Below are 113954 nucleotides of genomic sequence, written 5' to 3'. Positions count from 1 at the left end.
ATCAGCGCGTCGGTTTGGAATGAACTGTCTTTTGCAGAGCTATGCATATTCAATTCCGTTCACCCAGAGCTTGCCGAAGGGCTGCCTTTACTTTTGGTGTTGCGCAAGAAGGGGAGTGCAGGGCTTCGACAAGCTCAGCCCAAGCGGAAGAATATACCATCAGAAGTACCCCTCCTGCTTCTTATCTTCCATCGAGGCGGATTGTCCCTTGTCGATCGCGCGGCCTTGGCGCTCAGACCCGGTGGCGAGCAGCATTTCCTGAATGATGAGATTCATATCGGTCGCATCGCTCTCCGTCGCGCCGGTCAGCGGGTAGCAGCCCAGCGTGCGGAAACGGACGGACCGCTCCACCGGCTCTTCGCCTTCTTCCAACCGGAAACGGTCATCATCCACGACCAGCAGCATCCCATCGCGCTCCACTGTCGGGCGCTTCTGCGACATGTAGAGCGGGACGATATCGATCTTTTCCAGAGCAATATATTGCCAGATGTCGAGCTCGGTCCAATTGCTGATCGGGAACACGCGGATGCTCTCGTCATCGGCCTTTTTCGTGTTGTAGAGGTTCCACAGCTCAGGCCGCTGGTTCTTGGGATCCCAGCGATGCGATGCGGTGCGGAACGAGAACACGCGCTCTTTCGCGCGGGCCTTTTCCTCATCGCGCCGCCCGCCGCCAAAGGCCGCATCGAACCCGTGCTTGGTCAGCGCCGCCTTCAACGGATCGGTCAGCTGCGCCTGAGAATAGAGCGCGCTGCCAGTGTCGAACGGATTGATGCCTTGTTCTTCGGCATGCTCGTTTTCAGCCACGATCAGGTCGAGGTTGTATTCCTTCACCGTCTTGTCACGGTGATCGAGCAGCGCCTGAAAATCCCACCCGCTGGCGACATGCAGCATCGGGAAGGGCGGCGGCGCAGGATAAAAGGCCTTGCGCGCAAGGTGCAGCATGACCGAGGAATCCTTGCCGACCGAATACAGCATGACCGGCTTTTCAGTTTCGGCCACGACTTCGCGGAAGATATGGATGCTTTCGGCTTCGAGCCGCTCAAGATGGGTAAGGCTTTTCATGGTTCTGGGCAGCTAAAGGTTCGGTGCAGCAAAACAAGCCTAGTTTTGTTTGTTGGGCAAGAAGCGCAGCCTGTATTGCCGCTCAACTACAAGGCTTTCGGGGCGATTCTTTCAAGAGCTGTTCTTGAAGAGATCTGGAGCGGGTAAGGGGAATCGAACCCCTCTAGCTAGCTTGGAAGGCTAGAGCATTACCACTATGCTATACCCGCCCGCTCGGCTGCGCCATTGCCACGGCAAATGCGCATCCGTCAAATAAAACCTAGGTCCTGACGCTAATCCACCGGCATATTGTCGATCAGCCGCGTGCCGCCAATGCGCGCCGCGACCAGCAGGCGGGCGGGGCCGCCGCTTAGGGCAGTGATCTCTGCCAAAGTGCTCGCGTCTGCCAGCGACGCGTAATCCACGCTGGAGAAGCCCGCATCCAGCAGGGCGGATTTGAGCGTGCTTAGCGCCGCATCCACCGGCCCGCCGCTCTCGATCTGTGCGATCGCCGTCTTCATTGCCGTAGGCAAGGTCGCGGCGGCTGCACGGTCGCTGGGGGAGAGATAGCGGTTGCGGCTGCTCATCGCGAGACCATCCGCCTCTCGCACGGTCGGCACGCCGATAATCTGGCTGACCGGAGGCTGCGTCAGATCAAGGTCGCGGGCCATGGTGCGGATCACGGCGAGCTGCTGAAAATCCTTCTCGCCAAAGAACGCCATATCGGGCTGAACCTGATTGAACAGTTTGCACACGACCGTGGCGACCCCGTCAAAATGGCCCGGCCTGTCCGCACCGCAAAAGCCCGCGCTTACCCCGCTCACCGAAATGCTGCTGGCGAAGCTTTGCGGCCCGCCGGGATACATTGCCTCGACCGTCGGTGCCCACAGCAGAGAGACCCCGACGCTTTCCAGCATGGCCGAATCCTCGGCCAATTGCCGGGGATAGGCGTCCAGATCCTCGCCCTTGCCAAATTGCGTTGGATTGACGAAGATCGACGCCACCACATGGTCGCATTGATCGCGCGCCGCCCGCATCAAAGTGAGATGCCCCTCGTGCAGCGCGCCCATCGTTGGGACCAGGCCAATGCTGGCGGGCGCGCTGATGCTGCCCTCTGCCACTGGCTCCCGGCGCAGCGCCGCGATGGATTTTCTCAACATCTCGAGTGTGCTTACGGTTTGCAGTGGTTTGCCCTTTCGGTATGCGCTGTAGCTCATCTTTAGCCGCTCACGGCGAGCGGAGACAAGATCGCCCGTTCGCACGTACGTTCGCTCAAACGTTCGCCCAGACGTTCGCAATGAAGGACCCGGCCCATGGCCCAGAAAAGCGCACACCGCATCGTCTTTGCGAATGAAAAAGGCGGGACCGGCAAATCCACCACCGCGGTGCATATTGCCGTGGCGTTGTCCTATTTGGGCGCGCGGGTGGTGGCGATTGACCTCGATCCGCGCCAGCGCACGATGGACCGCTATATGGAAAACCGCAGAGACACGGCGGATCGGCGCGGGATCACGCTGCCCACGCCCCGGTGCGAGGTCTATGAAGGTGATATTGCGGGATTGGGCCTGCGCATCGAAGAGCTTGGGCAAAGTGCCGATTTCATCCTGTTCGACACGCCGGGCCGCGATGATCCGCTCGCCCGCTTTGCCGCAACCGAAGCAGACACTTTGGTCACACCGATGAATGACAGTTTCGTCGACTTCGATCTGATCGGTCAGGTCGAAGGCGAGACCTTTAAGGTAAAGAAGCTGAGTTTTTATGCGGAGCTGATCTGGGAGGCGCGGATGAAGCGCAGCCGCGCTACTTTGGCGGACAAGCGCCCCGAAATGGACTGGATCGTGGTGCGCAACCGCACCGGTCATGTTGAGGCGCGCAATATGGCGCGGATTGAGCAGGCGCTCACTGAAATGTCGAAACGCGTCGGCTTTCGGGTTGCCCATGGCCTGTCCGAGCGGGTGATTTATCGGGAACTGTTTCCCTCCGGGCTCACTTTGCTTGATAAGGGGCACTTGGGTGAGCTGGGCACCAGCCATCTGATCGCGCGGCAAGAGCTGCGTTCGCTGTTAAAAGCCCTCAACCTGCCCGATTTTGAACGTGGGCAATCGCAGATGGAGCTCGCCTGAGCCATGCTAAAGATCGCCGTCATTCTTGTGCTGATTTGCGTCCTGTTCCGTTGGGGGCTGGGCAAATGGCCATGGGAGCTGGCGAAGGGCCCCTCTGGCAAGGACCAGGAGCTCGCCAAAGCACGGCAATTGCTGCGGGTCAGCGCGGACGCCAATTACGAAGAGATTGCCGCCGCGCATAAGCGCCTGCTTGCGGTCGTACATCCCGACAAAGGCGGCTCGGCCGAGCAAGTTTATGAGGCGAATGCAGCGCGCGATCTGCTGTATGAAGAATTGCCCGGGCCCGTGCCGGTGAAGGCGCGCGATGACGATGACACTGCTGAAACCCCGCCCGAGTGATGCCCGCTGATGATGGAGCCGCGTGACAGGATAACGAGCTTTAAAGCGCGCTTCCGCCCATCACTCAATCAACCACCCCAAACCCATTCAGGATGACCTTCTCATGAGCCACCAATTTCATTCCACGGTCCTGCGTGAATATGACATTCGCGGGATCATTGGTGAGACGCTGGGCGCGGATGATGCGCGGGCCATCGGGCGCAGCTTTGGCACCATGCTGCGCGAGGCGGGCGGCAAAACGGTGGCGGTGGGCTACGATGGGAGGGTCAGCTCACCCATGCTCGAACACGCCCTTTCCGAAGGGCTAACAGCCAGCGGCTGCGACGTTGTAAAGATCGGGATGAGCGCCACCCCAATGCTTTACTATGCTGAGGCGTCATCCGAACAGATTGATGGCGGCATACAGATAACTGGCAGCCACAATCCCGCCAATTACAATGGCTTCAAAATGGTATTTCAAGGGCGTCCGTTCTTTGGAAAAGACATCCTGGCGATCGGCGAAATGGCCGCCGCTGGCCGCTGGGCCGACGGAAACGGGGAGGTCAGCGAGAGCGATATCCTCGGCGAGTATGTCGAGCGCTTGCTCGAGGCTGTCACCGGGATCGAGGGGGAAGCCCTCGCTGACCTCAAGGTCGGATGGGACGCTGGCAATGGCGCCGCTGGGCCCGCTTTGGAGGCGCTGGCCGCGCGGCTGCCCGGAGAACATCATCTGCTGTTTACTGACGTTGATGGACATTTTCCCAATCATCACCCTGATCCGACTGTGGAAGCCAATCTGGCCGATCTTCGCGCGCTGGTCGCGGAGAAGAACCTCGACTTTGGTGTGGCTTTCGATGGCGACGGTGACCGGATTGGCGCGATCGACGGTTCGGGCCGGGTGATCTGGGGCGATCAATTGCTGATGATCTATGCCGAGGATGTCCTCAAAACCCACGCGAATGCGACGATTATTGCCGATGTGAAGGCCAGCCGCGCTTTGTTTGATCATGTCGCGGCGCATGGCGGACAGCCGCTGATGTGGAAGACCGGGCACAGCCTGATTAAGTCCAAAATGAAGGAGACGGGCTCTCCTCTGGCCGGTGAAATGAGCGGCCATGTGTTCTTTGCCGACACATATTACGGCTTTGATGATGCTCTATACGCCGGTTTGCGGCTGATCGCGGCCTCTGCGCGACTCGGCAAATCGGTCACGGAACTGCGCGGCGCAATGCCCGATATGCTCAACACGCCAGAGATGCGCTTCCAAGTGGATGAAGTGCGCAAATTCCCCGCCATGGCCGAAATCAGCGAGCGGATGACGACCAATCCCGGCCCCGGCGTCGAAGAGGTCAATGCAACCGACGGCGTGCGCGTGAACACGGCCGATGGCTGGTGGCTGCTGCGCGCCTCAAACACACAGGACGTTCTGGTCGCCCGCGCGGAAAGCGACACCGAGGAAGGCTTGGAGCGCCTGATCGCGCAGATCGACGAGCAATTGGCGCTATCAGGACTGGAACGCGGCGAAAGCGTGGGGCATTAGAGGTGCGATCACACGAATTTGGCCCCATCAGAAGCACAAGGACGAACCCATGAAGCGCCCGTTTAAGCACATTGCTCTCTCACTCAGCGCTGCCAGCCTGGCTTTCGCCGCCCCGCTCGCGGCTCAGGATGCAACCTCTTCTGAACCGACGACAGAAGAGCTGGAGCAGGCCATGGGCGCGCTGACGGGCATGTTCCAGGCAGAGCCGCTGACGGCGGAGCAAGAGGCACGTTTGCCCGCGGCGGAGGCGATTGTCGACACCATGATGCCCGAGGGTTTCTATGCGGAACTGATGAGCGATATGATGGGCGACACCTTTGCCCCGATCATGGCGATGTTCAGCGGCGAGACGGGCGCGCAGATGATGCTGTCCACTCGGCTGGCGACCGATCCGGCCAAGGTAGAGGCCTTAAGCGCGGAGGAGCGCAGCGAGCTGGTGGCCTTGCTCGATCCCGGATTTGAGCAGCGCGGCGAGGCGATGGGCGGCGTGTTTGGCGAGATGATGACCGAGGTAGCCACCCTGATCGAGCCGGGTTTTCGCCAAGGCATGGCGCGCGCTTATGCCGTGCGCTTCACCGCTGATCAGCTGGCCGATATCTCGGCCTTCTACGCGACGCCAACTGGTGAGGTTTACGCGCAGCAGACCATGGCCTTGTTCACCGATCCGCAGGTGATGTCGGCCAGCATGGAGGCGATGCCGGCGATGATGGGGCAATTCGCCGATATAGAAGCGCGTGTGTCTGAGAAGATGGCGGAGCTTCCCGCAGAGCGCTCTTACGAAGACCTAAGCGCTGATGAGCGGGCCCGCATGGCGCAATTGCTCGGCCTGTCCGAGGACGAGCTGGCTGACACCGTGCAGCCGCCAAGCCCGGGCGGCGGCTCACCGTTCTGATCCGCGCTTGCGAGAGGGCGCGCCGATCTCCATTGTGTGAGGCGTGACAGCCAGCGCGCCTTCCTCAACGCTTCCAACTGAGATCCAGGCGTGGTTCGATGCGCGCGGGTGGCGTGTGCGGCGGCATCAGCTCGACATGTTGGCGCAGGCTGAGGCGGGCAATCATGCACTGCTGGTGGCGGATACCGGCGCGGGTAAGACGCTGGCCGGGTTCCTGCCGACATTGGCGGCCTTTGCGCCTTCGGCCCTGAATGGCGCCAAGCCGCCAGAGGGACTGCACACGCTCTATGTCTCGCCGCTCAAGGCGCTGGCCCATGATGTGCAGCGCAATCTGCTGACCCCGGTGGAGGAAATCGGCCTCGACATCGTGGTCGAGACGCGCAGCGGCGATACCTCCTCTGACAAGAAGAAGCGCCAACGCACCAAGCCGCCGCATGTGATGCTGACCACGCCGGAGAGCCTTTCTCTGCTGCTGTCCTATCCGGAAAGTCTGGAGCTGTTTCGCGGCCTAAAGCGGGTGGTGATCGACGAGGTTCATGCCTTCGCCACGGGCAAGCGCGGAGACCTGCTCGCATTGGCTTTGGCGCGGCTCCAGACACTCGCGCCCGATATGCAGCGGGTCGCTTTGTCGGCGACGCTCGCAAACCCGCTGGCCTTTCGCGAATGGCTCGCCCCCAAGCCGATGATGGCACGGGCGAGATCGCGGCGGCGGAGCTGGTGCTGGGCGAGGATGGCGCGCCGCACGGAGGTCGAAATCCTGCTGCCGATTGATGCGCGGGTGCCGTGGGGCGGCCATGCCGGGCGCTGGGCGGTGGATCAGCTTTACGAGCAGATCAAAGCGAATAAGACGACGCTGGTCTTCACCAACACGCGTTTTCTCGCGGAGTTCATTTTCCAATGTCTGTGGGATGTGAATGAGGACAATCTACCAATCGGTGTGCACCACGGCAGCCTGTCGAAAGAGGCTCGGCGCAAGGTTGAGGATGCAATGGCGCAGGGGCGCCTGCGCGGCCTGGTGTGCACCGCCAGCCTCGATCTGGGCGTCGATTGGGGTGATATCGATTGCGTGGTGCAAATGGGCGCGCCCAAGGGCAGCTCGCGCTTGCTCCAACGCATTGGCCGCGCCAATCACCGGCTCGATGCGCCTAGCCGCGCGATCCTGGTGCCCGGCAATCGCTTTGAATTTCTGGAAGCGACCGCCGCCAAGGATGCGGTGGATGCGGGACAGCGCGATGGCGAAGATTTTCGTGCAGGCGGCCTCGACGTACTCGCCCAACATGCGATCGCCTGCGCCTGTGCGGGCGATTTTCGCGAAGATGACTTGCTCGCCGAAATCCGCAGCAGCCTCGCTTATGCCTGGGTCGATGAGGCCGCGCTCGCTCGCGTGCTGAGCTTTGTCGAGAACGGCGGCTATGCGCTCAAAGCCTATGACAAGTTCAAGCGGATCACGCGCGATAAGCCGCTTGCAAAACTGCCCTTTGGCGAGGGGACGTGGCGGCTGACCCATCCCAGCCATGCCCAGCGCCACCGGATGAACGCCGGGATCATTGTCGATAGTGAAATGCTGATGGTGCGGTTCAAGAACGGCCGCAAGCTCGGCAAGGTGGAGGAGCGCTTTGCTGCTCAGCTCTCGCCCGGCGATACGTTCTTCTTTGCGGGCATGAGCCTGGAGGTGGAGAGCCTCAAGGATATGGATGTGGTCGTGCGCGCAGCCAAGAAATCCGCGACCATCCCGAGCTATGGCGGCCTGCGCCTGCCGCTCACCACCCATTTGGCGAGCCGCGTGCAGCAAATGCTGACCGACCGGGTCAGCTGGGCACGTTTTCCTGATGATGTGCGCGAATGGCTGGAGGTGCAGGATTGGCGCAGCGAAATGCCGGGGCCGGGTAAGCTGCTGGTCGAAAGCTTTCCCCACGCGAAGAAGCACTACAGCGTCTATTATACGTTTGAAGGATGGAACGCGAACCAGAGCCTGGGCATGCTGATCACGCGGCGGATGGAGGATTTGGGCCTCGCACCCGGCGGGTTCGTGGCGAATGATTATTCGCTCGGCGTGTGGGGTCTGAAACCAGTGAAAAACCCCGCGCCGCTGCTCTCACCCGATATTCTGACCGATGAATTTGTCGATTGGGTGCAGGAATCCCACCTGCTGCGCCGCGCTTTCCGCGAGGTTGCCGTGATCAGCGGCTTGGTGGAGCGCCAACATCCCGGCAAGCGCAAGACTGGCAAGCAGGTCACCTTCTCAACCGACCTCATTTACGACGTTCTGAAGAAATATGAGCCGGACCACGTGCTGCTGGAGGCAGCCTGGGCCGATGCCCGCGCGCGGATGACGGACGTCGGGCGGCTCGCGGATTTGCTGGAGCGTTCAGAGCGAGAATTGGTGCATGTCGAACTCGACCGCGTCAGCCCGCTGGCCGTGCCGGTGATGACAATGATCGGACGCGAAGCTGTGCCGCAGGGAGCGGTGGACGACGAACTGCTGTTGGAGGCAGAGACGCTGGCCGGCGAGGCGATGAGGGTGGATGAGCCGCTGGAGGGGGATTAGGGCTTCTGGATTGGGTAAGCGGCAAAAGCGGCCTGTCAAAACCGACCCAATTGCGGTCGATCAATCGCCTGACCGATGCAATCGGCTGAACCTTGGATCTTCCATCAATTCGGCGAGCACGTTTGCGATGCGTTTCTGAAGGGAATCGCGTTGCTTGATAAGGGCCCGCATCTCCGCCGCCTTTTTCAGGCCCATAGGATCATCGTTTGTTATGTCGTCACGTGCTTCGAGCTGACCAATTTTGCCGTCAACAACCGCGATCTCAGCCAACGCCTCGGCGTACTCTTTAGGAGTGACCATTTTGGACAAATTGAAATTGCATAGATTGCATCTAGTGACTTTTTTGCAATTTTCAATTCAAGCCTGGGCATAAGGTAGAGATTGAGCTGCATTGAAAACGGCGTGTTCAGGGGTGCGCTTCAGGTTTTGCTCTGGAAGGCGGCGAGCAATGTCGCAGCTACGCCCACCAGGTTTTTAGTCGCATGTTTGCGAGCCACGTCGATTTCCCAATTGGTCTTGCGGAGGCCAAGATGACACAGTCGCCGATTGCAAGGGGCTGTGGCCGGTAAGCCGCTGGAGAACTAGGAGCAGGTGGGCCAGCTACAAAACGACCAGTCTGCTTGCGATAAATTTGCAGACTATTCCCGCAAGGCGCGCATCGCCTCCCATCTCTGTATGCCTCATGCTCAGCTAGGGCGAATTGCCTCCGCGCGCTTGTGCCAGCGCGTCGCTAAGATTGCTGTATCGATAATCGCCAACCGCATAGCTTCCGACAAGCGTCAGAGTGATGCCCATCTCACGCAGTTCAGCCATATCTTGCATCAGTGCCTCACATTGAGAAATATCGATGCTGCCTTCATCGCCCAGCATATGCGGGTGGCAGCGGGGAAGAAATCTGTCTGAAGTCATGCTGGTTGTTCCTACTCAAGGCGCAAATCCGAGGGGGTTGGGCGGTTAGGCGCTCGCTTGCACGCTGGCCCGTAAGCGGAATGGAACCGTGTCATCAGCGCCGGGGTTACTCATGCAGCACGGCTGCGCCGAGGCGATTAGCGGAGCGTGCCTGCTGCGCGATTGCGGCGTTCTCCAGATCCAATTCGATCAGATAGGGGGCGACGAAGCCTGCGTAATCGTCCTTTCTCTGCTGAGGCAGATCTTGCCAGCCAGTGATAGACCCTCGGCAATTCGCGCTCCCGCATGCACAGGCTCCGGCGAAATGTTCGATTCTATAATTGCGCATGGCATAATCATACGTCGCCTCGTCGGCGGCCGCGATGTCGCACATTGCAACGATGTTATGGCCGCCGGATGCGTTGAGCACGATGCCGCAATTGGGGTTGCACGAATGGTTGAATTTAGAGCTCAAGCCCAGGTGGAAACCGAATTGCGTCTTGCTGATCTGCGAGGCGTGCGAGTGATTGGTGATTGGCCTGTTATCCAGGATCCCCAAATACAGAATTGCGCCTCTCTTGAGCGGACTGACCGCAAAAATGCCTTGGCCGCGGCCATGCGCAATCCGCTCCTCGATAATCGGCGTCATCTTGAGGCTCCTTGGTCAGCGCTGGAATAGGAGGTGGACGGGTTAGAGGCCTTGATGCTTGCGATGGGATATTGCGCCACGCCGAATTGCTGCCGCGCCTTGTGAAGCAAGATTTCATGCTGATTGACGCACGCGCATTGCGCAGGCGCGAGGCCTGCGGATGCGGCCTTCATCAAGGCAATCTGATGGTTGTAGAGAAGTTTGTTGAAGCTCAATTTGCGTGTCCCCAAATGCGGGAGCGCAATTGTCTCTCAGTCGAAGAGGCGCATAAAGACGTGCTCTCGATAGTCACAATATGGTGACGACCATCCTCATTTACAAGCCGCACGCCTGAGACGCCGCAGCGGCCTCTCACGAGCTAAATCTAAGCTCGGCTATCGATCAAATTGCGGTCAGCTGGCCTCTGTGAGGAATGCTGCAAGCATGCCGATCACCGCACAAAATCCTTGTGCCGCTCATTGCCGACAAAGGCGAAATTGGTCGCGCCGCTGTCTTTGATCAGCGCGATGGTGCGCGAGGATTGGTCATAGCTGGCATAGGCATCCGGATCGAAGCGCAGCTGCGGCTGCTCTGGCATGGCATTCGCGAGCTCCAGTGATGCGCGCAGTCTTTTGCGGTCCACGGCCTCACCGTTCCAGAACAATTGGTCCGAGGCGTCGATATGGACGATGTTGATTTTCGGATTGGCGGTGCAGTCCACACATGGCCCCGCCGGCAGGTCGACCTCAGTGGTGTTGGTCTGAATGGGAATCGCCAGCATCAGCATGATCAGCAAAACCAAGAGCACATCGATAAAGGGGGTGACGTTCATCTCGCCCATGTTTTCTTTGCGGCTCGCAAATCCGTTCGGGCGGCGCAGGGTCATTGGCATGGGTTCATCTCCTTTGTGATGATGGCTTGGTTGGGTGATGTGTGCGTTGCGGTGGGTGCTTTTCCGTTCAATGTTCGCGTTAGGCTTAAGACTATATATCATAACAATTAAGTTACCAAACGCGTACCTTGTTTGGAGCTTTCATTGGGTCATGTGTCGGGGTGCTGGGGTGCGCGCCTATGTCAGGCTGCGTGGTTCTGCGCTCAGCTCACGTCGCGACGCTGAGCGCCTTCGAGGTCTGTGCGTCTCTCTGCCCTGGTCGCCTTGGCAACCGCCCAAAGAAAAGGGCGGGTCCGCATATGCAGCCCGCCCTCTTCGAGTTTCTGTATGATCGCGTGATCGTTACTGCGATCCGCCAACTGGCGGTCCGCCGGTGCCAAATGTGCGGTATTTCTCGTTGCCGACAAAACCGAATTTGGTGATCCCCGAGCCTTTGATGATCTGCAGCACACGTGCTGTTAGCTCATAGCCGGCAAGCGGTTCTGGTTCGAACTGCAGCTCAGGCTCAACCGCGAAGGTCAGCGATTGCTGCAGATTGGAAACCAGCTCGCCTTGCGAGATCGGAACCGCATTCCAAAGAATTTCGCCGCCCTGTGTCAGGACCAGCTTGTTCTTAATCGGATCGATCGGCGGCGGAGTATCCGTCTCAGAAGGTTGCGGCAGATCGATATCAACCGAGTGGGTCGCCACCGGAATGGTGATGATGAACATAATCAGCAGCACGAGCAAAACGTCGATAAGCGGCGTCATGTTCATTGCGATCATCGGTTCGCCGTCGTCTGCGCCTCCAGCCATTGCCATAGGTTATCTCCTAGTTCTTTCTGGTCGGCTTAGCCGTTTGGATCGACCGGGTTCGAGATGAAGCCGACCGTTGGGTAACCAGCAGCCTGCACGTTATAGATCGCGCCTGCGATACAGCGCCAAGGTGCATTCACGTCGCCGCGAATGTGAACCTGTGGGATCTGATCTGGGTCTTCCATGATCGCTTCCACGCCGCCAGCGCGCTGAACGATTGCGTCAAGGCGTTCAAACGCCCGGTCGTACAGCTCTTCTGAGGTCACTGGAGTGATGTTGTTGAAATAGACCCGGCACTCACCCTGACGGGCAGCGCCTTCAAATCCAGGCTCACCTGCACTGTTGCCAGCGCCATCGGTCGTGCTGACCGTTAGCAGCAGGTTTTCCACCTTGTCATCGGATTCGAGCGACTCGAAAACTGGAATTTCGAGTTTTTCGATCGTCTGAATCGCCACTGGAACCGCGATAAGGAAGATGATCAGAAGAACCAGCATCACGTCCACGAGGGGCGTGGTGTTGATCTCTGACATGGGGGTCTCACCCCCTCCCATCGAAATCGCCATTGTGTATTCCTATCCTAAACTTCGCCCGAAAATCCGGGCTGGTAATCGTATCTTGCTCTTAACCGAGCGGTTAGCGTGGGGGCGGCCGGTCTCTGGCGCATTGGCCAGAGAGCATGGCCTCCCGTCACGCGATACGATTAGGACCGGGCAGCGGCAGGCTTCGCAGCAGGCTTAGCTGCAGCAGCTGGCTTCTTAGCAACCGGTGCAACGTTTGGCTTAACCGCGCCATCTGAGCTGATGTAGGCCAGAATGTCGGTTGAGAAGCTGTTGAGCAGCTCAGCGATGCGGCGGTTACGGCTCTGCAGCCAGTTAAACGCAAGCACGGCAGGAACAGCCACGAGCAGACCAATCGCGGTCATGATCAGGGCTTCACCAACTGGACCAGCAACCTTATCGATCGATGCCGAACCAGCGATACCGATGTTAATGAGAGCGCGGTAAATACCGATCACCGTACCGAGCAGACCGATAAACGGTGCGGTTGCACCCACGGATGCGAGGAACGGCAGGCCGCCAGCAAGCTTCGAGTTGATCGAATCTTCTGAACGCTGAAGCGAACCATGCATGTAATCATGCGCTTCGAGGCTGTCGGTCATTTTGGCGTGCTTTTCTTCAGCGGTGATCGCATCGTCTGCGACCTGGCGCCATGCACTGTTCTTCTCAAGCTTGGTCGCGCCTTCTTTCAACGAGTTGGTGCGCCAGAAGTTTTGCAGGCCTTTGGCTTGCTTCATCACTTTGTTCTGCTCAAGCAGCTTGGTGATGAGGATGTAGAATGAGCCAACGCTCATAATGATCATCACAGTCAGAATGAACCAAGCGACAGGGCCGCCTTCTTCCATGGCTTTTACAAAGCCAAACTGGTTTTCCGGAGCTGCTTCAGCGGCGCCAGCAAGAAGTTGAATAATCATTGCGAAAAGTCCTCTTTAAAAGTCCCCGAACCATGACGTTATCTCGATCATGGCCGAATTATAAATCTTAGTTCAAACGGTAGGTAATCCGTGTCGAATAGCGGCCAGTTGTGGGATTGCCCGCAGCATCGAGTGCTGGGTTGAAGCGCGCATAGCGTTCCATCCCGCGGCAGGCAGCCTGATCGAGCACGCTCGATCCGCTGGAAGCCGTTACAGAGCATCCAGTCGCCCGGCCGTTAGCCGTAACAGTCACAGCGACACCCACGGTTCCTTCAACTTCTTCACGCAGCGCGCGTGAAGGATAGTTTTCCTGGATCCGGCGTGCCCAGCGTCCCTCGTTCCGGGTCGTCGCTCCGCGCGCTTGTGACGGCGGCGGCGGCGGCGCTGGAGGTGCAACCGGTGCAGGCGGCGGAATTACGCGCGCTGGCGGTGCAGGTGGCGGAATAGTCTGCTGCGTTTGAACATCCGGCGGCGATGTTGCCACACTGATCGGCGGCGGCGGTGCTACCGGTGGAGGAGGCGCGACATCCTGAGGCTCAGGGGGTGGCGGCTCGTCTTCTGGTTCTGGGGGTGGTGGTTCCTCAATGTCGATTGTGGTCACACGCTCAACAACGTTCTTGACCGCCGAAATGGCCAAGCCCGTTACCAGCATGTAGCCGACAGCCACATGAATTATCGCCACGATGATCAGAGCAATAATCCTGTTATTGCTCATCTGTTGGTCAGCGTAGGCCATCCAGTTGCTTTCTCTCCGTCATTTCAACCGGCAAAAACCGGTCCGCTCCTCATGCGCAGTCTGCACTGCGAATGAAACTCGTTATCTCATACCATCCCAATATGGGAACAGGTTTTTTCACCCGACTGGCTGCCAATGTGAATTCTCCCGCACATTACAGCCGTGACCAAAAGCGACTATGTCCCCATCCTCGCTTTGGGTGATCGCAGGCTTTAACGGTCATGCGTTGGGCAATCAAACCCTTTATCCATTCAGGGCCGATTCAGTGTCGCGGGGGTGGAACGGCCCGGCGCAATTGGCTCGCGATTTAACGCGTTTTAGGTATACGGACTGATCAAATGTTTAACCAATTTTTAACAAACAAAATCAGTGCTATGGCGCTCTCGCTGGGTCTTATCGTAAGCCCCGTTCCGGCGCTGGCGCAAGAAGCTGTCGCGCCGCAAAGCGAAATTGCAACTTTTGCGGACCTGACAACGCTGGCTGACCGGTCTGACCTCGTCATTCGCGCAAAAATTCGCCGACAAATCGCTGTTGAAGCGGAACGCGCGCCGGGTCTCGCACCCGGATTCGCGCGCCTTTATATCGAGGCAGAGACCATCGCCCTGCTGTCAGGCCGCACCTCAATCGGCGAATCGCTCAATTATCTGGTGGATGTGCCGCTGACCGCCAAAGGTAAGCCGCCGAAACTAAAAAAGCGCGAGATACTGCTGTTTGCGCGCGGCGTCCCGGGCCGTCCTGGCGCAGTGCAATTGGTGGGTAAGGGCGCTCAGCTTGATTACACCCCGGAATTGGAGGCGCGCCTGCGCCCGATCCTGACGCAATTGGTCGCGGCCGATGCGCCTGCGACGGTCACCGGGGTGCGCGATGCGCTGGCGGTGGCGGGCAATCTGGTGGGCGAATCGGAAACGCAGATTTTCCTTGAGACCACCGACCGCTCGCCGGTTTCGCTCACCGTGCTGCGCCGTCCGGGCCAAAGCCCGGTCTGGGGCGTGTCCTGGGGAGAGATTATCGATTCGTCAGCGCGCGCGCCTCAGCCGAACACTTTGCGCTGGTACCGGCTCGCCTGCGCCCTGCCGCGCGAATTGCCAAGCTCGGCCAATTTGTCGCGCGATCCCTCGGCCCGGCGACTGGCTGCGGCGGACTATGGGTTCATCCTGTCGCAGCTCGGACCGTGCAACCGCCAAATCACCACCAGCTAGGGCCCTGACTCTAAAGTCTAGGCTGACCCTGCCCAAGACAAACTGCTTTCAGTTTGCATTTCGCGGCGGCTACAGCGATGCGCGACGCAAATGCTTAACCGAAGGGGTCGGTGGGCGCGCGGAATCTTGAAGGGAAGCGTTGAGCATGGCGCAGACACAGCAGCCATTACGCATTGCAATCGCCGGTTTGGGCACAGTGGGCGCGGGCGTGATTCGCCTGCTTGAAACCAATCGCGATCTGATCGCAGCGCGCGCGGGGCGCGGTATCGAAGTGACCAGCGTGAGCGCGCGCGACCGGCACAAGGATCGCGGCATTGATATGTCGGCGTACAGCTGGACCGACGATATGATGACGATGAGCAGCGCGGCTGACGTTGATGTTGTGGTCGAGCTGATCGGTGGTTCTGACGGCCCGGCCTTGGCGCTGGCGAAGTCTGCTCTCGAAGGCGACAAAGGCTTTGTCACCGCGAACAAGGCGATGATTGCGCATCATGGCATGGCACTCGCCACTTTGGCCGATGACAACGCTGCTGCGCTCAAGTTTGAAGCTGCCGTGGCGGGCGGCATTCCGGTGGTGAAGGGCCTGCGTGAAGGCGCGGCGGCCAATGCCATCACCCGGATCTACGGCATTCTCAACGGCACCTGCAATTACATCCTGTCAGAGATGGAGCAGACCGGCGCCGACTTTGGCGAGACCTTGGCCGAGGCGCAAAAGCTGGGCTATGCCGAAGCCGATCCGACCTTCGATATCGAAGGCGTGGACGCGGCCCATAAGCTTGCGATTTTGGCCGGTATTGGCTTTGGCGCGGAGGTAGATTTTGACGCGGTGCGCACGACCGGCATCACTCAAGTGCGCAGCGCCGACATCGCTCAGGCGGATGCGCTCGGCTATGTCATCCGCTTGATCGCGCAGGCCGATGTCGATGGCGGCGAGGCCGACGCGCCGCATTTGCTCCAGCGGGTTCGCCCTTGCCTCGTGCCTAAGGATCACCCACTCGCCCCGGTTGATGGGCCAACCAATGCCGTGGTTGCGGAAGGCAATTTCTCCGGTCGAGCTGCTGTTTCAGGGCGCAGGCGCGGGCGATGGCCCCACGGCGAGCGCTGTTGTGGCGGACCTTATTGATATTGCGCGCGGCGACACTGGTGCGCCGTTCTCTGTGCCTGCCGATCAGCTCAAAAAGCTCGCGCCAGCCGAACCCGGCCACCGAATGGAGCGGACCTATCTGCGCTTCACCGTGGCCGACCGCCCCGGCGTTCTGGCCGAGATCACAGCGGCGATGCGCGACGGCGATGTTTCAATTGAGAGCCTCATTCAAAAGGGGCGTCCTTCGCAGGGCGACGATGTGCTGGTCGCGATGGTCACGCATGAGGGGCAGGAGCGCTGCGTGCACAAAGCGCTCGACCTGCTCGTAGGCTCAGACAGCCTCACCGCGCCGCCATTGGTGATGCCGATCTTGAAGAGTTGATTTTGTTTGTTGACCCTCAAGCGCCGGGCGCGGTTGCGGTCCGTCCGTTGGCGGACCGAGCCAGTTCGAACCCGGCAGGGTTCGCAAGGCCGCATGGCCGCCCGCAGCGACGCGATCTTTGATCGCATGAGCGAGGAAATCGCACATCGGATGATGTGCGGAATTCAAGAATCACTCAGGCCCATCCAGACTGGAGCTGGGCACCCCCAGCGCCGCGCGGCGGGCTTTTTCTTCTTCCTCGGTCAGCTCGCGGTCGCCCAGCGGCGGTAGGCCGCGCGCAATCCGGTCTGCATCCGATCCCTCGGGAGCCTCGGGTAGGGCCTCCACATCAATGAGCAGCGCAGCCTCGGGCGGGCATGGCGGGATCAGGCACAATCCGCCGACCGTGGCTGGTCCGCGAAATATTCCCGCCCCCGCAACATCAGGCGGCGGCAAGGTGCCTGCGTTTTGCGTCTCTTGCGCATAGCGCCGCTGCGCATCCTCGCGGCTGCCGCTGTAATAATTGGAATTGTCCTCACCGATCTGACGGCAGACGATGATATCGCCAGAAATGCTCGCCGCATCGGCCTCTTCCTCGCAGGCGCGCACATTGCTCTGGTTCACCTCGCCGCGCGGGACTGTAACGGTAAGGTCGATCCGAAACGGCTCATCCTCGCCTTCCGGCTCCTCATCTGCCTGATCCGTTTGCGAAACCTCCGCATCAGACACGGCGCTGTCATCTTGGGCATGCACAGGAGCGGTGAGGAAGAGCAGCGCGGCGGCAGCAGGAGAAATCGCCAAGAGATGCGGGCAATTGCGCACAATCTTTGCCGGTTCGCTCGACCTGCTGCTCGACAAGGCTTGCTCCTATTGTCTAAGCGCTTGACCCAAGGCCAAAGCGTTCCGCCTGCTTGGCGGCCACACACCCTGTAAGGAATGAATTCGTCATGAACACCCCCGCTGAAACAGATATGCTCGCCAGCAAGGATGAGGGCCAGGAGAACGCGCTCGACCGGGTGTTGGTGCTGGAAATGGTGCGCGTGACAGAGGCGGCCGCCGTGGCCGCTGCGCAATTGGTTGGCCGGGGCGATGAGAAAGCCGCCGATGCCGCCGCGGTGGAGGCGATGCGCCGCGCCTTCGACACGCTGTATATGGACGGCACCGTGGTGATCGGCGAAGGCGAGCGTGACGAGGCCCCGATGCTTTATATTGGCGAGAAGGTGGGCGGCGCGCCCGGCAAAGGCCCAAAGATCGACATTGCGCTCGATCCGCTGGAAGGCACGACCATCACCGCAAAGGCTGGCCCCAATGCGCTGGCCGTTTTGGCGGCGGCAGAAGAAGGCTGCCTGCTCAACGCGCCTGACACTTACATGGACAAGATCGCGGTCGGCCCGGGCTATCCCGAGGGCGTGATTGATCTGGCCAAATCACCGACGGACAATGTGAAAGCGGTCGCGGCGGCCAAAGGGGTGGAGCCGGGCGACATTATCATCTGCGTGCTCGACCGCCCGCGCCATGCGGACATGATTGCGGAGCTGCGCGCACTCGGATGCGGCGTCGTGCTGATCGGCGATGGCGACGTTGCTGGCGTCATCGCGGTGACGGATGAGGAAACCAATATCGACATGTATATGGGCCAGGGCGGCGCGCCAGAGGGCGTGCTGGCCGCCGCTGCATTGCGCTGTGTCGGGGGGCAGTTCAACGGCCGCCTGGTGTTCCGCAACGAGGATGAAAAGGCCCGCGCCCGCAAATGGGGCATCACTGAATTTGACCGCATTTATAAGCTGGAAGAGCTGGCAAGCGGCGATTGCATCTTTGCCGCCACCGGCGTGACGCAAGGCTCGCTGCTCGACGGAGTAAAGCGCCGCCGCAAACCAACCGGCGAGACGATTATGACCACCGACAGCGTAGTGATGCGCGCGAGCAGCGGCACCGTAAGGTGGATCCGTGGTGAGCATAAGGTCTGAGGGGGCGACTGAGAGGCCAAGATGAAAGCACTCAAACTCTCTCTTGTCTTGAGTTTGCCCATCAGTCTTTTGATGGCGCTCTGGTGGAATGTTAACCCATTCGAGATCTATGTTTCTTCACTGCTCAACCTACTCGATGAGCCAAGGATTGAGCTCTTGTTGTTCAATCTCCTGCTGTGGTCGCCCTTGCTTTGTCTGATCGCGATGTTGCTTATGAAGTTTCGAGCAGACAGCGCCCCCAAGTGAGGTTGCCGTTATTCAAAACAAAAAAGGGCGCCCGATATGGACGCCCTTCCTAATTCCTGCCGCGTTGGCGATCACATCAGTTGAGGCCATGCCACCAGCGGGTTGATATGCTGTCCATCGCGAATGGTCTCGATATGAACATGGGGCCCCGTGCTCTTTCCGGTGTTGCCGACCGTCGCAATTTTCTCGCCTTTCGCCACGGTCTGGCCTGGCGTGACCGTGAAGCCATCCAAATGGGCAAACAGGGTCAGCAGGCCATCTTGCGAGCGGTGCAGCACGACGATGCCATATGCCGGTTTGCCATCGTATAGATCTGTCGCGACCACAATCGTCCCGCTGGCGGGCGCATGGATCGGAGTGCCAATCGGCGCGCCGATATCGATGCCCTTATGCTGGCGGGTCTGACCCTTGTTGAAGGGATCAGGCGCGGGGCCAAACTTTGAAGTGATTTTCCCGGTAACGATGCTCGTCGAACTGGCCACGGACGCCGCCTGGCTGACCACGACAGGGCTGGCCGCATTGGCGGTGCTGCCATCGGCCTCAGCGGTGGCCGCGACGGAGGCCCCTCCGATGCCGACAATGCCGATGGCCGCCGCAGACAGCAGCGCCCGCGGGAGCCGGTGCTTGAAACTTGCCGGGGTTCCGGCCATTATTTGGGTAATTCTCATCTTTTCGTTCCTTAGACGCTGGGTTGAGAAGGTGGGGGCCGGGTATTGCCGTACCCGGCCCGCCATTATGTGAAGCGCCTTGAGCAGCATGGCTGCATAGGCGCTCCGCATGTGTGGAGATCGTCCCGCCACCGCTGCCTGATCGCACTGGATCTCTGTGCAGAGACTCCAGCGCGCGAACAGGAAATGCGAAAACGGACTGATCCAAGTCAGTGCAACAATCACGCGCAGCGCGAGGCCCAGCGGATCGTCATGGCGATTGAGGTGCTCACGCTCATGGCGGATCACCATTTCGAGGGCCTCATCAGATAGTGCCGCGAGGAAACCTGAGGGGATGACGATCCGGCCTGAACCGGCTCTGCGGATTGATGCCAGCGCGAAGGGTGCGGCCGCCTCATCTGAAATCCAGTAAGACGCGCCGGAAGGACTGATCCGCCGAACGGCCCGGCGCGCTATGGATATTGCTCTGCGGCGTCCCATCGCCAGCCGCAGCAACAGCAATGCCGCTCCGCCAATATAAAGCGCCAGCCCGATTGCAGCGAGCGGAAGCGCAGTATTGCTGCCAATGCTTGATAGCGTTGCACTTGAGGTCTCAGCGATCAGAGGCGCGCTGCCTGAATACACCTGAAGCAGGTCTGGCGCGGCGGCGAGCGGGGCGAAATTGTGGGATAGATCAGGCAAAAGCCAGCCCAGCACCGGGACGGCAAGGCTCGTGGTCAGACAGGTCGCCCACAGGGCGGGCCAGTGCCGCAATCTCGAATCGCAAAGGCCGATGATCAGCGCGAGCCCAGCCATTAGGCCGCCCGTCACCAGTAATGATGCCAGATAGACGCCAGCGCCGCTCATGCACCGGCCTCGCCATCGCCTGCGGTCTGGGTGCCATCCGCTTGCGCTTCGCCAAGCAATTGTTCGAGCTCGGCCAATTCGCTGTCGTCGAGAATGGTGCTGTTCACCAGGCTGGAAACCGGCAGGGGTCCGTCCAGGCCCAACACATCCGCCGCGAATGAGCGGATCATCGATGCCAGCGTAGGCACCTTTTTCGCCTTGGCCTTGTAGACATTAATGCCGTGCTGCTCGCTGATGGACAGCAGGCCTTTGTCGACCATGCGCTCCACGGTCTTGCGCGTTGAAGACCGTGACCAACTGAGCTCACCCGCCACCGCGCGATGGATTTCACCAACGCTTTGCGTGCCAAGCGACCACACATGCTTTAAGATCAAGAGCTCACTGGGGGAAGGTTTCATGTCGCCATATGGTGACAAATGTCACCGTCCGTCAATCATGCGAAACTCGACCTCCCGTCTGTCCGCCTCAACTCGGCTGATTTATTGGCGGATTGGCACGGACAATGCGCCCCTTGCAGCGATCAGCCCCCCAGGTCTGGCAGTTTTGCAAAGTCCGGCGCTTCGACGACAATCCGGTTCGACTTGGCCGCTTCGCCGCGCATGAAATTGTGCATTGCCTCGCCAACTTGCGGGGAGGTCATGAACAGATTGTGGCCTGCATTCTCGACTATGATCTGCTCGACATTGCTTAGCCCTGCAGTCGCCTCGGCATGCCCCTCGGGATAGGTTCGTCCGTCCAAAGTTCCGGTCAGCATCAAGACTGGCGTGTCCCCGAATGGGCCATCGCGAAAATCGGGACCCGCGTCGATCTCTGGCAGTTCGGCGAGGATCTGCGGCATCGGAAAGTTCAGAAAAGCGCCGACGGGAGAGGCCGCAGTTTGCTGCTCAAATGCCTTGAGCCGGGCGGGCGTGATGCCGGATGCGCGGTCCATCGCCAGTGACATGGCCGACAATGTGATCGGCTCGTCCGGGGTCCAGAAACGCTGCAGCACAAAGGTGATCAAGGTCGGGTCGCCTTCGTCGATCTGCCGGTACATCATCAGCATGACTGCTGCGTATTGCGGATCAGAAATCAGACCGCCCATAAATTGCTGTAAATGTCGTTTTTGCAGCAGCAGGTCATAGGTCGTTCCGTCACGCTTCGGCACGGTGACCGTCATCGGTTCGGCGTCGAGCTTGGCGTGAACGCGGCTGATCAGACCCAATATGTCGGGATAGAGCTGCGCTGCTTCAGGCTGCTGATCGACGGCGGCTTGCAAGCGCTCAAAATAGCTGAGCGTGCGCGATGGCAGTTTCACCGTCTGATCAAGGCCCTCGGTCGCCGCCATGATCACCCGGTCGAGCTCGTCCGGAATTGCAGCCAGCGCGGCTAGCGCCAAATGGCTGCCATAGGAAATCGACCACAGTGAAATTTGCTCCGCCCCAAGGTGCTGTCGGAGGTCTGAAAGGTCCTGTGCGCTTTCGGCGGTGTTGAAGCCGCGCAGATCAACGCCTTGCTCAGCCCAGCGCGCCGCGCATTCGCGCACCGCCAGCCGGTAACGCATGGCATGCTCTGCATCGCTGATCTGCTCCATTTCACCGATCGTGACGCTGGAGGTGCAGCGCTCTGGCTGCTGAGACTGGCCGGTGCCGCGCTGGTCAAATGCGATCACATCACCGTGCTGGCGCATCGCCATGAACAGCGGGAAACGCGGCCCTGTCGCGGTGCCAATTCCAGAGCCGCCGGGGCCGCCTGAGAGATAGACAATCGGGCTGCCCGGTGTGTCTGTCGTGGCAGGGAAGCGCACATAGGCGAGCTCTGTCGTGCCGCTGGCCGGATCGCTGCGGTTCATCGGCACGGTCAGCGTGCCTTGAAAGGCCTCCACGCTCTCGCCGCTGCGCGCCTCAAAGGTGATGGCTTCTTCATTGGGTGCGGCGTCCGCCGCGTTGGGCGTGAAGGCGAGGGCGGGGGCAGCCAGCACGAGTGCAAGGACGCTGATCAAGTGTGGTTTTTTCATTGCGGCTCTTTCCGATTGGTTGATCGTGGATTGAGCCTGAAACTGGCGGAAATCGGGGCTTTGAATAGGGGCCGATCTGTTAACGGGGGGTTCTAATCGGTGAGCGGGGGGACTTCCCGTTTATCGGAAGCTATAGGAATTGCAGTGCTGCGCTTTGCCATCTTCTTGCTGTCATTCCTGACGTTTTCTGCCCCCGCACAGGTGCATGCGCAGGCGCGGGATTATCAGAGCTTTATCGATTCCCCCGCGCGGGTTTGTGATGCGGATTTGACCTCTGATGCGGCCCCGGATTTTGCGGGTACGAATTGCCGATCCGTGCTGTTTTATCAGGCCGACCCGCAGGACCGGATGCTGTGGGCACAAATCGTGTTTGAGGCAGAGCCAGCCCTGCTGGAAGGCGGCAGGCCGCTTGGACTGTTTGTGAGCGCAAAGGCCTCTAGCGAGGCGAGCCTCAATGGCGTGCCGATTGGCACGAACGGCAGGCCAGGCGCATCGCAAAGCAGCGAAGAGCCCGGCGATATGGATGCGGTGTTCTTTGTCCCGGAAGGCACGCTGAAGCCGGGCAAGAACCGGCTGGTCTTGCGGCTGTCCTCGATGAACGGCGGCATCACGCTCAATTCGCCGATCCACAATATTGCCCTCGCGCCCTATCGTGATCCGCGTAAGCCTGGGCCCGCGACATGGTTTGCGCTGATCACATTGGGCCTGTTTGTCGCTGGCTTTGTTTTCTTCGGTGTGCGGTCCCTGCGCGGCGATGATCGGGAGGGGTCCGCGCTGATCGCCGCCCTCTCGCTGGCCGCTGGATTGCAACTCGCGGCTGAGGCGGCGCGCGATATCGTGCCCTATCCCTATCCTTTGCATGATTTGCGGCTATCGCTGATCCTCACTTTCGCGATTGCTCTGGGCTTGAGCTTTGCCGCCTATGTGCTGCTGCGGCTGTTCCGGCCATATCCGCGACGGCGTCTGCTCGCCCTGGCGGCGGTGCTTGCTGTGATGCTGGCGATCAGCGCGCTTCAGCCCGGCTTTGATCTGAAAACCGGCTTTGTCTTTATCGCCGCCTTGCTCGCAGCAGGATTAGCTAGGCGCCACCGCATATTTCGCGCAAGGCAATCGCAGCGGCGCGTGGCTTGCGCTGGCGAGCGGGGCATTGGCGGCGGCGATCTATTGGCTTGGCGGGTTCTTTCTCGACACCGTGCTCTATCTGATGGTCGCAGCGGGCCTGCTGTGGCTGTTTTTCAAGCAAGCGCGCGGCGGCGATTTGGCCGATACCCCGGTGGCTGAGGACAGCGCGCCAAAGCGGATTGAGCTCACCAGCAATGGCAAGGTTGAATTTGTCGATGCCAGCGACATCGTGCGCTTCAGCGGGGCGGGCGATTATGTCGAGGTGTTCCTGCGCAGCGGACGCAGCGCTCTGTACAATGCCAGCCTCGCCGCGCTGGAACGAGAGCTGTCAGGCGGCTTTATCCGTGTGCACCGCTCGCACATAGTCAACGCGTCCTGCGTCAAATCTCTAACCCGCGAGAGCGCCAGCACGGGAAAACTGGCAATGTCCGACGGCAGCACAGTGCCCGTAAGCCGGCGCAATATGGCGAGCGTGCGGGACGCATTGACGCAGGCCTAAGTCCTTCAAGCCATCTAGGCGCTGAACCCTTCAGACGGTATGATCCCGCCGCAAAGGATGAGATGATGAAGCGACGGTACAAATGGGGTCTTGGCATTCTGGCTGTCATTGTGGCCTTCATCGGGGTGAACGCATATCTTTGGTTCACGCGGGAGCCGCGAGCGATCATCGTCATGGAGGCGGGCGAGGGCGGAGAGCGCGTTTCCATTGGCGGCCTTCCGGCCAATTTCTATCCGGGCGCGGGCGACGGACCGAGACCAGCGATCCTGCTGCTTGGCGGTTCTGAGGGCGGTTTGCGTGAGTACCGCAACGGCTTTGCGCGGCAGCTCGCGAGGGAAGGCTATTCGGTTCTCTATCAAAGCTATTACGCTACATCGGACAGCAATCGTTCGTTCAATATGGTGCCCCTGGAGACCTTTGACGCGGCGCTCGATTGGCTCTCGGCAAATCCGAACATACGCCAAGGCCCAGTCGCGGTGATCGGCCATTCAAAGGGTGCGGAAGGCGCGCTGCTGCTCGCCACCCGCGATGACCGCGTTGGCGTGGTGGTCGCAGCCATGCCAAGCGATGTAGTGTGGCAGGGGTTCGATTTTGACAGCCTAGATATGTCGCAGTTCACGTCTTCATGGAGCGAAAACGGCGAACCGGTTGCCTACCTGCCCTATGCCACGCTCCCCTGGCTCGACTATTTTAGCGGAGATGATCCGCGGCTGGAGATATTCAAACAGAGCAGGGACATGGCGAATGAGCATCCCGATGCGTTCATTCCAATCGAGCAGACAAATGCGCAGCTTTTGTTGATCTGCGGTGAGGAAGACAACTTATGGCCCGGCTGCCGCATGGCCCGCGCCCTAGAGGAGCGATCCGCAAGCGGCCCAAACGTTTCGGCCGAGCTGCTGGCATATAACGATGCCGGTCATTGGGCGTTTGGCCCGGCTGAGGGCATTCACGAAAGCGATAGCCGAACCCTAGGGCGCATGGGCGGAAGCGTGGATGGCGATGTGGCCGCCCGCAAGGATCAATGGCCGCGCATTCTTCAGTTCCTTGAGGAGGCGATTGGTACACCTGATGCGGGTGAGCCCACCGAGTAGCCGAGTTTAAAGCGGCTCGGTTCGGCAACCATCGTCAAGGTCAAAAATTGCACCACCCGCGGCGCAAATCGATCCATAGCAGGGCCCAGCTTGCGTGATAGCTGGGCAGCCTTCTTTCCGTTCTTGAAGGTGATGCTTGATGCATTCTGCAAAAAACCACTTACTGCTTTCGCTCTCTGTGGCGCTGCCTCTGGCCATGCTCAGCGCCATAGGTTCCTCGCCCGCGGTCGCTCAGGATGGCGCTGCTCCTCCATCGGCTGATCCTGTGGTTTATGAAGAGGCGTATTTTGCGCAGTTTGCGCCGCGCACCGCGCTTGACATGGTACAGCAGGTGCCCGGCTTCACCATCGCATTGGCCGATGATCGCAGAGGCTTGGGCCAAGGCGGCGCGAATGTCCTGATCGATGGAGAGCGCATTCCGGGCAAGGCGGAAGATGCGCTGGAAGTTCTTTCGCGCATCGCGGCCTCTGATGTGGCCCGGCTTGAGGTGATCGATGGCACAAGCCTCGGGATTTCAGGGCTGGTGGGCCAGGTCGTGAATGTTGTCCGCCAAAGCGGAGGCATCACAGGCAGCTTTGCGTATCAGGCAAGATTAGGAACCGATGGCGCGCCGCCGCAATATGCCAAAGCAAATCTCGCTGTAAATGGAGGCGATGAGCGGCTGTCTTGGTCCTTGGCTTTGGACCATGATCAGCTCCGCTCGCGCTTGTTTGGTCAGGAATTTGTCCGCGATGCGGCGGGCAATTTGCTAGATCTCGCGGATCGATGAGCAGTTTTTCATCGGTGATCAGCCCACGGTGTCGGGCAGCATTAAGCGCACGGGATCGGGCGGCGACATCCTCAATCTCAATGCTGAGCTGCAAATGTTGTGGTTTGAGTTTTCGGAGAACTCGCTGCGCTTTGACCCTGCCGTCTCGCAGGCAGCGCCAGATCGAACGCGAAACCTCGTTCGCGACGAGCGGCGCACCAAATATGAGATTGGCGGCGATTATGCATTCGACCTTGCTGGCGGAAGGCTCAAGCTGATCGGCCTGCATACCTCGGACGATACCTCGCGAGCGCCTTCGGTGGTTACCAGTTTTGCCGATGGCAGACCGGTTGCTGGCACCGACTTTCGCCGCGATGCGCGAGCGATTGAGAGTATTGCGCGGGCGGAATATGGCTGGTCGGCTGGGCCTGCAAATTGGGAATTGAGTCTGGAAGGGGCGCTCAACAGCCTTGATGTGCAAAATGCGCTCGCTGTGCGCGGTGGTGATGGGCTGCTGCAAGACATCGAATTTCCCGACAGCCGGGTGGAGGAAGAGCGCGCTGAAGCAATTGTGAACTATGCCCGGTCATTGTCGGCGAACCTTTCGTTGCAAAGCTCGCTTGGCGCGGAATATTCACGGATCAGCCAATCAGGCGCTGCGGATCTCACACGTAGTTTCGTGCGGCCAAAAGGCTCGGTGGCGCTGGCATGGCGGGCTTCACCCCGGCTGGATGTATCGACCAGCCTGTCGCGCGAGGTTGGCCAGCTCAATTTTTTCGACTTCATCGCCTCGATTGATCCCAACAACGGTGATGACCTCGGAACCAATCCCAACCTTCGCCCGCCTCAAAGCTGGGTCTTGGACCTGGAGGCTACGCAGGCCCTGAGTAAGGCGGGTAGCATTACGCTGAGAGCGTACAGCGAATGGATCAGCGATATTGTCGACCAGATCCCAATCGGCGCGGATGGCGAGGCCCCTGGCAATATCGACCGCGCGCGGCGTTATGGCGTGGAATGGACCAGCACGTTCTTAGGCGAAGCGATCGGTTGGGACGGCGCACGGCTCAACACCTCGCTGGCTCTGGAGCGTAGCCGGGTGGAGGATCCGCTGACGGGGCAGCGGCGCGCCATTTCGCGCAATCGCCAGCGCCGTCTGAAGGTGGACTTGCGCCACGACATTCCGCGCACCGATATCGCCTGGGGCGCGAGTTGGCAAAATGATCGGAATGCGGCGACTGTCCGGCTCGATAGCGTCTTTCGCGAAACGCGCAGCCCCGGCCATGCTGAGCTGTTCGTCGAGCACAAGGATGTTATGGGCCTGACGCTGCAGGCTGCGCTTATCAATGTGCTGGACGACAAGAGATCGGGGGAACGGCTGGTGTTTGCCGGCCGCCGGACTGACCCGTTGGCCTTTAGCGAGAACAGAGTCCTGCAAGAAGGGCTGATTTTCCAACTGCGCATCGAAGGGAGCGTCTAAAGCCATCCCCCAACCCAATTGCGGACAAATGGGCGGCGGCCACTGTTGTGTTGGTGCGAGTCTGGGCTAGGTGAACCGCCATCAACTGCACGCGGGGATTCGCATCCATGAAAATCATGTCCGGCAATTCAAACCTGCCGCTCGCCCGGGCGATCGCCGCCTATCTCGAAATGCCTCTGACCGATGCTAGCGTGCGCCGGTTCGCCGATGAGGAAATCTTCGTCGAGATCCACGAGAACGTGCGCGGCGAGGATGTGTTTGTCGTCCAGTCGACCGGTTTTCCGGCGAACGACAATCTCATGGAGCTGCTGATCTGCATCGATGCGCTGAAACGCGCCTCGGCCAAGCGGATCACGGCGGTGGTGCCATACTTCGGCTATGCCCGGCAGGATCGGAAACCCGGCCCGCGCACGCCGATCTCGGCCAAGTTGGTCGCAAACCTCATCACCGAGGCGGGCGCAGACCGCGTGCTGGCGGTGGATTTGCACGCCGGGCAGATCCAGGGCTTCTTCGATATCCCGACCGATAACCTTTACGCCGCCCCGGTGATGGCGGCCGATATTCAGGCCCGCTACGGCGATCAGGATCTGATGGTTGTCTCCCCCGATGTTGGCGGCGTGGTGCGCGCCCGTGCGCTGGCCAAACGGCTCGACAATGCGCCGCTGGCGATCGTCGATAAACGCCGTGACCGCCCTGGCGAATCGGAGGTTATGAATATCATTGGTGATGTCTCTGGGCGCCATTGCATCATGATCGACGACATCGTCGATTCTGGAGGCACGCTGTGCAATGCGGCGGAGGCCTTGCTGGCGGGCGGCGCGAAATCGGTTGCCGCCTATATCACCCACGGCGTTCTGTCGGGCGGCGCGGTGGCCCGGATCGACGGGTCGAAGCTGAAAGAGCTGGTGATCACCGATTCGATCCTGCCGACCGAGGCCTGCGCGGCTTCTGACCGGATCAGAGTGCTGACCATGGCGCCGCTGGTCGGCGAAGCGATCCGCCGGATTGCGGATGAAAGCAGCGTGAGCAGTTTGTTTGATTAAGGCGGGCCGCGCCGTCCTCACTCACCGCGCCACGGCGGTTCTGCGCCTGGCTTAATCCGGTCGAGCTCGGCCAAGCGCCGGGCTTGCCGCGTCTCCACATTGATCCGCAAAAATAGTCGCGGCTGAGAGCGGAAAGCGGCCGGGGTGGTCCCGAAAAACGCTTTAAAATCGCGGATCAAATGCGATTGGTCGAAATAGCGCAGCAGCAGCTCGCTTTCTTCCTCTTCATCCGCCACCCCGCACAGCTGCGCCGCCAGATCGAGCGCTTTGGCGCGGCGCAAAACTGTGCTCGCGGTCATGCCGAAATCGCGCCGCACCAGCCGCTCCAGCTTGCGTGAGGACATGCCGTGCTCCGCGGCAAAATCGCCGGGGGTGATGGTCGGATCGGCAAAGCTTGCATGCTCGAAAGCGGCGGCCAGCGGATCGGGCATTTCCGGCTGGACCCGCGCGATAAAGGCGCGCATCGCCTCCTCAACCGTTTGCAGCCAGTCCTCTGGCTCGGCATCGAGCGGATAGTCCTGCGCCGCGCTGTTTGTGATGAGGCCAAAGGGATCGGCGCGCTCAATCCGGTCCACCAGCGGCGCCATTTCGCGCCCAAGCAGGCAAGGGATCGCGCCGGGGCGAAAGCCAATGCCGATCGCGATCACATGGCCGCAGCATCCCACCGGCATATGGCGCGATTGCGGGCCAAACAGGATGGCCTCATCACGAAACTCCATCGGCCCGTCGGCGGTTTGCGCGTCCCACGTGCCGCCCACCACGATGCGGGCAAAGGCCAGATCATTGCAAATGCCGCAGGCGATGTGAGTGGCCTCATCCGCCTCCAGTTTCGAGGCGACCAGCCGCCCAATCCAAGGATCGAGATCTTTGGCGGGGGCACGGCTGGCGGCGAGCGGCATGCCGCTGCGATTGACCCCAGAGCGGGGCGCAAATTGTACCGGCGCATCTGCGCTTGCCTGTTTGCCCATGTCCGACCCGTTATAAAGACTTGCGACTGTCCAAATGGGCCGCGGTTTGAATCTCTTCAACCCGCACCGCTCCCGCAGTCTTTAACCCACCTTTTGGCCATGCCTTTGCAGGACAGCCGTTTGACTTAACCATAAGGCATCGCCCGGCGCATGTGTCAATTGCAACATACCCGATCAGCGGTCAGCAGGGCCGGTGCCAACACGCCCCTTGCATTGCCGCGCCTGTGATGAGACTGCGCGCGGATTATGACGAACAAAGACGTAGCAATCGCTCAGCGCCTGGCCGATGCGGCTGGCAATGCCATCCGCCCCCTGTTTCGCGGAGACTGGTCGCAGGAGCGCAAGGCCGACGCCTCGCCCGTGACAGAGGCCGACCGCGCAGCAGAGGCCGCGATGCGCGCGATTATCGAGGCGGAGTGTCCTGACGATGGGATCATCGGCGAGGAATATGGCACCCATAATGAGGGCGCGGGCCAAGCAATGGGTGCTCGATCCAATCGATGGCACGATCAGCTTTATGGCGGGCCGCCCGATCTTTGGCACGTTGATCGCCTTGCTGCAGGATGGCTGGCCCGTGCTGGGCGTGATTGATCAGCCGATTGCCGCAGAACGCTGGGTCGGCCGCATTGGCGAGGGCACGACCTTCAACGGCCTGCCAGTGCGCACGCGGTCTTGCAAAGAGCTCTCAGAGGCGACCATCGCCTCCTCCGGCCCGCAATATTTCACCGACGATCAAGGCGGTGCATTCATGTCGCTGGCCGCGCAAACCTCGCAAATCGTGGTGTGGGGCGGGGATTGCTACAATTACGGCCTGCTGGCGAGCGGCCATCTGGACGTCGTGTGCGAGGCCGGGCTGAAACTCTATGATTACGCCGCGCTGGTCCCAATTGTAGAGGGCGCAGGCGGGATGATGAGCGATTGGCAGGGCAACCCGCTGGATGCGAATTCCGATGGCACGGTGTTAGCGCTAGGCGAGCCCGCGCGGCTGGAAGAAGCGCTGGAGGCGATGGGGTAGGGGTTTGATGCTCTGCTATGCTCAATCCGGAAACGTCATCCTGAACTTGGTTCAGGATCACTGTCACAATGAGCGCGAGACCGAGGGCGTTATCTCGGATCAAGTCCGGGATGACGTCTTCAGATAAAGCATCACGAGAGTTTACAGTGAGACGTCACCCCAGCGGAAGCTGGGGTCTCGAGCTCATTCAGTGCAGTGCGTGGCCGCATGAGATCCCAGCTTTCGCTGGGATGACGTTGGACGCTCAAACTCCCAAACGAAACAGTAAGAAAGCCGGTCTATCATTCGCGTAATGACGGGAGCCTTCCAATCCACCTGATTGTGGCGCGCAGCGTAGATCCAGAAGTGCTGGAGAAAATGCGGGTGAAGGGCGAGTAAATTGATGAAGGTTCAGGTGATTGGTTTGGGTGCGCAAATGAGCGCGCAGGAGATGGGTTGATGGTTTGATCACTTTCTTATCGGCCAAAGCCGGATAGTTATCCTGGAGCGGATTTAATTGAGGGGACACGGCAGCTGGTGTTGGAGGACCGAACTCCCGACGGGGGGACCAATCTCGCAGCGCAGGGTGAGTTTAATTCCGGTCGCCGTGTAAAATCAGAAAGCGTCCCCAAGATCATTCGCTGGAATACCAAGCGCAAGCTGCTAGATTATGAAGAAACGTTTTGTCGCACTGTCTCCGCTCGCTTTCGCGAGTTGATCGAAGAGATCGAACCCGGCGTGCATCAGTTTGAGCCCGTTCAATTTATCGACAAAGATGGTTCTGACCTTGCGACGCGTTGGTTCTGGCAGGTCTGCAATCGCATTGACATCGGAGATCGGGAGTTGACTAACTTTGATATGTCAAAGCCAGGTTGGATGCGTCCACTTCTTGGCGAGGCGCGCTTGGTGCTCGACGAAAAAAAATTGGCGATGTTAAGTTTTGGCATGACAAACATCTAAGCAGCGGGCCGTACGTGACAGATGCAGTCAAAGAGAGAATTGAAAAAGCGGGTATAACGGGCGTCCATTTTGGTGAGCGCTATGAGACGACGGGGGAAGTTGGCTAATACCTAGGAAACCACAAACTTCGCTGATCGAATTGATCGGCCGTCGGTTTGATGCGCTAGGGTCGCAGTTCGCCCAAATTATCCGCGTAGTTTTTAGTTCCGTGAACAGTATACTTAATTGACCGCTTAAAATGCTGACGAGTTTCGCATAATGACGCAGCGATATTGGGGGCCCGCCAGTTTTCCTACTTAAGGTGCGCCCGCTATAGATTGGGCATGCTTTTGCTACTCGTCATCCAGCTTCCCACTAATCGACTAAACCGATCAATCGGTGCGTCTGTGATCGATTGGCTTTTTGGCCCTGTACTGTGTTCCAGCCGTTCCAAGCGTGCTCCAGCAGCGATGAGTGGAGTGGGGAGGGGGTGTTGTTTGCTTTCGCCCTCAAGCGCCGGGCGCAGGCCATCCGGCCTGCTTGGCTTCCGCGCCATAAGGCGCGACGGGCGGTCGCCCTTGCGAGGCCTGCGGCCTCGACCCATTCCAAGCCCTCGGACAGGCACTAAGCGCCCTCGCGCATTCCCAATGGCTTGGTCGCGGAGCACGGTCGGCGACCAGCCGACCGCAAGGCCCTTGCGGCCGCCCGCAGGCCCGACAGGGCCGAGGACATCGCGCTCGCGGATGCGAGTGCGCAAGACAAGAACGCACACCGAATGGTGTGCGGAACACAAAGACTCCCTTCCTATCCTACCAAAACGCTTGCCTACACGCGCCGTGGCCCTTATGTGGCGCGACTTCAACGACACGAATCAAGCGATTGGCCTGGCTCATTAGGGCTGCCAGGGCCGATTAGAACGTGTCTCTGATAAAGGAGAACGAAATGCCCAAGCTGAAGACCAAAAGCGGTGTGAAGAAACGCTTCAAAATCACCGCAACTGGCAAGGTCAAGCACGGCGTCGCTGGTAAGCGTCACCGTCTGATGAGCCACAATGCGAAGTATATCCGCCAAAACCGTGGCACCTCGGTCGCTTCAGACCCGGATGCGCGGACGATCAAGAAATGGGCGCCCTACGGGCTCGATTGATTTGATGGGCTAGACCGCCCACTCCCTCCACCCTTCCACCCGGATCATACTCCGGTGTGAAAATCCGGGTGGAAGGGTGGAGGGAGCGGGCTGGCGCAGAACTCTACAAAGGATACTACATATGCCTCGCATTAAACGCGGCGTCACCACACGCCAAAAGCACAAGCGTCTACTCGAACAAGCCAAGGGCTATCGCGGTCGCCGCAAGAACACCATTCGCGTTGCGCGCCAAGCGGTCGAGAAGGCCGGTCAATACGCTTACCGCGACCGCAAAGCGAAGAAGCGCAGCTTCCGCGCGATCTGGATCCAGCGCATCAACGCGGCTGTCCGCGCTGAAGGCCTGACCTACTCTCAGTTCATGCACGGCGTGAAGCTGGCGGGTATTGAGCTTGACCGCAAAGTCATGGCGGACCTTGCCATGAACGAAGAAGCGGCGTTCAAGTCGATCATCACTCAGGCGAAGGCGGCATTGCCAGCTTAAGCCAGCGCTCTCAGCATGGCGTGCGCAGCCGCGCAGAGCTGTGTAGGAAACGCAAAACGGATAGGGCGCTGGCCGTAAAGGCTGGCGCCCTTTCGTTTGTAGAAACGCGCCAAACTTGTAAAAACGCGACACTTGCGCCAAACCCACCGCATGGGTGGGCAGAGGACGAGACATATAGGCAAAAGGAATGCGGACTTCACCGTCCGCAGCCAGTTCTACTCGCCTTCGCCAGAGTTCGATGGCTGCTTCACGACCTTCTACCAATTGGTGCTGGAGGTTGAAGATGGCAAAACCGTCAAAGACCATCTGCAGCCGGAATGGGCCAATATCCGCTTCTTCGGCGGTAGCCGTCCGACCGCCACCATTGGCACATCGCAGCTCTCCGGATCGCGCTTTACGGCCACTGGGCCAAGCTCCTTGCCATGCGAGTTTGAGCTCGGCGCATCGCGCATGTGGGGCATCGGCTTCCTGCCGCTGGGCTGGGCGCGGTTCATCAATGTCGACGCGCGTGAGCTTGCGAATGTCGGCTGTGACGGCGCTACGCATCCAGCCTTTGCGAAGTTCGAAGGGTTGGCTGACGCCTTGTGCGATGAAAGCGCGAACGACGAGCAGCAATTGGCCGCGATTGAAGACACGATGCGCGCGCTGATGCGGCCCAACCGCGACGAGCCAAAGATCGCACGCGTGCACAAAGCGCTGGTCGAACCCGAACTCAACACAGTCGACGACTTGGCGCAGGCGAGCGGGATCAGCGTGCGCACGCTTGAGCGTGTGTGCTTGGCGGTATTTCGGCTTTGCTCCAAAGCTCCTGATCCGGCGCCAGCGCTTCATGCGCAGCCTGTCGGATTGGATGCTGCACGACAAGCGGTTGTGGACTGAGGCGATGGATGATCACTATCATGATCAAGCCCAATTCACCCGCGAGTTCCGCGAGTTCATGACGATGAACCCGAGCGATTATGCCGCTCTTGAGCATCCCATTCTCGCCTCTTTCATGGAGGCCCGCGCACGGGTTTGGGGCAGCGCCGCGCAAACGCTGGACAAGCCGCTGCGATAGACGTGGCGCAAATGATGTACCGATCTTCGCAGCAATGCACAATTCGCGCTTTGCCAAGGCGGCGAAATCCCGCTAGCGGACCGGCTCAAACCTTTGGGCTAGACCATGACTGAATTGACATCACAAAAAGACGCCGCGCTCGCAGCAATTTCCGGGGCTGATACGCTTGATGCGCTGGAAGAACAGCGCGTTGGCGCGCTGGGCAAAAAGGGCTGGGTGAGCCTGGCGCTCAAGACTTTGGGTCAGATGAGCCCGGAAGAGCGCAGCGAAGCAGCACCCGCGATCCAGGCGATCCGTGCTGAAGTGGCCGATGCGATTGCGGCGAAAAGGCAAGCGCTTGAGGCCGCTGAGCTCGAAGCGCAGCTGGCCAGCGAAACGCTCGACCTCACTCTGCCTGCGTCTCACGCGCCCATGGGTTCGGTCCACCCGGTGAGCCAGGTGATGGACGAGCTGGCAGAGATCTTCGCCGATCTCGGCTTTGCGGTCGCAACCGGCCCAGAGATCGAGGACGATTGGCACAATTTCACCGCACTCAATATGGACGAGAGCCATCCCGCGCGCGCGATGCACGATACGTTCTACTTCCCGGATAAGGCGGCGGATGGCGGCTCTATGCTGCTCAGGACACACACTTCACCGGTTCAGATCCGCAGCATGAAAGAACAAGGCGCGCCGATCCGCCTGATCGCGCCGGGCCGTGTCTATCGCAGCGATAGCGACGCGACCCACACGCCGATGTTCCATCAGGTCGAAGGCCTGGTGATCGACAAGAACATTCACCTCGGCCATCTCAAATGGACGCTGGAGACTTTCTTCAAAGCGTTCTTTGAGCGCGAAGATATCACCCTGCGTTTGCGCCCGAGTTACTTCCCCTTCACCGAGCCCAGCGTCGAGGTTGATGTTGGCTACTCAAACGAAGGCGACCGCCGCGTTGTCGGCGGGCACGGTGATGAGCCAGGCTACGACTGGATGGAGCTGGGCGGCAGCGGGATGGTGAATCGCCGCGTGCTCGAGTTTGCCGGGATCGACCCGGACGAATATCAGGGCTTTGCCTTTGGCCTCGGGATCGACCGTATCGCCATGCTCAAATACGGCATGAACGACCTGCGCGCCTTCTTCGATGGCGATCCGCGCTGGCTGGCGCATTATGGCTTCTCACCGTTTGATCAGCCGACCCTTTCCGCTGGTGTAGGAGCGCGCGCATGAAGTTCTCCGTCACATGGCTCAAAGACCATCTCGAAACCGACGCAACGCTCAGCGAGATCACCAATGCGCTGACTGCGATCGGGCTTGAGGTTGAAGGCGTTGAAGACCCGGCCGAGAGGCTCGCGGGCTTCAAGGTTGCGAAAGTACTGACCGCTGAAAAGCATCCCGATGCCGACAAGCTGCAAGTGCTGAGCGTCGACACGGGCGAGGGCGATCCGCTGCAGGTTGTGTGCGGCGCGCCCAATGCGCGTGCGGGAATGAAGGGCGTGCTGGGTCTGCCCGGCGCGGTGGTGCCCGCCAATGGTATGCAGCTTCGCAAGAGCGCGATCCGCGGCGTAGAGAGCAATGGCATGATGTGCTCCGTGCGCGAGCTGGAGCTGGGCGATGAGCATGACGGCATTATCGAGTTGCCCGATGATGCCAGCGTGGGCCACGCCTTTGCCGACTATCAAGGTTCCTCGCCGATCATTGATGTCGCGATCACGCCAAACCGCCCCGATTGCATGGGCGTATACGGAATTGCGCGCGATCTGGCGGCTGCTGGTCTTGGCACGCTGAAGCCGGTTGCCTTCCCGAAATTTGAGGCCTCTGGCGCTTGTCCGGTTGAAATCCGCACTGATGATCCAGACGGCTGCCCCGCATTTTATGGCCGGGTGATCAAGGGCGTGAAAAACGGACCCTCGCCGGACTGGCTGCAGCAGCGCCTGAGCAGCGCTGGTCAGCGCCCGATCTCGCTGCTGGTTGATCTCACCAATTACCTGATGCTGGCTTTTGGCCGCCCGGCGCACGCCTATGATCTGGCAAAGCTGTCTGGCGCGGTTGTGGCGCGCCGCGCGAAGGCGGGCGAGCAAGTGTTGGCGCTCAATGAGAAGACCTACACGCTTGATGAAAGCATGGTCGTGATTGCGGATGATGCGCAGGTTCACGATATTGCCGGGATCATGGGCGGTGAGCATTCCGGCGTGTCGGATGACACCACTGATCTGCTGCTTGAAATTGCCTATTTCGACCCGGCTCGCATCGGCGTGACCGGGCGCAAGCTGGGTCTTGCATCGGATGCGCGCACCCGGTTTGAGCGCGGCGTTGACCCTGAATTTCTGGACGATGGTCTCGACCTGCTCACTGGCTTGATTGTTGAGCTGGCAGGCGGCGAAGCAAGCGAGAGCGTGCGCGCTGGCACTGCGCCTAGCGAGCCGCTGGTCGTTGCGTTCGATACAGGTCTCACCTCGCAGCTTGGCGGTGTTGATGTGCCTGATAATGAGCAGCGCCGCATCCTGGAAAGCCTCGGTTTCGCGGTCGATGACAAGTGGAATGTCACGTGCCCGCTGCGTCGCAACGATATCGAGGGCGCCGCTGATCTCGTCGAAGAAGTCGTGCGTATCCACGGCCTCGACAAGGTGGAAAGCGTCGCCTTGCCGCGCATGGACGGGGTGGCCCGACCAACAGCCACACCGGCGCAGCTGCTCGAGCGCAAATTGCGCCGCGCGGCGGCGGCCAGCGGCTTCGACGAAGCGATCACCTGGTCATTCCTGCCAAGCGATGCAGCCGAGCATTTCGCACCTGAGGGAGAGCAGCTGTGGGTTCTGGACAATCCGATCAGCGAAGACATGAAGGCCATGCGGCCCTCGCTGATTCCTGGCCTACTCATGGCGGCTCAGCGCAATGCGGACCACGGGGCCAGCACCACCCGGCTGTTTGAGCTGGGACGGCGTTATTTCCGCGGGGGAAACGGCATGAGCGACGAGCGGCCAACGCTTGGCTTGGTGCTCGCGGGTGACAAGACGCAGCGCGGCTGGGCGGCGGGCAAGGCCGCGCAGTTTGATGCCTTTGATGCAAAGGCGGCGGCAATCCAATTGCTCGAAGCTGCTGGCGCGCCTGCGGACCGATTGATGGTGATGGAGCCGGTGGCAGAGGGAACGGGCGGTCAATTCCACCCGGGGCAATCGGCGACCTTGCGGCTTGGGCCAAAGAAGGTGCTGGCGCGCTTCGGCATGCTTCATCCCGCAACGCTGAACGCATTCGACATGGCTGGCCCGGTTGCTGCGGTGGAGATCTTCCTCGATGCAATCCCTGCGAAGAAGGCGGGCAAAGGCCCGGTCAGCTTCGCGCGGCCAAGCTTTGCCCCGCCAGCCTTGCAATCCGTGACGCGCGATTTTGCGTTTCTGGTTCCAGAGGCGCTTGCGGCGGGCGATCTGCTGCGCGCGGTTCAGGGCGCGGATAAGGCGAACATCGTGGGCGCCCGCGTGTTTGACCTGTTCACCGGCGGCAATGTCCCTGAGGGCCAGAAGTCACTTGCGATTGAGGTGACTTTGCAGCCCGGCGAAAAGAGCTTCAAGGATGCGGAACTGGCCGAGATTTCGGACAAGATTGTCGCAGCCGCAGCCAAACACGGAGCGGAGCTGCGCGGCTAAGCCCCGCGCGGTCTGAAACCTATGTCCAATCGGCGCACATTTGCGATCATCTCTCACCCCGATGCGGGTAAGACCACGCTGACGGAAAAGCTGCTGCTGCAAGGCGGCGCCATTCACTTGGCGGGCGAGGTGAAGGCGCGCGGGCAAGCGCGGCGGGCGCGGTCTGACTGGATGAAGATCGAGCAGCAGCGCGGCATCTCGGTCACCTCGTCGGTGATGACCTTTGAAAAAGCGTATGACGGTGAGAAGATCACCTTCAACCTGCTCGACACGCCGGGTCACGAGGATTTTTCCGAGGACACCTACCGGACGCTGACCGCCGTCGATAGCGCGGTGATGGTGATTGATGCGGCCAAGGGTATTGAGCCGCAGACCCGCAAATTGTTCGAGGTTTGCCGGCTGCGCAGCGTGCCGATCATCACCTTCATCAATAAGGTCGACCGCGAAGGGCGCCCAGGCTTTGAACTGATGGACGAGGTTGCTGAGATGCTGGCGCTCGATGTCAGCCCGCAAGGCTGGCCGATCGGCATGGGCGGCCAATTTGAGGGCGTGCTCGATTTTGAGAGCGGCGCTGTTAGCCGCCCAGAAGGGCCGTCGAAGGAATTCCTCGGCACCCGCGATACCGATCCGGACATTCCCGCCGAATGGGCCGAAGAGGCTGAGCTGGCGCAAGTGGGCTATCCCGAGTTTGACCTTGAAGCTTATCGCAATGGCGATTTGACCCCGGTCTATTTTGGATCGGCGCTTAAGAATTTCGGCGTCACTGAACTGATCGATGCGATCGCCAAGCACGCGCCGCCGCCGCGCCCGCAGCCAGCGGGTGATGATCAGATCACGCCCGAGCATGATGAGGTTACTGGCTTCATCTTCAAGGTGCAGGCGAATATGGACCCCAATCACCGGGACCGGATTGCCTTTATGCGCCAGGTATCTGGCACCTTTAAGCGCGGCATGAAGCTGACCCCTTCTGGGCTCGGTAAGCCGATCGCGATCCATTCTCCGATCTTGTTTTTCGCGCAGGACCGCGAGATCGCTGATACTGCGGAAGCAGGCGATATTATCGGCATTCCAAACCACGGCACTTTGCGCGTGGGCGACACTCTGAGCGAGCAAAACAAAGTCCGCTTCACCGGCTTGCCCAATTTTGCGCCGGAAATCCTGCGGCGGGTCCAGCTCAAAGATCCGACCAAGACCAAGCAGCTACGCAAAGCCTTGGATGACCTTAGCGAAGAGGGCGTGATTCAAGTGTTTTATCCCGAGCTTGGCGCGCAGCATATTGTCGGCGTGGTCGGTCAGCTTCAGCTGGAGGTGCTGATCTCGCGGTTGTCGGCGGAATATAAGGTCGAGGCAGGGCTAGAGGCCGCGCCGTTTGCCACTGCCCGCTGGGTCAAAGGTGCAGGCCAGGCGCTTGCCGATTTTGAAAGCTTCAACCGCGCCAACCTTGCCAAAGACCGCGACGGTGATCTGGTGTTCATGGCCAAGAGCCCGTGGGACGTGAATTATCAGGAAGAGAAGAACCCAGAGCTCAAATTCTCTGCAACCAAAGAACGCTAGGCACTCACGCGAGTGTTGCGGCGCAGCAATGTTCGCGGCATGGGACATTGCATGACCGTATCAGGCCCAACCTCTCAGACGTTTTTCTCTCAGCGCATCAAGCTCAATTATTTCGATTGGGCGCAAAGCGATGCGGACCGCGCCAAGCCCAAGCTGGTGCTGGTGCATGGCGGGCGCGATCACGCGCGCAGCTGGGACTGGACGGCGGAGCAGCTGTGCGCCGATTATCACGTGGTCGCGATGGACCACCGCGGGCATGGCGACAGCGACTGGGTGTCTGATGGCAATTACCAATCGGGCGATATGGTCTATGATCTGGCGCAGCTGATCCACCAATTGGGCAGCGGCCCAGTGACCATTGTCAGCCATTCCATGGGCGGCAATGTTGCGCTTCGTTATGCGGGCACCTTTCCCGACATGGTGACAAAGCTGGTCGCGATCGAAGGCCTTGGGCCAAGCCCTGCGCGCCGCGAAGAAATGCGCGCCACGCCCTATCCAGAGCGGATGGCCGAATGGATCGCGAAAAAGCGCAAGGCGGCTGGGCGAAGCCCGCGCAAATACGAGAGCATCGAGGCGGCGTTCGCGCGCATGATCGAGGAAAACTCCTACCTCACCGAGGAGCAGGCGCGGCACCTGACCGTGCACGGGGTCAACCGCAATGAGGACGGCACCTATAGCTGGAAATTTGATCCGCACCTCAATGTTTGGGGCTTTGAAGACGTGGCAGATGAGTTCATCGAGCAAACCTGGGGCGCGATCACATGCCCCACTTTGCTGCTTTATGGTGCGGACAGCTGGGCCTCTAATCCCGAGAACGACGGGCGGCTAAAGCACTTCAACACCGCCGAGGTGATTGAGTTTGAAAAGGCCGGGCATTGGCTGCACCATGACCAGTTTGATAAGTTCATGGGCGTGCTCAGAGACTTTCTTTGAGGACCTTGTTCTGATCCAAAAGGAGAACCAAGATGGCTGAGTTTTTTGATGCGCTGAATGACAAGCACACCGCGATGATCGAAGCGCAGCCAGTGTTCTTCGTGGCGACATCGGCGCCAATTGGGCGGATCAATCTCAGTCCAAAGGGTTATGATGCCTTTCGCATTCTCAGCCCTAAACGCGTTGCCTATCTCGACCTCGGCGGGTCCGGCAATGAAACGCACGCTCATCTGGGTGCGGATGGGCGCATCACGATCATGTTCTGCAATTTTCAGCAGCCAGCCAATATCCTGCGGATTTATGGCCGCGGCGTTCCGGTGTTGCCGCAGGATGACGGCTGGGACAAACTGGCGAGCCATTTCACGATGCTGCCAGGCACGCGCCAAATCTTTGCGATTGATATTGAAAGCGTTCAGACCAGCTGCGGCTGGGGCGTCCCGATGATGACGCTGGAGGCAGAGCGAGAAACGCTGAAAAAGGCTCACCGCCAATCCGACCCGGCGGAATGGGAAGCAAAGATGGCGACCCGCATCAGCAGCATTGATGGCCTGCCAGTGCGTCCAACCGATCGCTATATTGCGGGCGAATAACTGCCCTGTAAGTGTCGCGGCTGCCTAAAAATTAAACAAGAGGTTAAAAATTAGGCAAGGACCCCTAGGCTGTTAACCCTAGAACCCGCGCTTCTGTGCGATTCCGCTCTCTTGCCGAAACTGGCACGCCTTTTGCTGCTCTATGAGGGCCGGGGCTGACCGGCGGAAATTGAGGGGGCACGGATGAAGTTCATCATCGCCATCATAAAACCATTCAAACTCGATGAAGTCCGCGAAGCGCTGGGCAGCATCGGTGTCGCCGGGATGACCGTTTCTGAGGTCAAAGGGTTTGGCCGTCAAAAAGGCCAGACCGAAATTTACCGCGGCGCAGAATATTCAACCAACATGCTGCCAAAGGTGAAGCTCGAGATTGCAGCCAGCGACGAGATCGCGGCGCAAGTGGTCGAGACCATCCAGCAGACCGCCAACACCGACGCGATCGGTGACGGCAAGATTTTCGTGCTCGATCTCGCATCGGCAACCCGGATTCGCACAGGCGAAGCCGAGCGAAACAGCGCTTTAAGGGGGCAATCAAATGAAGCGAACACTCCTATCTTTTGCAGCCCTTGCGACGGGAAGCATGGCATTCGCCTCCCCGGCGCTGGCTGCTGTTCCGGCGCCTGGAGCTGTTTCTGACGGCACGGCCTACATCCTCAACACCTTGCTGTTTATGATCGGCGGATTCCTGGTCATGTGGATGGCCGCTGGTTTTGCGATGCTTGAGGCGGGCCTGGTGCGCTCGAAAAACACCTCTACTCAGTGCCTTAAGAACATTGGCCTTTACTCAATCGCTGGCCTGATGTTCTGGGTCATCGGCTATAACATAGCCTACCCTGGATTTGACGGGTCTGGCTGGTTCGGAATGGCTGGCACAATCTATCCGATGCAGGGTGTCGGCGAGGCTGACCTTGATACAGGCTATTCAGTCGCCTCCGATTGGTTCTTCCAAATGGTGTTCTGCGCCACCACCGCTTCGATTGTTTCTGGCACCGTGGCAGAGCGCGTGAAGATCGTTCCGTTCTTCATCTTCGTCTTTTTGCTGACCGGCTTCATCTATCCAGTTGTTGTCAGCTGGGAATGGGGCGCAGGTTCACTTGATGCGATGGGCTTTTCTGACTTCGCAGGCTCCACTCTGGTCCATTCGACCGGCGGCTGGGCGGCTCTGGTTGGTGCCATCATCATTGGTGCCCGCGCTGGCCGCTATGGCCCGGATGGCAAGGTCAACGTCTTCCCAGGTGCGAATGTGCCATTGGCAACCTTGGGTACGTTCATCCTGTGGCTCGGCTGGTTCGGCTTTAACGGCGCGTCGCAGCTCGCGATGGGCACCGTTGGTGATGTGTCTGATGTGTCGAAGATTTTCGTCAACACCAACATGGCTGCAGCCGACGGTGTTGTGACAGCGATCCTGCTGACATTGATCCGCTACAAGAAGGCCGACGTTACCATGGCGTTGAACGGCGCATTGGTAAGCCTGGTTTCGATCACTGCCGAACCACTGGCTCCATCGGTTGGCTCTTCGATCCTGATCGGCGCAGTTGGCGGCGCGATTGTGGTGTTCACCGTTCCGCTGCTCGACAAGCTGAAGATTGACGACGTTGTTGGCGCAATTCCGGTTCACCTGTTCGCAGGGATCTGGGGCACGCTGGCAGTTGCTTTCAATACCCAGTCAGAAGTCGACGGTGTCACTCTTTCAATGGGACAACAATTCGGCGTCCAAGGTATTGGCATCCTTGCCACTGCGGTCTTTGTCTCTGCTGCCTCGGCCATCGTCTGGCTTGCTCTAAAGTACACCATTGGTGTCCGTCCGAGCGAGGAAGACGAAATGATCGGGCTCGATAAGGCAGAGATTGGCGTCGAAGCCTATCCAGAATTCGCGCGCAGTTAAGTCGCGCAACCCAGTTTAGCGGGGGAGTACTCTCCTCTCCCACTCCCTCCGCTAACCTTTGTTCCTCCTGCGAACAAACAACTTTTGATAGGCCGGGGCGTCCAGTGCGCTCCGGCCTCTTTTTTGTCTTAGCTTGCGGTTCTAGTTTGCGAGTGGCCTTGCTTGCCTTGCGTCGCTCAGGCGGTCGCAGCCTTCACAAAGTCAGCGCAGCGTTCGCCGATCATAATACTCGGCGCATTGGTGTTGCCGCTGACGATTTTGGGCATCACGCTGGCATCCGCGATCCATAGTCCCTCGAGCCCGCGTACCTTGAGCGTTGGGTCAACCACGCTGTCCTTGTCGCTGCCCATCCGGCAGGTGCCGACCGGGTGATAGACTGTGTCGGCGCGTTCTCTTATGAGATTGTCGAGCTCATCGTCATTGTCGAGGTTGATCGGATGCCGATCCGTGGGGCCATATTCTTGCAATGCGGGCGCATCCACAATCCGATGAGAGAGGCGCACGCCAGCTCTTAGGACCGCGAGATCGCGCTCATCATCCAGGAAGTTCGGGTCGATCACTGGCGCATCTGTGGCGCGCCGCGATGCCAGCCGCACCGTCCCCCGGCTTTCTGGGCGCAGGACGCAGGCGTGCAGAGAAAAGCCGTGCTCTTTGATCTTTTCGCGGCCGTGATCTTCCAGAACGGCGGGCACAAAATGCCATTGCACGTCGGGCGCGGGGCTATCAGGCATGACCGTCCAGAACCCGCCTGCTTCGGCATAGCAAGTGGTCATTGCGCCGGTCCGGCTGCGGCGATGCTCGAGCATGGCGGCGGCCATCCGCAATGTCCCTTTCAGCGTCCCGCCAATTGGCACATCGCTTTCGGTCTCCCAGCCGGAGACATAGTCCAAATGGTCTTGCAGATTGGCGCCAACCTCTGGCCGGTCAAGCGCCAAGGGTATCCCGCGCTCTTGCAAATGCGCGCCTGGGCCGACGCCTGACAGCATCAGGATTTGCGGACTGTTAAATGCCCCGGCGGACAGGATTACACCGCGCTTCGCATAGAGCATTTCACTGCGACGACCGCGCTTGACCCGAACGCCGGTCACCCGGCCTTGCTCAATCACCAGCTTCTCAACGACGGTTCCCGTGCGGATCGCGAAATTGCCTTGCTCGCGAATGGGCTCGACATAGGCGCGGGCCGCGGACCAACGCTCGCCATTGCGCTGCGTTACTTGGTAGAGGCCGAAGCCCTCTTGGGTCTCGTCATTGAAATCATCATTGCGGCGCAGTTGCATCTCGCCAGCGGCCTCGACGAACGCATGGCTGGTCGGATTGGGTGAGATCAGGTCGGAGACAAACAGCGGTCCGCCCGCGCCGTGATAATCATCCGCGCCGCGCTCATTCGCCTCTGCCTTTTTGAAATAGGGCAGGACGTCCTCATAGGCCCAGCCGGTGCAGCCCATCGCCGCCCAATTGTCATAGTCCCAGGCGTTGCCGCGAATATAGACCATCGCGTTGATCGCCGAAGAACCGCCAAGGCCTTTGCCGCGCGGTTGATAGCCGATCCGGCCATTCAGCCCCTTTTGCGGCACCGTGTCGAACTTGTAATTCGACGAATTGCGGATGAAGGGCATGAAGCCGGGGGTCTTAATAAGGACGTTGTCATTGCGCCCACCTGCCTCGATTAAGCACACGCGCTTGGTTCCATCGACGGCGAGCCGTCCCGCCGCTGCGCTGCCGCCGCTGCCACCGCCGATGACGATGTAATCGAAGCTTTCCATGATCTCTCCTCTTGGAAGGGGACAGGCTTAAGCAGCTTCGTGCGGGCTTTCAATCGAGTTTCGATCCGCCACCGGATTTAGTGGCGACTGGCCAGTGCGCTCGCGCCAGCGTTCGCGGATCATATCGGAGGTTTCGCGGCTGCCATCATGGGTCCAGCCAGGTTCGCGCAGCAGGTAAGACAGCTTATGCCGCCACGGCGCGCCGACGATATCGCTCAGCATGCCGATCCATTCATGGAACACCGCCCACAGCAGGTTGAAGCTGCCGAGCTGTTTGATGATGCCATAGCGGATGGGTTCATCGTCTTGCTCTGCCTCAAATGTGCCAAACATCCTGTCCCAGATGATGAAAACGCCCGCATAATTGCGATCAAGATAGCGCGGATTGGTGGCGTGATGGACGCGGTGATGGCTGGGTGTGTTCATCACCGCTTCGAACCAGCGCGGCATTTTGCCAATCGCCTCGGTGTGGATCCAGAATTGGTAGACCAGATTGATGCCGCCGCACACGGCGATCATTCCTGGGTGAAAGCCAATCAGCACCAATGGTAGAGCGAACACAAAGCCGAGCGTGAAGGATCCGGTCCAGCTTTGCCGCAGCGCGGTCGAGAGGTTGTAATGCTGGCTGGAGTGGTGGTTGACATGTGCAGCCCAGAACCAGCGGATGCGGTGCCCCGCGCGGTGGACCCAGTAATATTTGAGATCATCGAGCACAAAGACGACCGGCCATGCCCAAAGCGGCCCCCACCAATTCTCGCTGATGTCGAACAAGCGGTATTCATAAGCGGCGATAAAGATTGCGAGGAAGAAACCGCCAAGCAGCGCACCTGCAACCGTGGAGCCGAGCCCGAAACCAAGGCTGACGAGTGTGTCCTTGGGTTCATAGGCGCTTTGCTTGCGCAGTTTTGCCCAAGCCATTTCGGCGAGAATTGCCGCGATAAACAGCGGCACAGCCAGTTCAGTGACAGAGAAGTCGGGCAAGTCGATCATGCTAGTTTCTGCCTAGCTGATTGATGGCCGCTACCCAAATGTCCGCATCATCGAGTGCCAACCGAACCGAGCCGAAGCGCGCCTCGCCGGTATCGACGATGAGCATAGTGTTTGAAGCGGTGGCGCTGGCTTCTTCGCCAAGTATGCGTCCAGCAAAATGCACGCCATGCGGCTTGAGCAGCATGATTTGGCCGTTTGCGTCCTTCAGGAGCGCCCCGGCCCCATCACGCGCGATCGCACTTTCAATAGGCGCGAAACCGTCCGCCACCTCGCCAGCTGCGCGCGCGGCCTCGCTGTGGTTCGCCAATTTAGGCTTACCGCCCAGCTTCAAAGCAGAGGCGAGCCACGCCAGCAGCACGATGGCCACCAGCGAACCACCAAATTGCAGAAGAAGCGGATCAATTTCCATCCGCAAAGGATTGGCACGGCCGCAGCTTTGCGGCAAGCAGAGCGCAAGGGAGATTGCTCATGAAGTTCGTTGCTCGCACTGTTTTGGCTGGTTTGCTGCTAAGCGCGGCGCCGCTCAGCGCTCAGGCTCAAGACCCAGCCGCAAATGTTGAGGCTCAGCAAGAGCGCACCGCCAGAGTGGCGCAGCAATTGTGGGATCTCGCGGAGGTTGGCTATCTTGAAACGCAGTCGAGCGGGCTATTGCAATCGGAGCTTGCGGGCGAGGGGTTTGAGATCAAGGCGGGTATCGCCGAGATTCCGACTGCCTTCGTTGCTGAATGGGGCGAGGGCGGCCCGATTATCGCGATCCTTGCCGAGATGGACGCTCTACCCGGGATCAACCAGTCTGCGCTGGCAACGCGCGATATGGTCGACGGTAAACATGCTGGGCACGCCTGCGGACACAATCTGTTCGGGGCTGCCTCACTCACGGCCGCAATTGCGGTTAAGCAATGGCTCGAGGCGACCGGCACGCCGGGCCGCATCCGTTTCTATGGCACGCCCGCGGAAGAGGGCGGTTCTGGCAAGGTTTACATGACGCGGGCCGGATTGTTCGATGATGTCGACATTGCGATCCACTGGCACGCGGACGATGAAAACAGCGCAGCGGCCCAGACGAGCCTCGCCAATCGCTCAGCCAAGTTTCGCTTCAAGGGCATCTCTGCGCATGCGGCTGGCGCGCCAGAGCGGGGCCGGTCCGCGCTTGATGGGGCAGAGGCGATGAACATGATGGCGAACATGCTGCATGAGCATATGCCGCAAGATGCGCGCATGCATTACGTCATCACCAGCGGCGGCAATGCGCCCAATGTGGTGCCGGACTTTGCTGAGGTGTTTTATTATGTCCGACATCCCGATCCTGACGGCGTGGATGAGATTTGGGAGCGACTGGAGAATGCGGCCAAGGGCGCTGCACTCGGCACAGGAACTGATGTCGAGTGGGAAGTGATCCACGGGAACAATCCGCTGCTGGTCAATGAGACCCTCGCCAAGATGATGGATGCGAAATTGCGGATGGTTGGCGGCGTTGAATACACCGCTGAAGAGCGCGCATGGGCCGAAGAAGTGCAAAAATCGCTCGGCGATGCGGCCAAACCGCTCAGCAGTGCGAGCGAAATTGGCGAATACAATAAGAGCCTTGGCTATGGTTCAACCGATGTCGGCGATGTTTCGTGGGCGACGCCAACAGTGGGCGTGCGCACGGCCACTTGGGTGCCCGGCACCAGCGCGCACACTTGGCAAGCGGTTGCCGCCAGCGGCCATTCGATTGGCCACAAAGGGGCTCAGGTCGCGGCTAAAGCGATGGCTCTGATGGCGGCGGAGCTTTACACCAATCCGGGGCTGCGCAGCGCGGCGAAGGCCGAATTCGATGCCGCACGCGGGCCGGATTACACCTACAAATCGCTGCTGGGCGACCGTGAGCCGCCGCTCGATTACCGCAAGTAATTAAGCGCGCAGGTTTACTCGCCTGCTTGGCCAGAGAGCATATCGAGCATGGGGCGCACCGGGCTGACGTCATAGCCAGCCTTGGCCGCCGCATGGACGATGCCAGCGGGAGTGTGGCCCGATTTTGCTTGGGCGAGCGCCCATAGGAACGTGGAGCGCGTGCCAGAGCGGCAATAGGCGAGCACCTTGCCCTCAGCCTGGGCCATCGCGCCAACCATCTCGTCAATCTGCGGCTGGCTGAACCCGGAATGCCCGATTGGGATCGCGCAATAATCCAGGCCCGCTTCCTTGGCCGCCGCTTCGATCGCATCACCCTGAGGCGCATCAGGCTCTTCGCCATCTGGCCGGTTGTTGATGATCAAGGTGACGCCCGCTTCCTTGGCCGCAGCGACATCATCCAATGTGATTTGCGGGCTGGCAAAAATGGCGGGTGAGAGTTCGCGAAAATCGCTCATGGTTTTAATCGCCTTTATGCTGCGAAAGCCTGCTGAAATGCTCACAATATCTGCGTGCGCGTGCATTTCATGGCCAACACTTTGATGCGAAGCAAGTATTGGACTTGTTCGAAAGTGTCACAATTCTCAGTGATAACAGCGGGGATCGGTTAAATCATTCGCAAAGCAATGGTTTGTGCGCTATGCACCGATTCTACGAGGTGGGACTCCGAACAATTTCGGCGTTCTGCCTGTGTCAGTTGCGGCTTGCTGTCCCCGCTCTGATGCATAGGAGGATGGGCAGTCTTGTAAGGTACGTTTTGAGTTATGGGTTACGATAGAGGACGTCGGCGCGGCCGGGACAAGCGCGACGGATTCGGCGAGGACAGCTACGATCCTTTTGGCGGCGGCGGCGACGGATTCCCGCCTCCAGGCAATTACGGAAATGACCGAAGCGGTGGCGGTGGTGATCGCTATGGCGGCGGCGGTGGACGTGGCGGCCCAGGTGGCGGCGGCGGCGATCGTTACGGCGGCGGAGGCGGTGGTGACCGTTTCAGCGGCGGTGATCGCAGCGGCGGCGGTGGCGGTCGTGGTGGCCCTGGCGGCGGCGGTGGTGGAGGCGGCGGTTTCAACCGCATGCCCGCTCAAGTCGTAGGCACCGGCAAAGGTACTGTGAAATTCTTCAACAGCCAGAAGGGCTTCGGCTTTGTCGCTCAAGAAGGCGGCGGCGAAGATGTGTTCATTCACATCAGCGCAGTTGAGCGTGCTGGACTGGAAGGTCTAGCTGAAGGTCAAGAGCTTGAGTTCAACCTGGTTGATCGCGGCGGCAAAATCTCCGCCCAGGATCTCCAAGTGGTCGGCGATGTGATCGCGGTTGAGAAAAAGAAGCAGCGCCTCAGCGTGAGCTGACCGGCGAAAAAGCCACTGGAACCGTCAAGTTCTTCAACTCCATGAAGGGCTTTGGTTTCCTGGTGCGCGACGATGGTCAGCCGGATGCATTCGTGCATATCAGCGCGGTTGAGCGTTCTGGGCTGCAAGGCATCAACGAAGGCGAACGCTACGAGTTCGACATTGAAGTCGACCGACGAGGCAAGCATTCTGCTGTCAACTTGGTGCCTGCGCAGGGATAAATCTCCCCAGCACATATCAGGGCCGTTTGACCGGAAACATGAGCGGCCTTATCAATTCGGGAAATGGCGGCTCTGTTTAGGGTCGCCTTTTCCATTCCTGAATTCAATTTTCGACTTCACTCAGTTTTTAAGGATCAAATCATGCCGATCACACCGCTTATGCCTGTCTACCCTCGCTGCGGTGTCCGTCCGGTCCGAGGCGAGCACTGCCACCTGATTGACGAGGATGGCACACGCTACCTCGATTTTGCCAGCGGCATCGCGGTGAACTTGCTGGGCCACTCACACGAGGGGCTGATCAAGGCGATCCAAGAGCAAGCCGCGACATTGATGCATGTCTCCAACCTCTATGGCAGCCCGCAGGGCGAAAAGCTGGCGCAAATGCTGGTCGACAACACCTTTGCCGACACGGTGTTCTTCACCAATTCAGGCGCGGAAGCAGTGGAGACCGCAATCAAAACCGCGCGTGCTTATCACCAGAACGCAGGCGATGCCGGTGATGCTAGCAAGCATGAGCTGATCACATTTTCCAACGCCTTTCATGGCCGCACGATGGCGACCATCAGCGCGTCGAACCAGACCAAGATGCACCACGGCTTCTCGCCGATGCTCGATGGTTTCAAATATGCTGAGTTTGATGATTTGGAATCGGCCAAGGCTTTGATGGGTCCGAACACAGCGGGCTTCCTGGTCGAGCCGATCCAAGGGGAGGGCGGCATTCGCCCCGCTTCGCAGGAGTTCATGCAAGGGCTGAGAGACCTAGCCGATGAGCATGACCTGATGCTTGTTCTGGATGAGGTGCAATGCGGGGTCGCGCGCACCGGCACGCTCTACGCTTATGAGCAATATGGCATCACGCCCGATATTGTCGCGACAGCAAAGGGCATTGGCGGCGGCTTCCCATTCGGCGCCTGTCTAGCAACCGAAAAGGCTGCGCGGGGCATGACCTTTGGTACGCATGGCTCAACCTATGGCGGCAATCCGCTGGCGATGGCGGCGGGCTGCGCCGTTATGGAGGCTGTGGCGAATGAGGAGTTTTTGAGCTCGGTTCGCGAGAAGGGTGAGCGCATTCGCACCCGGCTCGAGCAATTCATCGGCAATTACCCAGAACTGTTTGAACTGGTGCGCGGCATGGGCCTGATGCTGGGCATTAAGATGAAGGTCGAAAGCCGTCCGTTCTTTGTGCACCTGCGCGAAAATCACGATTTGCTGACCGTTGCGGCGGGCGACAACACTTTGCGTGTGCTTCCGCCGCTTGTGATTGGCGACGCTGAGATTGATGAGTTCTTCGACAAGCTTTCTGCCTAGCGCGGCGAGCTACAAAATTCCAGAGCCTGCCTGATGACGCATCAACATTTCCTCGATCTCAGCGACGCTGGGGCCAATGCAATTGCCGCAATGGTCGGCGATGCGATTGATCGCAAAGCAGCGCGTAAAGGCTGGGGCAAGGGGCAGGCTGATGCCTACGCTCCGCTGGCGGGCAAAGTCCTGGCTTTGGTGTTTGAGAAGAACTCCACGCGGACCCGCGTGAGCTTTGACATTGCTATGCGGCAGTTGGGCGGCTCTGTGCTGATCCTGGACAGCGCTTCGAGCCAATTGGGGCGCGGCGAGACCATTGCGGATACCGCCCGCGTCCTCAGCCGAATGGTCGATGCAATCATGCTGCGGACCGATGATCATGCGAAGATTGAGGAAATGGCGCGCCACGCGACCGTGCCAGTGATCAACGGTCTAACCGATCGCTCGCACCCGTGCCAGATCGTGGCCGACCTGCTCACAGTGATTGAACATGGCAAGCCTCTGCCGGGATTGGAGGTCGCCTGGTTCGGCGATGGCAACAATGTGCTGCATTCCATCTTGGAAGCGGCGAGCCTGATGAAATTCAATGTTCGGGTGGCGACGCCAGCTGGCTACGAGCCTGATAGTGAATTTGTCGAAATGGCGCGGGCTGCCGGGGCAGAGGTCACTCTGACCCATGACGCCTCAGTTGCGGCTCGCGGCGCTGACGTGCTTGTAACCGATACTTGGATCTCGATGGGACAAGCGGATGCGGATGAGAAGCGCCGCGCGATGGCGCCCTTTCAGGTCAACGCATCGCTTATGGCTGAGGCCAAACCTGACGCATTGTTCCTGCATTGCCTGCCTGCGCACGTCGGCGAAGAAGTAAGCGAAGAGGTGTTTGAAGGGCCGCAATCGGTCGTCTTTGACGAGGCGGAAAACCGCATTCATGCGCAAAAATCGGTTCTGCTGTGGAGCTTTGGCCTGCTTGCGTGAGGTTTGCCCCGCGATTGGGGCTTACCTCCCGCGTTAGAGCCACCATATAGCTCGCTATGACACAGGCCCAATCTCCCACGGCGCAAGAGCCCGAGACTTTCGCTGATAAACTGCTTGGCTTCACTCTGCCTTCGCGCAGTGCCCGTGGCCGCGTGGTTCGCCTTGATGCGGTGCTGAACGATGTTCTGGCGGTGCATGATTACCCTGCGCCCATTCAGCACCTGCTTGGCGAAGCGCTGGTGCTGGGCGCGTTGATGGGCGGCTTGCTCAAGGGCGAAGATGGCCAACTGACTATGCAGGCGCAGACGAAGGCGGGCCCGGTGCAACTGCTCGTGTGCGATTATCGCGGCGGGACAATGCGCGGCTATGCTGAGTTTGATGGCGCTCAGGTTGAGGGCCTTGGCGCTAATCCAGCGCTCGCCGCTTTGTTTGGGGAGGGGTACCTTGCGATCACCTTCGAAACAGGTGCGGGCAAGCGGTATCAGGGCATCGTCCCGCTGGAAGGGGACAATCTGTCTGAGGCGTGCGAGAATTACTTCGTTCAGTCAGAGCAAGTGCCCACACTCATCAGGGTCGCCAGCCGATCCAGTGCCGACGGCCATCACGCGGCCGGTGTGCTGATCCAGCACCTTGCCGATGGCGAAGAGGGGCGTGAGCGTTTGCATGTTCGCCTCGACCATCCGGATTGGGAACACATCGTCGCGCTGGTAAGCACGATCAGTCATGAAGAACTGCTCGATCCTAAGCTTTCTATGGAAAGCATCGTGTGGCGTTTGTTCCACGAAGAGGATCAGATTCGGGTTCAGCCTGGCAAGGGACTGAAGCGCGGTTGCCGCTGCAGTGCGGATTATTATCATAGCGTCATCGCTCGCTTCCCAGCTGATGAGCAGGATGCAATGCGTGATGATGAAGGACGAATTGTGGTCGATTGCCAGTTTTGCGCTCAGCAATATGTCTTGGCAATTTAACAGTTCATCGCTATTCAGGAACGGCTCATCGTGGGTTGTCCAATACGTACAACTCCGTGCAGCAAATATGTGGCGAGGTATGCTGATGAAAAAACGTAGCGCACCGATTGGTAAGCGAAAGCTGATGGCCTTGGGGCTGTTTGCTGTCGTTGGAGCCGTGCCTCTAGCTGCACAGTCCGATGGGCTTGCGATGCTATCTGGGCTCACAAAGGGCGAATGGACCGTGAAGCCGCGAGACGGCTCTCCATCGCGCAAGATTTGCGTGCGCAGCGGGCGAGAGCTCATCCAGCTGCGCCATACACAGAACAATTGCAGCCGGTTCGTCGTGGAGGATGGAGCGTCTGAAGTGTCGGTCCAATACACCTGCCCGGGCGATGGCTATGGACGGACAAACATTCGCCGCGAAACTTCATCTTTGGTACAATTGGAAAGCCAGGGGATTGTTGGCGGCTTGCCTTTTCAGGTGACCGCAGAGGCCCGCCGCACAGGCACATGCTGATTGCGTAGGAATTGGCTACGGTGGATTGCTTAATATTGTAAGCGCGCTAATCCAGTGACGATGAGTTTCGAACAAGAGCAAAAGAAGCCCACCGCCGTGGTCCTGTTATCGGGCGGGCTCGACTCAATGGTATCAGCTGGAATTGCGAAGGAGCGCGGGTTTGCCGTTCAAGCGCTCACGATCGACTATGGCCAGCGCCATCGCCGGGAATTGCAATCAGCCAAAGATATCGCCGAGAAATTGGGTCTTGAGCGACAGGTGCAAATGTCACTCGATCTGCGCTCATTTGGTGGATCGGCACTGACTGCAGATATCGACGTGCCCAAAACGGGTGTCGCGAATGATATTCCCGTCACCTATGTGCCTGCTCGCAATCTGGTGTTTCTCGCACTGACAATCGCATTTGCTGAAGCCGCGGGTGCCAAGGATGTTTTTATCGGGGTTAATGCGCTGGATTATTCTGGCTATCCAGACTGCCGTCCCGAATTCATTGCCAGCTTTGCTGAGACTGCTCGCCTTGGGACAAAGGCCGGAGTGGAAGGGTTTCCATTCGAGATCCACACGCCTCTTCAGCATATGACGAAAGCCGATATTGCGAGTGAATGCGCTCGCTTGGGTCTCGACCCTGCCTGGAGCTGGTCTTGCTATGACCCTGCTCCCGATGGAGCGGCGTGTGGTGAGTGCGACTCATGCTTAGCTCAGGCGCAAGGGTTTTGCCGAGGCGAATCTAACCGACAACACGCAATACGCAGCATAAGAAATGCCTGCTCCAACTGGGGAACTGACTTGAGCGACACCGAAAGCCAGCCAGCGGTCGATACTGACCAGCCTGTACCCGCCTATTCCTGGTACGCATTGAGCGTCTTGGTGGTGGTCTATGTGCTCAACTTTATTGACCGGCAAATCTTGTCGATCTTGGCCAATGACATCAAGGCGGACCTAGGCGTTGATGATGCCTATCTCGGTTTTTTGTACGGTACTGCGTTCGCGATCTTCTACGCGCTCTTCGGCATCCCACTTGGGAAATTAGCCGATAGTTGGAAGCGCGTGCGGCTTATGACCATTGGCCTTGCCCTCTGGTCGGCAATGACGGCTGTGTCAGGTTTTGCGCGAGATGCTGCAACGTTGACGATCGCAAGAATTGGCGTTGGTGTTGGCGAGGCGACTGCAAGCCCCTCAGCATACTCGCTCATTTCGGATTGGTTTCCGGCGAGACTGAGGGCAACCGCACTCGCGATATACAGTTCGGGCATTTATATCGGCGGGGGAATTTCGCTCGCGATTGGCGGGCTGGTTGTGGACCGCTGGAACGCAGCGTTTCCGCAAGGCGATCCAGTGCTGGGTCTAGCTGGCTGGCAGGCCGCCTTTATTGCGGTCGGGGTGCCAGGCCTGCTTTTGGCAATTTGGGTCGTGACCCTGCGGGAGCCAGTTCGCGGAGCAATTGATGGTCTTGAGACGGCCGAGGATCCGCATCCCTTCAAAGGTTTCGTGCGAGAGCTCTACACTGTCATCCCAGGCTTTACCTTTTTCGGTGCTGCAGCCCGGGGCGGGAAAGCTCTGGCGATCAATATCGCGGTCTTCATTGGCGCTCTTGCGGTCGCTTTGGGCCTGACAAACATTCTAGGCTCGGGCCCTGGGTTCATCTTTGCGCCGATTACGGATCAGTGGTTGTTGCTCGCGATCGGGTATTATGCAGTCTTTTGCTGGGCGAGCGCTCTTCGAGAGCGCGACTATCCCACATTTGCTCTGACTTGGGGGTCTCCGGCCTTTCTATGCACGATCCTCGGGTACGGAACCGTGGCATTCATGGCCTACGCCGCCTCTTATTGGGGGGCGCCATACGCCGAAAGGACGTTTGAGGTTTCTAAGGCTGAGCTTGGCTTCTGGCTTGGCGGGGGAGGCGCAGCCGGCGGATTTTTGGGAGTGATCCTAGGCGGTAGAATGGCGGATGCGTTGTTCACGCGTTTCTCATCTGGCCGGATCTGGGTGATTTTGTTTGGGCTTGTCAGCCCAATCCCCTTCGCACTCGTGCAGTATACAACCGACAGCTTCACACTGTTTCTCATTCTGAACGTGATCACCAGCGCTTTGGCGGCATCGGCACTTGGCGCTGCAGCGGCCAGCAGCCAAGCACTGGTCCTTCCAAGGATGCGGGGAACCGCTACGGCCACATTCTTTTTGGCCACAACTCTGGTGGGATTAGCGCTTGGTCCGTACACCGCTGGCTATGTTTCAGCGCAAGACGACGCGGGATTGAGCGTAGGAGTGCTGTCTACTTTATGGATTACGCCGGTTGGTCTGCTCTTGCTGATCACAGCTATTCGTCTCGTGCCGCGAGCGAATGCGACGGTGCTTGAGCGCGCGCAGGCTGCGGGGGAGCCGAAGCCGGGCGGTTAGACTGTTCGGCCTCTATTGCTTTGCGAGAACGCCACAAGCAATGCGTGGTCCAGCTGCACCCGCAGGGTCGCTGACATAATCGTCTGGGCCGGCATGAATCATGACTGCCGTGCCGTCCTCGTCGAAGATGAGCGGAAGCAATTCGTCCGCGGTTCCGGATAGCTCAAACGAAGTTTCGAAGGGTGATCGGTCTTCGATGACTAGGTTAGGGAGGTCACCAAGATGTGCTCCGCCCTCACTTTGAGAGCCATGACTTTTCTCGAATGGATTGAGGTGCCCGCCTGCTGTCTTGAAATCGGGGCCATCGCAGACGCCCGCTGTGTGGAGGTGAAAAGCTCGCTCTCCAGGCTCAAGACCCTCGATTATAACTCCAACGGAGAGGGTGTCGGGCTGTTTGATCAGCTGGACTGAGCCGATTTCGACACCGCTAGCATTGAGGAGTGTTGCGGCAGCAACTTGGTCCGGTTGCGCCTCTTTAGTATCTGGGGTGGTGCTTGAGCTCTCTGGACCAGAGCCACATGCACTCAGCGCAAGGCAAGAGAAGAGCAAGGCGGTAGGGATGAGGCGAGGCATATCAGGTTCCAGACTGGAAATTTTGGCAAAAAAAGGGGCCGGACTGTGCCGACCCCTCTTCTCAATTTATCGACGTTAGTCGCGATTACATGCCCGAACCTGGGCCGTAAGTCACTTCTACGCGGCGGTTTTGCAGTTCGCGAACACCGTCTGCGGTTGGTACGCGAGGCTGCGATTCGCCGAAGGCTTCACCAGTGATGCGACCTTCAGGAACACCGCGACCAGCAAGGTAGCCACGAACCGAAGCGTTACGACGCTCAGCCAGAGCCATGTTGTATGTCACGCTGCCAGAACGGTCAGTGTGGCCTGCAAGCATAACATTCGCCGAACCACAATCTGCATAGGCGGTGACCGCGCTATCCAAGATTGTCGCTGCCTCAGGTGTAATCACTGATTCATCCCAATCGAAGAACACGATGTATGGGCCAGTGTTACATGGAGCCGCAGCAGGTGCTGGCGGTGCAGGTGGCGGTGGTGGTGGCGGTGCCGGCGGTGCAGGCGGTGGTGGTGGTGGTGGTGGTGGTGCCACGTCGCCACCGAAGTTGTAAGTGATCGAACCGAGGATCGAGTGCGTGCTTACATCAGTCTCGTATTGCGAGCCGAGCGTGTCAACAATATCCACACCAACAGCATTGAAGTACCGATACTTCAAGCCGATGTCCCAACTATCGTTGAGCGGCGCCCGGATCCCAGCAAGAGCTTGCCAAGCGAGCCCAGTGTCGGAGTCATTAAATGCGTCAGGTGCAGTTGAGTCGATCGTTCCATCGAGATCGACACGGGCAACTCCTACGCCGCCGCCGACGAAAGCTTGCAAGCCGTCGTCATCGCCAAAATCGAGCAAACCATTTAACATAAAGCTGAGAGCGTTCATCTCGCCCGCAGCCGGAAGATTTCTCGAGAGACCGGAGCCGTTGGCCGAAATAACAGTTCCAGCTGAGGTTGAGAGGCTGTCTAGATTAGCGGCCCGATAACTCGCTTCAGCTTCTAAGCGAAAGGCTCCGAAGTCGTAACCTACAGCAGCACCAAAGTCATAACCGGAATTATAATCGGTACCTACCGCATCTGAAGTTCCATTTACGTCGAATTCGATATCTTCGACGAGCATGGCTCCACCATCGCCTTGGATGTACCACTGCCCATCACGAGCTGTAGCAGGCGCTGCGAGCGCCGTTGAAGCCATCGCCAATCCTATGACGAGTTTGCGCATTCCAATAATCCCCTTTTTAGCGTTATTTGGAGCAGCGCACTCTCTAACTTTTCCCTTTACCCGTGGCAAGCAATCAATCGATCAAACTGTTGCATTAAAGTCGCTATTGGCGGAGCTGGTCCCAAAAAAGGCAGGCTTCGTCATATCTTGTGGCGGTTGCATGGCGTGCAAGAGCGCTGTTTGAGCCTTATGCAAGAATACCAACCGCCTTTAGGACACCGACGATCTCAGCGAGCATGATTCGAGCTTCCGCATCTACAACGCTGCCATTCTGAGGTAGGAGTGGTTCGGCTGCGCTGGCCCAAACAGACGAGAAGAACATGATTTGGTTCGTATCTTGATTGAACACCATCATACCGGACATTGGCGGCACAAATTGCCAAGTGTTGTTATTGAAGATTGCCAAACCATCATCTTGGCCGCTCCATTCACCTGAACCAGCACCGACCACATAGATGTCGCCTGTACTAGGTGTGGTTGGAGGCGTATCTTGAACGCCGAGGACTGTTTTCGGCAATAGGCTATCAATCAAAGAGAACGCTTCGTTGACGAAGAATTCCTTTTGCGCTTGACCAGAAAAGAGCAAGGGCAATGAGTAATTTGAGGTCGTTGCCGGAAAAGAAGCGGCTGTCGGCATAGTGGGACTCCATCAATTTTAGGAAAGTGTTGCCAGATGGATTGCTGGCGAGTTCGAAAACGTTCCGACCTGTTTGACCCAGAGTTCTTGTGGGCCGAAATCTGCTAGCAGTCCGCTCCGCTCAGCCTCAGAAAAGCTAATCTCGGGTTCAACGGCTTCCCAAGAGAGTAACGGATTATCAGTTGGACCAAGCCCAACAAGATAAGCCTCACGTTCCTCCACAAGGGGAGTGTCGATCGAATCCTCCCAAAGCCACTGGCCCCGGGCGCGCCGCGTCCAGCAAAAGTTCCAAACCCCATCAGCTAATATGGATCGGCGACGGTGGACGGGCGTCAATGGGCGCCTTGAAAGCCCTGAATTAGAGAGATTTGCAAATACTGGCTCATCATCACCGAGGCCGATTGCAGCGATCCTGGTGCTGGCGTTCGATGGGACTTCAGAAGGATCAAGCGCGGTTAGCGTGTCATCGAGCAAGATCACTGGAGTGCCAGGCACATGACCATTTTGCGCAGCATTCTCTGTTCCGCCCCTGCCACGCAGCAGCCCCGAGAGCTGCCATCGTCCTGGGCTCACCACCTCAGCGGACAGAAATTGTAAGACTTCGCCACCAACTAGAATTCGGTTCTCGCCGAGCGCTAGCCCTGCAATTGTAGTTTCAGAGAAAGAAAGGTCATCATCGGGAAGATCAATCAGCATTGATGAGCTGGCTTCGAAATGGGTTGCATTGGATGGCCCGAGGCTATCGACAATCACCCCGGAAACAGCTCGGCGTGAACCCGCCGAGCCGATTGGGACAAGACCTCCCGCCCGTTCCACATACAAAGCTGCACCCCTCCAGCTTGACGTTGCTGATGAGGCCGCTGCGAATATTAGTGGTTCAGAAGAAGAACTCGTTCCATCGGAGGGTACTTCAAACAGGCTCAGCAGAGTCGGGCCAACTAGTTCATCATCCGAAGTGTTCGCGGTGCCTGCATCAGAGGAAATGTTTCCAGCTAGCCCCGGTGCCAGTCTTTCCAAACTCAGTTCAATGCCGCGATCAAACCATTCCCAACCTTTGACGAGCCATCGTCCAGGCATATCGGGGATCCTTACCAGTGACCCAGGTTCCATCGTAGGGTCAAGATCAGCCATGTGCCAAGTCAATTGCTCGTGTTGCCACCTTGCCCTGTTTGCATTGACATTTGCGAGTTCGCGAGCGCCATCTGCTTGCATGGTCGCTGGAATGTCGATCATTGCCTCACGGCCATTCGGCCTTGAACCGATCGCCCGTTGGACGCCGGGCTGGTAGTCGCGGTTTTCGTCGTAATAACGCAGTGCGAACGGTTCTTGCGCGAACCTCTCGGCCCTTCGCCTGGTTCGCTGCTCTTCGTCCGAATGGCTCACCTCTGGAGGAAGGGTGAAAAGCTCTGGCTCGGAGTTGCCGACTTGGGCCAGGCTAAATCCGCTGTCCCTCGTGACGCAAGAAAGCGGGAAAATTCGGTTCAACGCCGATAGAGATGATGCCAGCGGCCCTCCTTCATCGGCAAACCCGCGCAAATGATGCAAGGTTTGAGTTGATCCGCCAGAGATCGCCTGAGGGACAATGTCGTTAAGTGCAACGGACGTAGGGCTCTCCGCCATGATCTCAAAAGTGAGCGCCGGAATACGATTGCCAAAGTCAGCCAATTGCAGGTCTTCAAAAACGACGTAAGCGCAGTCTCGAAAAGCCGGCGCAGAGCTGCCCTTGTCAGCTGCAATAATCGTGTCGACAGGATCATCTCCGTGGCCATCATAGAACCTGAGAATGCCCTCAGTTTTTAGGTCCCCAGCTGCACCTCTCAGCAGTTCACCATCGGCCCAGATCCGACCTAGTGAGGACACTGGTAGGCTGCTTAATGCCACAGCAAATGAGGCAGAATAGCTGAAGGTCTTGGTCGAAGGCTGACCTTTGCCTCCGCCGCTCTTCTCGGCGCTCTCGATTAAGTCGGTGGACCAAATCACGGTTCCGGGTACGCGCATGCGCCCAAAGATCCGAGCAATAGGCTGCCCATAGCTTGATGTGGTCACTGAGAGTTCTTTGAGGCGAGGTCCCTCTATGGTTCCAGAACCGAATATTGCTTGGTCGGCTTGCTGACCGATAAGTGCGCCAATTGCGCCACCAACCGGACCGCCAATAGCCGTTCCCACTGCTGTGAGGAGAAGCGTTGCCATCAGGTTTTTCCTTGGGTTTCAGGTTCAAGTCGCCAGTGTTTGACGAGCGAAATGCTCGCTAGTGCGGGCTCTCGGATTACGCGTTGGAGGCCGATGTGAGCATGAATGAAGCTTGCCGAATGCTCAGCGATCATAATGTGAAACTGGCCAGGAGATGGGCATATAAGAAGGACATCGCCCGCCCTGATGGTGCCGCAAGTTTCGCTGAGCCCAGATAATGATGCACAGGCTAGCCACGGGTCGGCGCTTTCATTGCGCAGCTTGTATCCGACCGGGAGCCGGTATCTTAAACCGGCCTTTCGCAAGCTGCAGCCCAATAAGCCAATGCAGTCTATGCCGCTTGCGGGGTCACGCCCGTGAAGCCTAAAGGGCGCGCCTACGAAAGATGCAGCTGCTTCGGCGAGCAGAAGCGCGCGTGTCATTCGGTCGGTTTGCCATAGCGCGACAAGAGATCGTTACCTGGCAGAAAGGGCTCACCGCGAAAGTTGGCTGCATTGTTAAAGCGCCCGGCGCATGTTGCCAAAGTGTGGTCGCAGCCCTCGAGCAATTCTGCGCGTGTGCCCAATTGAGTGCCTTCGGAAAGGGCACGATCCAAAATGAGACCTTGTGGATCCGCGCTTACGATTCCGAAGGTTAGTCCGGTTTGAGGCCCACCCAAGAACCGCAGCTTTCCATCTATGTAAAGATCGTAGGAAAGACCGGCGAAGGACACGCGATTGGCGTCAAAGTCGATTTGTGAGACCTCTTGGACGCTGGTTAGTCCGAGCGCAGACAAGCTGCATCCAGGCCCGCAGAATTCTGCGCGGCAAGTTGGACTGGTGCGCGGAACTAAGTCCTCCTGAAGCGAGGTCTTTGCAGAGCGGAGTTCAGCCACGAACTCGCGTTGGTTGTCATCAATACGCCCAAGTCGGCCAGAATAGAGCGTACTGCGTTCCAGGCTTTCCCAATCGACGACACCGATTTCAATTGCGGCCGCATCAAATAGCCCAGCGGCCAAGTCTTCTGCGGTGATGCTGTCGTGGCTGAGTGCGCCCTCAACTTCAGCGCTATCGTCGTTCAATTCTGTTGTTCGCCGGATAGCTGCGGGAACCATGCCGGGGGCGGACTTGTGACAAATCCCCTCAAGGCACACGTCGCGGTCGTGGCTGGTGAAACCGAGCGTAACGCCGTCGCGCCGAAAAACGCGCCAATATGTTGCGACAGTGTCGAGCTCTCTGTCGAAGAAAACCCGCATCAGTCAGCCTCGCGAATTTCGATCAGCGCAATGCTTGGCGCTTCACCCGCTTCAAAACTGACGCCTGAGACATCGATGCGATCTTCCGCAAACCGAACCGGAACGTCGAACAAGAAGCCGGCAGCGCACCTCCGCTCCGTTTTCCGGAGCCACTGAGAATTGGATTGAGCCTTTGCTTGAGACAGTCCAATCGCTGCGCTCGATACCGTCGACGCTGATCAATATGCTATCGACCCTCGGGCGGGTAATGGGGCGTTCTTGCGGGTCTCCAGCTGGTCCGTACGACTTTGTAAGCCGGAAATCGGCTTTCAACCCGTCGCCGACACCGATCAGCTGATCAGACGGTGTCGGTATGCCGGTCATGCCGTTGGAGCTGTGGTCGAAAGGATCGTTGATCCGAAATCCGCGCGCAGCCCCGCGCCGCGCGCGGAAAAAGGCGATGAGCTCAGCGAGCTCACTCTCTGATCGAACCCCCGGGCCAACATCGAAATGCATCCGGGCATCAGACCACAGTGCGTTGCGCCGTTCATAGCCCGATGCAGTTACGGCGACCGAGGTGGAGAATTCAGGGGCAACGGCGGTATCACGGCCGAGTGCAAACGGATAAAGCACATCATCGAAAGCTTGCATGGAATCCTCATCATTATTGGGAAGGCGGGTGTATCCATCACGCGCAACTTGAGGGAGCGCCCAGACAAACCGGCGTTCAACGCCTCTTTCTCGAGCCTCATCAAGGCCTGCATCAATTGACGGCCACAATTGCTCTGCATCGACAGCGTTCAGTACGAAACCCGAAAGATAGTCTTGCTCAGCCAAGGGATAGCCGAGTCTGGCGTCGACGAAGGCGTAGGCTTGACGGCGCGCCGCATCGGCGCCGTCGGTTAGCCAGTCATAGTCTTCCAGCTGTAGACGATCGAAGGCTGGCCTGGCCCAACCCAGCGGCAGGTTGGCCCGATAAAGCTCCGGTGTGTCTGCGCTCAGAATTGTCGGCGTGAAGGCAAGCAGCAATATCTCTGCAGAGCTGTTCGCCGCATTGCGAACCGCTTGGCCAAGATCGGCTGTCGACTGTGCCAATGCCGCGCCAGCTTGGTCGAGCAAAGCTAGCTGGCTCGTATCAAGCGTGGTGGTAACATCATTGATCACAGGCGGATTACCGCCGAACGCTGCCTTTGCCGCATCGTCATAGAGGCATATTTCATTTGCCGGTGTGACCCACCACCACGGCTCACCTATTTGAAAGCGCACGGGCAGCTGTGCGTCTTCCATGAACTCCACAAACTGTGCAGCACAGGTCTGTAGCCATGCCATGGCGTCATCATTGGCTGGCGACAGAAGTGTCGAGGGCGGAACCCAACCGGTAAGAGCCTGCGCACCGCTGGCCGTCCGCTGCTTCCAAGGCTCAGGACAATATGCGTCGAACAATTCGTATGAGAGCGAGGCGATCGCCTCAAATTCATTCTCTTTACAGGCAGCAAAGAATGCCCGGTGCCAGATGTCCGCAGGGGTGCAAAGCACTCCGCTTTCGATCACATGCAGTTCGCCTGGCCCAGCCTGCTGGAGCCGCATAAAATGGCTCATGCCGACATAATGAAGGATCTCATCGCGGTAGCCCAAACCAACAATGTTGCGGAGCAATCGCGCGGGCGTCTGATTGTAGGCATCGTCATATGCCGTTGCCATCCGCTCTTGATGTGGCGGCATGCGGACATCACCCAATTCCAACATTGCGTGTTTGCCATCACACTTGATGGCTGAAACAATCACATGGCCGTTTAGGCGCGATGACAAAGGTTCGGCGCTGCCAGCAGCAAAGTCAGGCGCGACGATCGAAATGAACATGCGGTCGATGTCTGCTGGATGGACGGGCTCGCCAGGTAAAACCCAGCCACTTCCCAATTTTGAGAAGGGCAGAGTGACAATCGCATCGGTTGGCGAGCCTGCGGCATAGTTCCAGAGCCGAACGTACCATGCTCGCGGATTGCCTTCCGCGTCGCGGCCCTCGATTGTGAGGGTTGGCCCGTTCACCTGGTCAAGCGTCGCGACGCCGTCCGATTGCCAGCGGAATTTGAGCTCAGTATGCGAGTAATCTTTGCTCGTTTCATAGGCGAGCAAAGGGTGATCGAGACTGTCTGTGCTGTCCCAAATCAGGCCTATAAGCTCGCCTTTATGGTGCAGCTCCACATCAACTCGAATGCTATCCGATCCGGTCGTGACGACAGAGGCCATAGCTGGCCTCGGAAAGTCGATTGTCCAAAACCGCGGGTCAAACCTCTGCAGATAACGTGCTTCTTGGGCGCGGCGTTCGCGCGCTAGCCAAAATGCCATGATAGTTCCCTTTGACTAAGCGTGTTGGAGGGCGCGGCGAACGGCGCTTGCGACCTGGCGAGACGAGCGCTTCATCGCGGTTGGCGCAGAGGTCCCGCGCGGCGAGGCAAGTTGAATTGCCACGCGAACGTCTCGCGACTGCCCGCCCAGACTTCCATTTGGCTCAATCCGTCCGGCGCTGGTCGGCACAAAAACCTCTGGGCCTCGTTCGCCGACCAAATAGCTGCTGCCTGGGCCAACTGGGCCACCTGTCGCTCGACCAGGCAGCCCTAGTAACCCACCGAGGGATTGCGTGATCAAGCCGCCAAGGCCAGAGGATGATCCCCCGGTTCCTCCGAACAATGAGCCTATTCCTGTATTGATGGCATGCGCTGCGATCTGGTCGAGCGCCTGAAAAGCGATCTTCTTAAGATCATCGAAGCCTAAGCTGCCATTCCTCAAGGCTGACGCAAGCCCGCGCTCCAGCACGCTTCCCGCCTTCTCAAAGCCGTCGAGCAATGATGTGTCGAGCGCGCTGCGCATAGTCTGCAGATCGTTCGAGAATCCATCGGTTGTGGCTCGCACATCGATGACCAGCTCTTCTATGTTATTTTCCATCGCTGTCGTGTTCCATCATTTGCGCGATTGCTTCGCGCGAGAGAGGTGAGGCTGTCTCGGATCCGGGCGTGTGCAGCGCCATGGCCAACTCAGCCGGGGTCGCTCCCCAGAATTGAGACGGGGACCAATGCAGAATGCGAGCGGCAAGCCCGCAGAAATCAGGGACATTGTCGCTGAACGAAGATGTCACTTTTGACCCTTGAGTACCTGCGCCAAGATCACGCGGATCGGTTTCGCTGCTTCCAGTAGACCCATGGCCAAGACGGTGCTGCCAACCTGTTTTCGGTCAGGACGACTATCTGCTGGCAAACAATGCCACAAAAGTCCGGTGATTTCGGCAATGGTAAGCGAACCGGACGAGGCCCGCTCCACCAGGGCAAAGAGCGATCCCAGCTCATCCTCCGCAGCTACAAGCGCCTCGAAGCTGGGTCTCACAATGTAGCCCCGGCCACCAATTGATAGCTCAGCTTCGCCCCGCATTGGGTTGGCGACATTGGTCATGCAGGTATGACCGGCCCTGAGCTTTCCAGCTGCAGAGTGTAGTTGCGCTCACCATTGAAATCGCCGGAATAGTCCAGACGTTGGACTAGAAAGCGACCATGCAGTTTTTCGCCGTCTTCAAATGACAATTCATAGTCATCAATTGTGCCTAGCCAAGGCGTGGGCGCGGATCGATGCCTCTGCGGAACTGCCTAGAAAAATTCCGGCAGCACTAACGGAGACAGAGCGATTGCTCGGCGCCTGATAAAAGGTCCCGCCAGCCGCCGGACTCTTTGTGTGTGACGACGACTGTATCACCGTTGATCGACATTTGTGTGGTGCGCAGTCCAGCGACCGTTTCATAGGCGAGCGGGGCGCCGCCATCGCCAATTTTGAGCAGGAAGGCAGAGCCAGTTTGTGCAGGCATAGGGCTTACTCCGTGATGGGTTCGAGAAGTCGGAAACGATATTCAAGCAAAGCGCCGCGCAAATTGTTCGGGCGGCGCTCGCTGCGTGCGCGCAGGAACTGCGACGACACCAATTGGAAGTCGGCTTGCTCTCGCGGGAACGCGGCGATGCGGCTTTCAATGGCCTCGACGAAGTCCGCATCTGCCGCTGGTTCATCAGCGCGGCTTTCAAGTTCAAGCGCGATGCGGATTTCGCGCCCGCGCCGATCTTTGACACTCCAGTCGGCCGAGCCGCTGGCGGCAATACCGAGCCAGGGCGGGCTTGCGGAAAGCGGGCTTTCCTCTTCGATTGCATTGATATTCTGCAGTTGAGGATCGGCTCTGAGCCAATCGATCAACGCTGCGCGCAGCAGATTTTCCATAGGTCTAAATCACCGTAAATTGAGGCCATAGCGTGCGAGCGCTGCGCCAGGTGTGATGGCGTGCACTGATTTGTTCATGACGAAACTTCGCGCGCTGTTCGGCGATACGCCCGGCTTTGAGAGTGAGGCGCTGCACCAGATCAGTGCTCGCGCTGCCTAAACGTCCTACTTTCATGTCAGGCCCACCGTGCGCCATGGGCGCCAAAGTGCGCTAACGCTGGCTGGCGGTGCAATCGCTTCTTCACGATCGCGGTCGCGGTAATAATGGGCGGCCAGCCGAATGACGCCGTGGCGCAGCGGCTTTGGCAGCTCGTCCCAATCGGCAGCCATTCCGGTGACGGTCTGCACTACGACAGCGCGTGCATCAGCAGATGATATGAGCGTGAAACAGGCGCGTCCGGCGCTATCAATCTCGATCTCGAAATCATCGTCTGCAAGCGTGCTGCGTATGCCATTTTGGGCGAGCAGTTCTGCCGATACCAAGCTTTGAACGGGCCGCGATGGTAAGTGGTAACGCCCTGCAATCGGCGGTAAGCTGTCTTCCAGCGTGACTTCCAGCGGCACTTGGCCAATCACGGCCCCACACATGGAAAGGCTGGTCGCAAGCAGCTCGACCAACATATCATCTTCATTGGATCGAGTGATCCCTAGCCAGGCCTTCAACTCATCAAGCGGTGCGCCATTGAGGTCGGCCGCAATCACAATAGTCCGCCGCATTGCGGTCTCCCAGAAACAGATTTCAATAGGGGTGCACCCGCGCTGCTTCAGCAGGCGGGAGGGTGGCCTGGAGCGGCGCGGGTGCGGGGTGCCGACTAGGGAGAAAGGGGCTAACTCAACCTAGCCGGGAGCCGATCAGGCCTCGACTTTGAGGAGTTTGATCGCATTGCTGTCGAGCACTTTGCCGCCAACACGTTTGGTAGCGTAGAAATGCACGAACGGCTTGTTGGTGAACGGATCGCGCAGCACTTGCGTGGCGCTGCGTTCAGCAATCAAATAGCCATGACGGAAGTTGCCGAACGCGATTGGATATGTGCCTGAGGCGATGTCAGGCATGTCTTCGGCTTCGACCACGGGATAGCCAAGTAGGCGATCCGGTTGGCCCTCGACCATGCCAGGTTGCCAGAGAAACGCGCCATCAGCGGTCTTCAGCTTGCGGACTTCAGCCAGTGTGGCCGAATTCATCACAAAGCTGGCGCCTTGCCGGTGACCTGATTTCATCGTGTGAATGAGATCGATCAGCTTGGCATCGGGCGCGCCATCAAAGCCGTTTGCATCGCCGGAGCCGACATATTGCAGAGTTCCAAAGGCACGCACGCCATCTTCGCCGGTGCCCATTGGGGCGCTGAGGAAGCCTTCGGGCTGGTCAGAGCCGGTGCCAGAAACGAATGCTGCGCCTTCTGCGCGGGCAAATTCGCTTGCGATCTCACTTGCTAGCCATGCTTCAAGGTTGAACCCGGCGTCGTCCAGCATTGCTTGGCTGGCGGCTGGATTGGCATAGAGGTCGCCGGTTGGCGGGGCGATTTCGGCAAATTCTGGCGCGTCGGTTTCTGGGCGCGTCGATGTCTCACTGACCCAGCCAGAAGCGGTTCCGCCGGTTGAGACGAGCTTGCGATAACCAGCGCTGCCGGTTTGTACGACCTGTGCGATGGAGCGGATCGGACTGATTTCAGCAAGCTCTGTGGCGATAAGTGCATCAATCTCTCGCGGAACCGCATAGCCACCATCGGTGGGGACTGCGCCGCTGATCGACTTGATTTCGCTCTCTTTGCCGCGGCGCAGGTAGCCATCGACAAAGCCCTTAACTTCGTTTGATGTGGTGCCGCCGCCAATTGATGGCCGACCAGCTGCGCGGGAGACCTTATCAAGGCGCGCTTTCACTTCGTCGACATCGCTGCGCAGGCCAACAATATCGGCCTCAGCCTGATCTTGCCGAGCGACAATATCGAAGCTCTCTTCCAGCTGATCATTGGGGGTAACATTAGGGACGGGAGTGCTTTCCATGGGGCATGCAACCTTTCTGTTGGGCATAAAAAAGGCCGCCCCGTTGGCGGCCAGTTGGGAAATTCAAAATGCAGTTTCGTGTCAGGTGACGAGGTGAACTCGTGCACCGTGCTGGAGGGGATGCGTCACTAGGCTGACCTCGAAGAGATCAATGGCGAGCAATTCGCGGCCCTTGTCGGTTTTACGATATTGGCGAGCGCGATAGCCAAAACTGAGCCCATCGACCTCGCCCTGCTTGAGCATCGCGGCGCCGCGCGCATCTTGTTTGTCGATCCGGGCGACAATGCGCAGCCCTTTGGCATCCTCAGATATATCCTCGATGATACCGAGAGGCTGGTCGGGCCTGTGCTGCCATAGCAACGGCAAAGGCTCGTCCTGCTCCGTCAGTGTGTCAAGAAATGCGCCGGGCCTAACGGTGTCTTGCGCTGCATCGGCGATGTTAAACAGGCTGGCATAGCCGAGCGAAACGGATCGGTTCGGCGCTCATTTCAAGAGCTCCCAACCGCCCAATCGGACAGCGATACCGATCAGGACCAAGGCCAGCAGTGCTCGTATCGCCCAGCCTACAAATGCTTTCCAAGCGCTTGTCTTGGCATCGCGCCAAGCCTGCAGCAGTTCGCGCAGTTCATCCAAATCGCCTTGGGCGCCCGCATCACCTAACCCCAACCGGGCCAAGACTTTCTCCGCTGCCAGCTCGCTCGATTCCTCAATCATGGCTCGCAGTGTTGCGATGTCTGCGCCATTTTCGGAGGCTTGGACCATCAAGCTCGCCAGCATTTCTTCGCGGCTCATGGCGTTTCCCCTTCAGCTTCCTCTGGGGGCAGTCCGAGCATTTCTCGCTTTTCGGCGCGGGACAGGAATTCGGCGTCAGAGACCTGCTTCCACAGCCGTTCGCGGTCTTCTGAGAGCGCTGGTACGCGGTCCATATCAACGCGCAGCTCTCCTTCCGGGAACCACGGCGCCAGGCCTTCGTGCAAAGCGCCGAAGAGCTTATCAGCGAGCGGCAGTAAGGTCAGTCGCCACAGCGCTCGATTGGCCTCGCGGTAGTTAGAGTAGGTGTTATCGCCTGGCAGGCCGAGCAGCATTGGCGGGACACCAAATGCGAGCGCAATGTCGCGTGCAGCTGCGCTTTTGAGGGTCGCAAAGTCCATGTCCGCCGGAGACAGCGCCATGCTTTGCCATTTGAGCCCGCCATCGAGCAGCATAGGGCGGCCTGCGTTGCTGTGGCCAGAAAAGGCGCTGGCGAGTTCAGACTTAAGCCGGTCGAATTGATCCGTGGTCAGGCCCACGCCATCACCTGCGTCATAGACAAGAGCGCCAGAAGGCCTGGCGGCATTTTCCAATAAAGTCCGGTTCCAATTTGCCGCCGCATTGTGAATGGCGATTGCTTCATGCGCTGCGGCCAGAGCGCCCGCGCCGTAGTGATCCTCGACCGGGTGCATGGCCTTGATATGGATCATATTGGGCCAGCCGTTATCATCCTCAAGCGGGATAGTGATCGGCTGGTCAGAGGGGCGATATTCAAACGCACATGGCCAACCGTCAGCGCCCGCGACAATTTTGACCCGATCTGGTCGAAGCGCAAACAACTCGACGACCTGTCCGGATGCATCCTTGATGATTTGGACAAAACCATTGCCGTGCAGCACAACATGCGCTGCAATCGTCTCGATCAAGGACTGTCCTGCGCTGGTCGATTGCACCAGAGCTTTTAAAGCATCGTCATTGCACGTCAGCGGCGACTGACCGACACCTTCCGCGACAATGCGGACGGCGCGTTGAGCAATCGGATTGCTCAAAAAGCCATCGCGGATCGCCTTGTGATATTCGTAGTTTCGGGTGCCATCTGCTGCATTAAATGCTGGTGCCCAGGTTGGGATGAAGCTTGGTGCAAGCGGCACACGAGCTTCCTCGCCGCCTTTAAAAGCAGCGGCGATTGTTTCGAGCAAAGCCATGAAATTTCCTTCTGCAGTCAGATTGGCAGCACGCGAGGCCGATGAGATGGGCCGAGCATTAGTTCAGTGAGCGCCCAGACCAGCGCATCGGCGCGGTCGGGGCTGCGGCCTGGTCCGGCGTATTCGCCGCCGGTCTTAAGGCCGCATATTTGATCTTCGAGTTGCGGGAATAATCCGCAGTGTCTCACCCGCCCGATCTCGTAGAGCGCGGCAACGGGCTCAGCGCGGGCGACTTTGCCGCGACTGGCGTGGACCAGTTTTATCGGCAGTGTGTTGTTGGCGGCGCGCAGCACGCTGGAAACCATCGCGCCGCCTTGATTGGCCTCTGCGACCACACGGTCGGCATTCCATTCTTCGGCAGCTGCGGCAACGCGCCGCGCCCATTGCTCAGGGCTGGCCTGTTCGATTGTGCAATCGGCCAGCACACGTCCAATTTGATCTTGTCCTAAAGCGGCAACGATAATTCCGCAGGCATCGCCATTGGCCGAGGCGGGCGGATCAACCGCCACCACCACCCTCGCATCATCCGGTCTCTCGCCCGTTTCCCGGGCATGTTCGACCATCGACCGTGTCCACAGCGCGCCTTCAATATCGGTCAGGATTTCGCCGTCGATTTCCTGCCGGGCCTGCTGGCTACCAGCGAATTCGCCCTCAATCGCGGCAAGGAAACGCTGAGGCAGATTGATCGAATTGTCATAGGTCGAACCGCGTGTGACAGCGGCTTCGCCGTTTTCCTCCTGCTCCAAAATTCGTGTAATCAATGGCACGCTGCGCGGTGTCGTGGTCACTGCGATCCGTGGGTCGCTGCCAAGTCTGAGACCCATCAAGAGATTGTCCCAGCAACGCGTTGCTCGCTCATGAGCAAGCGGCCATTTACAAACCTCGTCACACCACGCGTGGGTATGCTGGGGGCCTCTTAGTAATTCTGGTTCCGCGGCTGAGAACAGCTGCGCTTGCGCCCCGTTGGGAAAGCGCAGCCTCCTTAGTGACGGTTCAAAAACGGGCCTGCGCTCTGGCGGGCAGCAGGCGATAATTCCGCTTTCTCCCTCAACCATAACAGAGCGCGCTTCGGCCAGCGAAGACGAGACCAATGCGATCCGCGCCTGAGAATTGCCTTCAGCGATTGATCGCACCCATTCCGAGCCAGCGCGGGTCTTGCCAAAACCGCGTCCAGCCAGGATCAACCAGATGCGCCACTCGCCTTCGGGCGGCAATTGCGCGAGCCGCGCAAAAAAGCCCCAGTGATAGGCAAATTCTGCGCGTTCTTGAGCGTTGAGTACGCGGCTCAATTCTTCGCGCACCATGGCCGGTGCGGTCGCCAGCCAATCATTTTGCTCGATCACGTGTCTTTCGCTTCTCGGGCCCGCTCCTGCTGTATTCTGAGCCGGATCTCCTCCACCTTGCGATCGATCGATCCACGAATTTCGGCGGCGCTTACATTGCGCTGTTCCGCTTGCGCTCTGGCGGCGTTGTCACGGTGTGCGTTGAGGAGACGAATGGCATTGGCAAAGTCATATTTTGACGCATCAGCTGTTTGCAGGTCGCCCTCACGCAAGCGGCGGAGGACTTCCATTTCCAAATGTTCATACCCTTCCCACAATGCGGCGAGCCAGCGCTGGGCAAACTCCGGCTCGTTGGCCCGGGCGCGGTAGACATAGCTGTTCGATACGCCGGCAAACTCAGCAGAGCGGCTGACGTTTGAGGATTGCGCGAGGCGCTCAATGAACCGGTCGCGCCAACGCGAGTTTATCCGCGGGCGTTTTTCCTGGCCGGGATCATCCGACCGTGAATTGTCTGGCATCTTTGGTCTCCGCTCGGCCCGGCTGAAGCTGAAACGCCAGAGGGACCGAAATAGGAAAGTCGCGGGAGCTGGTCTGAGGTTTGTCTCAGCCCCTCGTTTCGACTCACACTATCGCGATGTTGATTTCTTCTAACCAATGATCGTGACAATGTCAATACAAAAGTACCAAATAGGTTATTTAATCTCAGTTGCGTCCTGTCTAGGGCGAGGCTAAGCGCTGGTTATCACTCGGGCGCGAACTGGCGAAAGACACCCAAGCTCATGATGAAATTGCTGCGCGGTCTCTACAATTGGACCATGGACAAGGCCGCTCACCCTAAGGCGGTGTGGTGGTTGGCGTTCTTCTGCTTCATCGAATCGAGCTTCTTTCCCATCCCGCCGCACCCGCTGCTAGGCCTGATGTGTCTTGCCGAGCCGAAGAAAGCGATCCGTTTTGCGATTGTCGCCACGGTGTCATCGGTGCTTGGCGGATTGTTCGGCTATGCGATCGGATACTTTCTGTACGACGCTGTCGGCTCTTGGGTAATCGGCGTGCTCGGCCTTACCGAGAGCTTCCCGGTCGCGGCTTGCTACATCCGCGAGCAAGGCGGCCTGGCCGTCTTCTTTGCCGCTGGTACGCCGGTCCCGTTCAAATTGATGACAATTACAGCGGGCTTTATCGAGATGAACCTTATGACGTTCACGCTCGCCGCCATCGCTGGGCGCGCGCTCATCTTTATGATTGTCGGCGTGCTGTTCCAGCTGTTCGGCGCGCCGATCAAGGCGGTCATCGACAAATACCTTGGCTGGGTCACCACGGCCTTCGTCATTCTGGTGGTCGGCGGCTTCGTGGTGTTCACGCAGCTCGCGGGCAGCGAGAACGAAGGCGAAGTGAACGCCTGCGACAATGCAACCGAAGTGCGCGCTTAGTGCTTAGATAATGCCCATCGCCTTGCCGGCGCGTTCGAACATTCCGAGGACCGTCTCGACTTCCTCCGCCGAGTGTTCCGCACATAGCGAGCAGCGCAGCAAGGTCATGTTCGCCGGTGTTGCCGGTGGGCGCGCCAGATTGACGTAGAGCCCCTCTTTCAGCAGTGCTTCCCACATCGCCGCACCGCGCTCCAGATCCGGCATGATAACGGCCACGATCGCGCTTTGTGGCTCGCTGGTGCCAAGCTCAAAGCCGAGCTCGGTCAAACCGCCATGGAGCCGTTTGGAGTTTTCCCAGAGGTGCGCGCGTTTGTTCGCGCCATGCATCAGCTTGCGAATGGAGGTCGCCGCCGTCGCCACAACGCTGGGCGGCAGGCTGGCGGTGAAGACATAGGGGCGGCAGACAAGCCGCATGATGTCGAATTTGGGGTGGTTGGACACGCAGAACCCGCCAACTGTCCCAACGCTTTTCGAAAATGTGCCTATGACAAAATCAACATCATCGATCACGCCTTGCTCTTCGCACACGCCGCGGCCGTTTTCGCCGATGAAACCCATCGAATGCGCTTCGTCGACCAGCACCATCGCGCCATATTTCTTCGCGATCGCGACCATTTCTTTTAGCGGAGCGACGTCGCCCAGCATCGAATAGACGCCTTCGAGGATAACGAGTTTGCCCGCACCCTCTGGAATGCGGCGCAGGCGCTTTTCCATCGCTTCGACATCGTTGTGTTTAAACGGAACAACCTCTGCATTGCCCATCGCGCAGCCATCCCAAATCGAGGCGTGGCTATCGATATCAAGGACGATGTAGTCGCCCTTTCCAGCGAGAGTAGCGATGATCCCGAGATTGGCCTGATAACCCGTCGAGAACACCATCGCGTGATCCATCGCGTAAAATTCGCGCAATGCATCTTCGCATTCCCGGTGGCCTTGATAGGTGCCATTGAGAACGCGGCTGCCAGTTGTGCCTGAGCCGTAATCGGACAAGGCCTGCTTGCCCGCATCGATCACATCCGGATCGAACGTCATGCCCATGTAATTGTATGTGCCGAGCAAGATTGTCTCGCGCCCATTGCAGATCGCGGTGGTCGGCGAGAGAACCTTTTCCATGACGAGATTGAAGGGGTCTTCAATACCGCTCGCGAGCAGGGTTTCGCGCGTTTGGATTAGGTCGTCGAACTTGGACAGGAGATCGCCAGTTGGCGCGATATCGGTAAGGGTCTCAGTCATGGGCAAAGCCTATATCAGCTATCCTGCATTTTGTGCACAGCAGCGACCAACTGACCGTAATTTTCGATTTCGGCCTGTTGGTTCATGCTGATGATGATGTCGAATTCGTCTTCAATCTCGGCGACAAAATCCATCACGGTCAGGCTGTCAAACTCCAGATCACCTGCAAATGTGGTCGCGTTTTCGATAGTAACGCCCTTCTTATTGAAAGGCTCGATCAAGGCGCGGATACGCTCATCAACTGCGGCAGAATCCATGGTGTTGGCGCTCACTTTCTCAGTGCAATTTCAGCTTCAAGGACGAGGTCTAGAGGTATTTGGAATCGCAGACCAGCCCATATGAAACCATTTCTCGGGGGCAAACGGCTCAAATCATTGCCGCTTAGCACTCACTTGGCCTTCAATTTCGAGAATTCAAGTTGCGGACGCTAATGGCGCACGATCCATATTTTCGCGTCAAACCAGAGCTTTGACCGCATTCATAAACGGCATGATCGAAACGGGCTTTGCGAGGTAACCGGCGGCACCCGCCGAGCGAATCCGTTCCTCGTCACCCTTTCCGGCAAAGGCTGTGACCGCCAAAACCGGGATCTCGCACAGCGAGGTGTCACGCTTGGCCGCCTCGATCAGGTCTACACCGGAAATGCCGGGCAGCTGAATATCCATAATGATCAGATCTGGAGCGGTTCCGCGCGCCATTTCAAGCACCTGATCGCCATCCGCGACAGGCTCGACTTCAAAGCCGTTTGCCTTCAACACGTCGCAGAACAGTTTTCGATTGAGGTCATTATCCTCGACAACCAAGATTCGCTTTGCCACTGACCGATGCTCCCCCGAAGTGGGCTGATTACCCCGACAAAGAGGTTACGACAATTCAAAATCCAAATATTCACGATGCCGAAGCGCAACAGCTCAGCCCGCAAACCCTCGCTTTGGCGGTGCTGGGGTGGGTCCTGGAGGACGGTGAGCGCGCGGAGCGCTACCTCGATTTGACCGGGCTTGATGCGGATAGCTTGCGCGGCGGATTGAACGATCCGACGGTGCTAGCCTCGGTTTTCGATTTTCTAGCGAACCACGAACCGGACCTGATCAGAGCTGCAGAAGCGCTCGCAGTGACCCCTGAAGAACTGATCGCTGCCCGCCAGGAGCTTACATCATGAGCCGGCCTCTTATCATCAGCGATTGTGACGAAGTGATCCTCCACATGGTCGCCCCGTTCAAGCAATGGCTTGAGAGCAGCCAAGGCGTGGATTTTGAGCTGGAGGGCAACAGCTTCGCGACCGCTTTGCGCTGGCAGGAAAGCGGTGATGTCTTGGATCAAAAGGATATTTGGCGGTTTCTGGGCGGATTTTTCGACACCGAAATGGACAGCCAAATGCCGATTGCGGGCGCGGTCGAGGGCCTCAACCACTTGTCAGAGCAAGCTGACGTCGTGATCCTCACCAATCTGGTCGACGAGCGGCGCGATCATCGCGCCGAGCAATTGGCGGCGCACGGTCTCAATGCTCGTGTATTCACCAATCAGGGCCCGAAAGGCCCGGCGCTGCAATCCATTTTGGCGGAATATTCGCCGAGCCGGGCGATTTTCATTGATGACTTGGCGCAACATCACGAATCCGCATCAGAAGTGGTGCCGGACACTGTGCGATTGCACTTGTGCGGGGAGCCTATGATCGCGCCACACATCGATTGCGCGCACAAGGCCGGTCACGCCAATGCGAGGATCGATGAGTGGTCGCGCGCGTTACCGTGGTTGTTAGAGCGTTTGGAAGAGGAAGCACGATGAGTATCGAAGCCCGCCTGAAGGAACTTGGTATCACGTTGCCAGAGGCCGCCGCGCCCGTTGCGAGCTATGTTCCGGTCGTGTTGCAGAATGGCTTTGCGCATGTCTCCGGCCAATTGCCTTTTATTGACGGAGAGCTTGCGACAGGCCGGTTGGGCGATGATGTTTCGCTTGAAGATGGCCAGGCGGCGGCGCGAGCATGCGGGCTGATGATTTTGGCGCAGCTGAAAGCTGCTGGGATCGATCTCGACCGCGTGACGCGGGTCGTAAAGCTTGGTGCATTCGTCAATTGCACGCCGGATTACATTGACCAACCTAAGGTCGCCAATGGCGCGTCTGATCTGATGCAAGAGGTGTTTGGCGACATTGGCCGCCATGCACGTGCTGCCGTCGGCGTGCCAGCCTTGCCGCTAGGCGCTGCGGTTGAGGTGGACGCGATTATCGCCATTGCCAGTGAGTGAGCGTCGCGCTCCGCATTGGTTAACGGAGTGGGTCTACGCCCACCGCGGACTGCATGGGCCCGGCGTCCCTGAAAACTCGGTCGCCGCAGCAGAGGCCGCCATCGCGGCGGGCATGGGCATTGAATGCGATATCCAGCGCAGCCGCGACAATGAGCCGATGGTTTTCCACGACTGGGAGCTTGCTCGGCTGACAGACCAAGAGGGCGAAACAGGCGCGCTCAATATGGGCGAGTTCGCTCAGCTGCGCTTGTTAGGAACACGGGAGCATCCCGTCCCGCTTGCTCAGTTTCTGGACATCATTGACGGCAAAGTACCGGTGTTGATCGAGATAAAATCCAAGCCCGGATATGATGTAGATCTGACATGTAAATGTGTCAGTGCTGCACTGGCAGATTATGCGGGCGATCATGCGGTCATGAGCTTCGATCCGCGCGTCGGGCATTGGTTTGCCGAACATGATCCTCAAACAACCCGGGGCTTGGTCTGCACAGACACGCTGGACCTTGGGTTTCTGGGCGTGTGGCGGCAACCCGGCGCGCTCGAGCAAGCTCAGCCAGATTTTCTCGCGATGGACATTCGCGACCTCCCCAATGCGCTGTGCGACACTTGGCGCACGGCGAAGCGGCCTCTTCTCAGCTGGACCATTCGCAGTCAGGAATTGCGCGAGCGATCGCGAGCGCTGATCGACGCGCCGATCGCTGAAGGCGAGGGGATCGCGTGAGCGGCGATGAGCTGACTGTGCGGCTGGCGCCAAGCGTTGGCTCATTCGATGCGGCCGAATGGAATGCGCTCAATCCGAGCGGAAACCCTTTCGTCAGCTATGAATTTCTGACCGCGATGGAGGATTCCGGCAGCGTGGGTGAAGGCACGGGCTGGGACCCAGTGCCAATCGCCATAACTGGCGAGAATGGCAAGCTGCTGGCGGCCATGCCTAGCTATGCCAAAAGGCACAGTCAGGGCGAATATGTGTTCGACCATTCCTGGGCCGATGCCTATCAGCGCGCCGCACGGGCGCTATTATCCGAAGCTTCAGATTGCCTCGCCGTTTACTCCTGCGACCGGTCCGCGCTTGCTGCTGTCCGATCCATCATTGGCGCTGCATCTGCTCAAGGGCGCAGAATTGGTATGCGAGCAAAACGGGCTCTCCTCAGCGCATGCGACCTTTATCGATGAAGCGCAAATGCCTTTGTTCGAGGATGCTCGGCTGGTTGAAGCGAAGCGATCTGCAATTTCATTGGATCAACCGCGGCTACAGCACTTTTGATGATTTTCTGGATGCTCTCTCGTCCCGTAAACGCAAAAACCTGCGCAAAGAGCGGGCGGCGGCGCAGAAAGATCTGCAAATCTCGCGTCTTTCGGGAGGCGACATAAAGGCGGAGCATTGGGATGCGTTCTGGGTGTTCTACCAAGACACGGGTGCGCGCAAATGGGGGACGCCTTATCTGACCCGCGAAGCATTCACGTTGCTGCACGAACGGATGGGTGACAGCCTAGTTATGATCCTCGCTCTGGACGAGGGGATGCCGATTGCAGGCGCGCTTAATTTTATCGGCCAGGATGCGCTTTATGGGCGCTATTGGGGATGCGCGCGCGATGTGCGCTTCCTGCACTTTGAGCTGTGCTATTACCAAGCCATTGAGATCGCGATCGAACGCGGTCTGGACCGGGTAGAAGCTGGCGCGCAAGGCGGCCACAAACTCGCCCGTGGTTATGAACCCGTGCAAACCTGGTCGGCGCATTGGATTGCCGACCCTGGTTTTCGTGATGCGGTCGCGGACTTCTTAGAGCGCGAGCGCGATGGCGTGGCGACCGATCAAGTCCTGTTGGACCGGCGCACGCCCTTCAAACAGAATTAGGCAGCTTGGCGGCGGGTCTCAGAGAGCCATTGGCGCGCACGGCGCTGAGCTTCTGCGATTTCGCGAGCGGTCATTTCATCAGAAATATCTGCGCGGCACCATGCTGCCTCTTCATGACCCTGCGCAGCGGCAAGGTTAAACCATTTGTGCGCCTCGATAAGATCGCATTCAGCGCCATTGCTGCCGGTTGAAAAAGATACGCCCAGATCAAAATGCGCTGAAATGTCGCCATGAGATGCAGCTGCCAGATATTCGGCAAGGATCTCGTTGTTCAGGTCTGTGCCCAGTTCGGTGGCTACGCCGCCAGTGATTGGTTTAAGTTCCATTGTTTGGTTACCCCGTTAATCACGAAACCAACGCCCCCCGGCTGGTCCGCTTAACCAAGTCCTCGCTCCTCGTGGTCAACAATTGGTTAACGGCGACGTTAATTTTTGTGATTTGGCAGCGCGAAGTGCGCAAGATCCAATATTTTTGGCCCCGTGATGACACTGGGTTGGGGAAAGCTGCTTGTGCGTCTCAGACTGCGAGCCTATAGGCCCGCTCAATGCGTTGACTTAGGGGGCCAGCGAAGCGTTTGGAATTTCCGCGCTAAGCGAATTGGGCAGTCTCGCCGAATGCGATTGGGGTAAGAGGACCACATGGCCACTGCGTCGACTGACGATATTGATATTCTAGCAAAAGCGAAGAGTATGCTCGAGCCGGGCTACGTGCCCAGCGACGACGAAGAGTATATGAATGAGCAGCAGCAGAACTATTTCCGCATGCTCCTGCTCGAGTGGAAACGATCAATCCGCGATGCGGCTGATCAAACGCTCCAATCCTTGCAAGACGGCCCGATCAGAGAAGCTGATCTTAATGATCGTGCATCTAGCGAAACCGATTGGGGTATTGAGCTGCGCACGCGTGACCGCCAGCGTAAGCTTGTGGCCAAGATTGAATCTGCCCTGCGCCGTATCGACGAGGGCGAATATGGCTATTGCGAGGTGACCGGCGATCCGATCGGATTGAAGCGCCTGATCGCCCGCCCGGTTGCGACCATGACCGTTGAGGCGCAAGAAGCACATGAGCGCAAAGAGAAAATCTCCCGCGACGACTAAGTGATCGGGCTAAGGAACGGCCCAGAATAAGTGCCAGATTGGGACGCATGCGTTTTCAGGGCTGCTCCTGCGCGTGTGTTAAACAATCATTAGGCACTGCGGCATAGCCCGCGATGTTAGTAGACAGGGCTCGGTATGTTGTTGAGGCAGCGGCGGGGCCAATGAAATGGCAGTTTTGTTTGTGGTGGGCACAGGAGACTTCTTGGAATGACTGGTGTTGAAACTAGGAGTGTGTCGCGAGACAGCCTCTTTCTGCTCGCCGGTATTCGCGTGGAGCAGGCTGGAGACACGCACCGCGTACGCGTGCGCAATCTCTCAGATGGCGGCATGATGGGCGAAGGCAATTTGCGCGTTCAGCCTGGCAACCGGTTGGATATTGAACTGAAAAACATCGGTTCAGTGGCAGGAACAGTCGCTTGGGTCCAAGATGACCGCTTCGGAATTGCCTTCGATGAAGAGATTGATTCTCAGTCCGCTCGAAAGCCTGCCAGCGATGCTGTTCAATCAGATACAGCAAGCCTCAGTGTTCCTCATACGCGCAAAGCACCCGCTGCGCCTGATCCACGAGATTTTCGCAAGGTCTGAGGATTTCCGTCAGCTTCAACGCTGACCGAATGGAAACAACCTGATAGGCTTGCGTTGATGACACGAGTCTTGCTGCTTTTACCTCTCTTTTTCGCGCTTCTGGCCTGCGGTCCCTCTGCGGACGACGGGCCTGTAAAAGTGGTGATCATTGGCGAGCCTCAAAGCCTGATGCAGCAAGGCGTCCGTCTGTCGCCTGCCGCCCAGCATTTACGCGCATCGACCCACGAGGGCTTGGTTGCTCTCGACCCGACTGGCCAAATTCTCCCGGCAATTGCAGAGCGCTGGATCGTCACTGACGATGGATTGAGCTATATTTTCCGCTTGCGAGAAGCGACCTGGCCGGACGGTGAGGCGATTACAGCTCAGGATATCAGGCTCCAGCTGCGCGATCTTTTGCGCCGTCTTGAGGGCACCTCACTTGGCCTCGATCTGGCGAAAGTTACCGAAATCCGGGCCATGACAGGCCGGGTGATCGAAATACGATTGAGCAGTCCTATGCCCGAGTTCCTAAGGCTCATGGCGCAGCCCGAGCTTGGCTTTGTGCACGAGGGCAGTGGGACGGGACCGATGATTGTCTCCAGTGATGAAGAGACCCCGCTGCTCGCCCGTTTGAACGCTCTACCGCCTCAAGAGCGCGGACTGCCCGCGCGCCAGGATTGGGAAGAAAATGCTCGGCCCATTCTCGTACGCGCCATGTCCGAAGAGCGCGCGGTGGCTGCGTTTTCCAACGGTGATGTTGATATTTTGCTGAATGGCCAATTGATCAGCTTCCCCTTGGCGCAGCTTGGCCCGCTGTCGCGTGGTAATATCCGAGTTGATCCAGCGGCTGGCCTGTTTGGCTTTGCGATCCGCAACGATGATGGCGTCTTGGCAACGCCCGCCTTGCGAGAAGCTCTGTCGATGTCGATTGATCGCGATGCGCTGATCGAGCCGTTCAGTCTGGGCGGCTGGCAATCGACCAGCTGGGTACTGCCGTTAGAGCTGCTGGAGCCAGTCACCACCGGGGATGAAAGGTGGCAAGACCTCTCGCTCGCTCAGCGCCGCAGTGTTGCGTCGCGCCGGATTACCAGTTGGGAAACCGAGAACGGTGCAGAGGCTGTGCTGCGCGTGGGACTGCCCTCTGGCCCAGGCGGCGATTTGCTGTTCAATCAATTGGCGGCCGACTGGGAGACGGTGGGCCTTAGGCTGATCAAGATGGAGCCTGGCACTGGCGCTGACCTGGAGCTGAGAGACCGGCTGGCGCGCTATTCCTCGCCGCGCTGGTATCTTAATCAATTCAACTGCGAGCTTGAAATCGGGTTATGCTCTGAGGCAGCTGACCAATTGGTGGCGCAGTCGCTTACGTCGCGCGACCCGCGCGAAAAGGCGCTGCTATTGGCGCAAGCGCACGCGACCATGGTGGCAGAAGAGGTGTTTATTCCGCTTGGCGTGCCCGTGCGTTGGTCGTTGGTTCGGGGCACCGTCAATGCCTACCAACCCAACCAATGGGGCGTGCACCCCTTGTTCCCGCTCTCACAACCCACCATTTAGGGGGTAAGGAGAGACACTATGGATGGGCCAGAACGACCACAGGCGATGAATTTCGCCCTACCAACCGGCACGGATCCTGAGTCCGTGCGGCAACGCGTGGTCGCGATGGAAAGCCTACTGGAGCGCACTTTTCGCGTGCCAGGCGTTAATATGCCCATCGGGCTGGATGCGCTGGTAGGGTTGATCCCAGTGGTCGGTGATCTCGTCACCACGGCGCTTGGCGCCTATATTATTTGGGAAGCGCGCAACCTTAAGCTTCCTAAATGGAAGCTGTGGCGCATGGGCGCCAATGTTGCGTTCGATACCGCAATTGGCTTGCTGCCGGTGGTCGGGGACGCAGCCGATTTCCTTTACCGCTCGAACTCGAAAAACCTGCGCATCATCATCAAGCACCTCGATACGCATCACCCAGAGACCCGGGTGATTGAGGGCTAACGGAAGATAGCGTGGTTTGAGTTTTGAACCGGCCCGCTAGGCCTCTAGTTCGATGTCCCAATAGAGCCAATCCCGCCACGTCTCATGCAGATAGTTGGGCGGGAACATTTTGCCATATTGCTGCAAATGCCAGCTGGTCGGGCGAATTGGCTTCATCATCAAGCTCATATGAGCCTGCTTAGGCGTGCGGCCGCCCTTCTTCATATTGCACGGTGCACAGGCAGTGGTGATGTTCTCCCACGTCGTCTTTCCGCCTAGCCGGCGCGGGATAACATGATCGAACGTCAGGTTCTGTCCGGATCCCTGACCCTGCCCGCAATACTGGCACTGAAATCTGTCGCGCAAGAACAGATTGAACCGTGTGAAGGCGGGAAACTCGCTTTGCTTCACATATTGCCTGAGCGCGATGACGCTCGGAATTTTCATGTCCAGCGAGGGTGAATGAACCTCGCGGTCATAGCTCGCGACAATGTCTACCCGGTCTAAAAACACCGCTTTGATCGCGGTTTGCCAAGGCCACAGGCTCAAAGGGTAATAAGACAGCGGGGTGTAATCCGCGTTGAGCACAAGCGCAGGGCATGCCGACGGATTGCATGTCGGGTCTTCGTCGGCACTGCGAAAGCGCGCCACTCGCTCCATCAATTCGGCTTTGAACACGTTTGTGATCCTTTCCGATTGCCATGAGAATGCCGTGGCAGGCGAAATAGTCAAACCCATGACGTGCCGGGTTTCCACAAGGATTTTGGGTGGCCTCGCGCTTCTGCCGACACTGTGGCAGTGAATTGCCGCGATGATTGTCACACGATTTGCCCCTAGCCCCAATGGGCATTTGCACCTTGGCCATGCCTATTCTGCGATCACCGCGCATGATTTGGCAAAGGACGCCGGGGGCACATTTCTGCTGAGGATTGAGGATATCGACGGTGCCCGGTCGCGGCCAGAGCTGGCGGATGAGTTTCGCCGTGATCTCGAATGGCTTGGGCTGGAATGGCAGGAAGTGACGGCGCAGTCGCAGCGCATTGAAAGCTACCAAGCCGCTGCACAGAAATTGCAGGACGCAGGACTGCTCTATCCATGCACATGCACCCGATCAGAGATTCAGCGCGCGCAGCAGGCGGCCGGGATCGAAGGCGGACTTTATCCCGGAACGTGCAAGGGGCGAGACAATCTCGACTTGGAGAGGCCGCATTGTCTGCGGCTCGATCTGGACAAAGCAATGGCCAGCGTCGGCGAATTGATCTGGACGGATGAACATGCCGGATCAGTGATTGTCGATCCGCGCGATTTTGGTGATGTTGTGATCATGCGCAAGGATGAGCCTGCCAGCTATCATTTGGCCGCGACGCTTGATGATGCTGCGGACGGGGTGACTTTGGTAACCCGCGGCTCCGATCTCTTTTCAGCGACCCATATTCATCGCCTATTGCAAGAGCTTCTGGGTCTCCCCGTACCGCATTGGCATCATCACCAGCTCCTGCTCGACGAGCAAGGCAAGAAGCTTGCGAAAAGGCGCGGTTCGCCTTCGCTTGCTGACATGCGAGAGCAGGGCGAGGATGGTCTCTTGCTGGCAGAGCAATTGCGGTTGCAACGTTTGCCGGGTGGTATCTCACTGGAAAGCGCCTAAATACTGCGCATGACATATTTTCTTATAGCTGTTCTGGCCGTTCTTAGTGTTCTGGTGCTTGTGTCACTCGTTCGCGGTATTATCGCTTTCTTGAAGACGACGAAGATCGATCTGGAGACGGGTGAGGGCGAAACCGCCACCGATATGCAATTGCTACAAAACAAAGCGATGTTTGCGCGGATCAAATATCAGGCGCTGGCAATCTTGGTTGTGGCGATCATTCTGGTTGTAGCCCGCTAGGCTAGGCGCAGGGGCGCAAAGAGACGTGGTAAAACTCAACAAGATTTACACCCGCACTGGGGACGATGGCACAACCGGCCTGGTTGATGGATCGCGTGCGGCAAAGCACTCAGCGCGAGATCTCGGCCATTGGCCGCGTGGATGAAGCCAACAGCGCGATCGGCCTTGCGGCATGCCATTTGGCTGAGGGGCCGCATAAGCAGCTCCTCACTCGGGCGCAGAACGATCTGTTTGATCTCGGCGCCGACCTTGCCACTCCGAGTGAAGATGGTGATTTTACGCCGTCAGAAATGGTACTTCGGATTGTCCCTGCTCAAGTGACTTGGCTCGAGGATCAGATTGATGGTCTGAATGAAGAGCTTGAGCCGCTGACCAGCTTTGTGCTCCCCGGTGGCAGTGAAGCAGCCGCGCGCACCCATGTTGCCCGGGCTTCGGCTCGTGCGGCCGAGCGGGCGATGACCCGGCTTTCAGAGCATGATGCCGTGAACCCATCAGCGCTTGCTTATATTAACCGCCTGTCCGATTGCTTGTTTGTGCTCGCCCGTGTGCTCAACGACAATGGCCGCGCCGATGTTAAGTGGGTGCCGGGAGCTAATCGCTAGCCAAGCGTGAATTGCGCCGCTAACACGCGCTCTTTGCTGCACTTGCGAAGGGATCATTCATGCGGACAATAGCGGTCATTGGAGCCGGGCAAATGGGCACCGGCATTGCTCAAACCATTGCTCAGCATGGCATGCCGGTGATGCTGTCTGACGTGGATTTGGCCCGCGCTGAAGCAGGTAAGACCGCGATTGAGAAGGCTCTTGTGAAGCTGGTTGGGCGCGGAAAGATCGAAGCGGATGCAGCCGAGACTTTGCTCACCAAGGTCACGCCAATTGGCGACTATGAGCCTATGAGCGAAGCGGGTCTGATTATTGAGGCCGCTACAGAGCAAGAAGCGATCAAGCAGGCCATTTTCGAGCGCGCGGGCAAAGTCCTTGCCAGCGATGCGATCATGGCCAGCAACACCAGTTCTATCCCGATCACACGCATGGCGAATTACTCGCCCGATCCAGCGCGTTTTATCGGACTGCACTTCTTCAATCCTGTACCGGTAATGGGCCTGATTGAGGTTATCCCTGGTCTTGCGACCTCAAAGGATACGACCGATCAAATCACGGCATTTGCCGAAGGTTTGGGCAAGGAAGTGGTTCTGAGCCAGGATGAGCCAGGCTTCGTCGTCAATCGCATCTTGCTGCCTATGATTAATGAGGCGGTGTTTGTTCTGGGTCAGTCGACGGCTGGCATTGAGGACATCGACAAGGGATGCCGCTTGGGCCTCAACCACCCGATGGGACCGTTGCAACTTGCTGATTTTGTTGGGCTCGACACATGCCTTGATATTATCAAGGTGCTCTACAAGACGACGCGCGATACGAAATATCGGCCTGCACCGCTGCTCGTGAAATATGTTGAGGCAGGTTGGCTGGGGCGCAAGACTGGCCGCGGCTTTTATGATTATGCAGGCGAAGCGCCAGTTCCTACGCGGTAGGTGCGGTGCTGAGCTTTGAGTATCATTCCAGATATCTATTGGCCTCCAAACCGAGACTATGGAACCGGTGTCAATAGTCCTTGTGGCATAATCTCACGCTCTTGCTCTGTTGGAATCAGGCGACCAGAGTCGCGGAGCCTAGACGCGTCACCGGGACCTCTTGGCGTAATTACCTGTGTAGTTCCAACCTGAGAGGAGCGATTTGGATTTGGGTCAAGTCCGTTTGTGTCGTCGATCAGCTCTGAATCACTAGCAAAGTCCCCAATTGCTTAGCTGGTCGCTTGATGCAGGGTTGGGTATTCTCCGTGTGGTAGGCCGCTTTGCCGAATTTCCAACCGCTTCACTTTCCACGCGCTCTTTTCCCGCCGATTCTGCGGCACCTGAGCTTGTTGAGAGTGAACTGCCAAATATTGCAACGCCGCCTACAACGATGGCAGCAAAAGCAAAGATCGGTTTATAGTTATCGAGTGTCGCCATAATGAGTCTGCGATACTTGAGCTTGGTTAAGGTTTAGTGGACGTCAATTCACGCTTTAAATCATAAAGAAAATCAAGTGCTTCTCGCGGTGACAAAGCATCGAGATCAGCGCTTTCCAATTTTTCTTTCAAGATATCGCCAGGCTCAAGCTCTTTGCGCTCGTCCGCCAGAGCCGCATTAGCAAAAAGCGGCAACTCGCCCAGCCCAGCGGCGATGCCTCCGGTTTCCGCCCGGGCTGCCTCTAGTTTTTGCAGCACTTGCTTGGCTCGCTTTACAACTGGCGCAGGGACGCCTGCCAATTTTGCGACAGCAAGCCCATAAGAGCGGTCAGCCGGACCTTCAGATACCTCATGAAGCAACACCAGATCGCCTTTCCACTCGCGCGCCTTCACATGATGCAAAGACAAAGCTTTGCAGCTATCGGCAAGGCGGGCTAGCTCGTGGTAATGGGTTGCGAACAAACAGCGGCAAGCAATCTTGGAATGCACCGCCTCGACCACTGACCAAGCGAGAGCCAAGCCATCGTAGGTCGATGTTCCGCGGCCGACCTCATCCAGAATAACAAAGCTGCGTTCGGTGGCTTGCGACAAGATCGCGGCGGTTTCGACCATCTCCACCATAAACGTAGAGCGGCCCCGCGCGAGATTGTCTGATGCGCCGACGCGGCTGAACAGCCGGTCGACCAGGCCGATGGTTGCTGACTGTGCCGGAACATATCCGCCAGCCTGCGCCATTAGGACGATCAGCGCGTTCTGCCTCAGAAAGGTCGATTTACCGCCCATATTCGGGCCGCCAATCAACCATAGGCGGTCTTGGTGCGCTAGGCTGCAATCATTCGCGACGAAGCGGTCATTGGTCTTGGTCAAGGCAGCTTCAACAACCGGGTGGCGGCCAGCGGTGATCGCAAGTTCGGTCGTACCGGCGATCTCAGGCTTGCACCAATCACCCTCCGCCGCTCGCTCCGCCTGTCCAGCTGCAACATCAATCCGGGCCAATGCCGCCGCTGTTTGCGCAATCGCTTTTTGAGAGGCGATCACTGCGCTGGTGAGCTCTTCAAAATGCGCTTCTTCAGCGGTCAATGCGCGGCCGCCAGCCTCAGCGATCCGAGTCGCTTCTTCGTGCAGAGACACCGAATTGAACCGCACGGCACCTTTCATAGTCTGCCGATGGGTAAAGCCGCTGTCCTGCTCCATCAGAACGTCGCCATGCCGGCTGGGCACCTCGATGAAATAGCCAAGCACACCGTTGTGCTTAATCTTGAGCGAGGCAATTCCCGTCTCGTCGCGGTATCTCGCCTCCATTGCGGCGATCGCCTTGCGCGCATTACCAGAAACTTGCCGCAGCTCGTCCAGTCCGACGTCATAGCCATCAGCGATATAGCCGCCACCAGATCGCTCGGTCGGAGGGGCGGCAACGAGCGCATTGGTGAGCAAATCCACCAGGGCGCTGTGGCCAGTGAGATGGGGCATGAGTTGCTTAAGCAGGACCGGGTGGTCGCTCTGCCTGGCGAGCGTTTCGTGAAGCAGCCGGGCATCTCTTAGGCCATCGCGCACCTGGCCCAAATCTCGCGGACTTCCTCGGCCAGCCACCACTCGGCCTAGGGCGCGGCCAATATCGGGCAGGGCGCGCAGAGCCTCGCGCAGGTCCGCACGGTCAATCGGCTGGCCGTGCCAGAACTGAACGAGGGCCAGGCGCTCTTCAATCGCAGATTGGTCAAGCAATGGTGAGCCCAAGTCTTCCGCGAGCTGCCGAGCGCCAGCTCCAGTAACGCAGCGGTCGATTGCCGCGATCAGGCTGCCGCTGCGCGATCCATCCTGAGACCGCAAGATTTCGAGGCTCGCGCGGGTCGCCTCGTCCATTACCATTCCTTCGGCACCGCACCGTGAGACTGGCGGGAGGAGCATGGGCAGATTGCCGCGGCCGACATGTTCAAGATAGCTGATCAGACCCGCTGCTGCCGCCAACATCGCGCGCGAGAAATCGCCAAACCCATCCAATGTTGCAACGCCGTGAAGCTTACGCAGCCGCTCCGAGCCATCGTCGCTTGAAAAATCACCTTTTGGCCGAGATGTGAATTCATCCGGGCCATGCGCCCAGTCTTCCGGCGCAACGATTTCGTTCGCGCCAAGTCGGGCCAAATAGGCACCCAGCATTTCCGGCTTGCATTCTTCTAGCACCACGATCCCGGTGGAGATGTCGCAACTGGCCAAACCAATCGCGCCGCGCACATCGGCCAAAGCTACGAGCAAATTGGCATTGCGCGGCTCCAGCAAGGCTTCTTCGGTAAGCGTCCCGGCGGTCACAAAGCGGACAATGTCGCGTTTGACGAGCGCTTTGGAAGAGGGAGTGCCTTCCTTCTTGGCCCGTATTTTGGCTTCTTCAGGCGTTTCGACCTGCTCTGCAATTGCGACCCGGCAACCGCCTTTGATCAAGCGCGCCAGATAGCTGTCGGCGGAGTGTACCGGAACGCCGCACATCGGCACTGGCTCGCCGCCATGTTCTCCGCGTGTGGTGAGGGCGATATCGAGGATTGCCGATGCAGTCTTAGCGTCATCGAAAAACAGCTCGAAAAAATCGCCCATTCGATAGAACAGCAAACAATCACCCGCCTCTTGTTTGAGGGCGAGGAATTGCTCCATCATCGGTGTCGTTTTTCCGGCCATGAATAAGGCCTAGCCACCCCCGCAGCGATTCGGAACGGTCCCTAGGTCCCTTTCCCCTATCGTTTGCATCGTTAGGTCGCTAAGCGCTGGATAGAAATCGATTTGGGAGACCTCCAGATGGCCGATGACCGGCAAGTCACATTCACGACCCGCGAAGCCCTGTTTTATCACGAGACAATCCGCCCGGGTAAAATTGAAATTGTGGCGTCCAAGCCGATGGCGTCGCAGCGTGATCTTAGTCTCGCTTATTCGCCTGGAGTTGCTGCGCCGGTTGAAGCGATTGCGGCTGATCCCAGTCTCGCGGCCCGCTACACAGCTCGATCAAATCTGGTCGCGGTCATTTCTAATGGCACCGCGATCCTCGGGCTTGGCAATCTTGGCGCGCTGGCTTCAAAGCCGGTGATGGAGGGCAAGGCGGTCCTCTTCAAACGTTTTGCTGATGTGGACTCAATTGATATCGAACTGGCGACCGAGGACCCTCAGGCGTTCATCGATGCCGTTGCGTTGATGGAACCTACCTTTGGCGGGATCAATCTGGAAGATATCAAGGCGCCTGAGTGCTTTATCATCGAGCAGGCGCTGCGCGAGCGGATGAATATCCCGGTGATGCATGATGACCAGCACGGCACCGCGATTATCACCGCGGTCGGCTTGCTCAACGCCTGCCATTTGACTGACCGGGACGTGAAAGACGTAAAGATCGTCGTCAATGGCGCCGGAGCCGCGGCGATTGCTTGCACCGCGCTGATGAAGGCAATGGGCGTTGCTCATGAGAATGTAATCATGTGCGATCGCACTGGCCCGATCACGCCTGGGCGCGACAATGTGGATCAGTGGAAGAGCGCACACGCAGTTGAGACAGATGCGACCAATTTGGAAGAGGCTTTGGTCGGAGCTGACATTTTCCTCGGCCTATCGGCGGCTGGTGCTTTGAAGCCGGAATGGGTGAAGAAGATGGCGGATAAGCCGATCATCTTTGCCATGGCCAATCCCGTTCCGGAAATTATGCCAGATGAAGCGCAGGCAGTGCGCCCTGATGCGATCATTGCCACGGGTCGTTCGGACTTTCCGAACCAAGTGAACAATGTGCTGGGCTTCCCCTTCATTTTCCGCGGCGCACTTGATGTGCAGGCCACCACAATCAATGAGGAAATGAAAATTGCTGCCGCTAATGCGATTGCTGAGCTGGCTCGCAAGCAAGTGCCCGAAGAGGTCTCTAGTGCCTATGGCAAGAACCAGAAGTTCGGCAAAGACTACATCATCCCGGCGCCGTTTGATCCGCGCCTGATCGAGGTGGTTTCCTCCGCGGTGGCAAAAGCCGCAATGGATTCCGGCGTCGCGCAGGCGAAGATTGAAGACCTTGACGCCTATCGCCACGCGCTGAAATCGCGCCTCAATCCAACAACCGCCGTCCTCACAGGCACCTATAACGAGGCGAAAGCCAATCCGAAGCGGATGGTGTTCGCCGAGGCGGAAGAGGATGTGGTTCTGCGCGCGGCCATTCAGTTTCGCGATTTTGGATATGGCACCCCAGTCCTGGTGGGCCGCACGAAGGCGGTGGTCGACAAGCTGCACCAATTGTCGGTGTCTGATCCGGGCAGCTTTGAGATTCAGAACTCGGCGACGTCAGAACATGTCCCAGCGATGGTGGACTATCTCTACAAGCGCTTGCAGCGCAAAGGCTACACGGAGCGCGATGTCCGCCGGATGGTCAACCAAGAGCGTAACGTCTTTGCGGCCCTGCTGGTTGCGCTGGGGCACGGGGATGGGATGATCTCTGGCCTAACCCGGACATTCGCCCAGACGGCCCGTGAGGTGAACCTAGTGCTCGACAAGAAGCCAGGAGCATTGCCGTTTGGTGTGCACATGATGATCGGCAAGAACCACACAACGTTTCTCGCCGACACGACCATTAACGAGCGTCCAGGCGCGGAAGAGCTTGCGCATATCGCCAAGGAAACGGCTGCCGTTGCGCGGCGCATGGGGCATGAGCCGCGGGTCGCGTTCCTTTCCTATTCGACATTTGGGAATCCGTCGGGCCAATGGCTTGGCAATATTCGCGAAGCTGTTGCGATCCTCGACCGTGAAGACCCCGGCTTTGAGTATGAAGGCGAGATGGCGCCGGATGCCGCGCTCAATCCGAAAGTGATGGAGCTCTATCCGTTCAGCCGCCTGTCTGCGCCTGCCAATGTGCTCATCATGCCTGGCCTGCAATCGGCCAATCTCTCTGCCAAATTGCTAAGAGAATTGGCCGGGAATAACACCATTGGACCAATGCTGATCGGTATGGAAAAGCCGGTGCAGATCGTGCCGATGACCGCCATTGCGCCGGATGTTCTGACGTTGGCAGTGCTCGCGAGCGCAGGTGTGGTGGGCTAAACCCAGTCTTTGTCCTCAAGCCAATTTGAGAGATCAACGAAGTAGTGGGTAGGGTCGTCTGGGTTGACCAGAACAGGCACAGGTTCGCCAGCAAGTGTGCTTGAGAGATCGGGCCAAACAGCTTCGCTCTCGAATTTGGTTGGTTCGCGTGATGAGCCAACCTTGCCAGTGACTACGATGCGGTAGGGATGGTGACGCCTGATATCGATTGAATCGTCAGGATAAGAGGCTTGGAATTCGCCGTCGATCCAAATGCCGTTCTTCTCTAGCCAAGCCGCGCGTTTGCGCTGCTTGCGATAGTTCAGCACCGAGCCTGCTCCAAGGCCGCTGAAGGCCAGTCCCAGTGCGCCGAACAGAAACGGCAAAAGGAAACGCTGCCGAGTGCTATCGATTTTTGCGAGCTCGGGGTTATGCGGATCGTAAAGAACGTCCACCGATTCCCCCAGCGAAAACTCGTTTGGGCTGCTGCTGACAGAAGCGGTGAAGCTTCGTTCTGCTCCGTCCTTATCAGTCCATCGAACCACCGGAGCGTAGCCAGCCTGTGTATCGATGGTATCGCGCGCCACGAACTCAATGACTGTGCCAGTGGCTCGTGTGCCAGTCGCGGAGAGATTCAGATCAATGAAAAGTGCAATCGCTGCAAAAATAGTGAATGCGACGCCTAGGCCAAACAGGATAATCTCATTCCAGGGTTTGGCGATCCGTATCACGCGGCACCTGAGACGAGCTCTTCGATCGGCACATAGTCCAGATCATAACCAACGTAGCGCGGGCTGAAGACCGCCAGGCCCGCTTCGCTGCGCCAGATTGGATCGCTTTTAAAACCTAGCACAGCAATAGATTGCCCATTCTCATAGTCCGGGTTGACCACTCCATCGCCGCTCTCGAGGTCGATCAGGCTGATAAGATCGGGGCAAGTGGCGACGACGACGCCATCTCGGCGGGCGATGAGATGCTCGTTCTTCACGTCAGTTTCGAAGGATTGGCCTACGAAATCGCCGGTTCCGTCCAGCGTCACTTTGCCTTGCAGAAACCCGTCCTGATCGGCCCATTCGGTGCCCGCGACCACGCCTGTGAAGAGCAAGTAGCCATCACCAGCGGCGCGCGCGGCTTCGATAGGATCATTGCCGGCCGCCTTGGCTTCGCGCACTGCCTTACCGATCGATATCGCCAAGGAGAGGCTGCCAGTAACCAGCGTGCCTTCCGTCTTGGCTTGCTTGCCCGTGATAGGCGAATCTGCGACGCCGCACTCGCGGCTAACAACGGCCACACTGCGCAAAATGTCTTCTGCGCGGGTGGGATCGCCCAGAGTACCGATCACCATCTCATCGCCAAACGGTGTGGCCGCGCCAATTGGTGTAAGCGGAACGCCCGCGACTTTTACCGAATGCTGGTTGATCTCTGGAACAGCGCGCCCGACGGTGTCGGCATCGAGCGCGGGGACACCAAGCCGGGCTGCTATCGATAGACCTTCGGCCAGGCTTAGCGGGCCAATCTCTCCAAGGATGACGCCTGCAAATTTCTGATCCAGATGCCGCTCCAGTGCTTCGAATGCGGCTTGCACAGGCTCTTCGACCTGATTTTCGATCGCATCCAGCCGTGCCTGCATGTCTTCACTTGTTGGCGCGAGGCTGGCCAAGCCATAGGGGCAGGCGACGCGGTCATCATCGGCGAGGCCTGAGACTGGAATCGCGCTGAACTTGTGGCCAGCTGCCAGGTCTGAGGCAATCAACTCGCGTGCCTCGGAGAGGCTGCCGCCGCCGCCCGTGCCGAGATAGGAGCTGCCGACCAGCGCATCTTCAAGCGCTTCAACGTCGAGCAATCTGCCGCCTTGATCGAGCGCTGCGGCAATCCGGTCACCGCCCGAACTGCTTGTGATCTCACTGCAAGCCGAAAGCGCGCCCGCGCCGATTGCCACTCCTGCCAGAAATTGTCGCCGCGCTACCATTTTGCCCCCTAAGTTATGAGCCAAGTCTGGCGCAGCGGAGCTATGAAAGCAAATTCAGCGTTTGCGGTAGCGGAAATACCAAACTTCGTGCTCGAACACCTCGCGCGCTTTCTTTTCATAGCGCGTTTCTGGCCAGCCCGATGGTCGGTTTTGGAAGCTCTCCGGACCATCGGTCACCCATTCCAGGCGATCTGAAAATCGCTGCATCACCATGAGGGCATGGCGCAGGTAAATCGCATGGTCGGTCCCGAAGCGGAATTCTCCTCCGGGTTTGAGTTTGTCCGCGATCATGGCAATCGGGCCGTCATTGACCATGCGCCGCTTTGCGTGGCGCGCCTTTGGCCAGGGATCGGGGTGCAGCAAATACACCATGGTCAGAGCGCCATCGGGAATTCGGCTGAGCACATCGAGCGCATCGCCAGCATGCAGGCGGACATTGGTCAGCCCTTGATCATCGACATGCCCAAGCGCGGCTGCCACGCCGTTCATGAACGGCTCTGCGCCGATCAATCCATGGTTCGGCAGCAAATCGGCGCGGTAAGCAAGGTGCTCTCCGCTGCCAAAGCCGATTTCAAAGTGCATCGGGCAATCCTGGCCGAACAGCCTCTCCGCAGTGACTGGACCTTCGGCTGGTACGGCAATGCCAGGCAGCAAATCATCGACCAAGCCTTGCTGGCGCGCGCGCAGGGGTTTGCCGACGCTGCGGCCGTACAAACGGTTGAGTGTCGTGGGATCGCCTTCTTTGTGCGCAGTCATGTGCCTCCGCTAGAAAGAGCGCGCGCCTGTGTCCAGTGTTCAGTCCGCGACAGTCACTTCCATCGGCGCGTTATTGTAGTCCATCGGGAAAACTGATGCGGTGAATTGGCCTTCGACATAGAGCACAATGCCAGCGGTCCTTTTGGCGATTTGCATCTGGCCATACTCATCGATCCGCTGCCAGCGATCAGCCGCCTCTAGCTTTGCCCGGTCCATAAAGCTGGGGCTTAGGGCGGAGCACGCCTCATCGAACCACAGTATCTCCTGTGCAGGATAGCCTGGGTATGTGAAATTGATCTGGCAGGCTGAGCGATCCCCGCGTTTCACGTCGGTTAGGGAAATGATCCGGGCTTCGCTCTCGATTGGTGCGCCTGCCCTGTCAGGCGGCGGTAGAGCAGGGGAGCCTGTTCGCTTGATCTCTGCCGAACTTTGCTCGTCCGGCGGAGCTTCGGCCAAGGGCGCCGGATCCGCAGACGCGGTTTGCGCAGCGCTCTCATCCTTCGTCAGAGCGCCTGCATCCGAGCATGCAGCCACAATAAACGGCAGCGCGGCGAGCGCAAGATATCGAAGGCGATTGAGGCGTCTCATTGCGGCAGCTTAGTCTGGATCAAATTCGATATGAAGGTGGTTGTTGGCCGGATTGTTTGGGAACACTTCAAACAGCACATCGTAATCTGGCCCCACTGCCTCACTCACGGCATCTCGCAGGGCCCTTCCTTGAGCAAGGGTCAGATTGTTGCCTCGGAAATCGAGCGCTTTGTTCTCATAATGGAGGGAGTTCTCGCTATGCCGCGCGTCATTGCCGCTTGTTATGACCGGCTGAGGCAAGCCGAGCTGCTGCGCTGCTGCGGCCACAGCACGGATCGCTGGGTCCATGGATGAGTGCAGCTGGGATAGGTTCACACTGCTACTCTTGATGGCTACGCCCACTTCGGCGGCAAGCACTCTACCGTTGAAGGGGCCAGTGACAGGTTCAGGTGTGGGCTGCGCCACGCTGACTGAATCCGGCAAGCCCACTCTGAATTCGCCGGGTCGATAACGTTCGAGATCCGGCGTCGTGCCGTGACGGTGAATGGCGTCGCCTCGCCCCAGTACGGGTCCGTCAAGCGCATTGATCCAGCCCAAATTGACTGAATCGGAATAGTTCGGATTGGCGTAATTGAGGTGCGATCCGATTGAGGATTCTCTGCCCTGAGCGCGTTCAGCGAGATAGCTGTCCACCAATTGATCAACGCGCGCGCTCACCTGAGCCATGGGGATCTGCTCGACGGAGGTGCGTCCATCGGGCCAAGACACAGGGCCGTTGATGTCGGAGAATTGATACGGCGCGTTCGCCACATCAGCGACTGTCTCGCCCCAACGCCCTGAGGCGGTGCGATTGAGCAGAGTGTCGATGATGCCATGCGCCTGGGCGTTTCCGGCGGACTGCACCCACTCGGTTTGAAGGACGCGCTTCAAATTGTTGACGTCCGCCTGAGACAGGCTGAGGGTCTCTCCGTTGAAGTTTGTCTCGCCAACGGCTCCAACATCGCTTGGGCCTGTGACAGGGGGCGTTCCATTGCCAGAGCCTTCAACCCCAACTTGCGGCGCTGAGGGCGCCGAAGGAGCAGCCGCTCTTGCCATGCCGGCAGAATAATCTCTTGGCCCGGGAAAATAAGGTTGGCGTTGCGGATTTGAGGATTGGCATTCAGCACAGCTTGCAAGGATAGGCCCGCGCTTCGGGCGATGACGGCCAAGGTGTCGCCTCTTGCAACGGTGTGAGTGCTGGTCCCTGCGCCAGGCACGCTAAGAGTGTCGCCGACATATATCCGGTTAGGGTTGGAGATCCCATTCGCTCTCACCAGCGTCGCCACATCGGTTCCAAATCGCTGCGCAATGCTGCTGAGCGTGTCACCGCTGCGAATCGTGTAGCTGCTCTGAGCGCTCGCGCTTTGCATCGCTGCGGCGATACGGCCGGTGTCGTTAGAAATATGCTGAGTGACTGCGTTTACCATGACAATACCTCCATGGCTGAGATTGCTCTCATAGTGATCGCGCCCTGTATCTATACGATTCGTAGAGATTGCGGCGGGGCGAGCTCAGAGCACGGCAAGCATAGCAAAACGCCCGGAGCATCGCTGCCCCGGGCGTTTCTTGTTCCCGTCCCAGAAGACTGGAGAATTCGTTTAGGCGCTTAAGCGGCCTCTGCTTCCGCATCCGGATCGCGCAGCACATAGCCGCGGCCCCAGACCGTTTCGATGTAGTTTTCGCCGCCGCAAGCATGGCTCAATTTCTTGCGCAGCTTACAGATGAAAACGTCGATGATTTTGAGTTCAGGCTCGTCCATTCCGCCGTAAAGGTGGTTGAGGAACATTTCCTTGGTGAGCGTCGTGCCTTTGCGCAGGCTCAAGAGCTCAAGCATGGCGTATTCTTTGCCGGTCAGGTGAACGCGGGCGCTGTCGACTTCAACAGTCTTCGCATCGAGGTTCACGGCAAGCTTGCCAGTGCGGATGATTGATTGGCTGTGGCCCTTGGAGCGGCGCACAACAGCATGGATGCGAGCAACCAACTCTTCGCGGTGGAATGGCTTGGTGACATAGTCATCAGCGCCAAATCCGAAGCTGCGGATCTTGCTGTCCATTTCGGCAATGCCTGAAAGGATCAAAACCGGTGTCTGCACTTTCGCGACACGCAGTTTCTTCAGCACGTCATATCCGTGCATGTCTGGGAGGTTCAGGTCGAGCAGGATGATGTCGTAATCATACAACTTACCTAGATCCAAGCCTTCTTCGCCGAGGTCGGTCGAATAGACATTGAAGCCCTCTGTCGTGAGCATAAGCTCAATTGCTTTGGCCGTTGTTGGCTCGTCCTCAATCAAGAGCACACGCATTGCTGGTCCCCTATATACCCAGATCATCGTAACAAAGTGTCACGGTAACTCCTCGCTAAGAGGTGTTGCCATGTATTAACCACATAAGTTCTGAACGGAAAAGGTTAATTTACCGTAAAGCATTAGAAACTGGCGAGTCGCAGGGGTTCTTACCTATGCGTCGAACGGCCCAAATCCCTGCGCTTATGAGGTGCTTAGGCATGCTCGGACGCTGCAAAGCACGGCTTAAAGATTAGCGAGCTTCTTTTGCCGACGCCGTTCTGCGCTAGAGCCGATGCCGATGGCTTCACGATATTTGGCAACCGTTCTGCGTGCCAGATCGAAGCCTTCTTCTTTCAGAAGGTCTGCGAGTTTCTGGTCGGATAAGATCTTCTTGGGCTCCTCGGCATCGGTCAGGGCTTTAATGCGGGCTTTGATCGCCTCGGACGATGCGCCTTCGCCGTCGCTTGATGAAACGCCGCTGGTGAAGAAGTATTTCAGCTCAAAGCAGCCGCGCTCGCAGTGCAGGAACTTGTTGCTGGTCACGCGGCTGACCGTGCTTTCGTGCATGTCGATTTCTTCGGCGACCTCGCGCAAAGTCAGCGGGCGGAGCTCCGACACACCATTGCGAAAGAAGCCTTCCTGCTTCTTCACGATCTCAGCCGCCGTCTTGAGAATGGTCTTTTGTCTTTGGTCCAGCGCCCGGATGAGCCAATGCGCGTCCGCCAGTTTTTCCTTCAGCCAGCTTTGCGCGTCGGGACCCGGTGCGCCATCGCGCAGTTCGACAAAGTAAGAGCGGTTGACGATGAGGCGAGGCAAGGTCTCCTCATTCAGCGCCACATCCCAGCCGCCCTCACCATTGTCGGTGAGAAGAATGTCGGGCACCACCGCGCTCGCAGTGCTTGCCCCATAGGCCAGCCCTGGTTTTGGGTCATAGCCTCGCAGCTCGGAGAGCATATCGGCGAAGTCTTCCTCATCCACTCCGCACACACGCTTCAATCGAGCGATTTCCCCTCGTGCGACCCATTCCAGATGGTCAATCAACTGCGCCATGCACGGGTCGTAGCGATCTGCTTCGCGCGCTTGGATTGCCAGGCATTCTGACAGGCTGCGTGCGCCCACTCCGCTGGGGTCAAGCGTTTGCACTGCTTTGAGCGCGCTTTCAGTATCGCTCAGTTCCACCCCGAGATCATAGGCAACATCGCGCAGATCAAAGGAGAGGTAACCTGCCTCGTCGAGCAATCCGATCAAGTGGCGCGCAATAAAGGCTTCGCGTTCGTCTTTGGCCGCGGCGCCAATTTGTTCATTGAGATGCTCCGCAAGCGTGATTTGCGCCGCGCTTGTTTGCTCAAGGTCGGGCAGCATGTCTGATCCGCCACCGCTGCTCGCGGCCGCTCCCCATTCTGCATCGCCTGCTGCCGGACCGCTTGCGCCATCGCCTGTGTCTCGGTCGCGGTCCAGCGCACCAGTGTCCAAATCGAGCGGAGCCTCGCTTTCGCCTTGCGCTTGGCCGATTAGCTGGTCGGCGGTGAATTCCTCGCGCGGTATGTCATCGCTTTCCCCGCTGGGCCCGCTGTCCTCACTGGATAGCGCCCCGGCCTCGAGCAGCGGATTGGCTTCCAATGCGTCGGAGATGAAGGTTTCGATTTCGAGGTTTGATGCCGCCAGCAGCTTGATCGCCTGCTGCAATTGCGGCGTCATCACCAAGGATTGTGACTGGCGTAGGTCTAGCCTTGGGCCGAGCGCCATGATTTAGTTCCGCCGCCTCGTCACAAAGTGAAGCCTTCGCCGAGATAAAGCCGCTTGACGTTTTCGTCTGCGACTAGCGCCTGCGGCGTGCTTAGGCGAAGAGCACCTGTCCGCCATATATAATGCAAGCGCGGTCCACGATATCGAGCGTTTCGCGCACGTTGTGATCAGTGATCAGCACGCCAATGCCCCGACCTTTCAGGTCTTTTACAAGATCGCGAATGTCGCTGATCGACAGCGGGTCGATGCCGGCAAACGGTTCATCGAGCAGCATGATGGACGGCTTTGCGGCCAGCGCCCGGGCAATTTCGCAGCGCCGCCGCTCACCGCCCGACAAGGCCATGGCTGGCGAACTGCGCAATTCAGTAAGGCCAAATTCGCCGAGCAAGCGCTCCAATTCTTGAGCGCGGGTATCGCTGTCCGGCTCGACCATCTCGAGTACGCAGTTGATATTCTGCTCAACAGTCATCCCGCGAAAGATGCTTGTTTCCTGCGGGAGATAGCCAAGCCCCAAAATTGCGCGGCGATACATCGGCAGCTTGGTGACATCTTCGCCGTCCATCAGGATCCGGCCAGAATCCGGACGAACAAGACCCATTATCGAGTAGAAGCAGGTCGTCTTACCCGCACCATTGGGGCCAAGTAGGCCCAGAACTTCGCCTTTACCAACGGTCAATGAAATGTCGCTCAGGACCGAGCGTTTGTCATAACTCTTGGCAATCGAAATGACTTCAAGGCCGCCGTCAGGCAGCGGCGTTGTGGCATCGGCGGTGCTGCTTTCAGGCGTCTCGGCCAGGGCGTTTGTCTCTCTCATCGGATCACTCTTAGCACCGCAATCCAGACATAAAAGGGCAGTATTGCCCAATTTGGCAGGATTTTTGCGTGTCGCGATTCTCGCGCTCCAAAATTGCAAGATCTGCAACAAAGTTGCGGATTGGTTACCGAGCTTGCAAGATTTCCCGCAATTTGAGATACTCGAAGCTTGGGGAACGAATCCGTTGGAGAGCGGCACAATGAAAAATATCGCGCATCGCTATGACGCAGACCGTCAGTCTGACCGTAAGGCTGAGGGTGATGCTCTCGATTGGCGTAAGTCAATGAGCGATCATGTTGCTTATGCGCTGCTTGTTTATACGGGCCTTCAAATCTTTGTGACCATTAAGGCGCTCAACACCGGCGGTGCATCGATCCTGCCGTACATCGCGCTCGTAGTTTTGGTCGCGGCCATCATCCCTGCGTGTCGCTGGTTCGAGAAGCGCTGGACCGGCCTGTCAGACAGCGAAGCGGCAGACCAAGCCTATCGCCCGGCTTTCCGGCGCGATCTTGCTGGCCTTTGGGTGATGGCGATTGGCCTGCCGTTCATTCTGACTTTTTGTTTTAAAGGTATCTCTTCGCTCTTGTGGGCCTAAGCAGCGGTTAGGCTTTAGCCCGCTCAATCGCTTCAAGAACAATGCGCCGGGCTTCTGCGCGGTCGCCCCATTTGCCGATCCGGACCCATTTTTCCGCTTCAAGATCTTTGTAGTGTGTGAAGAAGTGCTCAATCTGTTGAAAAATGATCGACGGCAAATCCTTGGTCTCACCCACATCTGAGTAATATGGGAAAGTCGTATCAACCGGCACGCAGATCAGCTTTTCATCGCCGCCGTGCTCGTCTTCTAGGTTCAAAACACCAATCGGGCGGGCGTGCACAACGCAGCCAGCCATGAACGGGGTGCGCGCGATCACCAAAGCATCCAAGGGATCGCCATCGGGGCTGAGTGTGTGCGGCACAAAGCCGTAGTTCGCCGGGTAGCGCATCGGCGTGTGCAGAATGCGGTCGACGAACAATGCGCCGCTTTCCTTGTCAAATTCATACTTCACCGGCTCGCCGCCAGTGGGTACTTCAATGATAACATTGAGGTCGTCAGGTGGATTTTTTCCGGTCGGGATTTTGTCGATACGCATGCTGCTATCCTACTAGTGTCAAAGCCCTCTCCCTGAAACTCGAGTGCCCCCTAGCTGCGCGGCTCTATTGCGGCAAGATGATCTTGCCCCTAATCGCTCAGGTGAAATGTCGAAAAACACTCCAAAAGCCATTCGTGGGACGCAAGATATCTTTGGCGCTGATGCCGAAGCCTTTGCGTTCGTGGTCGAAACCTTTGAGCGCGTGCGGCGGCTTTACCGGTTTCGCCGCATTGAAATGCCGGTGTTCGAGAAGACGGAAGTGTTCGCGCGCTCGCTTGGCGAGACGACAGATGTTGTCTCCAAAGAAATGTACTCGTTTGAGGATCGCGGCGGGGACTCGCTAACGCTTAGGCCAGAGTTCACCGCTGGCATTGCCCGCGCTTATCTGACCAATGGCTGGCAGCAGCACGCGCCGCTAAAGGCTGCAACACACGGCCCGCTGTTCCGCTATGAACGCCCGCAAAAAGGGCGCTACCGGCAGTTTCACCAGATCGATGCCGAGATCATCGGGGCGGCAGAGCCGCAGGCCGATGTTGAGTTGCTGTGCATGGCCGACCAGCTTTTGAAAGAGTTGGGTATCGAAGGGGTGACTTTGCACCTCAACACCTTGGGCGACGGGACAAGCCGCGAGGCTTGGCGCGCGGCGTTGATCGACTATTTCAGCGCGGTGAAAGATCAGCTTTCGGAAGATCTCGCAGGAGCGGCTGGAGAAAAACCCGCTGCGCATCCTCGACAGCAAGGATGGCCGGGACAAACCTTTCCTGGCCGATGCGCCCAAAATCGATGATTTTCTCTCTGATGAGGCGCGGGCGTTCTTTAAGGCCGTGACTGACGGTCTGGACGCGGCAGGCGTCAAATGGGTGCGGGCAGAGGCGCTGGTGCGCGGGCTCGACTATTACCGCCACACCGCCTTTGAATTCATTCCGGACGAGGGTTCAGCCGCCGCAGAAGCTCTGGGCGCGCAAAGCACGGTGCTTGGCGGCGGGCGTTATGACGGGTTGATGGAAAGTCTGGGCGGGCTGGCGACGCCAGCTGTCGGATGGGCGGCGGGAATTGAGCGGCTGGCGATGTTGGTGGGGGAACCAAGTAGAGATGGTCTGCAAGTGGTTGTCATTTCAGAAAATCGTGCCTTTGATATCGATGCAAATACCTTTGCGTCGGCGCTTCGGCAGTCAGGATTCTCAACCGAAGTGATGGCGACGGGCAATCCGAAAAAACGCTTCGATAAAGCTAACAGGCTTGGTGCTCGGGCTCGGGTTACTCTCGACAGGCGCGATAATACAAATCACGTAGGTGTGCATGTCAGCGATCATGCAGACTTTGACATGGAAGATATCAAGAAGGTCATCAATGATCTGAGTTGGACAGGCCTTGATTAGCCATTCGTCATCCCGGACTTGATCCGGGATCCACGGCGGAGCCACTGCCTACTGTAAGCTGGATTCCCGCTTTCGCGGGAATGACGATAAGAGAAGTTCCACATGCAAATCCCCGCAGAACGCCTTGATCAGATCGCGCACCGCTTCGCTGAGCTGGAAGCCCGCATGGCATCTGGTACGCTGGAGGGTGACGAGTTCGTGCGCGCCTCGCGCGACTATTCGGAGCTGGAGCCGGTTGCGAAGCTATCGCTGCAGGTAAAGGCCATGCGGGAGGAAATTGCGGGCCTCGAAGACATGCTTGCCGATCCTGAAATGAAGGCGATGGCTGAGGAGGAGCTCGGCGAGCTGCGCGAGCAATTGCCTTTGGTAGAGCGCCAGCTTGCGATCGCCTTGCTGCCCCGTGACGCCGCCGACAGCAAGCCCGCCATGCTGGAAATCCGCGCAGGCACGGGCGGCGATGAAGCGGCACTGTTCGCTGGCGATCTCTACCGCATGTATGAGCGCTTTGCCTCTGACCAGGGGTGGAAGGTCGAACCCGTCAGCATGAATGCCTCAGAAGTCGGGGGCTTCAAAGAAATCGTCGCGAACGTGCGCGGGGCTGATGTGTTTGCGAAGCTCAAATTTGAAAGCGGCGTGCACCGGGTCCAGCGCGTGCCTGAAACTGAGAGTGGCGGCCGTATCCACACGTCTGCGGCGACAGTCGCGGTACTACCAGAGCCAGACGAGGTGGATATTCGGATCGATCCTGGTGATCTCAAAATCGACACGTACCGGGCCAGTGGTGCCGGGGGTCAGCACGTCAACACAACCGACAGCGCGATCCGCATTACCCACGAACCAAGCGGCCTGGTGGTCACCTGCCAAGACGGACGCAGTCAGCATAAGAACCGCGAGAAAGCGATGCAGGTGCTGCGCGCGCGGCTGTTTGAGAAAACCCGTGATGAAGCGCAGGGCGCAGAGGCGGAAGCTCGCAAGGCTATGGTGGGATCAGGCGATCGTTCCGAACGGATCCGGACCTACAATTTCCCACAGGGCCGGGTGACGGACCACCGCATCGGGCTGACCTTGCACAAGCTTGAAGACGTGCTGGCAGGCCCGGGCCTCAATGAATTGGTCGATGCATTGACGGCGGAAGACGAAGGCAAGCGGCTGGCTGCGCTGAACGAATGACCATTACCGAGGTTTTGCGCGAGGCGGCTCAGAAGCTCTCGAGTACCAGTGATACCGCGCGTCTTGATGCCGAAATCCTGATGGCACATGCTCTTGGCAAGAGCCGATCTGACATGCTCCTGATGCATATGAAGGCCGAGGCGCCAGAGGGGTTTGAGGCTTTGCTCGATCGCCGCATAGGGCGTGAGCCAGTGGCCTACATAACCGGTGTGCAGGAGTTTTACGGCCGCGAATTTTGCGTGACGCCCGATGTCTTGATCCCGCGCGGCGATAGCGAAAGTGTCGTTGAAGCAGCGCTTTCGAGAGTTCCTAACCCAACGCAGATTCTCGACCTTGGCACGGGAAGCGGTGCTCTCCTGCTCACATTGCTAGCTGAAACCAAAGCATCCGGCTTGGGTATCGACCAATCATTCGCAGCAATTGACGTGGCAAAGGCCAATGCGGAAAAATTGGAAGTCGCCGACCGAGCGCAGCTTCGCGTCGCAGACTGGAACGTGCCCGGCTGGAGCGAGAGCCTCGGTCTTTATGATCTGATCATTTCCAATCCGCCCTATGTGGAGCGTGACGCAGCGCTAGATCCGGATGTGCGCGACTTTGAGCCTGCGACCGCGCTGTTCGCGGGCGAAGAAGGTCTAGATGACTACCGCTGCATCATCCCGCAACTGAAAGCCCTGCTGACGCCAGATGGGATCGCCGTGCTCGAAATAGGGGCGGAACAAGCGGCAGCCGTTAGCTCAATCGCTGAGAATGAAGGCTTTAACGTGGAGATTACTCGCGATCTCGCTGACCGCGACCGCGCGTTAATCCTCTCATGACCAGCGATTCGGGGTTGACGAAATTTCGACAGGGCTTGGCAAACGCGGCCAGCCTCGCTAACCCCGAATCAGGCAATTGATCGGCACGGGCTGCAAATCAATTGGTCTAGCTCCGTATGAAAGCATGGATTTGCCGCGTGGATACCCCCGGCTCGTACAGCGCGGAGCGCGCGCCAATATTAGAACTGGCGTTTGGACGAGGGGTCTACTGGTCATGGTGCAATGAGAATTTGCCCGAAGGCCGTAAATGAGGATGAATTTCCTTGAATAACAATCGTAACAATCGTCGCCGCGGTCGCGGTAATCGCAATCAAGGCGGCGGCAATCAGCTAAACCGGATCGACAGCAGAGCGCGCGGTAACGCGCCGCAATTGCTCGATAAGTACAAGAAGCTGGCGCAGGATGCTCAGCATCACGGCGACCGGGTTCAGGCTGAGTATTATCTGCAATTTGCCGACCACTATCTGCGCGTAATCGCCGATAATAAGGCCCGCCAAGACGAAGCTCGGGCCAAGCGCCAAGAAGAGCGCGGCCAATCAGGTGAAGAGGGCGATGAGGATGAAGACGGCGAAAACCGTCGCCGTTCACGCCGCCCACGCTCACGCCGCGACGAGCAGGCGAATGACCAGCATTCTGACAGCGACAATGGCGCCGAAGCGGATGCTAGTGATTCAAATCCGGATGATGCAGGCGAAGAAGAGCCCAAGCGCCGTGCGCGCAAGCCGCGCGGTGAGGGCCAGTCGGAAGAACGCACTACGCGCCGGAAGCCTCGTGCACCGCGCAAGCCCAAGAGCGACAACAAGGTCGCTGATGAAATCGATGCTTCCGTTCTGCCGCCAGCGATTGGTGGGGACGCACCGAGCCAAGATGACAGCGGCGACAATCTGGAAACCGTAGACTAACAGCGCCTTAGGGCAGGGATGATCGCGGGATAGACAGCCAATATGCGGGCAATCTTTGATCGCTGGATCGGCATTGCCCGCGCGCATCCCAATTGGACGACATTATTGCTGGGCGCATTGGCCGCGCTGGGCATCCCTCCGCTTGGCTGGTGGCCAGTGACCTTGGCTGCTGTTTCGGCCTTCGTCGTTTTGTTGAGCCATGCGGACAATTGGCGCAGGGCCGCTGTGCTTGGCTGGTTGTTCGGGTGGTCGCACCTGACGTTGGCCAACAATTGGATTGCGACGGCGTTCACATACCAAGCCGAGATGCCGCAGTTCTTGGGCTGGTTCGCCGTGCCATTGCTGTGCATCTATCTGGCATTCTATCCAGCGTTAGCGGCCGTTATCGCCCATATTGCCGCAAGACGCGCGGGATTACCCGCCTTCGGAATGGTGCTTGCCGCCGCATGGATTGTGGCGGAGTGGCTGCGCAGCTGGGTCTTTACCGGCTATCCGTGGCCGCCACTCGGCCTATCTCTGCTGGGATCTTGGGATCGGCCAGGGCTGGCGATATTGCTGCCTTGGTTGGGCACCTATGCGCTTTCGGGATTGGTACTTTTGCTTGCGACAGGTCTTGCCTATTTCGCGCTTAAAAAGGCGCGGATCAACCTCGCCGTCTTGGCCGCGCTGATTTCGGCGGGAATGCTCTTTCCTTTGTCGAGCGTTCTCGATCGCGAAGACAGCTCAGTGCCCTATGCGCTGATTCAGCCGCTGATCCCGCAACCAGAGATCAACGACCCGAGTAAGTTTGAAGAACAGTTCGCGCGTATCACTCAGCTGACTTTACCGGGTCGTGAGCAGCCGCGACTGGTGCTGTGGCCAGAGAGCGGGGTGCCTGACTATCTCGAGGACGGCTATCCGCAGAGATATTATGACCGGATGACAGCAGCGGGTGATCCAGAGTTTGCGCGCAATCGTATCGCGTCGGTCATTGGCTCAGATTCGCTTTTGCTGACTGGCGTGGTGAACCTTGATCTTGCTGAGAAGAATGGCTTTATCCGTGCAGTCAGCGCGAGAAACTCTGTCATAGCTTTGGACGGAACAGGCGATATCACGCAGCAATATGCCAAGGCGCATTTGGTGCCATATGGCGAGTATTTGCCAATGCGCAGCCTACTAGAACCCCTCGGCCTCAGCCGCTTGGTGGCAGGCTCGATTGATTATCTGCCCGGCCCAGGTCCGCGCTCGCTCGATACGGGAGCGTTTGGCAAAGTGGGCGTGCAGATTTGTTATGAGATCGTCTTTTCCGGCCAAGTGGTCGATACTGCCAATCGTCCTGATTATCTCTTCAATCCGTCGAATGATGGTTGGTTTGGCGCTTGGGGCCCGCCGCAGCATTTGGCTCAGGCGAGATTGCGGGCCATCGAAGAAGGCTTGCCAGTTTTGCGCTCCACCACAACCGGGATAAGCGCGGTGATTGATGCCAATGGGATTGTGCGGCAAACCATTGCAACCGGTAAATCGGATAGGCTCGATGGCTATGTGCCGAGCGCCAAGCCGCCGACCCTTTTTGCGCGTTTAGGCAATGCCCTCCCGCTCATCTGGGCCGCGTTCTTGAGCTTACTGGCGCTGGGCGTGTCCAGACTGGTTGCGCAACGCCGCGCTGCGAGTTAGGGCCTACAGGACATAAAGATTTCCTTATATCCTTTAGCTCTAACGCAGAGGTACCATGCGTAGCGAATATTTGTTCACATCAGAAAGCGTCTCTGAGGGTCATCCGGATAAGGTCTCTGACCAGATTTCTGATGCTATTGTTGATCTGTTTCTGTCGAAGGATCCCGAAGCCCGCGTGGCCTGTGAAACCCTGACCACGACGCAGCGCGTTGTGCTCGCTGGCGAAATTCGCGCGAAGGGTATCTACGAGAACGGCGAGTGGGCCGAAGGCGCGCTGGACGAGATTGAACGGACGGTCCGCAATACGGTCAAAGAGATTGGTTACGCTCAACCCGGCTTCCATCATGAGACGCTGACCTTTGAGAACCATCTGCATGGCCAGTCGGCTGAGATCGCCATGGGCGTGGATGCTGGCTCTGAAGGCTCGAACAAAGATGAAGGCGCTGGCGACCAGGGCATCATGTTTGGTTTTGCCTGCGATGAGACGCCCGATCTGATGCCGGCGACGCTCGACTACAGCCATAAGATCTTGCAGCGCCTCGCGCGTGACCGCAAATCGGGCGCGGCCCCGTTTCTTGAGCCGGATGCGAAAAGCCAAGTGACCTTGCGCTACCGCGACGGGAAGCCAGTGGCTTGCACGGCAATCGTGGTTTCAACCCAGCACGCCCCGGGCTATCACGAAGGTGAGAAAGAGGCGGAACTCAAGGCATACGTCAAAGGCGCGGTTGGTGATGTCCTGCCGGATGGCTTCATCAGTGAGGAGACGGTCTGGCATATCAATCCAACCGGGGCCTTTGAGATTGGCGGTCCGGATGGGGACGCGGGCCTGACCGGGCGCAAGATTATTGTCGACACCTATGGCGGCGCGAGCCCACATGGCGGCGGTGCCTTTAGCGGCAAAGACCCGACGAAGGTTGATCGCAGCGCGGCCTATATCACCCGCTATCTGGCGAAGAATATCGTCGCCGCCGGATTGGCAAAGCGCTGCACCATTCAGCTTGCCTATGCGATCGGCGTGTCAAAGCCATTGTCGCTCTATGTCGACACTTTCGGCACGGGCACGGTCGGCGATGACCGGATTGAGGAAGCGATTCTAGGCATCGAAAGCCTGGGCGGACTGACGCCGCGCGGCATCCGTACGCACCTGGGCCTGAATAAGCCGATCTATCTCAGAAGCGCGGCCTATGGTCATTTCGGGCGTCAGGCGAAGGGCGATTTCTTCCCGTGGGAACGCACGGATCTGGTCGATACGCTGAAGGCTGCGCTCACCTAATCGGACGAGCTCTACGCGGGGTCTGGGGTGTCCTCACCAAGCCTTGGTGATGGGCGATCCAGCGCCAGCTCTGCGTCAGAGAATGCAAATGGGCTGCGCACGCCCGGCTGTCCGTCTAGCTCGACCTTGAGACCGCGGGCCTGCACTTGCGGGTCCGAAAACACCTGATCAAGATCATTGATCGGCCCTGCGGGTACACCTGCGACTGCGCAGGCTTTTAGCAAGTCCTTGCGTGCCCAATTCGTGGTTTCTTGTGCGATCATATCGTCAACCAGTTCTCGGTTGGCGATCCGCGCCTCATTGGTCGCAAATCTCTCGTCACTCAGCAGGTCCTCACGCTTGAGCACGTTCAGTAGCTTGCGAAAGAGGCCATCATTGGCGGGCGCAAGAACGACGGGGCCATCGCGCGTCGGGAAGACGCCATAGGCGCTCACCTGAGCATGTGCATTGCCCATGCGCGGCGGCACTTGGCCCGCCGTGAAATAGCTCGTCGCTTGATTGGCGAGCAAGGCGACTGAGCAATCGAGCAGGCTCATATCGATCCATTGCCCCTTGCCAGTGCGCTCTCGCATCAGCAGTGCGGCCTGAATCGCGTTGGCGGCATAGAGGCCGCAAGAAAGGTCAGAAATGGATACGCCATGTTTCATAGGCTCGCCGTCGGGTTCGCCAGTCAGCGACATGAAGCCGCTCATCGCTTGGATAACGAAGTCGTAGCCTGGCTCATCACGCCTCGGCCCGTCTTGGCCAAATCCGCTGATGGAGCAATATGCGACCCTAGGGTTGGAGTGCGCGATACTCTCATAATCCAAGGCGAATTTTGTGAGTGTGCCGGGTTTGAAATTTTCCAGCACCACGTCCGCTTCGTCGCAAAGACTGCGGACGAATTGCCGATCTTGCGGGCTCGTAAAGTCGGCTTTGACCGACCGCTTGCCGCGGTTGCAAGCGTGGTAATAAGCAGCCTCGCGTTCGGTCGCGCCGTTCCGGCCTTCTCGCTCAATCCAAGGCGGACCCCACAGCCGGGTGCCATCGCCTTGAGGGCTTTCGATCTTGATGACATCAGCGCCGAGGTCAGCAAGGATTTGCCCTGCCCATGGCCCAGCAAGCACACGCGCGAGTTCCAACACGCGCAGGCCGGCAAGCGGGGCATTCGTATTGCGCGGATTTTCGAGCCACATTGCCTTAATGGACCGTGGGGCCGGACTCTGGGATGTCGGGGCCTTGGACCTCGCCTTCATCCGGATCAGGGCTGGTGCTCCCTTCTTCGACGGCGGGCCACCAACCCGCTGTGACCCAGGTGCTACGCGGATCTGTCATCAGAGTTTCAACGATTGCTGCGCGCTCGGCAAACAACCCTGGTTTATCGTCGACACCTCCCCAGATGGCCCGGCCCAACAACACGCTGGTGCCATATTCTCGCCAACTGCCAAAACGGGCACGGGCATGGTCACCGGCGTGCATCACCATGTCCAATGCGGTGCGCCGTGAGAGGTATCCTGCACCAAGCCCCGTTCTGACCAGCCAGACCGCTCGGTCGATATCGAATGCGCTTGTTCCGCGTAAGAGATCCGCGTCAGTTTCGATAAACCCTGCCTCGCGCATCCATTCCACCGCTGGGCCGAAATTGGTGGCAAATTCGCTAAGCTCAGTCGCATCGCGGTCCTGTTGGAACTCCTCGATCAGCCTTGTTCTGAGCTGGGCTTCGGCAACCGCAAGGGATTCCTCAATCATCCAATCGAGAACCTCCGAATGCCCGTATCGAAGTAGGTGCTGGAATGCGTTTTCTAGATCGTCGGCGCCAAAAACGTGCCAGCTTTCGTCCAGCAGCCATTTCATGTCATCTTGGGTTTGGCGTGGATCCATCACATTCATGGGATAGCCGTTGGCGCAGCTTAAAACTGCACCTGCGCCTAGCGCTCGGACCACATCTGTTGCTGGGAAATTATGCTCATCCAGAATGATCTGTGTGCCGTTTGGGTGATTGCCCGATTGCGCCGCTGTGGGACCGCGTCTCTTTCTCAAAAAGCTTACGAATATGGCTAGTGCCAGCCCACCTAACAAACCGAGCGCAATCGCATCGATGTTGCTTGCCAGCGTGCTGCGCGGGGCGGTGGAGATGCGGCCTTTAGGGCCAAATTCCATATGATCCATCAGCACTCCGGATCGGTCGACATAGACATGTGTCGCGGTCGCATTGTTGCCGGTGTGCAGAGTGTAGCTGGAGCCTAAGGCGCCATTGGCGCCCCGCTCGCACATGGTGCCCTTGGCCCATAGCATGCGGTATTTGTAGCCATCGCTCGTGAAGTCAGTAACCGAATCCCCTCCTGGGATTGCTCCGCCGCATACCGCAAAGCCGGTTGCATAAGCATCGCCATCGTCGGCTACAAAATACATCACTCGCGGCTCACTGTTGCAGCCTGCTAGCAGGACAACGAAGAATGCCGCGATCAGGATACGAAGGTTTTTCAAACCAGCGCCACCTCATATTTCGCGCTGGTCTTCGCCGCGATGTCCGCTTCGGTGACGCCTGGAGCCAGCTCAATAAGTCGGAACGGGCTATCGTGGTTCTCACGGTGAAACACGCCCAAATTCGTGATGACCATATCCACCACGTTCTTGCCCGTTAGCGGCAATGTGCATTCGGGGATGAGCTTGGGATCGCCCGCTTTGCTGTTGTGATCCATGACTACGATTATCTTTTTGACGCCCGCGACTAGATCCATTGCGCCGCCCATGCCTTTGATCATCTTGCCCGGGATCATCCAATTGGCGATATCGCCATTTTCGGCAACTTCCATCGCGCCGAGCACGGTCAGGTCAATGTGACCGCCACGGATCATTGAAAAGCTGGTGGCGCTGTCGAAATAGGCTGAGTGCGGCAGCTCGCTGATCGTTTGCTTGCCCGCATTGATCAGGTCAGGATCGACTTCATCATCGTAAGGGAACGGCCCAATCCCAAGCATGCCGTTCTCGCTCTGCAGGGTCACATGCATGCCCTCTGGAATGTGATTGGCGACCAGTGTCGGAATGCCAATGCCAAGATTGACGTAATAGCCATCCTGCAATTCCTGAGCAGCGCGCGCTGCCATTTCGTCGCGAGACCATCCGGTTTTTTCATCTGACATGTGTGTTGCTTTCAATTTTGACCAAGCACTGGGGGAATAAGGAACCAGCCATTGCCGATTATCGGCTCAAGGGCAAAGGCGGCTTCGGGTTTCAAAAGGTAATCATAGAGTTCGTCAAAGTCGCTGCGCGTGTCGCCGGCAATCGCAACGATGCAATGGGTTTCCGACAGCTCGCCCCGCCGCGTTTGTTTGCGGTCGGCTTGGTATCGCATGAGCAGCAGGTTATCTGACTTTTCAGGATCAAGACCAGAGGCATGCAGCGCGCGCCTCACTTTGCCAGCGTCCGCTGCGGAATTGGCGGAGAGCCAGGTTATCTCAAGGCCGAGTGCCCGCAAGTTGGCTAGACCGTCTGCCAGAGCGGGCTGAGCCGCCGGAGTGCTTGGCGGCGTAAACAGACCATCGTCTGGGTCCAAGTCGATCAGCACAGTGGGCGTGCGTTCTCCGCACTCATCGCGCTTGCCGTCGAGTGCCGCGGGATTGCTGAGGACGGCAGTGCTGGCGGGCGGAGCATTCTCGCCAGTTTGCAACAATATCTGGCCTGCTTGCTCGCGCGCATAAGTGAGTAAATCTGTGAATTGACCAGCATTCGAAACCGGAGCGATAAGCGCACCTTCGCGTATGGACGCAGGTACTTGGCTGCCCGTGGTCGCTAGTCCCGTTTGGTTTGTGGCGACTTCACCTTGGCTCGCCTCCAGCTCGGCGCTCGCTGTCAGGTCTCTAGCTTCCCGTCTGTCGCGGCTAATGTCCGCTCCGGCTAGCGCTCCGCTCGGCAACCACGGGAATAAAACCCGCAACGCATCCACTAAGCGCAAATGCTGCGACGAGCACTCCGGCTATCAATGGCGAGCGGTGGGGGAGCATGTGTCAGCCTCTAACGTCAGCTTCCGAGATTCAGGCGCTGACGCGTTCGCGCGTGGTGCGGAACTCAATTTGCTTGTCGTAGGGCGCGCCCATTACAAGACGTTGGACGAATACGCCGGGCAAGTGGATTTCATCCGGGCTCAGCTCACCCACAGGGACGATTTCCTCGACCTCGGCGATGCAGACCTTGCCGCAAGTCGCCGCTGGCTGGTTGAAATTGCGCGCCGTTTTGCGGAACACAAGATTTCCAGTCTCATCCGCTTTCCATGCCTTTACGATGGCCAGATCAGCGAAGATCCCGTGCTCGAGGATGTAGGTTTCACCACCGAAGTCCTTATGCTCTTTGTCTTTGGCGACCTCAGTTCCCACGCCGGTCTTGGTGTAGAAACCTGGAATGCCCGCACCGCCGACGCGCATACGCTCGGCCAATGTGCCTTGAGGGCAGAATTCGACGTCCAGCTCGCCAGCAAGAAATTGCCGTTCGAACTCTTTGTTTTCGCCCACATAGGAGCTGATCATTTTCGAGACTTGCTTGGTGCGCAGCAGTTTGCCGATGCCCTCGTTGTCAATGCCTGCATTGTTGCTGGCAAAGGTTAGTCCAGTGACGCCGCTGTCGCGGATTGCATCGAGAAGGCGCTCTGGAATGCCGCATAGGCCAAATCCGCCTGCGGCGATCAGCATGTCATTTGCGATCACACCTTCAAGAGCGGTCGCTGCATCTGGGAAAAGCTTATTCATGGATGGGGCTAGCCTTGGCTGGGGTTGAATGTTGGTCCGTCAATTAGTCGTTTGAGGATTGGCTGTCACCACCTCACCGTCTGCTTTGGCGAGTCGTTTCGGCCAAGACTAGGGATTGAGGCGATGTGATTGCTTGGCGGCTATTTGCATCATTCACCGCATACGTATGCGGATAGTGCGCTGCAACATTTTGGGCGGGCTGAGGAGTGAAAATCAGCGCCGAAACATGACAGTTTTGCGACAATTGCAACTTATAAAACTATTATAATCAATGGTTTGATAAATCACTGCACAAATTTAATTGCGTTTCATGCAACTTTAAATGCGCCTTTCGCACTTGCACAAAATGCCTTGTCTACGCATATGTCTTCGCGTGCCTAACAGGCATCCTCTCCCAAACTTTTAAGCCCGGTCTTTGGACCGGGCTTTTTCTTTTGGGGCGCGCTTTTTCCTTTCGAAACGAGTCGCGCCCCGCGCTCCATCGTTCTCTAAAGCCGCGGTCGGATACAGCGCCAAGCCTGCGCATTTGCATTCCCATGCCAGTCTTCCTAGCTACAAGGGCCTGCAACTAGAAAACCGCCCGAAGAGGAAGTGATGAATGGCTGATGCCGAAGCTGCGCCGCCAACCCGAACAACAAGGCTGCAAGTGGCGCCAGCCCGGCAGGAAGAATCGGGTCAGGGCATCGCGCGCATGCCGCGCTCTGCATTCCAAGCTCTCGGCATAACCGAAGGTGACATCGTTGAGATAGCTGGCAAACGTACAACCGCTGCGATTGCTATGGCTGCATACGCCGAGGATGACACTCTTGACGTGGTGCGGCTCGACGGCCTGCAACGCGGCAATGCAGAGGCAGGCTCAGGCGAGAAGGTCGAGCTAAGTGCGGCTGAATCTCGTCCAGCGACACGTGTCGTGTTCGCGCTAGGCCCAGCGCGAGATGCGCCTGCAAGGGCCGACACAGGCCCTGAAGCGAAACTTCTTCCGCCGTCCTTTGGTGGCAGGCGATTTGGTTGCGACCACCGGACAACAGCCGGTCCAGAACATGCCCTCTGACGTACGCCAAATGCTTCGCGCTCCTGCCTACGCGCTGACACAAATTCGCCTGTCTGTTTTCGCCACTGTGCCCAAGGGCATCGTGCATATCGACGAAAACACTGAAGTCGAATTACGGACGGAATTTGAAGAGCCGCGTGATGCTCGCGCTGCCGTGAATTATGACGATGTCGGCGGCATGTCCGACACGATCCAAGCTCTGCGCGAAATGGTTGAATTGCCGCTTCGCTATCCAGAGCTGTTTACGCGACTTGGTGTTGATCCACCCAAGGGCGTCCTTCTGCATGGCCCTCCTGGAACGGGTAAGACGCGGCTCGCTCAGGCGGTCGCCAACGAATCCGATGCCGAGTTCTTCACCATCAATGGCCCTGAGATCATGGGCTCTGGCTATGGTGAGAGCGAAAAGCGCCTGCGCGAGGTGTTTGAAGAAGCGACCCGCGCGGCGCCAGCGATTGTCTTTATCGACGAAATCGATTCTATCGCGCCAAAGCGGCAGAATGTCCCCGGCGAAGCGGAAAAACGGCTGGTTGCGCAATTGCTGACATTGATGGATGGGCTGGAGGCGCGCGCCAACCTTGTCGTGATCGCCGCGACGAACCGGCCTGATGCGATTGACGAAGCCTTGCGGCGTCCTGGCCGGTTCGATCGGGAAATCGTTATCGGTGTTCCCGATCAAGGGGGGCGGCGCGAAATCCTATCGATCCATACTCGCGGCATGCCTCTTGAGAGCGCCGTTGACCTCGATGAATTGTCCCGCGTTACCCACGGCTTCGTGGGCGCAGACCTAGCCGCATTGGCGCGCGAAGCTGCGATTGATGCGGTTCGCCGCATCATGCCCAAGCTGGACCTTGATGCGCGAACCGTCCCGCCTGAGGTTCTCGAAGAACTCTGTGTGACCCGAGAGGACTTCTTGGGCGCGCTCAAACGGATCCAGCCGAGCGCGATGCGCGAAGTCATGGTGCAAGTGCCCAATGTCAAATGGGATGACATTGGCGGCGTCGGCGATGCCATCGAGAAGCTCAAGGAAGGCATCGAGCTGCCGCTCAAGAAGCCGGATGCATTCCGGCGTCTGGGTATTCGCCCGGCGAAAGGCTTCTTGCTCTATGGCCCTCCCGGGACGGGCAAGACCTTGCTTGCAAAAGCCGTCGCCAAAGAGGCCGAGGCGAACTTCATTTCGATGAAGAGCTCTGACCTACTCTCCAAATGGTATGGCGAGAGCGAGCAACAAATCACGCGCATGTTCGCGCGCGCTCGCGCGGTTGCCCCGTGCGTCATCTTCATTGACGAGATCGATAGCCTGGTGCCAGCCCGCGGATCGGGCCAAGGCGAGCCGCAAGTGACTGGCCGTGTGGTGAACACCATTCTGGCTGAGATGGACGGCATGGAGGATTTGCAATCGGTCGTTGTGGTCGGGGCTACCAATCGTCCGACCTTGGTCGATCCCGCGCTGCTACGTCCGGGCCGTTTCGACGAGCTTGTCTATGTCGGCACACCCGATCCGGAAGGCCGCGAGCACATCTTGCGGATCCACACGTCGAAGATGCCATTGGCGAGCGACGTCGACCTATCTGTGGTCGCCGGCAAGACCGAACGCTTCACTGGAGCGGACCTCGAGGATGTCGTGCGCAGAGCTGGCCTCAACGCGCTTCACCGCATGGGTAACGACGTTGAAGAGGTGATGGCAAAGGACTTCGAAGAGGCGCTGAAAGACTCCCGCGCGACGGTTACCGGCAAGATGGAAGCCGAATATCGCAAGATGCGCGGTGAGCTCAAAAAGCGCGCTGCTGAAGTCAATCCGATCGGCTTCTTGCAGCCAGAGAAGCTGGAGCCGACCCGCGCCAAAAAGCACGAATGATGTGCTAGTTTAAAGAGGTGGTTAGCCTCCTTGGACCCGCTCATTGGCGGATTGCACTTCGAGCCGGTGCCGGATCAGCGCATCCGGCTGGTTGCTCCGAAGCCAGGAAATCATGTGCTCGCGCGTCTCGCAGCGCAGGTTCCACAGATCGCCAATGGTCGCCGCGCTCATCGAAAGGCGCAGCTCCATGCTTTCTGGGTAGGCTTCTGTCATCAGCATCGCGCAGGTGCGCCCATCAAACAGCTCGTGCGAGCCAACAAAGCGCTCAAACTCTTCGCGGATCGGCGGGACCTCAGCGGCTGGATCGAGGTGCAGGAAGACTGGGCCGGTTAGCATTTCGCTCTTGCGTGACCAGTTTTCAAAACTGTTGTCGAGGAAGCGGGTGGTTGGGACGATCAGCGCTCTTTCATCCCAGGTGCGAACTTTGACAAAGCTCATATGGATCTCTTCGACGCGGCCTACTTCGCCGTCCACCTTGACCATATCGCCTAGGCGCATCGGCTCGGTTAGAGCAACCTGAAGCCCTGCG

104 protein-coding genes, 1 tRNA gene and 15 pseudogenes (2 of these 120 only partly in view) are annotated in these 113954 nt (G+C 58.5%); 59 read left to right on the top strand and 61 right to left on the bottom strand.

All coding sequences use genetic code 11. The features are described from left to right. The 4 genes and pseudogenes from cysN to panC all read right to left on the bottom strand — a co-directional run. Positions 1-47 (bottom strand): annotated as a pseudogene (cysN, locus tag AC0V6U_RS13450) (sulfate adenylyltransferase subunit CysN) (it extends 1877 nt beyond the left edge of the window). Positions 48-159: 112 nt separating this feature from the next. Continuing rightward, a complete protein-coding gene (gene cysD / locus AC0V6U_RS13445; protein WP_472643647.1) occupies positions 160-1062 on the bottom strand; it encodes a sulfate adenylyltransferase subunit CysD in 903 nt (300 codons plus the stop codon). Positions 1063-1197: 135 nt separating this feature from the next. After that, a tRNA-Gly gene (locus AC0V6U_RS13440) sits at positions 1198-1271 on the bottom strand. 63 nt (positions 1272-1334) lie between these two features. Next, a complete protein-coding gene (gene panC, locus AC0V6U_RS13435) occupies positions 1335-2225 on the bottom strand; it encodes a pantoate--beta-alanine ligase (protein WP_472645769.1) in 891 nt (296 codons plus the stop codon). Positions 2226-2354: 129 nt separating this feature from the next. Here panC and AC0V6U_RS13430 point away from each other — a divergent pair, with 129 nt between their 5' ends. The 5 genes from AC0V6U_RS13430 to AC0V6U_RS13410 all read left to right on the top strand — a co-directional run bounded on the left by AC0V6U_RS13430 (position 2355) and on the right by AC0V6U_RS13410 (position 8462). Next, positions 2355-3164 carry a division plane positioning ATPase MipZ gene (locus tag AC0V6U_RS13430; protein WP_472643646.1) on the top strand — a complete coding sequence of 270 codons (810 nt, stop codon included), beginning with the start codon at positions 2355-2357 and terminating at the stop codon, positions 3162-3164. 3 nt (positions 3165-3167) lie between these two features. After that, the gene (locus AC0V6U_RS13425) at positions 3168-3503 is read left to right on the top strand and encodes a J domain-containing protein (protein WP_472643645.1); all 336 of its coding nucleotides are present in this window, start codon (positions 3168-3170) and stop codon (positions 3501-3503) included. A 103-nt stretch (positions 3504-3606) separates the two neighbouring features. Further along, positions 3607-5022 carry a phosphoglucomutase/phosphomannomutase PgmG gene (pgmG, locus tag AC0V6U_RS13420; protein ID WP_472643644.1) on the top strand — a complete coding sequence of 472 codons (1416 nt, stop codon included), beginning with the start codon at positions 3607-3609 and terminating at the stop codon, positions 5020-5022. Between the two features lie 49 nt (positions 5023-5071). Beyond that, positions 5072-5914 (top strand): DUF2059 domain-containing protein, encoded by an 843-nt coding sequence (locus AC0V6U_RS13415; RefSeq protein WP_472643643.1) that lies wholly within the window; start codon positions 5072-5074, stop codon positions 5912-5914. 43 nt (positions 5915-5957) lie between these two features. Further along, entirely contained in the window at positions 5958-8462 is a 2505-nt protein-coding gene (locus tag AC0V6U_RS13410) for a ligase-associated DNA damage response DEXH box helicase (RefSeq protein ID WP_472643642.1), read from the top strand. A gap of 60 nt (positions 8463-8522) precedes the next feature. On the opposite strand, the gene AC0V6U_RS13405 is transcribed toward AC0V6U_RS13410, so the two are convergent. The 8 genes from AC0V6U_RS13405 to AC0V6U_RS13370 all read right to left on the bottom strand — a co-directional run bounded on the left by AC0V6U_RS13405 (position 8523) and on the right by AC0V6U_RS13370 (position 13872). After that, positions 8523-8771, bottom strand: coding sequence for a hypothetical protein (locus AC0V6U_RS13405; protein WP_486169495.1), 249 nt, complete (start codon positions 8769-8771; stop codon positions 8523-8525). A gap of 381 nt (positions 8772-9152) precedes the next feature. Then, entirely contained in the window at positions 9153-9371 is a 219-nt protein-coding gene (locus AC0V6U_RS13400) for a hypothetical protein (protein ID WP_472643640.1), read from the bottom strand. A gap of 106 nt (positions 9372-9477) precedes the next feature. Then, positions 9478-9999: an SET domain-containing protein-lysine N-methyltransferase gene (locus AC0V6U_RS13395; RefSeq protein ID WP_472643639.1), complete on the bottom strand. Its 522-nt coding sequence runs from the start codon at positions 9997-9999 to the stop codon at positions 9478-9480. A 430-nt stretch (positions 10000-10429) separates the two neighbouring features. Next, positions 10430-10870 (bottom strand): ExbD/TolR family protein, encoded by a 441-nt coding sequence (locus AC0V6U_RS13390; RefSeq protein WP_472643638.1) that lies wholly within the window; start codon positions 10868-10870, stop codon positions 10430-10432. Between the two features lie 342 nt (positions 10871-11212). Further along, the gene (locus tag AC0V6U_RS13385) at positions 11213-11671 is read right to left on the bottom strand and encodes an ExbD/TolR family protein (RefSeq protein ID WP_472643637.1); all 459 of its coding nucleotides are present in this window, start codon (positions 11669-11671) and stop codon (positions 11213-11215) included. A 29-nt stretch (positions 11672-11700) separates the two neighbouring features. Further along, on the bottom strand, positions 11701-12228 hold the full coding sequence (locus AC0V6U_RS13380; RefSeq protein ID WP_472640337.1) for an ExbD/TolR family protein: 528 nt from the start codon (positions 12226-12228) through the stop codon (positions 11701-11703). Between the two features lie 137 nt (positions 12229-12365). Beyond that, complete coding sequence (locus AC0V6U_RS13375; RefSeq protein WP_472643636.1) at positions 12366-13136, bottom strand: MotA/TolQ/ExbB proton channel family protein; 771 nt, start codon at positions 13134-13136, stop codon at positions 12366-12368. A 67-nt stretch (positions 13137-13203) separates the two neighbouring features. Next, entirely contained in the window at positions 13204-13872 is a 669-nt protein-coding gene (locus tag AC0V6U_RS13370; RefSeq protein WP_472643635.1) for an energy transducer TonB, read from the bottom strand. A 374-nt stretch (positions 13873-14246) separates the two neighbouring features. On the opposite strand from AC0V6U_RS13370, the gene AC0V6U_RS13365 reads away from it, so the two are divergent. Together AC0V6U_RS13365 and AC0V6U_RS13360 are read left to right on the top strand one after the other, a co-directional pair. Then, complete coding sequence (locus AC0V6U_RS13365) at positions 14247-15071, top strand: hypothetical protein (protein WP_486169494.1); 825 nt, start codon at positions 14247-14249, stop codon at positions 15069-15071. 145 nt (positions 15072-15216) lie between these two features. Beyond that, a pseudogene (locus tag AC0V6U_RS13360) lies at positions 15217-16537 on the top strand (homoserine dehydrogenase). 171 nt (positions 16538-16708) lie between these two features. Here AC0V6U_RS13360 and AC0V6U_RS13355 read toward each other — a convergent pair. Then, positions 16709-17374 carry a hypothetical protein gene (locus AC0V6U_RS13355; RefSeq protein ID WP_472643633.1) on the bottom strand — a complete coding sequence of 222 codons (666 nt, stop codon included), beginning with the start codon at positions 17372-17374 and terminating at the stop codon, positions 16709-16711. Positions 17375-17463: 89 nt separating this feature from the next. Here AC0V6U_RS13355 and glpX point away from each other — a divergent pair, with 89 nt between their 5' ends. Together glpX and AC0V6U_RS13345 are read left to right on the top strand one after the other, a co-directional pair. Continuing rightward, complete coding sequence (gene glpX / locus AC0V6U_RS13350; RefSeq protein WP_472643632.1) at positions 17464-18483, top strand: class II fructose-bisphosphatase; 1020 nt, start codon at positions 17464-17466, stop codon at positions 18481-18483. A gap of 21 nt (positions 18484-18504) precedes the next feature. Then, positions 18505-18729, top strand: a complete 225-nt coding sequence (locus tag AC0V6U_RS13345) for a hypothetical protein (protein ID WP_472643631.1) — start codon at positions 18505-18507, stop codon at positions 18727-18729. Between the two features lie 71 nt (positions 18730-18800). On the opposite strand, the gene AC0V6U_RS13340 is transcribed toward AC0V6U_RS13345, so the two are convergent. The 3 genes from AC0V6U_RS13340 to AC0V6U_RS13330 all read right to left on the bottom strand — a co-directional run bounded on the left by AC0V6U_RS13340 (position 18801) and on the right by AC0V6U_RS13330 (position 22239). Next, complete coding sequence (locus tag AC0V6U_RS13340) at positions 18801-20243, bottom strand: peptidoglycan DD-metalloendopeptidase family protein (RefSeq protein ID WP_472643630.1); 1443 nt, start codon at positions 20241-20243, stop codon at positions 18801-18803. Then, positions 20240-20641: a BlaI/MecI/CopY family transcriptional regulator gene (locus AC0V6U_RS13335; protein ID WP_472643629.1), complete on the bottom strand. Its 402-nt coding sequence runs from the start codon at positions 20639-20641 to the stop codon at positions 20240-20242. The genes AC0V6U_RS13340 and AC0V6U_RS13335 overlap by 4 nt, the downstream gene beginning before the upstream one ends. Before the next feature lie 122 nt (positions 20642-20763). Continuing rightward, positions 20764-22239, bottom strand: a complete 1476-nt coding sequence (locus AC0V6U_RS13330) for an alpha/beta fold hydrolase (RefSeq protein WP_472643628.1) — start codon at positions 22237-22239, stop codon at positions 20764-20766. A gap of 144 nt (positions 22240-22383) precedes the next feature. Here AC0V6U_RS13330 and AC0V6U_RS13325 point away from each other — a divergent pair, with 144 nt between their 5' ends. From AC0V6U_RS13325 to AC0V6U_RS13300, 6 genes are all read left to right on the top strand, one after another. Next, complete coding sequence (locus AC0V6U_RS13325) at positions 22384-23520, top strand: hypothetical protein (protein WP_472643627.1); 1137 nt, start codon at positions 22384-22386, stop codon at positions 23518-23520. After that, entirely contained in the window at positions 23498-23860 is a 363-nt protein-coding gene (locus AC0V6U_RS13320) for a LytR/AlgR family response regulator transcription factor (protein ID WP_486169493.1), read from the top strand. The genes AC0V6U_RS13325 and AC0V6U_RS13320 overlap by 23 nt, the downstream gene beginning before the upstream one ends. Before the next feature lie 65 nt (positions 23861-23925). Then, positions 23926-24951 carry an acyl-CoA thioester hydrolase/BAAT C-terminal domain-containing protein gene (locus tag AC0V6U_RS13315; protein WP_486169492.1) on the top strand — a complete coding sequence of 342 codons (1026 nt, stop codon included), beginning with the start codon at positions 23926-23928 and terminating at the stop codon, positions 24949-24951. A gap of 139 nt (positions 24952-25090) precedes the next feature. Further along, complete coding sequence (locus tag AC0V6U_RS13310) at positions 25091-25720, top strand: TonB-dependent receptor (protein WP_472643624.1); 630 nt, start codon at positions 25091-25093, stop codon at positions 25718-25720. Between the two features lie 28 nt (positions 25721-25748). Further along, on the top strand, positions 25749-27176 hold the full coding sequence (locus tag AC0V6U_RS13305; protein WP_472643623.1) for a TonB-dependent receptor domain-containing protein: 1428 nt from the start codon (positions 25749-25751) through the stop codon (positions 27174-27176). Positions 27177-27283: 107 nt separating this feature from the next. Further along, complete coding sequence (locus AC0V6U_RS13300; RefSeq protein WP_472643622.1) at positions 27284-28219, top strand: ribose-phosphate pyrophosphokinase; 936 nt, start codon at positions 27284-27286, stop codon at positions 28217-28219. Positions 28220-28236: 17 nt separating this feature from the next. Here the strand turns inward: AC0V6U_RS13300 and AC0V6U_RS13295 are convergent, their stop codons facing one another. Then, positions 28237-29187 carry a helix-turn-helix domain-containing protein gene (locus AC0V6U_RS13295; protein WP_472643621.1) on the bottom strand — a complete coding sequence of 317 codons (951 nt, stop codon included), beginning with the start codon at positions 29185-29187 and terminating at the stop codon, positions 28237-28239. A 246-nt stretch (positions 29188-29433) separates the two neighbouring features. Between AC0V6U_RS13295 and hisN the strand changes: the two are divergent. The 13 genes and pseudogenes from hisN to amt all read left to right on the top strand — a co-directional run bounded on the left by hisN (position 29434) and on the right by amt (position 42383). Further along, positions 29434-30202: pseudogene (hisN, locus tag AC0V6U_RS13290) on the top strand (histidinol-phosphatase). Positions 30203-30721: 519 nt separating this feature from the next. Beyond that, a complete protein-coding gene (locus tag AC0V6U_RS13285; protein ID WP_472643620.1) occupies positions 30722-31141 on the top strand; it encodes an imm11 family protein in 420 nt (139 codons plus the stop codon). A gap of 921 nt (positions 31142-32062) precedes the next feature. Further along, on the top strand, positions 32063-32266 hold the full coding sequence (rpmI, locus tag AC0V6U_RS13280) for a 50S ribosomal protein L35 (RefSeq protein WP_472640352.1): 204 nt from the start codon (positions 32063-32065) through the stop codon (positions 32264-32266). A gap of 121 nt (positions 32267-32387) precedes the next feature. Further along, complete coding sequence (gene rplT, locus AC0V6U_RS13275; RefSeq protein WP_472640353.1) at positions 32388-32747, top strand: 50S ribosomal protein L20; 360 nt, start codon at positions 32388-32390, stop codon at positions 32745-32747. A gap of 150 nt (positions 32748-32897) precedes the next feature. After that, positions 32898-33626: a hypothetical protein gene (locus AC0V6U_RS13270; protein WP_472643619.1), complete on the top strand. Its 729-nt coding sequence runs from the start codon at positions 32898-32900 to the stop codon at positions 33624-33626. Between the two features lie 4 nt (positions 33627-33630). After that, complete coding sequence (locus AC0V6U_RS13265) at positions 33631-33804, top strand: hypothetical protein (RefSeq protein ID WP_486169491.1); 174 nt, start codon at positions 33631-33633, stop codon at positions 33802-33804. A 105-nt stretch (positions 33805-33909) separates the two neighbouring features. Further along, entirely contained in the window at positions 33910-35010 is a 1101-nt protein-coding gene (gene pheS / locus AC0V6U_RS13260) for a phenylalanine--tRNA ligase subunit alpha (protein ID WP_472643618.1), read from the top strand. Further along, complete coding sequence (gene pheT, locus AC0V6U_RS13255) at positions 35007-37421, top strand: phenylalanine--tRNA ligase subunit beta (RefSeq protein ID WP_472643617.1); 2415 nt, start codon at positions 35007-35009, stop codon at positions 37419-37421. The genes pheS and pheT overlap by 4 nt, the downstream gene beginning before the upstream one ends. A gap of 21 nt (positions 37422-37442) precedes the next feature. Beyond that, positions 37443-38975, top strand: coding sequence for a peptide chain release factor 3 (locus AC0V6U_RS13250; RefSeq protein WP_472643616.1), 1533 nt, complete (start codon positions 37443-37445; stop codon positions 38973-38975). Positions 38976-39026: 51 nt separating this feature from the next. After that, complete coding sequence (locus tag AC0V6U_RS13245) at positions 39027-39908, top strand: alpha/beta fold hydrolase (RefSeq protein ID WP_472643615.1); 882 nt, start codon at positions 39027-39029, stop codon at positions 39906-39908. Positions 39909-39940: 32 nt separating this feature from the next. Continuing rightward, the gene (locus AC0V6U_RS13240; protein WP_472643614.1) at positions 39941-40498 is read left to right on the top strand and encodes a pyridoxamine 5'-phosphate oxidase family protein; all 558 of its coding nucleotides are present in this window, start codon (positions 39941-39943) and stop codon (positions 40496-40498) included. 183 nt (positions 40499-40681) lie between these two features. Then, positions 40682-41002: pseudogene (locus AC0V6U_RS13235) on the top strand (P-II family nitrogen regulator); the annotation flags it as partial. A gap of 76 nt (positions 41003-41078) precedes the next feature. Then, positions 41079-42383: an ammonium transporter gene (gene amt / locus AC0V6U_RS13230; protein ID WP_472643613.1), complete on the top strand. Its 1305-nt coding sequence runs from the start codon at positions 41079-41081 to the stop codon at positions 42381-42383. A 176-nt stretch (positions 42384-42559) separates the two neighbouring features. Here the strand turns inward: amt and AC0V6U_RS13225 are convergent, their stop codons facing one another. From AC0V6U_RS13225 to AC0V6U_RS13215, 3 genes are read right to left on the bottom strand one after another with little or no spacing between them, the layout of a single operon-like run. Beyond that, a complete protein-coding gene (locus AC0V6U_RS13225; RefSeq protein WP_472643612.1) occupies positions 42560-44146 on the bottom strand; it encodes a GMC family oxidoreductase in 1587 nt (528 codons plus the stop codon). A 27-nt stretch (positions 44147-44173) separates the two neighbouring features. Further along, positions 44174-45127 carry a sterol desaturase family protein gene (locus AC0V6U_RS13220; RefSeq protein ID WP_472645768.1) on the bottom strand — a complete coding sequence of 318 codons (954 nt, stop codon included), beginning with the start codon at positions 45125-45127 and terminating at the stop codon, positions 44174-44176. Positions 45128-45137: 10 nt separating this feature from the next. Then, positions 45138-45545 carry a hypothetical protein gene (locus AC0V6U_RS13215; protein WP_472643611.1) on the bottom strand — a complete coding sequence of 136 codons (408 nt, stop codon included), beginning with the start codon at positions 45543-45545 and terminating at the stop codon, positions 45138-45140. Between the two features lie 59 nt (positions 45546-45604). On the opposite strand from AC0V6U_RS13215, the gene AC0V6U_RS13210 reads away from it, so the two are divergent. Beyond that, the gene (locus tag AC0V6U_RS13210; RefSeq protein ID WP_472643610.1) at positions 45605-47029 is read left to right on the top strand and encodes an amidohydrolase; all 1425 of its coding nucleotides are present in this window, start codon (positions 45605-45607) and stop codon (positions 47027-47029) included. 14 nt (positions 47030-47043) lie between these two features. Here the strand turns inward: AC0V6U_RS13210 and AC0V6U_RS13205 are convergent, their stop codons facing one another. After that, complete coding sequence (locus AC0V6U_RS13205) at positions 47044-47484, bottom strand: protein tyrosine phosphatase family protein (protein ID WP_472643609.1); 441 nt, start codon at positions 47482-47484, stop codon at positions 47044-47046. A 306-nt stretch (positions 47485-47790) separates the two neighbouring features. Between AC0V6U_RS13205 and AC0V6U_RS13200 the strand changes: the two are divergent. The 7 genes and pseudogenes from AC0V6U_RS13200 to AC0V6U_RS13170 all read left to right on the top strand — a co-directional run bounded on the left by AC0V6U_RS13200 (position 47791) and on the right by AC0V6U_RS13170 (position 54731). Continuing rightward, positions 47791-48593, top strand: a pseudogene (locus tag AC0V6U_RS13200) (cold-shock protein). A gap of 141 nt (positions 48594-48734) precedes the next feature. After that, positions 48735-49935: pseudogene (locus AC0V6U_RS13195) on the top strand (acetylornithine transaminase). After that, complete coding sequence (gene argF, locus AC0V6U_RS13190; RefSeq protein WP_472643608.1) at positions 49935-50867, top strand: ornithine carbamoyltransferase; 933 nt, start codon at positions 49935-49937, stop codon at positions 50865-50867. The pseudogene AC0V6U_RS13195 and the gene argF overlap by 1 nt, the downstream one beginning before the upstream one ends. Positions 50868-50923: 56 nt before the next feature. After that, complete coding sequence (gene hslO / locus AC0V6U_RS13185) at positions 50924-51835, top strand: Hsp33 family molecular chaperone HslO (protein WP_472643607.1); 912 nt, start codon at positions 50924-50926, stop codon at positions 51833-51835. A gap of 85 nt (positions 51836-51920) precedes the next feature. Then, entirely contained in the window at positions 51921-52334 is a 414-nt protein-coding gene (locus AC0V6U_RS13180) for a hypothetical protein (protein WP_472643606.1), read from the top strand. Between the two features lie 60 nt (positions 52335-52394). After that, positions 52395-53091, top strand: a pseudogene (queC, locus tag AC0V6U_RS13175) (7-cyano-7-deazaguanine synthase QueC). Between the two features lie 29 nt (positions 53092-53120). Beyond that, positions 53121-54731 (top strand): MFS transporter, encoded by a 1611-nt coding sequence (locus tag AC0V6U_RS13170; protein ID WP_472643605.1) that lies wholly within the window; start codon positions 53121-53123, stop codon positions 54729-54731. A gap of 12 nt (positions 54732-54743) precedes the next feature. Here AC0V6U_RS13170 and AC0V6U_RS13165 read toward each other — a convergent pair whose 3' ends face one another. The 18 genes and pseudogenes from AC0V6U_RS13165 to AC0V6U_RS13080 form a co-directional block, all read right to left on the bottom strand. Beyond that, positions 54744-55304 carry a superoxide dismutase family protein gene (locus AC0V6U_RS13165; RefSeq protein ID WP_472643604.1) on the bottom strand — a complete coding sequence of 187 codons (561 nt, stop codon included), beginning with the start codon at positions 55302-55304 and terminating at the stop codon, positions 54744-54746. Between the two features lie 85 nt (positions 55305-55389). Next, complete coding sequence (locus tag AC0V6U_RS13160; protein ID WP_472643603.1) at positions 55390-56511, bottom strand: OmpA family protein; 1122 nt, start codon at positions 56509-56511, stop codon at positions 55390-55392. A gap of 187 nt (positions 56512-56698) precedes the next feature. Then, complete coding sequence (locus tag AC0V6U_RS13155; protein WP_472643602.1) at positions 56699-57148, bottom strand: DUF2793 domain-containing protein; 450 nt, start codon at positions 57146-57148, stop codon at positions 56699-56701. 18 nt (positions 57149-57166) lie between these two features. Further along, a complete protein-coding gene (locus AC0V6U_RS13150) occupies positions 57167-58813 on the bottom strand; it encodes a GTA baseplate fiber-binding domain-containing protein (protein ID WP_472643601.1) in 1647 nt (548 codons plus the stop codon). Positions 58814-59756: 943 nt separating this feature from the next. After that, entirely contained in the window at positions 59757-60572 is an 816-nt protein-coding gene (locus AC0V6U_RS13145; RefSeq protein WP_472643600.1) for a DUF2163 domain-containing protein, read from the bottom strand. Beyond that, positions 60572-62897: pseudogene (locus AC0V6U_RS13140) on the bottom strand (DUF2460 domain-containing protein). Before AC0V6U_RS13140 ends, AC0V6U_RS13145 begins: the two are co-directional and overlap by 1 nt. A 15-nt stretch (positions 62898-62912) precedes the next feature. Continuing rightward, on the bottom strand, positions 62913-63494 hold the full coding sequence (locus AC0V6U_RS13135) for a tail tape measure protein (protein ID WP_472643599.1): 582 nt from the start codon (positions 63492-63494) through the stop codon (positions 62913-62915). Then, a complete protein-coding gene (locus AC0V6U_RS13130; protein WP_472643598.1) occupies positions 63484-63684 on the bottom strand; it encodes a phage tail assembly chaperone in 201 nt (66 codons plus the stop codon). The genes AC0V6U_RS13135 and AC0V6U_RS13130 overlap by 11 nt, the downstream gene beginning before the upstream one ends. After that, positions 63681-63995, bottom strand: coding sequence for a gene transfer agent family protein (locus AC0V6U_RS13125; RefSeq protein WP_472643597.1), 315 nt, complete (start codon positions 63993-63995; stop codon positions 63681-63683). Before AC0V6U_RS13125 ends, AC0V6U_RS13130 begins: the two co-directional genes overlap by 4 nt. Beyond that, a pseudogene (locus AC0V6U_RS13120) lies at positions 63992-64401 on the bottom strand (phage major tail protein, TP901-1 family). The gene AC0V6U_RS13125 and the pseudogene AC0V6U_RS13120 overlap by 4 nt, the downstream one beginning before the upstream one ends. Positions 64402-64406: 5 nt before the next feature. After that, a complete protein-coding gene (locus AC0V6U_RS13115; protein WP_472643596.1) occupies positions 64407-64802 on the bottom strand; it encodes a DUF3168 domain-containing protein in 396 nt (131 codons plus the stop codon). A gap of 171 nt (positions 64803-64973) precedes the next feature. Further along, entirely contained in the window at positions 64974-65519 is a 546-nt protein-coding gene (locus tag AC0V6U_RS13110) for a head-tail connector protein (RefSeq protein WP_472643595.1), read from the bottom strand. Positions 65520-65654: 135 nt separating this feature from the next. Then, positions 65655-66803, bottom strand: a complete 1149-nt coding sequence (locus tag AC0V6U_RS13105) for a phage major capsid protein (RefSeq protein ID WP_472643594.1) — start codon at positions 66801-66803, stop codon at positions 65655-65657. 81 nt (positions 66804-66884) lie between these two features. Further along, the gene (locus AC0V6U_RS13100; protein ID WP_472645767.1) at positions 66885-67241 is read right to left on the bottom strand and encodes an HK97 family phage prohead protease; all 357 of its coding nucleotides are present in this window, start codon (positions 67239-67241) and stop codon (positions 66885-66887) included. A 45-nt stretch (positions 67242-67286) separates the two neighbouring features. Beyond that, a complete protein-coding gene (locus AC0V6U_RS13095) occupies positions 67287-67595 on the bottom strand; it encodes a DUF6127 family protein (protein WP_472643593.1) in 309 nt (102 codons plus the stop codon). Continuing rightward, positions 67592-68758 (bottom strand): phage portal protein, encoded by a 1167-nt coding sequence (locus AC0V6U_RS13090; RefSeq protein ID WP_472643592.1) that lies wholly within the window; start codon positions 68756-68758, stop codon positions 67592-67594. The genes AC0V6U_RS13095 and AC0V6U_RS13090 overlap by 4 nt, the downstream gene beginning before the upstream one ends. A 17-nt stretch (positions 68759-68775) precedes the next feature. Further along, positions 68776-70062 carry a DNA-packaging protein gene (locus AC0V6U_RS13085; protein WP_472645766.1) on the bottom strand — a complete coding sequence of 429 codons (1287 nt, stop codon included), beginning with the start codon at positions 70060-70062 and terminating at the stop codon, positions 68776-68778. Positions 70063-70097: 35 nt separating this feature from the next. Continuing rightward, a complete protein-coding gene (locus AC0V6U_RS13080) occupies positions 70098-70559 on the bottom strand; it encodes a hypothetical protein (protein ID WP_472643591.1) in 462 nt (153 codons plus the stop codon). Positions 70560-70823: 264 nt separating this feature from the next. Between AC0V6U_RS13080 and AC0V6U_RS13075 the strand changes: the two genes are divergently transcribed. After that, positions 70824-71468 carry a YqaA family protein gene (locus AC0V6U_RS13075; RefSeq protein ID WP_472645765.1) on the top strand — a complete coding sequence of 215 codons (645 nt, stop codon included), beginning with the start codon at positions 70824-70826 and terminating at the stop codon, positions 71466-71468. A 3-nt stretch (positions 71469-71471) separates the two neighbouring features. Here the strand turns inward: AC0V6U_RS13075 and spt are convergent, their stop codons facing one another. The 3 genes from spt to AC0V6U_RS13060 form a co-directional block, all read right to left on the bottom strand. Further along, a complete protein-coding gene (gene spt / locus AC0V6U_RS13070; RefSeq protein WP_472643590.1) occupies positions 71472-72701 on the bottom strand; it encodes a serine palmitoyltransferase in 1230 nt (409 codons plus the stop codon). Positions 72702-72715: 14 nt separating this feature from the next. Next, positions 72716-72958 (bottom strand): acyl carrier protein, encoded by a 243-nt coding sequence (locus AC0V6U_RS13065; RefSeq protein WP_472643589.1) that lies wholly within the window; start codon positions 72956-72958, stop codon positions 72716-72718. A gap of 198 nt (positions 72959-73156) precedes the next feature. Beyond that, entirely contained in the window at positions 73157-73519 is a 363-nt protein-coding gene (locus AC0V6U_RS13060) for a response regulator (RefSeq protein ID WP_472643588.1), read from the bottom strand. Here AC0V6U_RS13060 and AC0V6U_RS13055 point away from each other — a divergent pair. The 5 genes and pseudogenes from AC0V6U_RS13055 (at position 73513) to AC0V6U_RS13035 (ending at position 76800) form a co-directional block, all read left to right on the top strand. Continuing rightward, complete coding sequence (locus tag AC0V6U_RS13055) at positions 73513-73860, top strand: DUF3572 domain-containing protein (RefSeq protein WP_472643587.1); 348 nt, start codon at positions 73513-73515, stop codon at positions 73858-73860. The two genes, AC0V6U_RS13060 and AC0V6U_RS13055, sit on opposite strands and share 7 nt — an antisense overlap. Then, on the top strand, positions 73857-74486 hold the full coding sequence (locus tag AC0V6U_RS13050) for an HAD family hydrolase (RefSeq protein ID WP_472643586.1): 630 nt from the start codon (positions 73857-73859) through the stop codon (positions 74484-74486). The genes AC0V6U_RS13055 and AC0V6U_RS13050 overlap by 4 nt, the downstream gene beginning before the upstream one ends. Continuing rightward, positions 74483-74944, top strand: a complete 462-nt coding sequence (locus AC0V6U_RS13045) for a RidA family protein (protein WP_472643585.1) — start codon at positions 74483-74485, stop codon at positions 74942-74944. The genes AC0V6U_RS13050 and AC0V6U_RS13045 overlap by 4 nt, the downstream gene beginning before the upstream one ends. Continuing rightward, positions 74937-75665 (top strand): glycerophosphodiester phosphodiesterase family protein, encoded by a 729-nt coding sequence (locus AC0V6U_RS13040; RefSeq protein WP_472643584.1) that lies wholly within the window; start codon positions 74937-74939, stop codon positions 75663-75665. Before AC0V6U_RS13045 ends, AC0V6U_RS13040 begins: the two co-directional genes overlap by 8 nt. Next, positions 75662-76800: pseudogene (locus tag AC0V6U_RS13035) on the top strand (GNAT family N-acetyltransferase). The gene AC0V6U_RS13040 and the pseudogene AC0V6U_RS13035 overlap by 4 nt, the downstream one beginning before the upstream one ends. On the opposite strand, the gene AC0V6U_RS13030 reads toward AC0V6U_RS13035, so the two are convergent. Next, complete coding sequence (locus tag AC0V6U_RS13030) at positions 76797-77126, bottom strand: SEL1-like repeat protein (protein ID WP_472643583.1); 330 nt, start codon at positions 77124-77126, stop codon at positions 76797-76799. The pseudogene AC0V6U_RS13035 and the gene AC0V6U_RS13030 sit on opposite strands and share 4 nt — an antisense overlap. A gap of 312 nt (positions 77127-77438) precedes the next feature. Here AC0V6U_RS13030 and dksA point away from each other — a divergent pair, with 312 nt between their 5' ends. From dksA to AC0V6U_RS13010, 4 genes are all read left to right on the top strand, one after another. After that, positions 77439-77897, top strand: a complete 459-nt coding sequence (gene dksA / locus AC0V6U_RS13025; RefSeq protein WP_472643582.1) for an RNA polymerase-binding protein DksA — start codon at positions 77439-77441, stop codon at positions 77895-77897. A 270-nt stretch (positions 77898-78167) separates the two neighbouring features. After that, the gene (locus AC0V6U_RS13020) at positions 78168-78482 is read left to right on the top strand and encodes a PilZ domain-containing protein (protein WP_486169541.1); all 315 of its coding nucleotides are present in this window, start codon (positions 78168-78170) and stop codon (positions 78480-78482) included. Between the two features lie 57 nt (positions 78483-78539). Beyond that, a complete protein-coding gene (locus AC0V6U_RS13015; RefSeq protein WP_472643579.1) occupies positions 78540-80012 on the top strand; it encodes an ABC transporter substrate-binding protein in 1473 nt (490 codons plus the stop codon). A gap of 18 nt (positions 80013-80030) precedes the next feature. Then, complete coding sequence (locus AC0V6U_RS13010; protein WP_472643578.1) at positions 80031-80447, top strand: DUF4112 domain-containing protein; 417 nt, start codon at positions 80031-80033, stop codon at positions 80445-80447. A 36-nt stretch (positions 80448-80483) separates the two neighbouring features. Here AC0V6U_RS13010 and AC0V6U_RS13005 read toward each other — a convergent pair whose 3' ends face one another. Beyond that, on the bottom strand, positions 80484-81086 hold the full coding sequence (locus tag AC0V6U_RS13005; protein WP_472645764.1) for an HNH endonuclease: 603 nt from the start codon (positions 81084-81086) through the stop codon (positions 80484-80486). A 151-nt stretch (positions 81087-81237) separates the two neighbouring features. Here AC0V6U_RS13005 and gluQRS point away from each other — a divergent pair, with 151 nt between their 5' ends. The 4 genes and pseudogenes from gluQRS (at position 81238) to AC0V6U_RS12985 (ending at position 83842) form a co-directional block, all read left to right on the top strand. Further along, complete coding sequence (gene gluQRS, locus AC0V6U_RS13000) at positions 81238-82071, top strand: tRNA glutamyl-Q(34) synthetase GluQRS (RefSeq protein WP_472643577.1); 834 nt, start codon at positions 81238-81240, stop codon at positions 82069-82071. 9 nt (positions 82072-82080) lie between these two features. Next, positions 82081-82311 (top strand): hypothetical protein, encoded by a 231-nt coding sequence (locus AC0V6U_RS12995; RefSeq protein WP_472640395.1) that lies wholly within the window; start codon positions 82081-82083, stop codon positions 82309-82311. 25 nt (positions 82312-82336) lie between these two features. After that, positions 82337-82913: pseudogene (locus AC0V6U_RS12990) on the top strand (cob(I)yrinic acid a,c-diamide adenosyltransferase). 59 nt (positions 82914-82972) lie between these two features. After that, on the top strand, positions 82973-83842 hold the full coding sequence (locus AC0V6U_RS12985) for a 3-hydroxyacyl-CoA dehydrogenase family protein (protein WP_472643576.1): 870 nt from the start codon (positions 82973-82975) through the stop codon (positions 83840-83842). A gap of 503 nt (positions 83843-84345) precedes the next feature. On the opposite strand, the gene mutS is transcribed toward AC0V6U_RS12985, so the two are convergent. Then, positions 84346-86982, bottom strand: a complete 2637-nt coding sequence (mutS, locus tag AC0V6U_RS12980; RefSeq protein WP_472643575.1) for a DNA mismatch repair protein MutS — start codon at positions 86980-86982, stop codon at positions 84346-84348. A gap of 117 nt (positions 86983-87099) precedes the next feature. On the opposite strand from mutS, the gene AC0V6U_RS12975 reads away from it, so the two are divergent. Then, on the top strand, positions 87100-89361 hold the full coding sequence (locus AC0V6U_RS12975) for an NADP-dependent malic enzyme (RefSeq protein WP_472643574.1): 2262 nt from the start codon (positions 87100-87102) through the stop codon (positions 89359-89361). On the opposite strand, the gene AC0V6U_RS12970 is transcribed toward AC0V6U_RS12975, so the two are convergent. The 9 genes and pseudogenes from AC0V6U_RS12970 to lptB all read right to left on the bottom strand — a co-directional run bounded on the left by AC0V6U_RS12970 (position 89358) and on the right by lptB (position 97476). Then, the gene (locus AC0V6U_RS12970) at positions 89358-90071 is read right to left on the bottom strand and encodes a DUF3592 domain-containing protein (RefSeq protein ID WP_472643573.1); all 714 of its coding nucleotides are present in this window, start codon (positions 90069-90071) and stop codon (positions 89358-89360) included. The two genes, AC0V6U_RS12975 and AC0V6U_RS12970, sit on opposite strands and share 4 nt — an antisense overlap. Continuing rightward, positions 90068-91309: an S-methyl thiohydantoin desulfurase family protein gene (locus AC0V6U_RS12965; RefSeq protein WP_472643572.1), complete on the bottom strand. Its 1242-nt coding sequence runs from the start codon at positions 91307-91309 to the stop codon at positions 90068-90070. Before AC0V6U_RS12965 ends, AC0V6U_RS12970 begins: the two co-directional genes overlap by 4 nt. Positions 91310-91363: 54 nt before the next feature. Beyond that, a complete protein-coding gene (gene trmB, locus AC0V6U_RS12960) occupies positions 91364-92065 on the bottom strand; it encodes a tRNA (guanine(46)-N(7))-methyltransferase TrmB (protein WP_472643571.1) in 702 nt (233 codons plus the stop codon). 39 nt (positions 92066-92104) lie between these two features. Continuing rightward, positions 92105-92653, bottom strand: coding sequence for a hypothetical protein (locus AC0V6U_RS12955; RefSeq protein ID WP_472643570.1), 549 nt, complete (start codon positions 92651-92653; stop codon positions 92105-92107). 9 nt (positions 92654-92662) lie between these two features. Further along, a complete protein-coding gene (locus tag AC0V6U_RS12950) occupies positions 92663-93688 on the bottom strand; it encodes a hypothetical protein (RefSeq protein WP_472645805.1) in 1026 nt (341 codons plus the stop codon). A gap of 167 nt (positions 93689-93855) precedes the next feature. Beyond that, positions 93856-94002 (bottom strand): annotated as a pseudogene (locus AC0V6U_RS12945) (LysM peptidoglycan-binding domain-containing protein); the annotation flags it as partial. Positions 94003-94238: 236 nt separating this feature from the next. Beyond that, a complete protein-coding gene (gene ctrA / locus AC0V6U_RS12940; protein WP_472640405.1) occupies positions 94239-94934 on the bottom strand; it encodes a response regulator transcription factor CtrA in 696 nt (231 codons plus the stop codon). A gap of 225 nt (positions 94935-95159) precedes the next feature. Further along, positions 95160-96662 (bottom strand): RNA polymerase factor sigma-54, encoded by a 1503-nt coding sequence (rpoN, locus tag AC0V6U_RS12935; RefSeq protein WP_472643569.1) that lies wholly within the window; start codon positions 96660-96662, stop codon positions 95160-95162. Positions 96663-96682: 20 nt separating this feature from the next. Beyond that, a pseudogene (gene lptB, locus AC0V6U_RS12930) lies at positions 96683-97476 on the bottom strand (LPS export ABC transporter ATP-binding protein). Positions 97477-97675: 199 nt separating this feature from the next. On the opposite strand from lptB, the gene AC0V6U_RS12925 reads away from it, so the two are divergent. Next, positions 97676-98071, top strand: coding sequence for a hypothetical protein (locus AC0V6U_RS12925; RefSeq protein ID WP_472643568.1), 396 nt, complete (start codon positions 97676-97678; stop codon positions 98069-98071). 7 nt (positions 98072-98078) lie between these two features. Here AC0V6U_RS12925 and ppa read toward each other — a convergent pair whose 3' ends face one another. After that, a complete protein-coding gene (ppa, locus tag AC0V6U_RS12920) occupies positions 98079-98606 on the bottom strand; it encodes an inorganic diphosphatase (RefSeq protein WP_472643567.1) in 528 nt (175 codons plus the stop codon). Positions 98607-98712: 106 nt separating this feature from the next. Here ppa and hisS point away from each other — a divergent pair. The 6 genes and pseudogenes from hisS to metK all read left to right on the top strand — a co-directional run bounded on the left by hisS (position 98713) and on the right by metK (position 105798). Further along, positions 98713-99985 (top strand): annotated as a pseudogene (hisS, locus tag AC0V6U_RS12915) (histidine--tRNA ligase). A 102-nt stretch (positions 99986-100087) separates the two neighbouring features. Beyond that, positions 100088-101155 carry a peptide chain release factor 1 gene (gene prfA, locus AC0V6U_RS12910; protein ID WP_472643566.1) on the top strand — a complete coding sequence of 356 codons (1068 nt, stop codon included), beginning with the start codon at positions 100088-100090 and terminating at the stop codon, positions 101153-101155. After that, positions 101152-101970, top strand: coding sequence for a peptide chain release factor N(5)-glutamine methyltransferase (gene prmC, locus AC0V6U_RS12905; RefSeq protein ID WP_472643565.1), 819 nt, complete (start codon positions 101152-101154; stop codon positions 101968-101970). Before prfA ends, prmC begins: the two co-directional genes overlap by 4 nt. Before the next feature lie 263 nt (positions 101971-102233). Continuing rightward, positions 102234-102872, top strand: a complete 639-nt coding sequence (locus AC0V6U_RS12900) for a DUF4167 domain-containing protein (protein WP_472643564.1) — start codon at positions 102234-102236, stop codon at positions 102870-102872. 42 nt (positions 102873-102914) lie between these two features. Then, complete coding sequence (gene lnt, locus AC0V6U_RS12895; RefSeq protein WP_472643563.1) at positions 102915-104525, top strand: apolipoprotein N-acyltransferase; 1611 nt, start codon at positions 102915-102917, stop codon at positions 104523-104525. A gap of 55 nt (positions 104526-104580) precedes the next feature. After that, positions 104581-105798, top strand: coding sequence for a methionine adenosyltransferase (gene metK, locus AC0V6U_RS12890; protein ID WP_472643562.1), 1218 nt, complete (start codon positions 104581-104583; stop codon positions 105796-105798). A gap of 11 nt (positions 105799-105809) precedes the next feature. On the opposite strand, the gene AC0V6U_RS12885 is transcribed toward metK, so the two are convergent. The 5 genes from AC0V6U_RS12885 to AC0V6U_RS12865 form a co-directional block, all read right to left on the bottom strand. Continuing rightward, entirely contained in the window at positions 105810-106973 is a 1164-nt protein-coding gene (locus AC0V6U_RS12885) for a CaiB/BaiF CoA transferase family protein (protein ID WP_472643561.1), read from the bottom strand. 4 nt (positions 106974-106977) lie between these two features. Continuing rightward, positions 106978-108264, bottom strand: a complete 1287-nt coding sequence (locus AC0V6U_RS12880) for a DUF1266 domain-containing protein (RefSeq protein ID WP_472643560.1) — start codon at positions 108262-108264, stop codon at positions 106978-106980. Further along, positions 108261-108920 (bottom strand): CoA transferase subunit B, encoded by a 660-nt coding sequence (locus AC0V6U_RS12875; protein WP_472643559.1) that lies wholly within the window; start codon positions 108918-108920, stop codon positions 108261-108263. Before AC0V6U_RS12875 ends, AC0V6U_RS12880 begins: the two co-directional genes overlap by 4 nt. An 11-nt stretch (positions 108921-108931) precedes the next feature. After that, the gene (locus AC0V6U_RS12870; protein WP_486169490.1) at positions 108932-109450 is read right to left on the bottom strand and encodes a hypothetical protein; all 519 of its coding nucleotides are present in this window, start codon (positions 109448-109450) and stop codon (positions 108932-108934) included. Positions 109451-109811: 361 nt separating this feature from the next. Next, complete coding sequence (locus AC0V6U_RS12865; protein WP_472643557.1) at positions 109812-110519, bottom strand: CoA transferase subunit A; 708 nt, start codon at positions 110517-110519, stop codon at positions 109812-109814. A gap of 598 nt (positions 110520-111117) precedes the next feature. Between AC0V6U_RS12865 and AC0V6U_RS12860 the strand changes: the two are divergent. Next, a pseudogene (locus tag AC0V6U_RS12860) lies at positions 111118-113425 on the top strand (CDC48 family AAA ATPase). 21 nt (positions 113426-113446) lie between these two features. Here AC0V6U_RS12860 and AC0V6U_RS12855 read toward each other — a convergent pair. Beyond that, on the bottom strand, positions 113447-113954 hold the end of the coding sequence (locus AC0V6U_RS12855) for a mechanosensitive ion channel family protein (RefSeq protein WP_472643556.1). Its footprint extends 572 nt past the window's final position; only the last 508 of its 1080 coding nucleotides appear in the window; its start codon lies off the right edge, out of view; the stop codon is at positions 113447-113449.

This window comes from Erythrobacter sp. W36 (assembly GCF_057364935.1).
Note: the sequence above shows the minus strand (reverse complement) of the source record. Positions and strands in the feature narration are given on the sequence as shown.

Bases quoted from the DNA above. Each gene is read 5' to 3' on its own strand.
- cysD (WP_472643647.1), bottom strand. From the start codon at position 1,062: ATGAAAAGCCTTACCCATCTTGAGCGGCTCGAAGCCGAAAGCATCCAT.
- AC0V6U_RS13430 (WP_472643646.1), top strand. From the start codon at position 2,355: ATGGCCCAGAAAAGCGCACACCGCATCGTCTTTGCGAATGAAAAAGGC.
- AC0V6U_RS13425 (WP_472643645.1), top strand. From the start codon at position 3,168: ATGCTAAAGATCGCCGTCATTCTTGTGCTGATTTGCGTCCTGTTCCGT.
- pgmG (WP_472643644.1), top strand. From the start codon at position 3,607: ATGAGCCACCAATTTCATTCCACGGTCCTGCGTGAATATGACATTCGC.
- AC0V6U_RS13415 (WP_472643643.1), top strand. From the start codon at position 5,072: ATGAAGCGCCCGTTTAAGCACATTGCTCTCTCACTCAGCGCTGCCAGC.
- AC0V6U_RS13400 (WP_472643640.1), bottom strand. From the start codon at position 9,371: ATGACTTCAGACAGATTTCTTCCCCGCTGCCACCCGCATATGCTGGGC.
- AC0V6U_RS13395 (WP_472643639.1), bottom strand. From the start codon at position 9,999: ATGACGCCGATTATCGAGGAGCGGATTGCGCATGGCCGCGGCCAAGGC.
- AC0V6U_RS13390 (WP_472643638.1), bottom strand. From the start codon at position 10,870: ATGCCAATGACCCTGCGCCGCCCGAACGGATTTGCGAGCCGCAAAGAA.
- AC0V6U_RS13385 (WP_472643637.1), bottom strand. From the start codon at position 11,671: ATGGCAATGGCTGGAGGCGCAGACGACGGCGAACCGATGATCGCAATG.
- AC0V6U_RS13380 (WP_472640337.1), bottom strand. From the start codon at position 12,228: ATGGCGATTTCGATGGGAGGGGGTGAGACCCCCATGTCAGAGATCAAC.
- AC0V6U_RS13375 (WP_472643636.1), bottom strand. From the start codon at position 13,136: ATGATTATTCAACTTCTTGCTGGCGCCGCTGAAGCAGCTCCGGAAAAC.
- AC0V6U_RS13370 (WP_472643635.1), bottom strand. From the start codon at position 13,872: ATGGCCTACGCTGACCAACAGATGAGCAATAACAGGATTATTGCTCTG.
- AC0V6U_RS13365 (WP_486169494.1), top strand. From the start codon at position 14,247: ATGGCGCTCTCGCTGGGTCTTATCGTAAGCCCCGTTCCGGCGCTGGCG.
- glpX (WP_472643632.1), top strand. From the start codon at position 17,464: ATGAACACCCCCGCTGAAACAGATATGCTCGCCAGCAAGGATGAGGGC.
- AC0V6U_RS13345 (WP_472643631.1), top strand. From the start codon at position 18,505: ATGAAAGCACTCAAACTCTCTCTTGTCTTGAGTTTGCCCATCAGTCTT.
- AC0V6U_RS13340 (WP_472643630.1), bottom strand. From the start codon at position 20,243: ATGAGCGGCGCTGGCGTCTATCTGGCATCATTACTGGTGACGGGCGGC.
- AC0V6U_RS13335 (WP_472643629.1), bottom strand. From the start codon at position 20,641: ATGAAACCTTCCCCCAGTGAGCTCTTGATCTTAAAGCATGTGTGGTCG.
- AC0V6U_RS13330 (WP_472643628.1), bottom strand. From the start codon at position 22,239: ATGAAAAAACCACACTTGATCAGCGTCCTTGCACTCGTGCTGGCTGCC.
- AC0V6U_RS13315 (WP_486169492.1), top strand. From the start codon at position 23,926: ATGAAGCGACGGTACAAATGGGGTCTTGGCATTCTGGCTGTCATTGTG.
- AC0V6U_RS13310 (WP_472643624.1), top strand. From the start codon at position 25,091: ATGCATTCTGCAAAAAACCACTTACTGCTTTCGCTCTCTGTGGCGCTG.
- AC0V6U_RS13300 (WP_472643622.1), top strand. From the start codon at position 27,284: ATGAAAATCATGTCCGGCAATTCAAACCTGCCGCTCGCCCGGGCGATC.
- AC0V6U_RS13295 (WP_472643621.1), bottom strand. From the start codon at position 29,187: ATGGGCAAACAGGCAAGCGCAGATGCGCCGGTACAATTTGCGCCCCGC.
- rpmI (WP_472640352.1), top strand. From the start codon at position 32,063: ATGCCCAAGCTGAAGACCAAAAGCGGTGTGAAGAAACGCTTCAAAATC.
- rplT (WP_472640353.1), top strand. From the start codon at position 32,388: ATGCCTCGCATTAAACGCGGCGTCACCACACGCCAAAAGCACAAGCGT.
- AC0V6U_RS13270 (WP_472643619.1), top strand. From the start codon at position 32,898: ATGGGTGGGCAGAGGACGAGACATATAGGCAAAAGGAATGCGGACTTC.
- AC0V6U_RS13265 (WP_486169491.1), top strand. From the start codon at position 33,631: ATGGATGATCACTATCATGATCAAGCCCAATTCACCCGCGAGTTCCGC.
- pheS (WP_472643618.1), top strand. From the start codon at position 33,910: ATGACTGAATTGACATCACAAAAAGACGCCGCGCTCGCAGCAATTTCC.
- pheT (WP_472643617.1), top strand. From the start codon at position 35,007: ATGAAGTTCTCCGTCACATGGCTCAAAGACCATCTCGAAACCGACGCA.
- AC0V6U_RS13250 (WP_472643616.1), top strand. From the start codon at position 37,443: ATGTCCAATCGGCGCACATTTGCGATCATCTCTCACCCCGATGCGGGT.
- AC0V6U_RS13245 (WP_472643615.1), top strand. From the start codon at position 39,027: ATGACCGTATCAGGCCCAACCTCTCAGACGTTTTTCTCTCAGCGCATC.
- AC0V6U_RS13240 (WP_472643614.1), top strand. From the start codon at position 39,941: ATGGCTGAGTTTTTTGATGCGCTGAATGACAAGCACACCGCGATGATC.
- amt (WP_472643613.1), top strand. From the start codon at position 41,079: ATGGCATTCGCCTCCCCGGCGCTGGCTGCTGTTCCGGCGCCTGGAGCT.
- AC0V6U_RS13225 (WP_472643612.1), bottom strand. From the start codon at position 44,146: ATGGAAAGCTTCGATTACATCGTCATCGGCGGTGGCAGCGGCGGCAGC.
- AC0V6U_RS13215 (WP_472643611.1), bottom strand. From the start codon at position 45,545: ATGGAAATTGATCCGCTTCTTCTGCAATTTGGTGGTTCGCTGGTGGCC.
- AC0V6U_RS13210 (WP_472643610.1), top strand. From the start codon at position 45,605: ATGAAGTTCGTTGCTCGCACTGTTTTGGCTGGTTTGCTGCTAAGCGCG.
- AC0V6U_RS13205 (WP_472643609.1), bottom strand. From the start codon at position 47,484: ATGAGCGATTTTCGCGAACTCTCACCCGCCATTTTTGCCAGCCCGCAA.
- argF (WP_472643608.1), top strand. From the start codon at position 49,935: ATGACGCATCAACATTTCCTCGATCTCAGCGACGCTGGGGCCAATGCA.
- hslO (WP_472643607.1), top strand. From the start codon at position 50,924: ATGACACAGGCCCAATCTCCCACGGCGCAAGAGCCCGAGACTTTCGCT.
- AC0V6U_RS13180 (WP_472643606.1), top strand. From the start codon at position 51,921: ATGAAAAAACGTAGCGCACCGATTGGTAAGCGAAAGCTGATGGCCTTG.
- AC0V6U_RS13165 (WP_472643604.1), bottom strand. From the start codon at position 55,304: ATGCCTCGCCTCATCCCTACCGCCTTGCTCTTCTCTTGCCTTGCGCTG.
- AC0V6U_RS13160 (WP_472643603.1), bottom strand. From the start codon at position 56,511: ATGCGCAAACTCGTCATAGGATTGGCGATGGCTTCAACGGCGCTCGCA.
- AC0V6U_RS13155 (WP_472643602.1), bottom strand. From the start codon at position 57,148: ATGCCGACAGCCGCTTCTTTTCCGGCAACGACCTCAAATTACTCATTG.
- AC0V6U_RS13145 (WP_472643600.1), bottom strand. From the start codon at position 60,572: ATGCGGGTTTTCTTCGACAGAGAGCTCGACACTGTCGCAACATATTGG.
- AC0V6U_RS13135 (WP_472643599.1), bottom strand. From the start codon at position 63,494: ATGGAAAATAACATAGAAGAGCTGGTCATCGATGTGCGAGCCACAACC.
- AC0V6U_RS13125 (WP_472643597.1), bottom strand. From the start codon at position 63,995: ATGACCAATGTCGCCAACCCAATGCGGGGCGAAGCTGAGCTATCAATT.
- AC0V6U_RS13115 (WP_472643596.1), bottom strand. From the start codon at position 64,802: ATGGAAAATCTGCTGCGCGCAGCGTTGATCGATTGGCTCAGAGCCGAT.
- AC0V6U_RS13110 (WP_472643595.1), bottom strand. From the start codon at position 65,519: ATGCGGCGGACTATTGTGATTGCGGCCGACCTCAATGGCGCACCGCTT.
- AC0V6U_RS13105 (WP_472643594.1), bottom strand. From the start codon at position 66,803: ATGGAAAGCACTCCCGTCCCTAATGTTACCCCCAATGATCAGCTGGAA.
- AC0V6U_RS13095 (WP_472643593.1), bottom strand. From the start codon at position 67,595: ATGAGCCGCGAAGAAATGCTGGCGAGCTTGATGGTCCAAGCCTCCGAA.
- AC0V6U_RS13090 (WP_472643592.1), bottom strand. From the start codon at position 68,758: ATGGCTTTGCTCGAAACAATCGCCGCTGCTTTTAAAGGCGGCGAGGAA.
- AC0V6U_RS13085 (WP_472645766.1), bottom strand. From the start codon at position 70,062: ATGGTGCGCGAAGAATTGAGCCGCGTACTCAACGCTCAAGAACGCGCA.
- AC0V6U_RS13080 (WP_472643591.1), bottom strand. From the start codon at position 70,559: ATGCCAGACAATTCACGGTCGGATGATCCCGGCCAGGAAAAACGCCCG.
- AC0V6U_RS13075 (WP_472645765.1), top strand. From the start codon at position 70,824: ATGAAATTGCTGCGCGGTCTCTACAATTGGACCATGGACAAGGCCGCT.
- spt (WP_472643590.1), bottom strand. From the start codon at position 72,701: ATGACTGAGACCCTTACCGATATCGCGCCAACTGGCGATCTCCTGTCC.
- AC0V6U_RS13065 (WP_472643589.1), bottom strand. From the start codon at position 72,958: ATGGATTCTGCCGCAGTTGATGAGCGTATCCGCGCCTTGATCGAGCCT.
- AC0V6U_RS13050 (WP_472643586.1), top strand. From the start codon at position 73,857: ATGAGCCGGCCTCTTATCATCAGCGATTGTGACGAAGTGATCCTCCAC.
- AC0V6U_RS13045 (WP_472643585.1), top strand. From the start codon at position 74,483: ATGAGTATCGAAGCCCGCCTGAAGGAACTTGGTATCACGTTGCCAGAG.
- AC0V6U_RS13030 (WP_472643583.1), bottom strand. From the start codon at position 77,126: ATGGAACTTAAACCAATCACTGGCGGCGTAGCCACCGAACTGGGCACA.
- dksA (WP_472643582.1), top strand. From the start codon at position 77,439: ATGGCCACTGCGTCGACTGACGATATTGATATTCTAGCAAAAGCGAAG.
- AC0V6U_RS13015 (WP_472643579.1), top strand. From the start codon at position 78,540: ATGACACGAGTCTTGCTGCTTTTACCTCTCTTTTTCGCGCTTCTGGCC.
- AC0V6U_RS13010 (WP_472643578.1), top strand. From the start codon at position 80,031: ATGGATGGGCCAGAACGACCACAGGCGATGAATTTCGCCCTACCAACC.
- AC0V6U_RS13005 (WP_472645764.1), bottom strand. From the start codon at position 81,086: ATGGAGCGAGTGGCGCGCTTTCGCAGTGCCGACGAAGACCCGACATGC.
- gluQRS (WP_472643577.1), top strand. From the start codon at position 81,238: ATGATTGTCACACGATTTGCCCCTAGCCCCAATGGGCATTTGCACCTT.
- AC0V6U_RS12995 (WP_472640395.1), top strand. From the start codon at position 82,081: ATGACATATTTTCTTATAGCTGTTCTGGCCGTTCTTAGTGTTCTGGTG.
- AC0V6U_RS12985 (WP_472643576.1), top strand. From the start codon at position 82,973: ATGCGGACAATAGCGGTCATTGGAGCCGGGCAAATGGGCACCGGCATT.
- mutS (WP_472643575.1), bottom strand. From the start codon at position 86,982: ATGGCCGGAAAAACGACACCGATGATGGAGCAATTCCTCGCCCTCAAA.
- AC0V6U_RS12975 (WP_472643574.1), top strand. From the start codon at position 87,100: ATGGCCGATGACCGGCAAGTCACATTCACGACCCGCGAAGCCCTGTTT.
- AC0V6U_RS12965 (WP_472643572.1), bottom strand. From the start codon at position 91,309: ATGGTAGCGCGGCGACAATTTCTGGCAGGAGTGGCAATCGGCGCGGGC.
- trmB (WP_472643571.1), bottom strand. From the start codon at position 92,065: ATGACTGCGCACAAAGAAGGCGATCCCACGACACTCAACCGTTTGTAC.
- AC0V6U_RS12955 (WP_472643570.1), bottom strand. From the start codon at position 92,653: ATGAGACGCCTCAATCGCCTTCGATATCTTGCGCTCGCCGCGCTGCCG.
- AC0V6U_RS12950 (WP_472645805.1), bottom strand. From the start codon at position 93,688: ATGGCAAGAGCGGCTGCTCCTTCGGCGCCCTCAGCGCCGCAAGTTGGG.
- ctrA (WP_472640405.1), bottom strand. From the start codon at position 94,934: ATGCGTGTGCTCTTGATTGAGGACGAGCCAACAACGGCCAAAGCAATT.
- rpoN (WP_472643569.1), bottom strand. From the start codon at position 96,662: ATGGCGCTCGGCCCAAGGCTAGACCTACGCCAGTCACAATCCTTGGTG.
- AC0V6U_RS12925 (WP_472643568.1), top strand. From the start codon at position 97,676: ATGAAAAATATCGCGCATCGCTATGACGCAGACCGTCAGTCTGACCGT.
- ppa (WP_472643567.1), bottom strand. From the start codon at position 98,606: ATGCGTATCGACAAAATCCCGACCGGAAAAAATCCACCTGACGACCTC.
- prfA (WP_472643566.1), top strand. From the start codon at position 100,088: ATGCAAATCCCCGCAGAACGCCTTGATCAGATCGCGCACCGCTTCGCT.
- prmC (WP_472643565.1), top strand. From the start codon at position 101,152: ATGACCATTACCGAGGTTTTGCGCGAGGCGGCTCAGAAGCTCTCGAGT.
- lnt (WP_472643563.1), top strand. From the start codon at position 102,915: ATGCGGGCAATCTTTGATCGCTGGATCGGCATTGCCCGCGCGCATCCC.
- metK (WP_472643562.1), top strand. From the start codon at position 104,581: ATGCGTAGCGAATATTTGTTCACATCAGAAAGCGTCTCTGAGGGTCAT.
- AC0V6U_RS12885 (WP_472643561.1), bottom strand. From the start codon at position 106,973: ATGTGGCTCGAAAATCCGCGCAATACGAATGCCCCGCTTGCCGGCCTG.
- AC0V6U_RS12875 (WP_472643559.1), bottom strand. From the start codon at position 108,920: ATGTCAGATGAAAAAACCGGATGGTCTCGCGACGAAATGGCAGCGCGC.
- AC0V6U_RS12865 (WP_472643557.1), bottom strand. From the start codon at position 110,519: ATGAATAAGCTTTTCCCAGATGCAGCGACCGCTCTTGAAGGTGTGATC.